Consider the following 115343-nt stretch of genomic DNA (forward strand, 5'->3'; position numbering starts at 1 on the left):
AATGAGCAAGGACGCGTTCAAGTCCCTTGCCGGAACCTGGCCCGGGACGGTTGCGGCAACCCACCTGAAGGGGTCCGTGGACTACCGCACGCCCGAATACGCGGATCCGGTGCTTCTGGTCATGGGCAATGAACAAAAGGGGCTGGAAGACGACATGGCCGCCGCCTGCCCGACCCTGATCAGAATTCCACAGGCCGGCCAGGCCGACAGCCTCAATCTGGCGGTCGCGACCGGCGTCGCCCTTTATGAAATCCGCCGCAAACATCTGGAGCTCTGAAGTCATGCGTCTTTTCGTCTTCGGCGTCGGTTTTTCGTCCAGGGCCTTCATCGAGGAATGCCGCGACCGGTTCGACTGGATCGGCGGAACCACCCGTTCGGAAGAAAAAGCGGAAGTGCTGGAGGACATGGGCGTCGCTCCTTTTCTCTTCAACGGAGAAGACCAGGGAGACGGCATTGCCGAAGCGCTCCAAACGGCGACACATGTGCTCGTTTCCATCGCGCCGAACGAGACGGGCGACCCCGTGCTCAACCTGCATGGCGATGACATCGCCGCAGGCAGACCCGGCTGGCTCGGATATCTGTCGACCGTCGGCGTCTACGGCAATCACGACGGCGCCTGGGTGGATGAAGACACACCTTGCCGGCCGGTTTCAAAACGGTCGGTGCAGCGGGTTGCCGCAGAGACCGCGTGGCTCGATTTTTCCGCACAGCATGGCGTCCCGGTTCAGATCTTCCGCCTCTCCGGGATCTACGGCCCCGGCAGGAACACGTTCGAGAATTTCCGCAAGGGCAGAGCCCGTCGTCTCGTGAAACCCGGCCAGGTCTTCAACCGTATTCACGTGGCCGATATTGCAGGTGCCCTGAAACTTGCGATCGAAAAGCCTGAAACGCGGATCTACAATATCACCGACGATGAGCCGGCGCCGCCGCAGGATGTCGTCACCTATGCCGCGGAGTTGCTCAGCGTGACGCCGCCACCTGAAATCCCTTTCGAGACCGCGGACCTGACGCCCATGGCACGATCCTTTTACGGCGAGAACAAACGCGTTTCGAACGCGCGGATCAAAACCGAACTGGGATATACTTTCCGCTATCCCAACTACAGGGTCGCCTTGAAAGACCTGCTGACAACCCTCTAAGATGCGCTGAAGCGCTCGCAGCCCGCCTGGTGGTTCACCCCGATGCGAATAGCATGGAAGATCTTTGGAATATCGCTGATCGTTTTCGTGATCATGGCAACAGCCGCCACCTATTCGATTTACAAAATATACGAGATCAACAAAGAGCTTCAGCTGATTTCGAGCGTGTTTTCGCCCCTCCGGCACGAGGTCGCGCAGATCGAAGTCATCGCACTTCAGGAAGAACTCGAGCTGGAGCGGGTTGAAAAGCTGGAAGCGGAACTGCGCGCCGATCGTCTGGAGGCGCTCAGTTACGGCAAGAGCGCGGCCGAGATCGACGCCGCGGTCACGCAGAACCCGGAGCTTGTTGCCCGCATCCGCCACCTGGAGGAGCGGCTCGAAACCGGTCTGGCGCAGTTTGAAACCAGCGCGAACAAGGTGGAAGAGCTGCTCCGGTCCGCCGAAAACCGTGTCCGGGACGCTCAGGACGAGGCCTCGTCGCTGCAAGACAAACTGGAGCTTGCGGCCCTTTACCCGACCCTGATCGCGATCGAGACCCAGCACAGCAGTTTTCACGGTCATGCGCTCAATCTCGTCAAATCCGCCGATCTGCCGCCGGCAACGCGGGAGAATCTGGAAGAACAGCTGGAGAGCGAAGAGCAAAAACTCATCGAGAGACTGGACTCCTTGAGAGAACATGTCAGCGCGTTCACGGACCAGTCGATTGCAACGGCGGCGCTGCATGAACAGCAGGCGCTCTACGCCAGCATTGCGGCGACGGCAACGGCGGGGCTGCTTGCCCTGCTCCTGTCCTCTCTGGTGATTTCCGGAATACTCAGACCCATGCGCGCCCTCTCCTCGGGTGCGAAGCGCGTGGAAGAAGGTGATTTCGAGATCGAGCTCAAACCGCTTTCCAAGGACGAGATCGGCTCCCTGACACGCAGCTTCAACACGATGGTCGACGGGTTGCGCAGCACCCAGAGGATCAAGGACACGTTCGGGCAGTATCTCGACCCGCGGGTCGTCTCGGGTCTGATCGCAGATCAGTCGGATGCAACGGCGGGTCAGAAGAAGGTGGTCTCGGTCTATTTCTCGGACCTTGCCGACTTCACCACGATCTCCGAGCAATTCACGCCCGCAGGCCTCGTCCGCGTGCTCAACCGCTACCTCGACCTGATGTCGTCGGAGATCACCGCGCGGGAAGGCGTCATCGACAAATATATCGGCGACGCGATCATGGCCTACTGGGCGCAGCCGTTCTCCGATGACGGCAACCAGGCCGCGCTTGCGGTGGAGAGCGCCCTGACGAATGTTCACCTCATGAAGCAGTTCCAGCATGAACTTCCGGAGCTGACCGGCCTGCAGAAAAACCTGCCTGTCCTGCGGCAGAGGATCGGCATCGCCACCGGAGAAGCGGTGATCGGGTCGATCGGGTCGGCCAAGACCAAGAATTACACCATCATGGGCGACACGGTGAATCTCGGTGCGCGCCTAGAGGCTGCGAACAAGATCTACGGGACGCAGATCCTTGTGTGCCAGAGAACACGGGACACCGCGGCCGGTATCGAGTTCAGGGCGATCGACAAGATCCAGGTGAAAGGCAAGACGGAACCGACCAGAGTTTATGCGCCGCTCGCCCACACAAGCAAAATGACCGATACGCTCAGGCAACTGCAGACAGATTCCGAGGCCGCGCTTCAGGCCTTTTCCGACGCGAACTGGTCCGAGGCGCGGGCCGGGTTCGAAAAGATACTTGCCGCGCATCCTCACGATGGGATCGCGGCCGTTTTCCTGAACCGGCTCGACCTGATTTCAACCCAGGGAGCACCAGCAGACTGGGACGGTGTCTGGCACCTGAATACGAAATAGCGACCCAAGGACGGGGCAGACAGCATCAAGCGCATTTGGCGGCGGGACTTGACGCCGCAGCATCGGCGACCCAGCTTCGGTGCAAAGCTGTCAGCCGGCTGGCCGCAACACAAAGGAAAGACACATGAGCAATTGGCGCGTTTACCTGTCAGGTGAAATTCACACGGACTGGCGCGAGCGGATCATCGAAGGCGTCAAGGCCCTCGACCTGCCGGTCGAGTTTTCCGCACCGGTCACCGATCATGGCGCCAGTGACGATTGCGGCGCCCACATACTCGGCGATGAGGACAAGAAATTCTGGTACGATCACAAGGGTGCCAAGGTCAACGCCATCCGCACCCGTACGCTGATCGAAAAGGCCGACATCGTGGTCGTACGCTTCGGCGACAAGTACAAACAATGGAACGCCGCCTTCGATGCCGGTTACGCCTCGGCTCTCGGCAAGTCGCTGATCGTCGTCCACGACCCGTCGCTCACCCATCCGCTCAAGGAGGTCGACGGCGCGGCCCTGGCGGTCGCAGAAACCTCCGAACAGGTCGCAGAGATCCTGAAATATGTCATTCTGGGGCAGCTGGATCGCTGACCCTGTCCGCAGCGCGCGCCCGCGGACAACCGCGCGCACGTTGATGATGAATTTCCAGTGCGCGGGCATCACCTTGCCCGCGACCGTCTCTGCGCTAAGTTGGCGCCATCTTGAAATTAACAAATTTCTTACCATAATAAGTGACACTAAGCTTTCCCGCGCCACTTAGCCGGGAAAGTAGAACCCTTCATAAAATGAACTGCGCACAGGACTGCGGCAGCGAAGAGTAGCTGCGCGGAAGAGCGTTTATTTTTGAAGGAAAACTGAGGAGTACTTCAGTCACCTTTGAAACAGTGTCATCAAGACGTTGAAAAGCTGGGATATGAACCCCGCGTGTATGTCTAGATGCGTAATTTTGGAAAGCAAGCTCCATGCAACATGGAAACGTAAGATGGTTCGATCAGCGCCGCGGTGTCGGTACGATCCAACCCGAAGACGGCGAGGATATTCTCGTCGAGATTTCAGCCCTGCACCGGTCAGGCATCGACACCTTGAAGGAGGGCCAGCTCGTGGCGTTCGATCTCGAGTGGCGCCGCGGTCAGATGGTAGCTGAAGATCTGAAAGTCCTGTAAGCTCACCTTACGGATCTTTCCGACAGCAAGGGCGGTTCGACCGCCCTTTTTTATTGGGGGACACATGCAAACTGACGAAAGGCTGCAGGAAGGTATCGCCGCGCATCGCAACGGCGACCTTGCGAGCGCGCAGGACATCTACCTCGAAATCCTGGGCAAGAACCCGGAAGACGCGGACGGTTTGCACTTCCTCGGCCTGCTTCACTTCGATGTCGGGCGCGCTGACAGCGCGATCGAATTGATCCAGAGATCTCTCGAAATCAATGGAAGCAACACATCGGCCCTGAACAATCTGGGCAACATCCTGAAGCTCACCGGCGAACCGAAAGGTGCGCTTGCTGCCTATGTTCAGGCCGTTGAATACGAACCCCGGCACCCGGAAGCATGGAAGAACATCAACGTGCTGCTGCGCAATACCGGCGACTATGAAGGGCTTTTGACCATCATGTCGGAGATCGTGCGGCTGGATCCCGAAAACCCCGAAGCATGGCACACATACGGTCTTGCCAATATGTTCCTGGGGCGCAGCGAAGAGGCAACCGACGCGTTCAACAAGTCGCTGGAAATTGACTCGCCAACATCTCCGAGTGCCGTCTGGCGCGCACGCATCCTTGCCGCCGAAGGCCGTGAGGATCTCGCGCTGAAACACCTTGAGCGGATCGTCGACGCCGACCCGAACAACAAGGCGGCGCAGTATCATCTTGCAGCCGTGCGCGGAGACGAGCTTGAGGGCGCTCCGAAAGACTATGTTACAGGACATTTCGACAAGTTTGCCGCGAGCTTCGACGAAGTTCTGGAAAAACTGGGATATCGGGCACCGGACCTGGTTGCCGAAGATGTCGTCGCCCTGGCGGAGAAGGAGACCGCCAAGTTCCAGGACGTGGTCGACCTGGGCTGTGGAACCGGGCTTTGCGGTCCGCTGATCCGCGACCACTGCGTGAAGCTGACCGGTGTCGACCTGTCCAAGGGGATGATGCAAAAAGCAGCCGAGCTGGAGGTCTACGACTTTCTGGTGGAGGGCGAGCTTGTCTCGTTCCTGAGCGATGACCTGCCAACCCGGTTCGACCTTGCCGTCTGCGTCGACACTTTATGCTACATCGGCAATCTCCAGCCTTTCATGGAGGCCCTGGCCAAGGCGCTCAAACCTGGAGGACGGCTGATCGCAAGTGTCGAACACCTGGAAGACGGCAGCGCGCGGGGTTTTCGCGTCGACAGCTCGGGACGCTATGCGCATACGCCGGACTACATCCGGAAATGTGCCGAAAGCGCATCCCTCATTTACGCACAGGACCGAAAGGACGTCCTGCGCCGGGAACTCGGCAAGGACGTGCAGGGCCTGATCTTCCAGGTGATGGCGCCGCAATCATCCTGAGCGCGGGCAGGCTGAGGCCGGGCGGGGCTGGCCAGAAGCAAACCATCGTGTTTTTTATGTCAACTCCGGCCCGCTTGCGGCCACAACCATTGCGATCTGCCAGGAAAATGCCTTGCCGTCCAATCCGCCAAATCGCGGTGCACTCGGGTTCATCCTTGTCACGCTGATCATCAACTCCATGGGCATCGGACTGATGATGCCGGTCATGCCGTCCCTGCTGACGGAACTGACCCAGCTGCCGGTGAGCGAAGCGGCGCGATGGGGCGGCGCCCTGAGCGTCATCTATGCGTTGATGCAGTTCGTGTTCGGACCGACACTTGGAAATCTGTCCGACCGCTTCGGCCGCCGCCCGGTCCTTCTGGTGTCCATGTTCACCATGGCGGTCGACTATCTGGTCATGGCCCTGTCGTGGAACCTGCTGGTGCTCTTCATCGGCCGCACGATTTCCGGCGTCGCCGGCGCCACGTTTTCGGCAGCCTCCGCCTACATAGCCGATGTCTCATCGAAGAAAGACCGGGCCAAAAACTTCGGCCTTGTGGGGGCCGGGTTCGGTGTCGGGTTCGTGCTTGGCCCGATGATCGGCGGCTTCCTCGGGGAATATGGCCCTCGGGCGCCCTTCTTTGCGGCAGCGGCGCTGTCCTTCGTCAACTTCCTCTTCGGTTATTTCATACTGCCTGAAACGCTCAAGCAGGAGAACCGCCGCCCATTCGACTGGAAACGGGCAAACCCGCTCGGTGCATTGAAGCAGATCGCCAAGTTTCCCGCCGTACGTACGCTGCTCCTTGCTCTCTTCCTTTTTGACATCGGCCATTATGTCTATCCCGCGATCTGGAGCTTCTTCACGCAAGAAAGATTTGCCTGGACGCCAGCCGATATCGGCTTGTCACTCGCGCTTGTCGGCGTCGGGTTCGCGATCGCCCAAGGCTACCTGATCCGCGTCATCGAACCGAAGTTCGGGGCCGGCCGCACGCTCTTCATCGGATTGAGCGCAAACCTCGTGGCCATGACAGGCCTTGCGTTCGCCGAGAGCGGCTGGATGGCCTACGCGATGATCGTTTTCGCCTCACTCGGCGCTCTGGCGACACCCGCCTTCACGGGTCTTATGTCCAATCGCATACCGGACAACGCGCAAGGTGAATTGCAGGGCCTGATTTCAGCCGTGGCCGGCCTGTCCATGGTCATCAGCCCGTTTGTCATGACGCAGACCTTTGCCTATTTTTCCGCACCCGGCGCGCCGTTCTATTTTCCCGGTGCGCCCTTCGCACTCGCCTGGCTGCTGATCCTGGCTGCGATGCTGATCGCGCTGCCGTTCCTGAAGCTCGGGAACACGCTTTCCGACAGTGCCGAGCCCGGTAACCGAACCCCGTAGCGGAGCATCAAAGCATGACGGACGCCCCTGATCTTGATGGCCCCAGACGTCTTCCCGATGACGGCTTACCGGTGCGCCGGCTTGTCGTTCTGCTGCACGGGTATGGTGCCGACGGCAACGACCTGATCGATCTCGGCCGTTTCTGGCAGGCCCTGCTTCCGGACGCGGCTTTCATCGCACCGCACGCGCCTGAACCTCTGCCGTTTGCCGGGTTCGGCGGACGCCAATGGTTCGCCCTGAGCGAACGCACGCCGGCAGAATACCGGATCGGCGCGGAGGCAGCCCGGCCGGTTCTTGACCGGTTCCTGGACATGGTGCTGGCAGAGTTCGCCCTGAAAGACGACGCTCTTGCGCTGTTCGGTTTCAGCCAGGGTGCCATGATGGCGCTGCAGTGCGGCCTCAGGCGAAGCCGGCCACCGGCCGCCCTTCTCGCCTATTCCGGTCTGCTCCCGGGAGCCGACCGGCTTCAAGGGGTTCAGACGGAGAGCCCGGTTCTCATCGTTCACGGCGAGGACGACGATGTCGTTCCCAGCTATCATGCAGCTGTGGCCAGCGACGCATTGTCAGGCGCCGGAGTCGAAACGGACCTCCATGAACTGCCCGGGCTCGGCCATTCCATCGACGACAGGGGCGTGACGCTGGGCGGGCGTTTTCTTCAGGACGCCTTTTCCGGAAGGCCGTGAGACGCCGGACTGCAGGCCGTTCCAGGGTTAACGGCATGTTTACTTGATTAAGTGAATATTAAGAGAACTCCGCCTGCCCAGAACGGTCAGGTGAACCCGGGACCACGCCCATGCAAATCACAGTCGAAACCACGACACAGAGTGCAAGCCTGTTTTCCGCCTCGTTTTCGAGCAATGGTCCGGAAGGATCCAGACCCGGCCCGAAAGGCAACGCATACGGGCACGAAATCGGCCAGCGCAACGGCCTCAACAAGACCGCCCCCGCTTCCGCTCTCGAAGCCGCCAGCAAGAAAGCCGAGGAAGACGCGGTCGTGATCGCAGCGCTTCAGCAGGCCGTGGAAAAGGGCAAGGGCGAGGACGAGGAAGAAAGCCGTGAGCGCGCTCTGGCAACGGTCGAAGACTATCAGAAAACGGCCGGAAAACTGCAGGCAGCACTCGGTGAAGAAGACAGCGGCGTGTCGGCATCCGTTGCCTATGAAAGCGCATCGATTTCAACAACCACGATCGAAGCCGAGATTGGCGGAGAAACGATATCCGCGCAGTTCGTCTCCTACGAGCGGGTATCCTACGACAGCGAAACGGGACTGTCGGTCCGCTCGGCCAGCGCGGCCACGATCGAGGGAGACTTCGGCGACAGCTCGTTCAGCTATCTGAGCGCATCGGTCAGCGAACTCTATGCCGGAACCGGCGAACAGGTTTCCAACCTGGCCAACCGGCTCGCCTGAACGACCTGATCCCTGATGCCGGCGGACGAACCGCCGTGCAAAGTCCATCGGCCCCGCCCCTGAGGCGGGGTTTTGCTTTTGGTGCGCGATGATCCTGGCCAGTCAAACTCCGTAAATAGACTTGTCACTCCGACTGAAGCGCAGCGAAAGGCCGGAACCCAGCAACCACTTGTTTCTCCGTCTTCTTTCAGTCACTAGAGACAGCGGGTCCCGGTCTTGCCGCTCACGCGGCAAACCGGGAAGACAAATCCGGGACGCGTTCCGCATTCCGACCTGGTCACAAGCGGAAACAATCCTGAATTGACCGGTGACAATCGATCCCTTCCACCAATCCTGGCGGCAATGCCTCTGCGCCGATTTTTTGGACCGCACCTCTCCCGAAGAATCTGTTATCGACGCTGTCGACCCGTACCCGAAGAGGGTGCGGACACGGGAGAAAAGCGCATATGATCACCTGTTACATCAAATACGAGATCAATCCGGCCAAGACGGCGGAGTTTGAAGAATATGCCCGCATGTGGATCCCGCTCGTGGAGAAGTTCGGCGGCACCCATCACGGCTACTACCTGCCGCATGAAGGTCCGAACGATCTCGCGGTCTGCCTGTTTTCGTACCCGTCCCTTGCAGCATATGAAGCCTATCGCGCGCAAAGCATGGAAGACGAGGCATGCCGGAAGGCGATCGCCTTTGCGGAGGAAACGGACTGCATCCGCCGATATGACCGGCACTTTCTGAGGCCCGTGACGGCTGACGGCTGACGCCTTAGCGTTGACGTCGGCGCGCGCCAGCCGCCTCAATTCCTAAGATCGTCACGCAATGGGGCTCGCCCCGTGACCGCATCAGCTCTTGGCTTTTTTCAGATAGGCAACGAGCACATCCAGCGCCGCCTGAAGGTCCGACTTGTGGATCATCTCGGTGACCGTGTGAATGTAGCGTGTCCCGACCACGATGCCGACGGCCTTGGCGCCCGCGGCAGCCTGCTGGGCCGCTGCGCCGTCCTGGCCACCGGCCGCGAGCATGGTGCGCTGGAACGGGATCTTTTCCTTCTGCGCCAGCGCCTCGAATTCCTTCACGAGGTCCCGGTCCGCGATGAAACTGCTGTCCTTGACATGAAGGCCGAAGCCGTTGCCCTGAACGGTAGTGCGGTCCTGTTCGGGCACACCCGGCGTGTCGCAGGCAAGGGTCGTGTCGACGCCAAGACCGATATCCGGCTTGATGGCGAAGGACGAAGTCCGCGCGCCGCGCAGTCCGACTTCCTCCTGACAGGTGAACGCGACATGGATTTCGCATTCGTGCCTGGCCTTGCCGAGACCCTTGACGGCCTCGATCCCGAGCCAGCAGGCAATGCGGTTGTCGAGCGCCTTCGAGACGACCTTCTCGCCGATTTCGATCAGCGGCTCGTCCATCGTCACCATGTCGCCGACATTGATCACATCCTTGGTCTTTTCGCCCAGACCCAGATCGACCACGAAGTCCTTGGGCTCGGGAATTTTCTTGCGTTCTTCCGGGGACGAGATGTGGATCGGCTTGCCGCCCGGGTTCATGACCCCCTTGAAGTCGCCATCATCGGTGGAGACAAGAACGCGGCGCGAGAACAGGTTCCGCGCATCAAAGCCGCCGACCGGCTGAACGTGCAGAAACCCCTTGTCGGTGACATGGGAGACCAGAAAACCGATCTCGTCCATATGGCACAGCAGCATGACCTTTTTCGGGGCGCCTTTCCTGGGAGCCTTGCGGCTGTCACGCCGGCACAGAAGCGATCCCATCGGGTCGACCGTGACCTCGTCGAAAAGCCCCTTGATCTCATCCTGGATAAGCGCGCGCACGCGGTGCTCGTGGCCCGGCACACCCGGAGTTTCGCAAAGTCGGCGCAGTAGATCGATATTCATGGGACGTCCTGTTGGGGGTATTGGCAATCGGGGCGATCCTAGTCCGAAATCAACCTCCGGATAAAGGGTCGCCAGTGTGTATTGCGGGTTGTATCTGTGGCAAATCGGGAAATTCAGCAGAATTCCAACTATTCGCTTAACCTGTTGCTCTCCAAATTTGCCATTTGAGGCCTATCTTTAAAAAATTGCCATTGCAGTGTCGCAATTGGTCGCAAACATTTAATCAACGATCACATAAGCGTATGATGCCGGTTTGCGAACAGGCGCTGCCCCTACGAATTTGACCACCCCGGGACTGACCATGACCCAGAAAAAGCGTTTCATCCTATCGATTGACGGCGGCGGTGTCCGCGGCCTTATTCCCCTGCGCGTGCTTGAATCCCTCGAGGCCCGGTTGGGTCAGCGCGGCGTCAACAAACCCTTTCACCAGATGTTCGACCTGATGGCCGGCACGTCGACCGGCGGCCTGATCACAGCCGGATTGAGCGCACCGCGGCCGGGCGGCAAAGCGGGCGAAGCGGCCGCCACGATCGACGAGCTGCGTGCGTTCTACGAACGCGAAGCCAGGGATATCTTCACAAACTCCATCACCGCGCGCTTCGCACGTGCCGTCACAAATCCGCTTGGCCTGTTCGACGAAACCTATGACGCGCGTCCGCTGGAGAAGCTGCTCAAGGAGCGTTTCGGCTGGACCTCCATGGCAAGCGCGCTGACCAAACTCGTGCTGACAGCCTACGACATCGAGCAGCGCAAGGCTGTCTTCATGACGAACGGACTGGAGGAAAATGGCGGCCGGCCCGACGACTATTATTTCTGGCAAGCCGTGCGGGCGACGACTGCAGCGCCTTCCTATTTCGAACCGGCGCGCGTTGAAAACCTGAGCCGCAAACGCGAAGAGGCCCTGGTCGACGGGGGCGTGTTCATGAAGGATCCGGCGATCGCAGCCTATCTTGAGACACGCAAGCTCGGCTGGGAGGGCGACGAGATCGTCATTCTCTCCCTCGGCACCGGCCGCGCCTCGGAACGGCCATTTCCCTACCAGGAGGCTATCGGCTGGGGAGCCCTCGGCTGGATGCAGCCATCAAAGGGTGTCCCGATCCTGTCCATCTTCTCCGACGGACAATCGCAGACCGCCGAGTACCAGGCGGAGCACCTGTTCGGCCTGATGGACAACGTCACCTATCACCGTCTCGATACCGCACTGGAACCGGAAGCCGAGGACATGGACAACGCCCGCCCGGGCAACATCATCCTGCTGAATGGTGCGGCTGACCGGATCATTCGGGACAACACCGTTCTTCTCGACGAGTTCGCCGATCTGTTGAAAGCGCAGGTGGAAACCTCGGAAACAGATGCGCAGGGGGCCGATCTGGTGCATGCTGCCTGAAGGCGCGCGCCGCCGCGACCAATCTCCCGCCAAGCGGCCCGCAGGGAACATGCACGAGGCACTGACGTGAGCAAGTCCCAAGCAGCGAAACGGATGTCCTGCAAGCTGCCCCTTGCCGGTTTCGGTCTCCTTTTGGGTCTGAGTTCAGCCGGACCGGCGCTTGCAAATCCGATGCCCGTTCCCGCAGACAAACCGGCACGGAGCGTCGCCGAAATCACCCAGCCGAGCGTCCCCACCGTTGCCGGGGTTCCGGTACCGGTGAGGAAACGCGATGTCCCGGAAGGATATGTCGCCGAAACGCCGAAACTCGTGCTGCGCTCGCAATTGCCGGCGAAGGACTATTTCGGCGCGGCGGACGGCCCTGCGCCGCTGAAAGCACGGGCGATCGGATCCTACGCAAAAGGTTGCCTGGCGGGCGGTGCCTCGCTTCCCGCAGACGGTCCGACCTGGCAGGTGATGAAGCTTTCCAGGAACCGAGCATGGGGTCATCCCGACCTGATCGACTATCTGAAGGATCTTGCGGCGGATGCTCCCAAGGTGGGCTGGAACGGTCTGCTCGTCGGTGATCTGGCGCAGCCGCGCGGCGGACCGATGCTGTTCGGCCACTCCAGCCACCAGATCGGACTTGATGCCGACATCTGGCTGAGGGAAATGCCGAACCGGCGCCTGAGTGCCGAAGAGCGCGAGGAAATTCCCTTCATCTCGATGCTCAAGGGGCCGCTTGACGTCAAGGGCGCCGACCGCAGCGTCGACCCGGCCAAATGGACAGACACGCATGCGCGGCTGATCCGCCGGGCAGCGTCCGACGCTCGTGTCGCCCGTATCTTCGTCAATCCGACGATCAAAAAGGCGCTCTGCGAATTCGAAAAGAGCAAGGACCGCGCCTGGCTCCGGAAGGTGCGGCCGTGGTGGGGCCATCACTATCATTTTCATGTCCGGCTCTCCTGTCCGGCAGGAAGTGCCGGCTGCAAGAACCAGGACCCGCCGCCGCCCGGCGACGGCTGCGGATCGCACCTGGCCTACTGGCTCTCCGATGAACCGTGGGTGCCGAAGAACCCGCCCAAGGCGGGCGAGAAACCCAAGGTCGTCAAGAAACGCCCGATGGCGCTTGCGGCGCTTCCAAAAGACTGCAGGACGGTTCTGACGGCGAACTGACCGCGTCCCCACCCCCCTCCTGTCGCGCTCCGACGGGCGAGTATGACCGGCTGGCAGGCCTCGCTTTCTCGCGTTCCCGATCCGCAACACGCCACGCCAATCGGCGCTTTGTCTTCGACGTCGGGCACCTTGCGGCCGGTTCATTCCAAAAAGTTGAAAAAAAGCAACGGATTTCCGGCCTTCGCGCTCGCATTTTTCTGGTCGAAAGCAAATTGCGGTGGTAAACGGGCGGCCATGACGACGAAGACGCTTTCCAACATCCGAAATTTCTCCATCGTTGCCCACATCGATCACGGCAAATCGACCCTGGCCGACCGCCTGATCCAGATGACGGGAACGATGACCGATCGCGAAATGACCGATCAGGTTCTCGATTCCATGGATATCGAGCGCGAACGCGGCATCACCATCAAGGCGCAGACCGTCCGGCTCATCTACAATGCCAAGGACGGCCAGCAATACACGCTGAACCTGATCGACACGCCGGGCCACGTGGACTTCGCCTACGAGGTGTCCCGCTCGCTTGCCGCCTGCGAAGGTTCGCTGCTTGTGGTCGATGCGTCGCAGGGCGTGGAAGCGCAGACGCTAGCCAACGTCTATCAGGCGATCGACAACGACCACGAAATCGTCACCGTCCTGAACAAGATCGACCTCCCCGCTGCCGAGCCGGACCGGATCAAGGAACAGATCGAGGATGTCATCGGCATTGACGCGTCGGATGCCTGCATGATCTCCGCCAAGACCGGGCTTGGCGTGGAAGACGTCCTGGAAGCGATCGTCCAGAAGCTGCCCGCCCCGGAAGGCGATCCGGACGACACGCTGAAGGCGATGCTAGTCGACAGCTGGTACGACACCTATCTCGGCGTGATGGTTCTGGTGCGCGTCATCAACGGCACCCTCAAGAAGGGCCAGAAGATCAAGATGATGGGCACCGGCGCGTCCTATGACGTCGACCGGGTCGGCGTCATGACGCCGAAATTCATCCAGGTGGACGAGTTGCGGTCAGGCGAAATCGGCGTCATCACCGGCTCGATCAAGGAAGTGGCCGACACGAGGGTCGGCGATACCATCACGCTGGACAAGAAACCCTGCACCGAGCCGCTGCCGGGCTTCAAGCCGGCCCAGCCGGTCGTGTTCTGCGGCCTGTTTCCGGTCGATGCCAACGATTTCGAAGACCTGCGTGCGGCGATGGGCAAGCTGCGCCTCAACGATGCAAGCTTCTCCTTCGAGATGGAAACGTCGGCGGCGCTCGGCTTCGGCTTCCGCTGCGGCTTTCTCGGCCTGCTGCACCTGGAGATCATTCAGGAGCGGCTGTCGCGCGAATTCAATCTGGACCTGATTGCAACGGCCCCGTCCGTTGTCTACCAGATGACGCTGACCGACGGCTCAGATGTCGAGCTGCACAACCCGGCCGACATGCCGGATGTCGTCAAGATTTCCGAAATCCGTGAACCGTGGATCCGGGCGACCATCATGACCCCGGACGAGTATCTGGGCGCGATCCTGAAACTGTGCCAGGAACGGCGCGGCATCCAGGTGGACCTGTCCTATGTAGGGAGCCGTGCCATGGTCTCCTACGACCTGCCGCTCAACGAAGTCGTCTTCGATTTCTACGACCGGCTGAAGTCGGTCTCCAAGGGCTATGCCTCGTTCGACTACCAGATTTCCGACTACCGGGCCGGCGATCTCGTCAAGATGTCGATCCTGGTCAACGAGGAACCGGTCGACGCGCTGTCCGTGCTGGTGCACCGCAGCCAGGCGGAGCGGCGCGGCCGCGCCATGTGCGAAAAGCTGAAGGACCTGATCCCGCGGCACATGTTCAAGATCCCGATCCAGGCCGCCCTCGGCGGACGCGTCATTGCCCGCGAGACGATCGCCGCGCTGCGCAAGGACGTGACCGCGAAATGCTACGGCGGCGATGCCACCCGCAAGCGCAAGCTTCTGGAAAAGCAGAAGGCGGGCAAGAAGAAGATGCGCCAGTTCGGCAAGGTCGAAATCCCCCAGGAAGCCTTCATCCAGGCCCTCAAGATGGACGAGTGAACAGGGGTGCAAGCGCTGGAGGCACGGTTCAGCCGCGCGCGCAGCCTGTCCAACTCCCGTTCTTGCCGGACCTGATCCGGCAGTCCACGCCCTGACGCCTTCACACGCATAAGCCGTACCAGATGGGACCGGAACGGCATGGATGCCATGGTCAAGCCATGGCATGACGGCAAACGCTTGCCGGTGCGCGTTGCTGTCGTTGTCTTCGCGGCAAATCCCGATGAGTTTATTTTTAAATCAAAATAAATATCGCAAATAATACTATAATTACGCAATACAAATGCCACTTTCTTATCTAATTTATTTTGTAATTTAATATTCGAATCGAACAATAAAGTAATAATTCTTCCAATTCAAAATTCATCGGCAGCGCGCCGAGTGAAACCGCCTAGGCATTTGCAAGCTCTCAAGTCTATCCAACCACCCTTGAGGAAATTGCGATGAGCACTGCAAACGACTCTTTTGCCGCCGCGCCCGGTGAGGGGCTTCTGACCTTTTACCTGGCAGATGCCGACACCAACGAGATCATCCGATACTTGTCACCCGGCGACGACATCAGCCCGGACGACTATTCAGGCCGGAACGTCACGATCGCTGCCCGGGCGCACGAGGACGGGCCTGCCATCGGCAGCGTGGAGCTGTCGCTCGGCGGCACGACCCGCGTTGAAAATGTCAGCCCGTTCGCGCTTTTCGGCGACATCAATGGCAACTACAGCGGCACGACCGGGTTCACATCTGGTGACCAGTCCCTCAGCGTCATGGTCTATAGCGGTCCGAACAAGACGGGGAGCCTGCTTGATTCCTTTTCCCTGCCCTTCAGCTTCGAAGACGGCTCGCCCGGGGATGACGAAGGGCCTGACGACGACCCGGTCACGGTCGCACCGGACGCCCTGATCAACCAGTTCGACCACGTGTTCTTCCATTTTGACGGCAACAACAACGATCCGGACGATATCGCCGCAATACCGGTTGCCGCCCTCCTGGCAAAGGCGGCCGGGATCGAGGACAAGACGACGCTGCTCTATGGCAACAATCTTGCCGAGGCCAATGCGAACGGGCGCAAGGCCAAGCTCGATGACGGCGGCGAATTCGCGAAGAGCCTCGGCCTTGATGCCCATAACTACCAGGACGACATCGACGGCACCACGGCCCTGCTCGTCGAGAAGCTGAATTCGGGTCAGAAGGTCCTGATGATCGAGGGCGGTCCAATGGAAGCCGTCTACCGTGCGCTTGAGCAGACCGACCCGTCGAACCACGCAAACATCACGCTCCTGTCCCATTCCAGCTGGAACGAAAACCGGGACGTCATCAACAATCCGAGCGATCCGGACCTGACCGCAGCCAGAACGTGGGACGATATCCGCGATGACTTTCCCGAGGTCACGCAAATCGACATCCGGGACCAGAATGACGGCAACAACAACTCCAAGGGTTTCAACAACAGCGGCTGGTCCTGGCTGGACGCAGCCGACGATCCGACGCTGCAGGATGCGCGCGATATCATGGACACAGCCGGCTCCACCAAGAAGAATGATCCGTCCGACGCGGGCATGTTGTTCTACGCCCTCACCGGGATCGAGAACGGCACGCCGGAAGACGCCAGATCCTTCATCGAAGGCTCGCCCGCCTTCGGAGGGCCGGGGGCTCCGGCAAATACCGCGCCGGTGGCAAACGCCGACACCGCATCCACATCGGCCGGCGAACCGGTCGTCATCGACGTCCTTGCCAATGACAGCGATGCGGACGGGGATGCCCTGACCATCACGATCACCGAGCCACCGGCAAGCGGCAGCGCGGAGGTCAGTAACGGCAAGATTGTTTTTACGCCGGATGCGGACGCTGCCGGTGAACAGTCGTTCCAATATGAAGTTTCCGACGGGAATGGCGGCGTCAGCGGCGAAGCGACCGTCACGGTCACAGTGACCGGCACAGGTTCCGATCCGGACGAGGCCTCGGACTATCTCACGTTCAACTTCGTCGACACGGACACGAACGAGGTCATCACCACGCTGAGCGACGGCGACGTACTTGCCGCGGACCTGTTCGAGGGACGCAACGTGTCGATCGCCGCCTACCATCTCGACGCGGACAGTCCGGTGGAGAGTGTCCGGCTCACGCTCGGATCGCAATCCCGCCTGGAGAACGTTGAGCCTTATGCGCTCTTTGGCGACACCAGGGGAGACTTCTATGATGGCATGATGCTGGAAGCAGGTCCGCAGGAACTTCAGTTCAGCGCCTATAGCGAGGACAAGGGTGCCGGCGACCTGCTGGAAACCATGACCCTGCAATTCACCGTCGAGGACACCGGGCTCGGGCTGACCTGACCGGCTCGCAGACTGACAAACCCGTCTCGGCCCACCGCACCCATATGCGGTGGGCCGATGACACAAAGCGATCAGTCAACGGTGACGACCTGGCCCGTGATCGCACCTTCGACGCATTTGGCATAGGCCAGGCCGACGCGTCTTGAGGAGACCAGGTCGTGGCCGGGGAACCAGGCACCGTACTGCTCCGCCGAGACTTCGAGCAGACCGGGGCTGACCACGTTGATCCTCCGGCTTCCCGGCATGTCGATCGCCGCCGATTTGACAAAACCGGCGAGCGCTCCGTTCGCGATCGCGGCCCCGGTTCCCATCAGGACAGGGTCCCGATCCAGAATGCCGCTGGTCAATGTGAACGAACCGCCGTCCCGGACCGTTGTCAAACCGGCCAGAACGAGCCCGACCTGCGTAAGCGCCTTGTTCTCAAGACCGAACCGGTACTTCTCGACGCTCATGTCCCCAAGGCGCGCGAATTCGACCTCGCCGGCGGCCGAGACGACCGCATCGACTGGACCGGTCGCCCGGTACATAGCCTCGACACTCTCGGGCGATGCCAGATCCACGCGCACGTCGCCCGAGTTGCGGCCCGCCGTGATGATTTCGTGCCGTCCGGAAAGTTCGTCAAAAGCCGCCTTTCCGACGTCGCCCGACGCTCCGACGAGAATGATCTTCATGACACCTCTCCTTCAATTTTCTTGTAAGTCGCGATCTTGTGGGCAAGCACGCCCGCGCAGCGGTCCAGTTCGGCCCGGCGCTTATGGAGGCGCTCTTCATGATTGAGCAGCACCGCCTTACGCTCCGCAATACTTGCCTCGCCCTGGCGGTAAAGCGCTGCAAACCGCCGCATTTCCTTCATCGGCATACCGGTCTTGCGCAGCCAGTAGAGCAGGATGAGCCAGTCGACGTTTTCCGGCGAAAAGCGCCGCAAGCCGTCGGGTCCGCGCTCGATCGGCGGCACAAGACCGGACTTTTCGTAGAACCTGATGGTATCGACACTCAGGCCGGACCTTGTTGACGCTTCTGAAATCCGCATGAGGAGATTCTCCGGGTTGGGGCAAACTTACCCGTCTGGAGCGACTCCAGGTCAAGGCCAATTCGTCTCGCGGTCAAAAAACAGAAACGGCGCCGGACAGGGTCCAGGCGCCGTTTTCTGTTCTTGTTAAGTGTGACTGCCCGGCTGGCCGGACATGTCTGGCTTCTCATGAGACCGGCCTTTCAGCCGGTCCGGGGGTCAACGCCGGTTGAACGGCAGGTCCGCGAGTTCCCGCGGGCTCATGCGCTGGATGGCCGGATGGGACAGGGGATCGGTCCGATCGTACCAGGACGGCGATGTCGCCTTGGTCTGGCGGCGTAAAAGCAGTTTCATCATGAGTTTCAGTCTCCTTTTTATTGTATTTTTGGGCATGCCAAATTCCTTTTATGAATTTAGCTATGCTGGATATTTATAGCGTATTACTGCTGAAAAAAATCGACTTCTTCTGATTTTCGATTTAGTTTTTCTAAAATGAAGAACCTCAACAGAATCCACCTTTCCGGATTGCGGGCCGTTGAAGCCGCCGCTCGGCTCGGATCGATCAAGGGCGCGGCGGAAGAACTCGGTGTCACCGTCGGGGCCGTCAGCCAGCAGGTCCAGAAATCCGAAGCCCAACTGGGCATGCAGCTGTTCGAGCGCCGGAACCGGCTCTTGCTGCCGACGGCGCACATGCTTGCGATGCAGCCGCATCTGACGACGGCCATGACCTCGCTGTCCACGGCGATCGCAACCACCGAACGCGGCCGGGAAGACGCGCTGACCATCTCCGTCGCTCCGGTCTTTGCCGGCAAGTGGCTTGTCTGGCACCTGAAGAGTTTCAACAGGGCGCATCCGGGCATTCGCGTGCGCGTGGAGGCGACCGTCGACCTCGTCGACCCGGATACCAGCGACGTCGACCTGTGCATCCGGGTCGGGCGCGGCCCCTACCCCGGGCTCAATGCGAAAAAGCTCCTCAACCAGCGGGTCTTTCCGGTCTGCAGTCCGGCCCTGGCAGAGGAGATCCGCGAACCGGCGGATATCGGCAAGCTGCCGATCATCCGCGATCCCGGTCAGATGTTCAGCTGGAAAACCTGGCTCGATCTCTTTAGCCTGGAGGAGGGCATCCTGAAGGATGGCCCGACCTTCTCGGACGGCTCGCTCTGCCTTGATGCCGCCATCGCCGGCCAGGGTGTGTTTCTCGCCTGGGAAACCCTTGCCGTTTACGCGGTGAAGTCCGGCCAGGTCATCGCCCCGTTCCCGCAGCGCCCGGCAACGGGGCTCGGCTACTGGCTTATCAGCGGCAGGACGGCCCCGCGCACGAACGCAAAGAGCGCATTCGAAAGCTGGCTTCCAGAGGAACTCCAGGCCTCGATCGGACGGCCCAAAGGCGCGGACGAGGTGGAGGTGTAGCCTTGGGATGAGTAAGGTCGTCATTCCGGACAAGTGAGGCAGAGCCGAACGCTGATCCGGAATCCAGATGTCAGTAGGCGCACTGCGCCTTCAATTTGGGTTGATACGAAAAATCGGTGCGCTTTCAGCGCAAATGACGTCTGGATTCCGGATCGGCGCGCAGTTTCCACTGCGCTTGTCCGGAATGACGATCACGCAGAGCCTCTCTGCGGCAGGCCGAGGCGAGCCTGCCATTGCCTCTTGCCTTCGCCTCGTCTTCAGGTACATTGCGCCCATGACCGACCGCACGAAGCATCGCTGTTCCTCGGGCCACGCCGCAGTTTCGCTGCGCTTGCGTGCCTTTGCGGTGCGTGTGCCCGAACTGCAGGGTCCGGCCTGCGGACGATTTATGCGCTGAGGCGCCCGGTCTTTCATCCCTGAAAAGCGGCGTTTTTCCATTCACCTGGGGCTCACGCAATAATGCGGTCGAGGCCGTGGCATTCAGCGTCATTATTCGCTAAAAGACCCCGACTTTCATTTCTGCGCGCGGCGCGCGCACCGACAACCGAGCACGCATGTCAAATCTCGACGTTTTAGAAACCGATCTCCTGGCGGCCATCGACGGCGCGGAGACCGAAACCGCCCTTGAGGACATCCGGGTCACGACCCTTGGCAAGAAGGGCAAGATCTCCGAGCAGATGAAGACGCTCGGCAAGATGACGCCGGAAGAGCGCCAGGTCATGGGGCCGGCCCTCAACGGGCTGAAAGCCAGGATCACCGACGCGATCAGCGCCCGCAAGGACATCCTCGCGGAAGCGGCCCTGGAGGCGCGCCTTGCCAGCGAAACCGTCGATGTCACCCTGCCGCTGCGCCCGTCTCCGGCCGAAGCCGGCCGCATTCATCCGGTCAGCCAGGTGATCGACGAACTCACCGCCATCTTTGCCGATATGGGATTCTCGATTGCCGAAGGTCCGGACATCGAGACGGATGAACTGAACTTCACCGCCCTCAACTTTCCCGAGGGCCATCCCGCACGCGAAATGCATGACACGTTCTTCTTCAACGAAAAGGAAGACGGCGAACGCCTGCTGCTGCGCACGCACACCTCGCCCGTGCAGATCCGAACCATGCGCTCGCAGGAGCCGCCGATCCGCGTGATCATTCCGGGCCGCACCTATCGCTGCGACAGCGACCAGACCCACACGCCGATGTTCCACCAGGTGGAAGGCCTGGTGATCGACAAGGAGAGCCATTTCGGCCATCTGAAATGGGTCCTGCTGGAGTTCTGCAAGGCCTTCTTCGAAGTCGACGACATCAAGATGCGCTTCCGCCCGAGCTTCTTCCCGTTCACGGAACCGTCGATGGAAGTCGACATCCAGTGCGACCGCTCCGGCGGCGAGGTCAGGATCGGCCAGGGCGATGACTGGCTGGAGATCCTCGGCTGCGGCATGGTCCATCCGAACGTCATCCGCAACTGCGGCCTGGATCCGGATGTCTACCAGGGGTTCGCCTGGGGCATGGGGATCGACCGGATCGCCATGCTGAAATACGGCATGCCGGACCTGAGAGCCTTCTTCGACGCGGATGTCCGCTGGATCCAGCATTACGGCTTCCGTCCGCTTGATCTGCCGACCCTGTTCGGCGGCCTGTCCACCTAATCACCCGGATCCTGGGGCAAACGTCTATGTCATTGATCACCCGCTTAACCCTCGTCCTCATGCTGTTTCTCGGCGCTGTCCTGCCGGCCACCGCCCAGACGGCAGACAGAGACGAGCGCGTGCCGACACCAACGTCGTTCATGGAAGCGTGCGCCGAGAAGATCGAGTCCCGTGGCCGCCTGAGATTTTGCGACACCTATTTCCGCGACAAGCTCGGCACGGAGGCGGACGCCCTGCTTTACCTGCGGGACCGGATCACCACGCTGCGCGCCAATCACGAAGCGAGCTCGGCCGAAAAGTACCAGAGTTTCCTGCAGGCGATCTACATCGTGGCCTTTCTGACGATTGCCTCGATGGTCCTGATCGCCAGCGACCGGCGCATTGGCGGAACGGCCAAGTGGGCGGGCCTGACAAGCACGGCGGCCCTGCTGGTCATGGTCGTGATCGTCGCGATGGGATGGCTCGGGAAATACCGGGCGGAGTACGCGGCCCAGGTCGAACTCGGCATCCTGCGCGACCGCATCGAGGCGGAAGCCGCACAGGCGATTGCCACCAATCAGCAGATCACGCCGGACATGGTGCGCCGCTGGACAGGCGAATTCGGCGAGATCGGCCGCCGTTTCGCGGAAAGCTACGGCGACGCGACCGTGCTGCCCGAGGTCGGCCGGTTCGGCAACTGATCTTTCGAATTGACCGGATTTGCGGCCCATGACGCCGCGCAAGAGATAAAGAGTACCGAAGATGAAGTTCACCCTTTCCTGGCTCAAGGAGCACCTGGAAACCGATGCCAGCCTGGAAGAGATCGTCGAACGGCTGACGATGATCGGGCTGGAGGTCGAAGAGGTCACCAACCGCGCCGACCGGCTGAAACCCTTTCGGATCGCCAAGGTCCTGGAAGCCGAACAGCATCCGAATGCCGACAGGCTGCGTGTGCTCAAGGTGGATACCGGCGAAGGCGATCCGGTTCAGATCGTCTGCGGGGCGCCCAATGCGCGCGCCGGACTTGTCGGCGTGCTCGGCAAGCCGGGTGATTATATTCCCGGTCTGGACACCACCTTGTCCGTGGGCAAGATCCGCGACGTGGAAAGCTTCGGCATGATGTGCTCGGAGCGCGAGCTTGAACTGTCGGACGAACATGACGGCATCATCGACCTGCCCGCGGACGCGCCTGTCGGTGTGAACTATGCCGAGTGGGCGGGACTGGACGAACCGGTCATCGAAATCGGACTGACGCCGAACCGTCCGGACTGCACCGGCGTCTACGGCATTGCCCGCGACCTGGCCGCCGCCGGCCTCGGCAAGCTGAAAGAACGCTCGCATGAGCAGATCCGCGGCAGTTATCCGTGCCCGGTTTCGGTATCGCTCGACTTCGGCGACACGAAGCCGATGTGCAAGGCGTTCGGACTGCGCATGGTCAAGGGCATCAAGAACGGCCCGTCGCCGCAATGGCTGCAGGATCGCCTCACGGCGATCGGCCTCAGACCGATCAACATCCTTGTCGACATCACCAACTACATCACCTTTGACCAGGGCCGTCCGCTGCACGTGTTCGACGCCGACAAGGTGCACGGAAACCTGGTGGTCCGCCGTGGCAAGGAAGGCGAGAGCCTCGATGGTCTCAACGGCAAGTCCTACGAGATCGACGACACCGTCTGCGTGATCGCCGACGACAACGCCGTGGAAAGTCTTGGCGGCATCCTCGGCGGGGAACCGTCGGGCTGTACGGATGAAACGGTGAATGTCCTGATCGAATCCGCGCTTTGGGACGAGGACGACATTGCTGCCACCGGCCGCAAGCTCGGCGTCAACACCGATGCGCGCTACCGCTTCGAACGCGGGGTCGATCCGGACTACATGATGCCGGGGCTGGAATATGCCACCCGCATGGTGCTCGATCTGTGCGGCGGTGAGCCGTCGGAAACGACGCAGGCCGGCCGCGTTCCGGACAGCAGCAACATTATCGAGTTCCCGTATTCGGAAATCCGGCGTCTCTCCGGTGTCGAGGTTTCACTCGCCGAGGCAAACCTGACGCTGAAATCGCTCGGCTTCTGGATTTCCGGCGGCGGCGACACGGTCAAGGTCGCAGCGCCGAGCTGGCGTCCGGACATCGAGGGCAAGGCAGACCTGGTGGAAGAGATCGTGCGCATCATCGGTCTGGACCGGGTACCGCTGACCCCCCTGCCGCGTACCGGTACCGTCGGGCAGAAGGTCCTGACGACCGGGCAAATCCGGCGCAACCGGGCACGGCGTGCACTTGCCGCGCGCGGGTTCAACGAGGCCGTGACCTGGTCATTCATCTCAAGGCCCCAGGCCGAACTTTTCGGCGGCGGCAACGCTGCGCTCGAACTCGCCAATCCGATCTCTCCCGAAATGTCGGACATGCGCCCGAGCCTGCTTCCGGGCCTTTTGGCCGCGGCCCAGCGCAATGCCGACCGGGGTTTCGGCGACGTTGCCCTGTTCGAGATCGGCCAGGTTTTTCACGGCGACACGCCCGAGGGCCAGAAGATGGTTGCCGCCGGCGTGCGCCGGGGCACGGCGAAACTTCAGGGTCCCGCCCGGCACTGGTCCGGAAACTCCGCAGAGGTGGACGTCTTTGACGCAAAGGCCGACGCGGAAGCCGCGCTTGCCGCGATCGGCGCACCGGTCGACCGGCTGCAGGTCTATACCGATGCCCCGTCGACGTTTCACCCCGGACGTTCCGGCTGCCTGAAACTCGGGCCGAAAAACACACTTGCCGTCTTCGGCGAAGTTCACCCGCGCACGCTTGCCGAGCTTGATATCGAAGGCCCCCTGGTGGCATTCGAGATCGACCTCGACGCTCTGCCGCAACCGAAGAAAAAGGCGGGCGGCTCCAAGGGCGCGCTCAACGCCAGCCACCTGATGCCGGTCCGGCGCGACTTCGCATTCCTCGTCGGCCAGGATGTTGTTGCCGAGACGGTGCTGAAAGCGGCCAGAGGTGCGGAAAAGAACCTGATTGCCGACGTGACCCTGTTCGACATCTATGAAGGCCAGGGCGTCCCGGACGGACAGAAATCCGTCGCGATCGACGTGCTGCTGCAGCCGCGCCAGAAAACGCTGACGGACGAGGAAATCGACGTGGTGGCGAAGAAGATCATCGCCAATGTCGAAAAGGCGACCGGCGGCACGCTTCGGGGCTGACCTGCGCCGGAGAGAGTAACCTGAACGCGCGCAGTGGAATCTTCAAAATACGCTGCGCGCGACGCGCCGTGCGGCCCGATTACCGCGCAACGGGGCCTAGGTGATGGACTCATAAATGAGACTGAAATGGCATGGGAAATGGCGAGATCCTGTTAGGAAGGGTGTGCGGAGCGGGCTTCCTGCCCGGTCAAGCACGCTGACGCCACGGGGTGAAGCCATTTCCATGTCCTTCGGATTTGACCGGATTGCGCCTCCTCTGCGTCGCGAAAGGCTTGAAAATGAACCACATTTCCTGCGCTTCCGCTCCTTGAGGAGAAGCAATCCGCCTCAAACCATTTCCGCCTCATTTATGAGTCCATCACCTAACGGAAGTTCCGGCTCCGGAAGCACTGGTTGCCGACTGCGCATTTCTTGTTGTCTTTCGTCGGTGCGAATTTCGGGCGCAGCATCTTCGCATCAGGCGAGCAGTAGTTCGACGTCGCGACAAACTTGTCGAAGGTCGTCGGACCTGTGGTCATGACGACACTGCCTCTCTGTTTGACGAGAGCCTGTGCCTGGGCGCATGTGAGCTGACGCGTGTCGGGCCGCGCCTGCGCATGTGTCACGGACACGGATGCCATCAGGGTCACCGCCGTAAGGCCAATGGCGGCCACTGCGGCGCAAAAGGGTCTGGCGAAGATCATCAGGCACACTCCCCACTCGGCGGGCCGGCGGACGTTTCCGTCCGGCGGCCGTCTGTCTCGTTCACACGCGTCAATCCCGCACCGCCATCGGCACATCCCGGGGCGGCACGAGATACTGTTTCATTCTAGAAGTCGTTGAACCTCAGGATATTCGGATCAATACAGACACGCACCAGGCATTGCCGCACGTCCTTGGTCGGCACCCACTGCTTGTTTGTGACCTCTCCGTGCTGGCAGAAGTTCCGGGTATAGACGTACCGGTCAAACGTATACTGACCGGTGCGCAGGACCGCAGCGCCATTCTGCTTGATCAGCGATTGCACCTGTCCACAGGTGAGAGAGCGCGTGTCGGGCCTGCCTGACTGTGCGGTCGCTCCCTGAACCGAAACTGTGGTGAGTGCCGTAGCCCCGACCGCCAATACCATGCATTTACGCAGGGTTTTCGAGACGTCTTCGGAAAATGTCTTCATTCGAACCATCCAGATCTGGCTGCCCCGTCTCAAACATGGCACCGGAAACGGGTGTGTCAAGCAAGAGACGGATGTACATCTGATCACTCATTTTCAACTGTGCCGGGCGGCCTCGTAAAAGCTACGTATGCTTTAGGGTCAGGACCCTGGCAGCAGAATCGGATAGCGTCGGCGACCTGCAAGAAGGACCATCCAATGACGCAACGATCTGGAGCCAGCAAGCCCGCCATATTCGGCGATCCGTATCAGGCCCGCGAGGAAGACCGCATTGCCCACCTGAAGGACGTGATCGCGTCCGTGCCGCATGTCATGGAGATCCTTGCTGCGATCCGCGATCTCGACCTGCCCGATGCCTGGCTGGTTTCCGGCGGCCTTTACCAGACGGTCTGGAATGTCCTGACCGGGCGGGCGCTGCTTTACGGTATCAAGGATTTCGACGTCATCTATTTCGACGGGCAGGACCTTTCCTACGAGGCCGAAGACGACGTCATCAGGCGCATGAACGACGCCCTGCCCGAGTTCGCCGACCTGCTCGAAGTGCGCAACCAGGCGCGCGTCCACCTGTGGTACGAGCAGCGCTTCGGACGGCCATACCGGCCGCTCGATTGCTCCATGGATGCGCTGACAACCTATGCGGCCCGCACACACGCGGTTGCCGCGCGCCTGGGGGCCGACGGCACGCTCGACATTCACGCGCCGTTCGGCCTGGCGAACCTCTTTGCCATGCGGCTGGTGCCGAACTTTACTCAGCAGAATGAAGAGACTTACGTGGAGAAGGCCAAGCGGATGAAGGATCTCTGGCCGGAGCTGGAGATGGTGCCGTGGCGGCAAACCGGGTGATCACCGATTGACAACGGCAACAGTCTGTAGAGAGGTGTGACAAACGCTTTGGAGGGGACCGATCAAATGCGGACATTCGGATTGGCAGTGGCGACCTGTGCCCTGGTGACGCTCATGGATGCGAAACCGGCACATGCCCTATCGGGCAATGATCTGTTCTCGGCCTGCCAGTACGGCCGGCCGGTCAGCAAGGATGTCTGCTACGGATATGTCGTCGGCGCTCTGGCGCAGATTTCAGCCGGCAGACAGCAGGCGCAACGGGACGGCACCGACTACCCGTGGAACATCTGCATCAGCAACGAATATTCCTACAAGCAATATGTCGAGCTGTTCGTGGCGTATCTCGGCGAAAACAAGGCGCAGAGACACATCGATGCCTCCTGGCTTTTCCTGAGCGCAATGGAAGATGCCATTCCCTGCAACTGAGCTTCCGGTTTCAGATGACCGGAGAGCGGCGCACCGGCTCCGATCTATGGAACTCACTCCCTCGCGTGTGCCGCGCTCGCAGACCACCTGCCGCGTGTGCTAAGCTCTCCCCGTGACCGCCTGAAAACGCTGCGCAGGGGATTGCCATGGCCACATTTCGCTACATTGTCGACGATGTCGATCAAGCGGTGTGCTTCTACCGGGATCAGCTCGGATTTGCGCTCGAGCAGCAATACGGACCCGCGATGGCGATCCTGAGCAAGGACGACCTGCAGCTGTGGGTCGCAGGGCCGCCGGCCTCGGCGTCCAGGCCGATGCCGGACGGCTCGAAACCCGCCCCGGGCGGATGGAGCAGGATTGTGGTGGTCGTCGCGGATATTGCCGGAACGGTCGAAGACCTTCGCGGGGCTGGGGTCCGCTTCAAGAACGATATCGTCGAAGGCCCGGGCGGCCGGCAGATCCTGTGCGAAGACCCGTCCGGCAATGTCGTGGAACTGTTCCAGCCGGGCTGAGCCCCAGGCTGATTTGACCGCTGCACCGTGTCAGGCGTCCTGGTCCCGTTCGGCGAGCGACTGCCTGCCCTTTGGGGTCAATCCGTAAATGCCGCGCTCGACGCGCTCGAACCAGCCATAGTGATCATCCGCCATCATCCGGGTCGCCCGGGCAACGCCGGTCGCCTTCGCAACCTCTGCGCCGCGGCTGGGACCGTTGGCGTTCAGATGGTCCGCGCAGCGCATGGCATCCTGGCGATAGGCGGTCACCAGGATGACGCGTGTCGAGCCGCCCGTGTTGGGATCGCCGACGCGTCTCGCGAACTCCCTAAGCAGGCGGTCCCGGCGCTGTTTCGACTTGCGTGGTGCATACGGCGCCGGATCGATATGCACCTCGACCAGCCCGTCGGAGAGCCGCACCGTGATCAGACCGAGGCCCAATCGCCTGGCGAGCTTGAGATTGTTCTTCAGGGCGGATTGGAAGCGCCGCCCGGGGCCGCGCGCAACGGCTACATAGACGGCGTCCGTCACCGACTGGCGCGCAATGGCCTGGTGAAACAGGCCGAGCGTGAACCCGGTCTTCAGCTCGACGATGACAGGGTCCTCGTCCCCCCGGCAGGCAACGATGTCCGCTGCGCCGACTTCGGCTTTCACCTCATATCCCTGTTCGGTGAGAAACGCTTTGACAGGCTGATAGAGTTCGGTTTCCAGAATGCGGCCCATCGCAAGACCTTAAGCGCGTGCGCTCCCGCGGACAACATGAGGGACGGCGTCATCCAAAGCAGGTTTTGCGGCCGGTCTCAAACGGCCTGGCGGGCAACGACGAGTTCGCCATCGTCCACACTCTCGCCGCCCGCCGCCTGTACCGTGGCCAGAAGACGACCGCGCACCAGCCCCCTTACCGAGTTGCCGACAAACACCGTCTCGGCAGTTGTCAGATCTTCTTCCGTCAGATCGGCCTCCCGCGCCAGTCCGCGCTCCAGCAATCCGGCGCGGAATGTGCCCGGCAACAGACCGTGACGAAGCGCCGGTGTCAGCAACACGCCATCCTTCTTCAGGAACAGGGTCATGTAGCTCCCTTCGGTCAGGAAACCGTCTTCGTTGAGGAACAGCACTTCCTGGCAACCGGTCTCGGCCTGGTAGCGCGCGCGGGTCTCGTCGTAGAAGGCGCGGTTCGTGGTCTTGTGATAGAGGAACCTGTCGGATGCGCGCGTTCTTTCCGTTGCCACAACGAGATTGAACACCGTGGTTTCATCCACGGGCGTCAGGTCCGTCGAGGTGATCGAAACCTCGCCGTCCGCATTCATGAGCAGTCGCACACGCCTCGGCCCGGTGAAATCTGCGGCCTCGCCCAGCAACTTGGCGCGCACGGCCTCCGGATCGGACCGGAAACCGAGATAGTCCGCCGACTTCTGCAGCCGCTGCAAATGCCGCTCGAACAGCAGAAAGCCCTCCGACGGGTCATAGGCCATCGTTTCAATCAGGTCGAAATCCGGGATGTCCTCGGTCATGAACTTGAGCTTGAGAATGCACTCGTCATATTCCGGTGCAGCACCGGAATCGAACACCACCCCGGACCCGGTCCCGGCCTGCCCCGTGCCATCATCCCTAAGCACGAGCGTCCGGATCGCGACGTTCAGGCGGAAGTCACCGCCGGGTTCGAGACAGCCGATGGACCCGGTATAGACACCACGCGGACCGCTCTCCAGATCATGCGCGATCTGCATCGCGCTGAGTTTGGGCGCACCGGTGATCGAGCCGCAGGGGAACAGGTTCCGGATGATCGCCGGGAACCCGACATTTGCGGGAAGCGTCGCCTCGATTGTCGAGGTCATCTGGTGAAGGCTCTTGTAGCGCTCCACGTCGCACAGCTTCGTCACCCTGACGGATCCGGTCTTCGCAATGCGCGACAGGTCGTTGCGCATCAGATCGACGATCATGGTGTTTTCGGACCGCTGCTTGGGATCGCCGGCAAGGTCCCTGGCAATCCTTGCATCTTCCGAGGCGAACCGTCCCCGCGGCGCGGTCCCTTTCATCGGCCGGGTTCTGAGGGTTTCGCCCTGCCGTTCCAGGAACAGTTCCGGTGAGAGCGAAAGAACAGATCTGTCATTCATCCGGATGAAGGCGGCGAACTCGACCGGCTGACGCTGCATCAGGTCCAGAAACAGCGCTTCAGGTGCGCCGGCATGGGACAGCTGCGCCCGCATGGTCAGGTTGACCTGATAGATATCGCCCCTTGCAAGGTGGTCGCGCACGCGCCCGAATGCATCCGCATAGGCGCTCCGGTCCATGTCGAAGCGCGGCGCCTCGACCGATGCGCCCTCTCCTTGCGACGCCCTGGCGAGCAGCTCTCTTGCCGTCCCGATCTCAAGTTCCCGGACGCGATCGTAAATGCCGAACCACAGCAGCGGCTCGCCGGACGGCTCAATACGTGCCTGAAGCTTTGTCTCGAACGCATAGCCCAGCTCGTAGGCGAGAAATCCGGCGGCAAACCGGCCCTCGTCCTGCGCGGCCTCCAGTCTTTCAAGACAAGCCGGGACGTCTTCCAATACGGTGCACGTGACGATGTCTACGGGGTTTTCGAACAGCCTTGCAGAACGCTGCTTCAACAGGTCGAGCAACAGGACCGATCCGGGCAGCAGCTTGCCTTCGGTTGCCTCATGCCGATTTCCGATGCAGGCAGACGTCTCGACCATTTTTTGCCCTGTGCCAGACCGCTCAGTTGTCTTTCGAAGTGCGGCTCATGACATCCGCGCGGCATCAAGTCAAACATTCTGTGCGCAGGATAAAAAAATGGCCGGCTGAAGTGTAGCCGGCCAATTTTATGCGTTACGTCATTTTTGGTTGATTAAGCGGCAGCCACATCCTGCAGGAATGCATCGATCGCGTGGCGCATCTCGGATGTCTCCGCGTCCAGAACTTCCGTCGCGTCGGCCATGGAGGACGCGGATCGGCTGGTGCGTTCCACCGATTCGCGCACGCCGCCAATGTTTTCCGCAACCCGGCCGGTGCCGTCGGCTGCCTCGGCAACATTGCGCGAAATTTCCTGGGTGGCCGCGCCCTGCTCGTCAACTGCGGCGGCGATGGCGGCGGTGTAGCTGTTGACCTCGTCCATGGTTTCCGCGATTGCGCCAATCGATTCAACGGCGCCTTTCGTTTCCGCCTGGATGGCCGAGATCTGGGCACCGATTTCCTCGGTCGCCTTGGAGGTCTGCGTTGCGAGCTCCTTGACCTCGGCGGCGACGACCGCAAAACCCTTGCCGGCTTCGCCTGCCCGGGCGGCCTCGATCGTCGCGTTCAGGGCGAGCAGGTTGGTCTGCTCGGCGATCGCCTGGATCAGGGTGACAACTTCGCCGATGCGGTTGGCGGCTTCCGACAGTCCCGCGACCTTGCGGTTGCTTGTCTGCGCGTTTTCCGTCGCCTTCATCACGATTTCGGTTGTCTGCTCAACCTGGCGGGAGATTTCGGCAATCGACGACGACAGCTCTTCCGCAGCCGAAGCCACCATCTGCACGTTCGACGACGCGGTTTCAGAGGCATCCGACACCGAAGTCGCACGGCCGGTTGTATCCTGTGCTACGGTGCCAAGCTCTTCAGCCGACCCGCGCATCTCCGCGACCTTGACCCCGACACCATCGAGCTTGGAGGCGATCTCCTGCTGGAAGACAGCGATACGCTCGCTGACCGTGTGCTGTTTTTCAAGCTCCGCATCCGTGTGGCGGGAATTCTCCTCCTGAAGAAGCAGCGCCTCTGCCTGGGCCTTCTCCGCCTCCTCACGCGCCTGGTCGGACGCGGTGAACGCGGTCGCCAGCGAGTTGGTCATCCACCACAACGCACCAACCTCCGCGACCACGATGAGTGCGTGAAACACCACCCGCGCGAAATCCGCGCCGTTCGGAAACACGGCCCAGGGCATGATGAAATTCAGCGCCAGGTGATGCACGGCAACGACAGCCGCGTAGGCGACCAGCGCGCGCCAGTCGACCCAGCTGGCCAGGATGGCGAGAACCGCGAAGAAATACATGTGGCCGTCGAGCTGGAACGAGTTCTGTCCCTCCGGTGTCGACAGCGAAGCGACGAACAGTGCGACGAGGGCAGCCAGCGACATGGCCGTCGCCAGACGGGTTTCAACGCCTGCGCCGAATTTCAGCCAGCAGGCCGTTGCGGCCGCGCCGAGCAGAAAGGCACCGCCGGCAACCATGCCGAAGGACACATTGCCGACCAGCCACGCCGTGACCGCGACGAGACCGACATTGAACCACGTGAAATAGATCACGATCTTGGAAAACCGCTCCCGAAAGCAATCCAGGCCCGAGACCCCCACCGCCATATCGCTCATGAATTCTTCTCCAGTGAAAGGCCCGACAGGCGCGCGCAAGCGATTGCGACCGCGCTCGAGGCAACAAATCCGGCTCCCGCTTCGTATAGCCGGCTAACTAATTTGGTGTCGGAGGACTCCGTCAGCGCGATCCAGGATCCGTCCCGCACGAAGATCACCGGTGCTTCCGCGGCGGCGACGATCTCGATTGCGGACTTTCCCCAGGGTTTGGCAAAAACCGCGACGGGACCGACGCCACTTGGCATAAGGGATCCCGTCAGCACGACCGCGCTGCACATCAGAAAATAGACAGCCGCAAAACCCTTTGCGAAGCGGCTCATCGCGAGACCCCCATGTACACCTTCTCCGGTGTTGAAGATCTCGCTGTTTTTTTAATAAAAACTGAATTATCGCTGCGAAACGAAAGAGATATCGGATTTTTTCGCGTGATTGACGAGAACGGCCCGCCGCAGGCGGCGGACCTCCCTGTCAAATTTCCGGATGCCCGGCAACACGCGCGCCCTCGCGACGGCGAGACCGCCGCGAGCCCTGTCTTCAGGTGTTACATTCAGGCCGTTTGACCGATCCCAGTCGGGCAGGACACCCCGGTTCCGCCGATGCCGCAATAGCCCGCCGGGTTCTTTGCCAGATACTGCTGGTGGTAGTCTTCGGCAAAATAGAACGTGTCCAGTTCGCGGATTTCGGTGGTGATGGACGCGGACACGCCGCCGTTCGAAAGCGCGGCCTGATAGGCGTCCCGGGTCTTGAGTGCGAGTGCCAGGTCGTCTGCGGAATTCACGTAGACCGCCGACCTGTACTGGGTGCCGGTGTCATTGCCCTGGCGCATGCCCTGCGTCGGATCGTGATTTTCCCAGAAGACCTTCAACAGGTCTTCCAGTCCGATGGCGTCGGGGTCATAGACCACAAGGACAGCCTCGGTGTGGCCGGTCCGCCCCGAGCAGGTTTCGTGATAGGTCGGGTTCGCCGTGTAACCGCCCGCGTAGCCCACGGCGGTGACATGCACGCCCGGCAGCTGCCAGAACAGCCGCTCCGCGCCCCAGAAACATCCCATGCCGACAAGCACGGTTTTCATGCCGTCGGGATATGGGCCCGTCATCGCGTTGCCGTTCACGAAATGCGCCTCGCCGGGCACGATGGCCGTGTCACGCCCGGGCAGTGCCTCTTCCCTGCCCGGCAGCGAGAACTTCTTGGTGAGCATGGTCATGAAGGACATTGGCAAACTCCTGGAAAGGCCGACCCTCCCCCGTCACAAGGAAAAGCGGGAACGGCGTAACAAGCATTGCCCGTAATGTGGCGTACTTGTGCGCCGTTTCCAAGTGAGTTCACGAATGCGTGTCTTTGGGAGCCTCAGGCGAATTGCGGCTGAATGCGTCCGCGACGCGCACCCATCCACAGGAAGCCGAGACCAAGCGGCGCGGCCACGGCCCAGACCGGCCAGGTCATCAGCGTCAGCAGAACCGGGTCCCAAAGCGCCGGATGAACATGGCGTTCGATGGCAGGCTGAAGGATCGGAAACGTGTCGGGGAAGAGACCGAACAACAGCTGTCCGAGCGGTTGAAGCTGAACCTGCGACTGAGCAATGGAGGTGCTGGCATCGGAAATGCCCGCAATAATGGCGATGGCGAGAAATGCGAGACCCATCAGGCGAAAAACAAATTTAACAATACTAATCATATCGGTACCGGCCTTTTTCAAGGTGCCCTTCGTTAATATCCCTTTGGTTTCAAACACGTTGGTCACTTCCAAAACAAAGTGTGCCTCAACGTCCTTAGAGTAATAGCCCAGATTTCTTGTTCAATAATTGATATGCAACACATTCTTGTGATTTTGATCGAAAAAGCCGGTCCGGAATATCGCAGGGCATCCGGCTGCAGAGGTGAAATCCCGCGCTTGTTCCACAGCCTTCGACGCTGCCAAAAAAAACGCGTTTGAGCGCTTGCACTTGGGATCAGGCTGAGTATATTGCGCGGCACTCAGGCGGGTTCAGCCTGGAACGGACAGGTGGCCGAGTGGCTGAAGGCGCACGCCTGGAACGCGTGTATACGGGCAACCGTATCGAGGGTTCGAATCCCTCTCTGTCCGCCATTCAGTTCTTTAAACGTCTGTATTTAAAGAACTAAAATCGCCGTCAGTGGCCTGCCCCTAAATTAACCCCTAAATATTAGTCCGATCGTTCGCAGCTTTGCTGCCGGCAGGCATGTTTGGTTGCAGCCGTAGACGAAGTCCACTTTGGGCGGAAAGCGGACGTTTGTTGCGTAATGAACGAAACTCCGAAAACGCAGCACAGGCGGTCGGCACTGACCTGCTCACGGCGCAGCACCATTCAATGGGTCGCTGTTCGCGCAAACTACAGCGGTTCAAGCTCAGCTGGAATCATTTGATGGCGTAGATTTGCTCCTGCGGCCAGGCGCGTCGTTCAGCGCGAAACGGTGAATCGCGCAAACGGCGCAACGCAGCCAATGAGCAAATCTAAATCACCCTTATCATTTTGAAGTCGTAATCAAATCAACGAGGCCGGGCCGGTTGATTTTTGTTTCAGGCCGCGTTGGCCCGAGACCCGGTAAAACATGCCGGACTTTACCGGTTGCAAAAACTCGGGCGGGAAGCCAGTTTGGATACATGGCCGAGACCGTAAATATTCGTCTGAAACCGACCGTGTTACACAGAGCAATGCTGATTGATGCGCAGCCCGAGCGAGCGCATTTGTTCGCGTCTTTCATGGCGGATCGCGGTTGCCAGGTGTCGGCGACTGCGAGATCGGTTGCCGAAGTCCTCACGCAGCGCGGTGATGTCTGGGGTGCAGAAGACGATATCAGCTTGCTGGTGCTCTACACGACGGATCTTTCGGCGAAGGACATCAAGGATATCGAAGAGCTGACCAAAGCAATCGACAAGCCCCTTCTCGTCATTACGGAAAGTAGCGACCCTCAGGTGGTGGCGAACGCCATCGCGGCGGGCGCCTCGTTCTGTCAGCCACTTGGTGTCAACGCGGACAGGCTTCAGTCTGGCGTCTTCGGCGCAATTGAAGTTCACAAGCGGCTTCTGAGCTTGCAAAAAGAGCGGGATCAGGCGGTTCAGGGCTTGAGTGAACGCAAACTGATCGACAGGGCCAAGGCGATCGTCATGGACAGTCGCGAGTTGAGCGAGCCAGACGCGTTCGCTTATATGCAGCAACTGTCGATGACCCGTAACACGCCACTGGCCGAGATTGCCCGCTCGATCATCGCCGCAAAGGATCTCCTGGGCTGAGGCTAAGACTTGAAACTTCTCGCATCGATCTTGAGTTTCTTTAGCCGCGAATAGAGCGTTGTCGGTTTCATCGCCAGGCGCTCAGCCGCCCCGCCCGGGCCCGAAACCTTGCCGGCGCATTCCATCAGCGCTGCCCGGATGGCCTCTATCTCGGCGCGCTGCAAATCCGACCGACTGGTGATGATTTGCATGGACTGCGCGGCCACCGCCTGGGTATCAGCAAATTGGTCCGTATCCTGGTTTTCACTCGCAAGCGCTATGGACCTGGCATCTGTTTCACCCGGCTTGGGAAGGTCGAATGCCAGCTTGCCGCTTCTGGACAAAATCACCGCCCGTTCAATGACGTTTTCGAGTTCGCGGATGTTTCCCGGCCAATCGTAGGCCTGCAACTGGTTTATGTTGGCGACCGTCAATTGCGGTGCGGTCGTTCTGTTCAGCCGCTCGACGGCACGCTTCATGAACAGTGTCGCAAGCGGGGGAATATCCTCTCTCCTGTCCCGCAAAGGTGCCGAGTGAATGGGAAAGACAGCGAGCCGGAAATAAAGATCTTCGCGGAAACTCTTTTCCATGATCGAGTGACGCAGCTCCCGGTTCGTTGCGGCAATGACCCGCACATCCACCTTCATGGTGCGTGTGTCGCCCACGCGCTCGAACTGTTGTTCCTGAAGGACCCGCAACAGTTTTCCCTGTTGCTCCAAAGGCAGTTCACCGACTTCATCGAGAAACAGGGTTCCGCCATCCGCGAGTTCAAACCGGCCTGCCCGCGCGGCCACAGCGCCTGTAAACGCTCCCTTGACGTGCCCGAAGAACTCGCTTTCGAACAGTTCAGCCGGAATTGCCGCGCAATTCACGCGGATAAGCGGCCGGTCGCGGCGCGGGCTTGCGTTGTGGATCGCGTGCGCGATCAGCTCCTTGCCCGTCCCTGATTCACCCGTGATAAGGACCGTCGCCTCCGTTGGTGCAACAAGGTCGATCTGTTCGACGGTCTGCGCGATCGCGGGACTTGAGCCGACGATCTCATGCCGGTTGTGACGCTCCTCCAGTTCGTCCAGGAGATAGGCTTTTTCCATTTCAAGGCGGGTTCGAAGCTGCTCTACCTCTGCCAGTGCCTTGCGGAGCTGGTTCTCCTGTTTCTGCTGCCTGGAGATATCCCGGAAAACCACAACGGCGCCAACCAGCTTGTTGTCGTCCTCGATTGGCGTTGACGTGTATTCGACCGGAAAACTGCTGCCGTCCTTGCGCCAGAAGACCTCGCCGCGCACTTCGTGAACTTCCCCGTCCTTGAAAGCCAGATAGATCGGGCACTGATGGATGGGATAGTCATCTCCGCATGCATGCGAATGGTGAATGACGTCATGCGCCACCTTGCCCACGATTTCATCCGCCTTCCAGCCGAGCATGCGTTCGGCTGCCGGGTTCACGAACGTGGTTTCTCCCAGCTTGTTGACGCCGTAAATACCCTCGCCCGCCGCATCGAGCAGGAGCTTGTTGCCGTGCTCCAGTTCCCGGAACATCTGGTCGGCTCTGCGGACCGCATCCGGCTCTCCCCTGTGAAGAGCGGCAAACTCGGCTCTGGCCATGCGCTTCCGCTGCCGGCGCGCGTCGAACAGCAGCATCGTGATGTAGGATTGCCCTTCGGGCGTCGAAAGAGCAGCGTGGCAGTCGATTTCGTACGTGCGGCCGTTCGGTGTTTTCAGCAGAAACTCCGATTGCCATCTGCCGGGACCGATCAGACAGGCTTCTGTCAGCACATGCAACTCCGCAAGAACCGAGCGGAAAAGCTCACTGGGCCTGCGTTGAAGAAGTGTATCGGCGTCTTCGCCGAAATAGCGCGCGCAAGGCTCCGCCGCCATCATCACCCGGTCTTCGATCGGGTCGATCACGAGCGCCGCATAATTCGCGTTGTCGAACAGACCACCGGAAAGGCTTACGCGCTTTGCGTGCGTGAGAAACAAGGATTCATTCATAACGCGAAATTTCCGGCGACTTAACAACGACTTAATCCCAGCAGCCTAGATCATGTTTTGAGATTTCGTAAATAAAATTTCTGAAATTTCGTAATTTATGAAATTTCGTAAAATTGAACCGTTGTTTTTAACCGGTGTAAATCACTGATTTTTCTCCGTTTTTATTTTTCTGCGAACTGGCACAGCTCCTGCAAAGAAAAACTCGTTCAAGCGTCCCATGGCTAATGGCGGTCAATTCGACGGGAGGCTTTCACCGCGAAGCTGAACTGATGGTGGTTTGGCGGCGCAAGGCCGATGGGGGCCAAACGGGCGGCATAACGGTTTCGTTCAAGCCGGATGACCCGCCCAGATTGTCAAAGGACAAATTCACATGGGTGCTCTAAGCAATCCTTTTGACCCGAATGAAATTCTGTGGACCGGCTGTCCGTGCGGCATGCACGCCACGATGTATGAACATCAGCTGGCGATGTCGCAATCCGCGACGGGATCGCGGTTTTACACCTCGGAAACGACGGGAGCGGAAACCGTCGAGCAATCCGTGCAGCATCAACAGGTTGCGCACTCGGACATGCGTGACGAGCCGGAAATCGCGAATACCGATCCGGACGTAGACTGGAAAGACCAGGAAGCGGTGCTCGCGCGCTGCGTTGAGTCTGCGGTCATGAAGGGGATCTTCGGCACCGACATGAACCGCCGGAAATTCCTGCGCGGCGTTGGAAGCGCGACGGCGCTCGCGGCCGTTTCGCAATTCGTGCCGCTCGATGCGCTGAAGGCGGCGATCATCGATGCCAAGGGGCCACTCGAAAAAACCAAGCTCAATGTCGGGTTTGTGCCGATTACCTGCGCAACACCGATCATCATGGCGAAGCCGCTCGGCTTCTATGAGCGCTACGGCCTCGATGTTGAGGTCATCAAAACGGCCGGCTGGGCAGTGTCGCGCGACAAGTCGCTGTCGGGCGAATATGACGCCGCTCACATGCTGACGCCTATGCCGCTTGCGATCACCGTTGGTGCCGGCTCGACCTCGGTGCCGTGGACAATGCCGGCGGTCGAAAACATCAACGGCCAGGCCATCACCCTGGCAAACAAGCACCTCGACAAGCAGGACCCGACCAAGTGGAAGGGTTTCACCTTCGGGGTTCCGTTCGAGTACTCGATGCACAACTTCCTGCTTCGATACTATGTCGCGGAAGCCGGGCTCGACCCCGACAAGGACATCCAGATCCGCGTGGTGCCGCCGCCGGAGATGGTCGCCAACCTGTCGGCGGGCAACCTCGACGGATATCTCTCCCCTGATCCCTTCAATCAGCGTGCCGTGTTTGACGGTGTCGGCTTCATCTACAAGCTGACGAAAGAGATCTGGGACGGTCACCCCTGCTGTGCGTTCGCCGCGAGCCAGAAGTTCATCGACGAGACGCCGAACACGTTCCTTGCACTGTTCAAGTCGATCCTGGATGCGACGGCCTATTCCCAGGATCTGTCAAACCGCCCTGAAATCTCTGAAGCGATCTCGCCGAAGAACTACCTGAACCAGCCCACAACAGTTGTTCAACAGGTACTCACGGGCCGTTTTGCGGATGGTCTCGGCAAGGTGAGAAACGAGCCGACCCGGATCGACTTCGATCCGTTCCCTTACCACTCGTTCTCGGTCTGGATCCTCTCGCAGATGAAGCGCTGGGGCTACATTGAAGGGGATATCAACTTCAAGGACATCTCCGAACAGGTCTACCTGGCCACAGATGCGCAGGCCGTCATGAAGGAGATGGGGCAGACCCCGCCGGACATCACCTACAAGTCCCACACGATCATGGGCAAAACCTTCGATCCGGCCGAACCGGACGCCTACATCGACAGTTTTGCCATCAAGCGAACCTGATCAAGAACCTGATCCGGGCGGTGAGAGCATGTCACCGCCCGGTCAAACCAGACCAAGAGAAAGAGCAGAGCGGGCATGACAACAACGAACAATTTCGGACTGAAGGCAGGACTTTTGTCCATCGTGATCCTGCTGCTGTTTCTTTTCGGCTGGCACATGCTCGTGGTGGCGCAGCAAGGGCCCGCCGCGGAAGGACTGGATCCTGAATACGCCGCGTTGCTGGGCAAACAGGCCACCGAAGGCGACAGCGCCTTGCCGAAACCGCATGAAGTGGGTGCAGAACTCTGGCAGCATATTTCAGACCCGTTCTACGACGCCGGCCCAAATGACAAGGGCATCGGCATTCAGCTGGCCTATTCGCTGTTCCGCGTCCTCACCGGTTTCGGTCTCGCCGCGTTGCTTGCCGTCCCGCTCGGCTTTCTGATCGGCATGAGTCCTGTCGTCTATCAGGCGCTTAATCCCTTCATCCAGCTTTTGAAACCGGTGTCCCCGCTCGCCTGGATGCCGTTGGCTCTCTACACCATCAAGGACTCCAGCCTGTCCGCGATCTTCGTAATTTTCATCTGCTCAATCTGGCCAATGCTGATTAACACGGCTTTCGGTGTCGCCAACGTGCGCAAGGAATGGCTGAACGTTGCAAAGACACTTGAAGTCAATCCGCTTCGAACGGCATTCCGCGTCATCTTGCCGGCGGCGGCTCCGACAATCCTCACAGGCATGCGCATTTCGATCGGTATCGCCTGGCTGGTGATCGTCGCCGCCGAGATGCTCGTTGGCGGCACGGGGATCGGATACTTCGTCTGGAACGAGTGGAACAACCTGTCGATTACGGGCGTGGTGTCCGCGATCGTCTTTATCGGCCTCGTGGGCATGTTCCTGGACATCCTTCTGGCGCACGCGGCGAAACTCGTCGCCTATGCGGAATAGGCCGTCCCATGTCCGAAGCACCGATCCAATTCACACCTCCCAAGTCGAACTCCGTCTCCCAAGGAACCGAAATGGCCGATAAGCCCGACACCCCTTTGCGCAAGATGATCCAGGTCGAGGGGCTGGAACGTCGGTTTCCCAATCCCGGAGACAAGGGCGAAACACAAATTTTCGGAGACGTCAGTTTTACGGTCGCCGAAGGTGAGTTCGTCTGTCTCATAGGTCATTCGGGCTGCGGCAAGACCACACTCCTGAACATTCTGGCAGGTCTCGACGGCCCCTCCTCCGGCCACGTGATTGTCGATGGGAAAGAGATCTCCGGACCGAGCCTGGACAGGGCCGTCGTGTTTCAGGGGCATGCGCTTATGCCGTGGATGTCGGCCATGACCAACATTGCGTTTGCCGTTGAATCCCGCTGGCCGAACTGGAGCAGCGCCGATGTGCGCAAGCAGTGCCAGAAATACATCGACATGGTGCATCTGACAGGGTCCGAGGACAAAAAGCCCGCGCAGCTTTCCGGTGGCATGAAACAGCGTGTCGGCATTGCACGCGCCTTCTCCATCGAGCCGAAGATCCTTCTCATGGACGAGCCTTTCTCTGCACTCGACGCCCTGACGCGAGGCAGCCTCCAGGATGAACTTGTCACGATCTGCAAGGCAACCAACCAGACGTCCTTCATGATCACGCACGATATCGACGAGGCGATCCTTCTTGCCGACCGGATCGTGCTCATGACGAATGGTCCGGAAGCGCGGGTTTGCGAGATCGTTGAAAACACGCTGCCCAAGACCCGGACGCGATCCGACATGCACACGCATGAAAACTACTATCCGATGCGCAATCACCTGATCGAATTTCTGGTCAACCGGTCGAAGAATTTCGCCGCGGAGATTTCCGCCGCCGATTTCGACCCCCGCAATCCCCCCATCGCCCGTCCGGCTGCCGCATCAGGCACGAGCGGCGAGCAATCCCTACCGTCAAACGACGCTTCGGCGACACAGGAGAAGAAAGCATCATGATTTCGCGTGAAGAACTAACCGAGAAGATCGTCGCCTACAAAACCCTGAACGGCAAGAAGTGGAGCGAGATTGCAGATTCCGTCGGCCAGTCAAAGGAATGGACGACAGCAGCTCTGCTTGGCCAGATTTCCCTTTCCAAGGAACAGGCCGAGGCAGCCGGCGCGGCCATCGGGATCAACTTCTCCGAAGAGGAAATCGCCCAGCTGATGACCGTGCCCTATCGCGGCTCGCTGCCAAGTTCCGTTCCGACCGATCCTCTGATCTACCGGCTTTATGAAATCGTCATGATCTACGGCACCACGATGAAGGGCCTTATCGAGGAGGAGTTCGGAGACGGCATCATGTCCGCCATCGATTTCGATATGGACATCAGCCGCATCCCCGATCCGAAGGGCGACCGCGTCAAGGTCACGATGTCGGGCAAATTCCTCCCCTACAAAACATACTGAACCAGGCAAGCATCACTTCAAGGGAGCTCGTAAGACATGTCAGAAATTCTCAACGAATCCGGTGGGTCAGCTTGCGCGGAAGAGGTTTGCCAGGACGATGCACGCACGGTGCCCGTCAAGGGCTCATCCGGCAAGACACCAGTGACAATCCTCACGGGCTACCTTGGAGCGGGCAAGACCACGCTGTTGAACCGTATTCTCACCGAGCAGCACGGCAAGCGCTATGCAGTTGTCGTCAATGAGTTCGGCGAAGAAGGGATCGACAACGAACTGGTGCTCGATGCCGAAGAAGAGATCTTCGAGATGAACAACGGCTGCATCTGCTGCACGGTTCGGGGTGATCTGATACGCATTCTCTCAGGCTTGATGGATCGTGCGGAGGATTTCGACGGTATTCTGGTAGAGACCACGGGTCTCGCCGATCCCGGCCCGGTCGTCCAGACCTTCTTCGTCGACGACGATTTGCGGGACCGTGTCAAACTCGACACGGTCGTCACGCTGATCGACGCCAAACACTTTCTGAGCAAAGTCGACAGTCAGCACGAGGCCGAGGAACAGGTTGCCTTTGCCGACGTCCTGATCATCAACAAGCTTGATCTGGTCGATGAGGCCGGGCTGGAAGCGGTCAAGTCAAAAGTCCGCCAGATCAATCCGCACGCGCGCCTGTTCACCACCAGCAAGTCCGGTGTCGATCTCGCCGAGATCCTCGATCAGGGATCATTCGACTTGCAGAAGCTGCTCGAACTCGAGCCCGGTTTTCTGGAAGAAGACCCCGAAGACCACGAGCATGACGACAGCATCACCTCCGTTTCTCTCACCTGCAACGAACCCATCGATGCGAGGCGCTTCTCCGAGTGGATGAGAACGCTCATCCGCGAACGTGGCACCGATATTTTCCGCAGCAAGGGCATCCTGAAAATCGCTGGCGACGAGCGTCGCTATGTCTTTCAGGGCGTTCACATGGTCATGGATTCCGAATGGGGGGCAACCTGGGAAATGCCCACGCCGGTAAGCCGGCTTGTTTTCATAGGCCGCAATCTCGATGAGGCGGCGCTTAGCGAAGCCTTTTCCGGCTGTGCCGTGGCCCGGGAGGCAGCATGACCCTCTCGGCTGTTCCGGAAACCGAAATGCCGATGCCGCTACCGGGCGCTGTGGACCAGGGCACGACACGCGTCGCCTACGGCATCACCCATAAGAGGCTCGATGTTGCCGCAAATGTTACGGCGATCAAGGGACTGCCATGTGATCTGGCGGGGTGCGGTGTCGCGGTCGGCCTCGGCAATGGCGGTCTGGCCGTTTTCGGCGGTGACGGGTTTACCGGTCCCGAGCTGACCGCCCATGGTGCGGCTGTCACAGGCTTGGCCGGACTGGAGAACACGCTCTACTCGATCGCGCAGGACAACAAACTCTATGCGCACGACCTGAGTTCGGGTGCCAGCAGTCTTTTGTTTTCTTCAAGCGGCCAGTGGCTTTCGTCACTCACAACAGCGCCAAAAACCGGATACATCGCCTTTGTTTCCGGGAAAACAGCGTTCGTATTGCCGACCAGTGCCAGTGAAGCCGGAGCAAGCGACTTTCAGTTTACTGAGCACCCGAGCAGCCTGTCCGGGCTGGCATTTTCACCGGACGGAAGACGACTTGCCGTCAGCCACTATGACGGCATTACCTTGTGGCCCCTGGACGGTTCCGGCAAAGGCGAAATCCTGCGCTGGAAGGGGTACCATATCGGCGTGTCATGGTCGCCGGACGGCCGCTTCGTCGTGTCCGCGACGCAAGAACGCGAACTTCATGTGTGGGACCTTGTGAGCGGCAAGGATTATCGGCTGGGCGGTTATCCGGCAAAAATACACGAACTCGAATGGACTGGTCCTGACAATGGTCCGGCGAAACTTGTCTGTTCAGGTGCCGATGTCATCACTGCATGGCCATTCGGTGATGTGGGACCTGGCCGTCTTCCTCCCGTGGAAATCGGGTATGTCTATTCGGGCCGCGTGACCAGCGTCGCTTCGCATCCAAACCGCAGACTTGTTGCCGGTGGTTATACAACCGGAACCGTTTTGATCGGCGGTCTTCAAAAGGGTGAAGCGGCCTACGCACGTATTGCGGACGACCAGGAAATTTCAGCGCTGGACTGGGTCAAGGGCGGCCAGGTGCTTGCTGCCGGCACACGTTCGGGAACGCTCGACCTCATCACTGTTGGAGAACTGAAAGTGCAATAGCAGCGCCTGGTGGTCGGCACTTCCGCCGAAAGCCTCCACGCGCAAGACGGGTCACGATTGAAGCACGTTTTACGGAAAGCACAGGGACTTGAGTACAGTCACGACGCACAGGATCCATATCTGCACCAAGTGCCGCGAGCGAGCGGATACGACGAACGACCCACGCGGCAATGAAACCGTCTCACCCGGGGGACGACTGATCTCCCGGCTGCAAAAGGCGCTCGACGCGAAACCGTGTTCCAAACCCTTTGAACTCTCCGGGGTCGAATGCATGGCCGGGTGCAATCGTCCCTGCACGATCGCTTACCAAGCCGATGGAAAGGCGGGCTATCTTTTCGGAGACATCGATCCTGACGGCAGTCTCGACGCACTGGTCCGGTTCGCGCACCAGTATGCCGAGCTCGAGACGGGCTGGTGCAGCGCGACAGAGCGCCCGATCGCTTTGCTCAACAAGACACTTGCGCGCATTCCGGCATTCGGCGTGGGCGGGCATCCAAGCAAAAAACCCTCAACGTGCTGTGATGGCAGGTAGTCTGTGATGAATGCATATTGTCCCCTGTCGCCTGTGCTCGAACTGAACGCCGCCTCTTTCCACACCAGGAAGTCGTCAACGAATGAAGCGATCTGGCTTGTCGACAGGGTCACGCTGTCCGTCATGCCGGGTGAAATTCTCGCGCTTGTGGGCCGGAACGGTGCCGGCAAAACCAGCCTGATCAGGATGATCGCCGGTCTGACGCGCGCTGATCACGGCGACGTCAAGCTGAACGGCGCACCAATGGAGGGTTTCAGCTGCCACGAACGTGCCCGCCACATTGCCTATGTGGGTCAGTCAAGCGAACCCGACGGGCGGCTCAGTGTCAAACAGTACGTGGCCCTTGGTCTGATGCCGCACGGTGGCCTGAAACCGGGTTGCCAGGATCAACGGGTCGATGAGGCGCTCCGCATCGTTGGCCTTGAAGGCTTCGCGAGCCGGAAGATGCAGAACCTGTCCGGCGGCGAGCGGCAGAGAACGATGCTCGCACGGGCGCTCTGCCAACGCCCGTCCCTTCTGGTTCTGGATGAGCCGACCAATCATCTTGACCCGAGCGCGCGAGGAGAATTGCTGAGTTTGGTCGCGTCTTTGGGGATCGCCGTGGTTGCCTCCCTGCACGACCTCACGCTCGTGGATGATTTCGCCGATCACGTCGCGGTTCTTGAAAACGGCCGTCTGATCGCTCTTGGCACACCGATCGAGGCGCTGACCAGCGAACGCGTCCGGGCCGTCTTCGATGTCGACCTGCATCGCTTGCCGAATCCCGTAAGCGGCGCATCGATCCCGGTTCTGGACGTGCCAATTGTCCGGACGCGCAACTTGAGCCTCACCGATTTTCCAACAAACCCGAAAGGCCGTTTCCAATGAAAGCACTTTTGATTACAGCACCCCTGGCGCTGCTTGCTACCTCCGCGCTGGCTGAGCCGGTCACCGTCGACAATTGCGGCACCGAACTGGCATTCGCAAGTGTTCCGGAGCGGGTTGTGGTCCACGACATCAATATGTCCGAAATGGCCTTTGCACTTGGTCTTCAGGACAAGATTGTCGGCCTGACCGGGATCACGGGCTGGTACAAGACAAGTCCGGACTTTGACGAAAAGCGCGGCGATATTCCGGAACTCGCGCCCAAATATCCGACTATGGAAAACCTGATCGCCGCCTCTCCGGACCTGTTTGTTGCAGGCTGGTACTACGGCATGCGGCCTGGCGGCGAAGTCACCCCGGACACGCTGGAAGCACAGGGCATCCAGACACTCGTTCTAACAGAAAGCTGCGTGCATCTTCACGAAGACCGCCCGGTTGCGTCCATGGATCTTCTCTTTGACGACATGGTGCGGCTCGGAACCGTATTCGACAAGAAAGAGGAAGCCGAAGCGCTCGTCGCCGGCTGGAAATCGGACCTCTTGGAAATCGACACCGCGATCCCGGACGAAAACAGACTGCGGGTCTTTCTTTATGATAGCGGCACGGACAAGCCCTTCACGGCCGGGCGCTATGCTATCACAACGGCAATGATCGAAGCGGCCGGCGGCAAGAACGTCATGAGCGACATGGAAACCAGCTGGGGCACAACGTCCTGGGAAGCCGTTGCCGCGGCCAATCCTCAGTTTCTCGTTCTCCTGGATTATCAGGATGGCTCCGGCGCTGAAGGCCTGATGAAGTTCCTGAAGGAACATCCGATCATGTCCTTGACTGACGCTGTTCAAAACGAGCGCTACGTCCCGCTTCGCTATGAAGAGCTGACTCCAGGGCCGTCGAACATTGCAGCCATTTCGAAGATCGCAGAGGCGATGTATCCAGGCTCATTCTGAGGGTCCTGGCACACCCATGAACTTCTGACCCGGCATTTGGAATTGAAACCAACTTATTGGATCCTGATAGGGCTCGCGCTTCTTGTTGGGCTTGCACTCATCGCAATTGCTGTCGGGTCAGTCTCACTTGGCATCCCCATGGTGGTCGACGCTCTCGTGAACGCCGTCACCGGACAGGCATCACAGAGCATTTCACCGCTTGATCGTATCGTCGTTGATCTTCGGCTTCCCCGTGCGCTCCTGGCAATCCTCGCCGGAGCCGGATTGGGTGTCGTCGGCTGCCTGCTGCAAACAGTGACCCGAAACGATCTTGCAGACCCTTTCCTGTTTGGTCTGTCGTCGGGGGCTGCGGCAGGCGCAGTCCTGGTAATCACGGTCACCGGCGACGTGCTCGGCTTCTGGACGCTGCCACTCGCGGCCTTCATGGGCGGCATGATGGCGTCGGTGATCGTTCTGGTCCTGGTGTCGAAGCTTTTGCCGGGCGGGCCGGCGCGGCTCATTCTCGCGGGTCTCGCCGTTTCGTTTTTGTTCATGGCGCTGACGAACTACATGGTGTTCGCAGGAGATCAGCGTGCCGCGCATTCTGTCCTCTTCTGGACGCTTGGCGGCCTCGGGCTGGCGCGATGGAACCTGCTTCCTATCGCCCTGGTCGGGTTTCTCGCGGTGTTCGTTTTTGCGCTTCTGCGGCATCGTCAGTTCGACAGTCTGCTGGCAGGGGATGAAACCGCCGCTACCCTCGGCGTTGATGTGGAATGGCTGCGCAGGGCGACGTTTCTTGTCTGCGCCTTTTCCACCGCCGCCTTTGTGTCCATCACGGGCGTGATCGGCTTCGTCGGTCTGATGGTACCGCATCTCGCACGGAGCCTGACCGGGCCACTGCATGCCAATCTGGTGATCCTGTCCGCCATTCTGGGGGCTGCGATCCTGCTCTCGAGCGATATCGTCGCCCGGACAATCCTGAGTCCCCAGGAGTTGCCAATCGGCATCGTCACAACATCGATCGGTGCGCTTTTCGTGCTCGGTCTCGTGAGACGCCTCTAACCTGTCTTGTTTCAATTCCAGGAGAAATCCAGATGAGCCGACCTCCATTTCCGCCATTTTCCCGTGAAACCGCAATTGCCAAGATACGTGCCGCCGAAGATGGCTGGAACGGACGCGATCCGGCAAAAGTTGCACAGGCTTACACGCCGGACAGCCGCTGGCGCAACCGATCCGAGTTTCCCGTCGGACGCGCGGAGATCGAAGCGTTCCTGACCCGCAAATGGGCCAAGGAACTTGAATACCGCCTGATCAAGGAACTGTGGGCCTTCACCGAAAACCGGATCGCGGTGCGTTTTGCGTATGAGTGGCATGACGCGGATGGCAACTGGTTCCGCTCGTATGGAAACGAGAACTGGGAGTTTGATGCCGAAGGCTACATGGCCGTCCGGCACGCCAGCATCAACGACGTGCCGATCTCAGAAGAGGAAAGAAAGTTTCGCTGGCCGCAAGGCCGCCGGCCGGACGATCATCCTGGGCTGAGCGACCTCGGATTGTAGAGCTCCAGTTTCTAGGAATGCCGTCAAACGGCGCTCCTGTTTATTACACCGAGACCGTACTGAGGAGCGGATCTGCAACACCCAGCCGCCAGGCCAGCATATCGAGCCTGTCCTGCCCGAAGAACATCTCGCCTCCTAGGACGTAGGTCGGCGAACCGGGAACACCTTGTGCAATTGCCGCTTCAGTTGCGCTTACATACCGCTTCGCAGCTGCGTCACCCGTTGCTTCCGTCCACAATGCCTTGCCATCGAGGGGCAAGGCGTGAACCAGTTCCTCGACCACTTCATGATCCGTCAGGTCCAGTTCCCGCGCATAGACCGCTTCAAGCATGGCAAACGAAACGATATGCGGCTCCATGCCGAGTGCCTGCGCCGCGTGGACAAGGCGCGCAGGCAACTCCACCGGAACAGGCCAGTGTTTCGGCTTAGGATTGATCGGCAAGCCAAGCCGTTCGGCACTTCGCCGCAAATCCATGTAGCGATAGTTGAGGCGCGTCTGGGATTGTTTGGGCGGCGGGGTCGCTCCTGCCGCGGCAAACACCTTCTGGATGTCGACGGGCTGAAAATCGACCTTGGCGCCGGCTTCAGCCGCAATCCCCATCAGCCGTTTCTCACCGAGGTATGCGTATCCGGAAATGGGAGCGTAGAAGTATGTGATGGTTTCCATTCGCCCTGCCCGTCACCGCCGCTTGAGACCGCGACGGATCCTGTTGCTGAGGTTCAGTGAAAAGCTGCAAGAAGAACGGCGCGGGCCACAATGTCCCGCGCCTTGAACGACTGCGCTCAGTAAGGCAGCCCCTCTTCGATCGGCAATGCCGGGTCGCGAGACCATTCATTCCAGGAACCGAAATAGATCTTCACGTCCTTAACCCCGGCTTCCTTGAGCGCGAGATAGGTGTTGGACGCGCGCGCACCCTTGAAACAGTAGAGCGCAACCGGCGTATCCGGCATGATGCCGACCGTCGCGCATTCCGCCAGCACCTCCTCCTTGCTCTTGATCATCGGGCCGGACGGTGTCGGTTTCATCATGCGATACCACTCGATCCATTTCGCGCCGGGGATACGGCCCTTGCGCGGGCAGAAATCCTTGCCGTAAGGCGAGGAACTCTCCGCGATCCATTCATCAATATCGCGGACATCGAGTTTGACGACGCTTTCGTCCTTCACTGCCGCGAGCATGTCCTCGACCCCCATCATCAGGCTCATGCCGGTCTCCGAGGACGGGAAAGTTTTGGGTTCAGGTGCTACGCCCTCGGAAGAGACGGGCATTTCGGCGGCCGTCCAGGCCTCGAAGCCGCCGTGCAGCACCGCGATCTTCGGATAGCCCAGATATTGCAGCAGGAAATAACCCCGGCAGGACTGACCGAAACCGGTGTTCATGGATTGCTCGTAGATGATCGCCGTCTCTTCACCCGAAAGGCCAGCCGCACCAAACGCGTCCTCGAACTTGCCCTTGAGTTCCGCAATTCCCTCCGGCGAAGACGTCGCCAGATAAGTGAAAATGTCATGCACGTTCACAGCGCCCGGAATATGGCCCGCCGCATAGGACTCCGGGTCCCGCGTGTCAATGACGACACAGGGCTCTGTCTGCATCAGTTGCGCGACTTCGGCGGGGCTGATCAAGGGGGTGTCAGTCATGCGTTTCTCCTGTTCACTCTGAAACTTGTCTGGAGGTCTTTCCGGCACTGATGACGGTTGTCAGGCCGCGCCGAAATCCGCGAGCATCTTGCGGAGCTGCTTGGTCGCCGGGGTCACGATTGCGACGAAATAGGCCTCGCGGAGGCGGCGCTGCGCTGCCCCCTGGCGAACATAGCCCCGTGCGCCGCAATGGAGCATTGCGGCATTGGCCGCGGCAACGGACAGTTCACCCGCGGCCAGCCGTGCCTTGATGACGCGAATGAAATAGGCCGGGTCTTTCTCGAAGGGTGTTTTTGAGAGCTCAAACACTTCCGTTTCAAGCTCGGCAAGCCTGTCGCGGAAATAGTCCGGCTGTTCGGGCAGGTAGCAATTCACATGCGACAGGGTTGTTCCAGCCTGTTCCATCAGTTCGATGCAGTTCTTGATAAGGCCGAACGCCATACCGGATTGAAGCAGAATGAAACCCGCGCGGATACGCGGAATGTACTCCGTCACCGGATCGGCGAGGATGTGCTTTTCCGGAATGAAGGCTTTGCGGAATTGGATCGCGAATGTGCGAGTGCCATCCATCGCAACGAATTCGTCGTTTGCGGTGATCTTGACGCCTTCGCCGAAACATTCGGCAACCGCCATGACCATCCTGGGCGTGTCGCCGGGGACGGCGAACACGACCGCGAAATGATGGCTGTCACCCAGGTTCGAGACCCAGGGCAATGTGCCGGTCACGGAATACCCGCCGTCGACCTTCTCGGCCTTCAGCTTGAGCTTTTCGATGCCGAAAATCGTCTTCATCGGGTTGGAAAGGCCCGTCCCTCCCAGCCCCTTGCCATTCGTGAGGTCCTTGCCGATCGTCTGTTTCAGGAACTCGTTGTCGCTGGTGGCGATGTACCAGGCGAGCGCGTCCTGACACCAGACGCAAAACGCCGTTGAGGTGCAGTGTTCGCTCACCGCCGACATTGCCCGGATCGAGGTCTCCAGATCCGGCGTACCGCCATCCATGGAAGCATGGGGGCTGAACGCGCCGAGCCTGCCAATCGCCCGCATGAACGCTTCCGGATAGTGCCCCTTCTGGTCAATATCCAGAACAAGTGGCGCGAGATCGGACGCGGCCAGGCTGGCGACCTCGTCAACAATCGAGGGCTCTTCCATCGCTGATGCGGCAATGGGCATGGGCTGAATGTTCATGGGACCAACTCACCTTCTACTGGGATTCACAAACGCTGGCGAAACCCGCCGCCAAAGACGGCGGGTGCTGTGTTTCATGCAGACTGCGCAACCATGTTGACGGGGCGCGAGAAGGTGTTGAACACCGGCGACCACTGGCAGACATGAGCGATCAGTTCATCGATGGTTTCCTGCGGTGCATCTGCGTCCATGTGCACGATCAGGCGGACATCGGTGAAGCCGACCGGTTTCTCGCTGACGTCGCCGGTACCCCAGACAGCCGTGATGTTGAGGTCGCCTTCAAGTTCCACCTCAAGGGAGTTGATCGTGATGCCGCGGTGGATCGCATTGGCGTGCAGGCCGACGGCAATGCAGGAACCAAGAGCCGCCAGGGAGGCCTCGGACGGGTTCGGAGCCGTGTCGTCGCCCAGAAGGCCCGGCGGTTCGTCGACGATGTAAGGTTCCAGGTCGCGAATGTAGTTCGCGTGCCTGAACTTGCCTTCCGCGACGGTCTTGCACTTGAGCGTCTTGACCGCTTTCGGATCGGCCTTGCCCTTTTCAATCAGGCCTTCAAGCCCATCCTTGTCGATGGGTGCAAGGCATCCGGTCAGGACGGTTGCGGGTTGACTGGACATTTCTCTCTCCTTTGCATTGGCCCCGTGTCTTGAGAGCCTGGTTTAGTCTTCCCGGTGCCAGCTGAGACGCGCGATGGCCTGCTGACAGAGGAAGTCCAATAGAAATCCGATGGTTCCGATAATGATCACGGTGGCGGCGAGCCGGTCGTATTCCAGCGTGTCGCGTGCATCGTTGATCGCGTAGCCGAGCCCGGAGGTGACCCCGAGATATTCCGCCGGGACCAGCACGATCCAGGCAACGCCAAGCGCAAGCCGGATGCCAGTCAGGATATCCTGCGAAATCGCCGGCAGGATTATCGTGAAGAGCATGTGCCACGGCCGTGCTCCCAGATTGCGGGCCACCTTGAACCAGGCCGGATCGACCCGGCGAAGACCGGCGGCCGTTGAAAACAGGATCGGCCAAATGGCAGCGACAGAGATCAGGAAGACGATTGCGCCGTCCCAGGTGGCGAACGCCATGACGGCAATCGGCATCCAGGAAAGCGGCGAGATCATCCTAAGAAACTGGAACGGGATGTTGGTCAGCTTCCTGGCCTGAGCGAACCAGCCGATCAGAATGCCGACCGGCACCCCGAGGACAATGGCCCACAGAAGACCAGCGCCGATCCGGTAGAGGCTCGGCATGGTCATCTGATAGGCCTCGCCGCTCCAGAGCATATCGCCCAACCTTGCAAAGGCCGGGACCGGCGCGAAATCGGCGAATGCGAACAGTCTCGGATTGTTCTGCACCAGCCAGCCACCAACCCACCAGACAGCGAGCAGCAGCACCATGCCACCGATGGCGTAGGCAAGCCCTTCCAGCTGACGGACGATCCACCCCGGCTCAGACCGTTGTTCTTCTTTCTCGACGGCTCCGGGACCCGTTTCCGTGACCGGGACCGCCGATACTTCGTCCGCAATCAGAGACGACTGGCTCACAGCTCCAGGATCTCCTCGCGGTTGAACGGATCACCAGGGTTGACCGAGGGGTCGTTTTTCCATTCTGGGAACTTCTCCAGAGCGTTCTTGACGTAGCTGTATTCCACGAGATCATCGGCCACGAATTGCGGGTCGAGACCCTTCAGGAAGGTTGTGTCCCCTCCGACGACGGTGTTGTTCATCTCCTCGACGATCAGCCGTGTTGCGGAGGGATAGGGCCAGGGCTGGAAGTCGATCCGGCCATTGCCCCAGCTTTCCGCGTGCTTGATCGCACCGGTGTCAATGTAGCCGCTGTCATCCTGATAGAGCGTCATGGCACGCTCGACGATCGGAGCCGGCATCGGCAGATAGCCTTCGCCGTCTTTCGACATCAGCCGGGCAGCCTCGGCCTTGTTCTGGGATGCGTAAATCTGCGCCTTGACCACGGCGTTCATGACTTTCTGGGTCCATTCCTGCTTTTCGCTGGTTGCCTGCTCATGCATGCAGATCACGCAGCAGGGATGGTTCTTCCAGATGTCGCCGGTAAAACGCAGGACCCGGCCACCGGCTTTGAGTTCGCCCATGGCGTTGAAGGGTTCGGCAACGATGAACGCATCGATCTTGCGGCTGGCAAGCGAAGCCGGCATTTCAGGTGGCGGCAGGATTTGCAGATTGCACTCGTTGGGAGCAAGGGCTTCCCCCTCGGCCTTGATGACCGGCGTGATGCCGGATTTGCGCAAGGCGTATTGCAGAACGATGTTGTGCATGGAGTACCAGAACGGCACGGCAACCTGTTTTCCGCCAAGCTGGCTGAAATCGGTGATATCCGTATGCCCACCCACAACCAGGGCAGACCCGTTGGTATGCGCCCAGGCCATCAGCTTGACCGGGATCTTGTTGTTGTAGCGCATCCAGACCGGGATCGGCTTCAGGAAATGCACAAGGTTGAATTTGTTGGACACGAAGCCTTCGACCAGCGGCGACCAGCCGCGGATCAGTGTCGGGCGATCAGCCTTGAGGCCTTCCTCCTCGAAATAGCCCATGCCATGCGCGACCAGAAGAGCGGTGGCATCGGTGATCGGAAGGTAGCCGATCTTGACAGTTTCATCGTCGGCACTCGCAAAGGCCGGCGAGGACAACCCGCCAATCAGCGGCGCAAGTGCCGCCATCAGGCCACCAGCTGCAAACATGTCCAGTGTCTGGCGGCGGGTAAAGTCCGAGGCAATGTAGTCGTCATCCCAATCCAGATCGGTGTCGTCGTTCTTGTCGCGTCCGTTCGTGTCCTTGACCATGATGTCCCCTCTTTGTTGAAACCTGCCGCGCCGCAGTCAGTTGACGGCCCGGATAGCCGCCCGTCCCGTCTGCGTGAGCGGAATGGAAGCCGATTGTCTGGCCGCGTCCGCCATCTCCAGTCCTGCGGCCTTCTCGTAAGCGGAAACGAGTTCGCTCCGCACGGAAGCGAATTCCGCGCTGGAGGGTGTCCGCTCGCCCTCGATCGGGTTCGCGACAACCGAATGAATCCGCCCGGGCTCGGCCTGCATGACAAGGGCCCGGTCCGCCATCATCACCGCTTCGTTGATGTCATGCGTGACGATGATCAACGTGATCCCCATGGACTGGGCGATCCGCCTGATGTCTCGCTGAAGCGCGTGGCGGGTGAAGGCATCGAGCGCTGACAGTGGCTCGTCGAGCAGCAGCACGCGCGGGCTCAGCATGAGCGAGCGGGCGAGTGCGACGCGTTGTTGCTGTCCACCCGAAAGGTCCTGCACGTTGCGCTTGGCAAATTCAGAGAGCTCGACCAGATCAAGAAGTTCGGGCACGCGGCGCGACGCTTCCTTCATCCGGTTGTTGAAGCGAAGGCCGAGCGACACATTCTGTTCAACGTTCATCCAGGGATAGAGGCTTGGCGCCTGAAACATCATGACCCAGGACGGGTTTGGCCCGGTCACTGTTGCGCCGTCGATGGAAACGGTGCCGGTGGTCGGTTGCGACAGGCCGCACAGGATGTGTAGCAGCGTTGACTTTCCGCAGCCCGAGCGCCCGACAAAGGCGACGGCCTCGCCCGGCTGAATCTCAAGCTCGATGCCGTCCAGCGCTTTCATACCGCCACGCTTGTAGGTGTGGCCTATTCCGCTCGCTTGGATATGCGCACCCTTGAAGGTCATGCAAAGCTCCGGCTCTCTGTGGTCAACATCTGGGGCGTGCCCATGAAAACAAACAGGTCTGTTTCCTCATAAGCAGGAGTCGTGCCAAATCGCCCAAAGCGCTGTTTTGCGAGCAAGACGAGAGAGTTAGCGCGGAGAGACGGAACGCTTGCTTGAAAGATTGCCCAATTCAGCCGCAAACCGAGCGATCAACAGCGCCTAAAATTAAGTCTGGTGTACTTCGGGTACACCTGAAACGCAGACGTTCCAGCTTGAGTTTGACACATTGATCGGGTAAAGAAGGCTACAGATCTGTATTCTTTTTTCTGAAGAAGGTGCCCCTTGACCGACGCACTGTCCCCTTCGTTTTTGTCCGATCTGGAGCGCTCGAGCGCCCGGGAACGGTTGTTGCTCGCGGCCTGCGACCTGTTTTGCCGTCAGGGGATCAATGTCACCGGCGTCGACGCAGTGGTTGCTGCCGCCGGGACGGCGAAGACAACGCTCTACAAGGCCTTCGGATCAAAAGAGGGACTCGTCGAAGCCGTGCTCGAACGCGAGGGAAGCCTCTGGCGGGACTGGTTCGTCGCCAAGGTGGACGCCATTCCGGGAGACGCCACCAACAAGCTGGTCAATCTCTTCGATGTCCTGCGCGAATGGTTCGCCGAAGAGAGCTTTTTCGGCTGCCCGTTCATAAACGCGGTCGGTGAGCACGACAAAGAGGACGACCGGATGCGCGAGATCGCGCTCCGCCACAAGAAGATCGTGCTGGACAAGATCCGGGAGCTTGCAAAGGAAGCCAGGCCGCATGATCCGGAAGGTCTGACCCATGAACTCGCGCTTCTGATTGACGGCGCCATCGTTGCCGCGCTGATTACACGCGACCCAGACGTTGCAACCCACGCCCGAAACGCCGCTGCGCGCATTTTGATGAAGTGAGCGGGACCTACAAAAGAGGCCAGCGCTCGTGTCCGCATCGTGTCTTCCCAGTTAATGGAGAAGAGGTTTCGCTTCATAATCCGGTCGATGTTGAATTGACCCTGAGAGAGTCCTCGGCGCCCGTGTTGCCAAACGCACAGTTGGTGCTTGATAGCTGATCAAGTTCCTTATCGAAGCGACACCAACCTCCGCTCTGGGCCGGAAGAGACAATGTCAGGAATCGGCCCGGAGCGGACATTCCATCATTTTGCGGTTTACGTCCGTTTTGCGCCCACGTTTCGGACATTCACCGCGTTGAAGCTTGCGCCCGAAAGCAGACGTTCATTTTGGGCGCGGCAAATTCACCGGATGGGCGGGAAGCGGACATCAGTTTGGAACAACGAACGTCGGCTTTCAGCAGTATTTCTGCTGAAAATAGGCGCTTGTCGTCTGCGCAGATGACAAAGCTCCGTTTCAATCAATGCTAGTCAATTCCAAGGATCTGAAACTTGGAGCAAGACAATGGCGAACTGGGCAAACATCTCACGGAATGCCAAAACATACGGCGACTTCGCGGGGCGCACTACGGCAGAACAGGACGCGTACTTTGAGTTTTTCGGAGGAACTGATCGCAGTGGCGCAAAGGCAGTTTTCACGACTGTCGGAAAAGCCTTCGCCAGGGCTCAAAGTATCCGTACGGCGCGCGCTTTGCGTTGGCCCATTGCCGGAGTAGCATCTTCTAAATCTACCACGAGCCTTTAGGTATGCCGCAGCCCACGATCACTGAACTCAATGAACATGATGCTATCCGGAAGGTGCTTGAAACCGACATAGAAAGCTATCTCGCGCGTGACAGGGGCACTTGGCTGACATGTTGGATCGACGACACTCGTTTTCGAAGCGTCATGGAATGCGGAACGATGCAGATTGCGCGTTCGTTCGATGAGTTTTGTCGGAACGTGTTTGAAGCAATGGACGCCGAACCCGATCCGGTCCAAGCAAATGTGCGGATCGACAATCTCGAAATCCAAATAAGTGACGGCCTCGCCTGGGCGACATATGAGGAGATCGTCACAAGCGCGTCCAATCCGCGTGCAACACCAAGCCATTCGCACAATTTTCGCCTCTTGGAGCGCAGAAATGGAGAATGGAGAATTCTCTTTCATGGCTGCTGGGCAGAACCGCTCCGCGACACTGAGGATCCGGCACTAGAGGTCGCCGTCGATGGCCGTGTTCTATGGATGAATGATGCCGCTGACATGGAGCTGAAGAATTTCGGGGGCCTTGCACTCAGCAACGGAAAACTCCGGGCCTCGAAGCCGTCGTGGAATGCAGAACTCTATAACGCTATCTCTGGCGCTCACAATCTAACCGCGTTCGGAAACTACAATCGCGCGAAAAGTGCTGGTGGAGGTGAGGTCAAGTATCCGGTCGTCTTAGGTGAAAACGAAGACGGCGGCTTGATGCTTTGTTGGGTAAAAGTTTCCGATGCACGTGTGTACATTCTGTTTGGGCAAGGCAGCGATCTCTCAAAACAGATTGATGTTGTACAGGCAATCTTCGCGCTCTCAAAGGCGCAGACTGATATTGTCAGATTGATTGCCAAAGGCATGGAACTCTCCGAGGCCGCCAAGGTTTTGGGCGTCACCAAAAACACCGCACGTACGCACCTTAGGCGCGTGTTCGAAAAAATTGGTGTGAACAGCCAGATCGAGCTCTTGCGGTTGATTATCGGCTTTTCGACCTGAAGATTGCGTGGAAATAGCTGCCATACGGACGCCATGCAAAAACTTGGCAAGTATGGGTTCGGAACGGACCTCTGCTGTAATTTGCACGAAAGTCCGCTCCGGGCCGTTGTTACTAATCTGGTTGTTGATACGCGCACGCCAGGTGCCACGTACCTTTTTGTGTTTACGATCTTTTTGCGGTTAAGCGGGCTCAGGTTGGGGAGTGACAAGTGTCATGCCGACTTCCTGTGCCATCGCGAAGACAGATGGAATATCGGGCTCACTTGGCGTTGGCAGGTCAGTCTGGCCCTCGGGCAAAGGTTGTCCGATACCGGTGAAAAATCTGTCGTGCATCATCCCTGGCGCGTTGATGATCAAGACCCGTGCGGGCGTGTCGCCAACTGCCTGAAACGCATGAACTGCACCGTCCGGGATCGCCACATGATCGCCCGGCCCCGCCAAAAACTCTTCTCCATCAACCATGAAGCCTATTTGACCCTCGGTCACATAGAACGATTCCGTCTCTCCTGCATGGTGATTGGGTGGTGCGCCTGCACCAACAGGGACCAGGCATTCAACGAAACAGAACTTGCCCATCGTCTCAGATGGAAACGCATGAAACTTCATGAGAATATTCAGGACATTGTAGGTACGAGGACGATCCGACATGCTGAGGCTCCTTCTCTTTGCGAGCGGTGAACACAGCAAACGGTATTCGAGACCAATAAATCTGTTAAACCGATTATTTTGATAGTATTAATTGGCATGGCCAATTTATCTACCTTCGACCTCAATCTTTTGCGCGTGCTGGATGCGCTTCTCATCGAGCATTCGACTGTCAAGGCTGGAGAACGTTTAGGTCTTTCCCAGTCGGCTGTTTCTGGAGCACTTGGCAGGCTCCGCGTGGCACTGGAAGATGATCTGTTCTTCAGAAGCGGACAAAGGCTTGAGGCAACCGAATTTGCACTGTCTCTGCGGGATCCGCTTCAGGAAATTCTGGGACGCATTGAGTTGCTTATCGGCCAGCGGGCGGCGTTTGATCCTGCATTTTCCGAGACGACGTTTCGTATCTCTGGAAGCGATTTCTTCGCAGAAATGCTAATGCCGCAACTGGCTGAACATTTGGCACTTCTTGCACCGTCGATGCGTGTTCACCTTGTGGACCTTGTTCCAGACGACCGTGTTGGGGCGTTGGCACGTTACGAGGTTGATTTTGCGCTCTTGCCAGAAACGCAATTGCCTGATTGGGCTGAAGGAGTGCCGGTGTTCAGCGCTTCTTTTTCAGTCATTGCCCGCAAAAAGCACCCAAGGCTTATTGAAAGTGGAATCAAGAAAGGTGACGTGATGCCTTTAGGTCTCTTTTGTGAACTGGGTCACGTCCTGTTTTCAACGGAGGGCCACCCGACGGGCGTTGGCGATGAGGCGCTGGCGCGCGTCGGACGCAGCCGCGACATTAGAATGACGCTTCCGGTATTCTCCGGAGTATATCGTGCTGTGGCGGGTTCGGACTTAATTGCGTTGCTGCCAACCGCGCTCGCAAATCGTGTGGCTGGTTCTGTGGACTTTGAGATCTTTCGGCCGCCAGTGCCAGTCGATCCAGCCCGTCTCTTTTTGATCTGGCATCGTCGATACTCGGTCAGCCCCCCGCACCAATGGCTTCGCGAGCAGATATGCGACCTGCTGAAGTCCTATGACGATGCTTAGTAAAACCGGACAGACTGCTGTTCATCGAATGCTTCTACAATCGGAACAGAGACCAGGTTTGGTAGCTCTTGTTGGCGTTGTCACAGGGCTGGAGCGTCAAAGGGCGCATCACGTGGATCGGAGAGCCGCCGCGTCCTTCGCGTTTTTCCGTGCTGTTGACTGTTACGCATAGCTTCGGGTCGGCCTGGGTGACAAACTGTCCATTGTCTTTCAGGGTGAATTTCTGCGTGTCTGTGCCGGTGCATGAACCGAGCACAATCGGCGCTCCGGCTTCAATGGATGGGACTGCCATACAGACATCGAAGTAGGGTATGCGGAACTCACCCTTGGCGATCAGCGCTTCATCAAAGCCCTGATCTTCCAGGATGCCGCCCGTGTAATTGTAGCAGGTGTGGGCCTGCAAACCCTTGTCCAGCGGTGCGTTCTTGCCACGCCCGCCCGCTATGTCCAGACAGTACCCGCGCGCGTCGTCCAACCTGTCGATGAGTTGGACTTCAACCAGGTTTTCAGTTGATTGCGCCGGAACGGCAAGCACTCCGAGGCCGAGAGCCGCAAGCGCTATCCTGAAAAGGGACTTCATGACGATACTCCTAGGAAACTTGGAACTGGAATTACAAGGATCAGAATTGTTCTAATTCAAACTATTTACATCAGAACATTGTGACTGTTAAGTGTCATGACGAGAGTTTTTGCAACGCTGTCAGGCCATGAAACGAATACCGGTAGACCTCCACCCTGTTTTGCATTCAGCCACTTTGTTGGAAAAGCGGGTTGAAATCCTGCTGAGACCAACCGGAGTCCGTCACCGGCAGGCTCTGATTCTGGATGCCTTGTCCCGGATCGGGCCAACCTCACAGGGGCATCTGGCAAAACAGTTCGATGTTTCGGCAGGCAGCATGAGCTCCATGACGGAACGGCTGGTGGCGCTGGGCTTCATCACGCAAAGCACAAATCCCGAGAACCGCCGCAGCGACATTCTTGATCTGACACCGGACGGCCGGGCGGTCTTGGAAAAAGTGCGGATTGTCTGGCAAGAGGCGACCGCCCTGATCACCTCCGCACTTGGTGACACCCGGGCCGAAACATTCACGGCACTTGCCACAAGGCTCAGGGACACGTTGGGCGGGTCGAAGCCGGAGAAAGAGCAGCGCGGGGGCTAGGCGGTAAACGAGGTCCTCGACGGCCCTTTGATTTCAAGTATTCTTGAATTCGCAAGGGAGGGTTTTCAATGGCAGACCAATTCGACGTTATCGTTGTTGGCGCTGGCACTGCTGGATGCGTGCTTGCGAGCAGGTTGAGCGAAGACCCCAAACGGCGCGTCCTCCTGCTCGAGGCAGGAGGTGATGACAACGACCCGCGCGTAGCGACACCAGCCACCTTTGGCGCATTGACGAATACACGTTTCGACTGGGGGTTCCGAACAGGACCGCAGGATCATCTTTCAAAACGCCAAATCAACTATCCGCGTGGCCGGGGTATCGGAGGAACCGGCTCAATCAATTACATGATTTATCTGAGAGGGCATCCTTCTGATTACAACACCTGGCAACAGCTCGGGGCGACGGGTTGGGGATGGGAGGACGTTCTTCCTTATTTTCGCAAGGCGGAGAACTGGCAAGGATCAGGACAGACGGACGTCCATGGAGATGCCGGCCCCTTGACGGTTACCGAACAAAGCGAGAAATCGCCGCTGACTGAGATTTTCCTCTCGGCCTGCCGGCAAGCGGGCATTCCGTTCAATGATGATTTGAATGGTGAGGACATAGAAGGCTGCGGGTATTTTCCGGCGACTTTAAAGGACAACAAGCGTGGCAGCACCGCGCGCACATATCTCAGGTTGGCGACCGATCGGGATAACCTCACGGTGGCAACCGGAGCGACAGTGCTTGGTTTTGTCATGGAGGGTAAACGTGTTCTTGGGATCAACTATATTGTGCGCGGACAAGTTCAGCGTGCGGTAGCGCCGGAAACCGTCCTCTCGGCCGGTGCTGTCGGATCCCCGCATCTTCTTCAGATCTCGGGTATTGGTCCGGCGGCTCTCCTTCAAAGTGTCGGGGTTGAAGTCCGGCACGATTTGCCCGGCGTCGGCAAAAACCTGCAAGACCATTTGCACTACCGCAGCCGTTGGGAGATCGATAAACCACTGACGTTCTTCGGGCGCACCGCGGAAGACCTTGCTAACGCCCAACGCCTGTTTGAAGAAGAGCGCGGACCGCTAACGACCAATCATTTTGAATCCGGCGCGTTTCTGAAATCCAATCCGGGCGTTGAAGCACCTGACATCGAACTGCTGATGATCCCGTTTTACATCAGCCTCGGTGCGCCCGAGATGCGTCCGCCCGACCGGCATGGTTTTACAATCTCTGGCTTCCCGACGCGCCCGCGCAGCACGGGGCGTGTTGCGATCGTGTCTGACAATCCATTGGACCGGCCATTGATCGACCCGGGATACCTGAGCGACCCTGCTGATATCGATCTCATGCTTGCCTGCATTGCACAAGCGCGACGCGTCGTGTCGCAAGAGGCCTTCGCAGAGCTAAGGCCGCGGGAAATCTCGCCTGGTCCCGACCTGACAAACGACGAAGACCTGATCGCCAATATTCGGGAAGTGTCGTCCACATCATGGCATCCGGTCGGGAGCTGCCGCATGGGTCAGGACAAAAACGCCGTTGTAGCACCTGATCTAAAAGTGCACGGACTGGACGGGCTGAGTATCGCCGATGCCTCCGTGATGCCCCGCATGAACACCGGCCATCCCCAGGCCCCTGTCATTATGATCGCGGAGAAGGCGGCCGATTTGATTGCCGCGCGCGCCTGAGAAACGGACACTAGCCCGACTGCAATGCAGACGCCAGCTTTGGGCCGTTTCTCCCCGGGGAAGTGACTGGAGGACTCAAAGTTCTGCTCCGCGGACCGAGTTCTGGTGGAATTTTGAGAACCAAGGGCAGCTCTCCACCCTTCGTAACTGCTAGGAGAAGCTGTAGGGTCCGTATACAACGACTATCCAGCCAAAAATGACCCGCTGAAGCTTCCGATTTCTGGTCTCCCACGGATTGCGCGCAGTCACGCGCTCTGTCGGACCTGACTGACGAGCAGCGACCAATCCATGCCCAGGGCGTTGTAGACTTCACCTGCCTGATTGCTGGCATTGTCCGCGAGGATTTCGATCACAAGGCTTGCGCCATCGGCGACGACCACCCCGGCTTGGGTCAAACGGACCAAAGCGGTTTCGCGCTTCGTCATGTTGAATGTCCCGCTGGCATCCACGGCGACATAGGCTTCAAATCCTTCGCGAACGGCACGCATTGCGGGCAACGCGGCGCAGACCTCGAGGGAGAGACCCGCGAAAATGAGCTTGTTCCGCCCGGTTGCGCGAATGGCCTCTTCCACCCGCGGGTCATCCCAGGCATTTACGGTCGTTCGGTCGATGAAAGTCTGGTCAGGCAGAACTCCCGTCAATTCCGGAATAGCAGGTCCCCACAGTGTTTCTGACGAAGTAGTGGTCGTGACAATCGGCAGGCCGAGGACCTTTGCGGATTTAGCCAAACCGACAATATTGTGCTTGAGATCCGCGATCGAATAGTCGCGGATGCCGGTCATCAGCCCGACCTGATTGTCGACAAACACGACAGCGGTATTGTCACGTGTCAGGGGGAGCGGGTTGTGTCGATTGGTCATGGTCTTCTCCTTTTCAGATTGCTCTTGAGTGGATTGTGTTCAGTCAATTGACCCGAGGCGGCCGGCTCGATAGTCGGCTTCGACTGCGTCAAGCTCAGCCGCGTTGCCCATCGCAAACGGGCCACGCTGGACAAAGGCTTGGCGTAGAGGGGGGGCACGAAACAGGACGGCGTGCGCACCCTCTGCGGAGAAAAATGAGATGTCGATGGCGCCTGCAAAGGCAATGGCTTTGCCGGGCGTCAGATCAGCAGTGCCTGCATTCCACGACACGGTGGATGTGCCTTTGATCCCGAGGATCCAAGCATGGTGGCGGCTGTCGCCCTGATGCGTGAACTGGCCCCCGGCCTGAATATCAATATCGAGCAACGTCAATGGGATGTCCGGTGCTGCGGCGCCCGCAACACCATTGCTTTCGCCGAGGACAAGCCGTGCGGTGGCGTGGTCGCCCGGCAGTTTCTGAATGTCCTTGGCAGCAAGGTGAAACGCTGATGGCGCGTCATGCCGGTTTTCTTTGGCTAGGTTGACGAAAACCTGCAACGCATGGGTTTTGGCACCCGGCCGCGGTGCTTCATTGTGAATGGCCCCTTGTGCGGCCTTGAACCAATAGAGATCACCGGGGGCCAGGTCGACGTCATTTCCAAGGGAATCGCGATTGTGGAAGGCGCCGGTGCTGTCTTCAAACACCACCGTGACTGCGGAGAGCCCAGCATGGGCATGTGTCCCGAAGGTGGGCATTGTCATGCGGAAATGATCCACCATGATCAGCGGATCCATCAGACCTTGGAAATCCGCGTGTTGATAGCTTTTGGCTTCAAAGCCATCGCCAATCCTGATCGTGCGCCCGTCACTTCGTGCATGGTGGTCGCAGGTGACGCCTGAAAACTTATCGATCTCTTGTGTGTTCATGTCATTCCCTCGTATCTACTGAACTATCAATACAAACGAGACAATCGATCGAAAATCCGCCAATATCAGAACATATTGTTCTACTGATAGAACGAAAAGAGGTGCAGCATGGACCTTAACGACGCTTTCTATTTTGTTCAGGTTGTTGAAAAGGGGGGATTTTCAGCAGCTGCGCGATCGCTGAACATCCCAAAGTCGCGGCTCAGCCGCCGCGTGCGGCAACTTGAGAGTGACCTTGGCGTGCGCCTCTTGCAACGCACATCACGCGTCGTTACGACGACAGAGGTTGGCGAAGAGTACTTTCGACACGCCCAAGACGCCTTGGCGCGATTTGAAGCCGCCGAAACGGCCGTTCGCCGAAAAACCAATAGGATCGAAGGGACCGTGGCGGTGTCCTGTTCAGTAGGAATGGCGCAGTTTGGCCTCTATCAGATCCTCCCACGTTTCTTGCAGGACAATCCCGGCGTAACAGTGGTGCAGAGGGCCTCGAACCAGATAGAGGACCTGATCAAAGGCGGGATCGACGTCGCAATCCGTGGGCATATGGAGACGCTACCGGACTCCAGTCTCATTCAGGTGCGACTGGCGCGGGTGGAGTGGCACCTGTTCTGTTCGCCAGATTACCATAAGACGTTGGAGCAATCTGATGACCCGGCCAGGTTAGCAAATCATCCCGCATTGGTTCTTGGCCGACCGCGAGCAACGCACCAATGGCTGCTGACCGGCGATGATGGGCAAACCGCCTCTGTCCCCTGCCAAGTTCGTTTCGCCAGTGATGATATGTCGACCCTCAAAAACGCGGCAGCCTCGTCCCTCGGGCTCGTAGCCCTGCCTTCCTACGTCTGCCGACCAGAGGTGGAGGCAGGATCGCTTGTGCGCGCCTTGCCAGCGTGGACTGCGGGTAGTCCGCAGATCAGCCTGTTGATGCCGTCTCGCCAAGGCTTGTTGCCAGCTATTGAAGCATTCCTCAAATTCTTGAAACGAGAATTGCCGCCAGTTTTGGCTGAGGGTGCAACAAAAGCCATTGAATAGAACGGATGATAGCCGATGGCAGTGACCACTCTGCTCTCTTGGCTTCGATGTCCGCGACGTGTTTGCGCAGCGGCACCGGCTATCGGTGGACACCGCACGAAGCGTTCACGAAGATCATGCCGTTGGCAGATGGTTCGCACAAGGATCGAGATGACAGTGGTTTGGCAAGCAAAGGGGCCGGTAACACCGAACCTTCATACAAGCAAATTCGCGCGACAATTGGGTGAATGTCACGAGAGCAACCTGTCAGTCAACCCGGGGAAGGCAGAAGTCGGACCAGTGATCTGCTTTGAACGTCTAGGTCTGTATGAGCGTTGATCAAAGTCTTTTCGTATATTGAGACGTAGGGCTGATTAATTAACATGCCGATGCGTTAGATTTCGATAAGATTCATCGCTTAGCAACCTCGCGCGCGATCCTCCGCAACCCTACGTTTGCTCGCGAAGTTGCCTTACAGTCAGATTCGGTCAACGCCGTTTTCGATGCGCAAGGATCTTTGTCTTCATCAGGTCAAAACGGTCTCGCCGCTCTGCGTCTCCCATTTTGGAGCTGAACCGATTTCAGACAGCATCCTTTCTACTTCTGCTGCCCACGCATGCCGCGCGGTTTCAGCGAACAAAGACTCAGGCCGGTGACGCGGCGTGTAGACCGCATATTGGTAGCGGACAGGGCTCGCTAGAGGACGGACGACGATTGTGTCCTGCCAGGCATGGGACTCGTTGCAATGAACAACCATGAGAGGATCCAAAATCGTCACGCAGCGCTTGGTAATGACGAATTGCAGGACGGACAAGAAGGTCTGGCATTCGACTTTGATGTTGCAAGTGCATCCTTCTCGCTTTAGCGCGGCCGCAAGATTCTGTGTGTGTCTATGGTTCGTCGGGAGAGTTCCCAGCGGCACGGCATCGAGGTCTTTCAGGGTAATCACGTCTGTCAGCGCTAACGGGTGATCGACGTGCAAGGCGACGAAGCAATCGGCAGAAATGATGTCCGTCGTATAAAGTTCTTCAACGTCCGGGGTCTCAAGCACATCTGCGAAACCAAAATCAATGCTCTGTGCACGGGTGAGCTCCATAATCTGGTGTGAACTGCGCGCAAACATGGTGATCTTCCCATCTGAATGCTCACTCATATGCTCTGCCACAAAGCGAGGAAACAGCATGACGGACGGGCCAGGCATCGCGGCCACAGTCAGGCTGCCGGTCTCGCCAGTGGCAAGCGCGCGCATCGTGGTACTGACGCGCGACAGCTGACCAAGGATCGCCTCGGCCTCAGTCAGAAGATACTGGGCTTCTGGAACGGGAACTAAGTTTCGGCCCCGCCTTTCAAACAGCCGCATCCCAATCTGGTCTTCCAGCGATTTGATGGCTGCACTCACTGCAGGCTGGGTACGGCGTAGCTTGGCGGCGGCATCGGTGAGCGTCGCCGAAGTCATGACGGCACGGAAGGCAGAAAGCTGAGACAGGTTCATGGCTGAATCATAAACAAAATTTTGCTTTGGGAAAGATATTCAAATTTGTTTTTATTTTTAAGCCGATTACTCTTTCGCACTGCGAAAACAAAAAAGCAGCCATTCAGAGGGATAATCCATGAAACATATTTTGAGGACTGTGGGCGTCACTTTGGCCCTTTCCTTGGCGGCGGGGCCGGTACTGGCTCAGGATCCGACCTTCTTCCGTATCGGTACCGGCAGCGCAGGCGGAACCTACTTTCCGATTGGCGGCACGATTGCCAACGGCATTTCTGCGCCTCCTGGCGCTCGGCCATGCGACAAGGGTGGACAGTGCGGCGTACCCGGTCTTATCGCCATAGCACAATCGACAACTGCATCGGTGTTCAACAACACGGCCGTTCAAAACGGTGAGCTTGAGGCCGGTATGGCAGCTGCCGATGTGACCCGGTCCATGTATCTGGGCGAGGGCAAATTCGACGGCAAGCCACACGAGAAACTTCGTATCGTGGCAAATCTTTACCCTGAAGATCTGCACCTCGTCCTTCCGGCAGGACAGAGCGTTGACAGTCTGGCGGACCTCAAGGGCAAACGTGTCGGTATCGCACAGGCCGGTTCAGGTACACAGGTAGCCGTCGAAATGATGCTGGGCGAGTGGGGCGTCAATCGTGACAACATGGACGAGGCGGAACTGAACAACTCGCAGTCTGCAGAACGGCTGGCAGACGGTCAGTTGGACGCCTATTTTTATGCTGCTGGCTGGCCTGTCTCCGCGATGGTTCAGTTGGCGACCACAAAGGGCATGGAGCTCCACAGCTTCACCGAAGATGATCTGAAGAAGATCAACGATTTGATTCCTGCCTATATTCCGTCCTCCATCCCCGCCGGTGTCTACGAAGGTGTTGACTACGAGGTCAAAACACCGGCTGTGTCGGCGCTTCTCGTGGTGTCTTCCGATCTTTCCGAGGAACTCGTCTACGGCATTACGAAGGCGCTTTGGAACGACAACACACGCAAGTTGCTCGACAACGGGCATGCCAAAGGCAAACAGATAACGCCGGACACCGCTTTGGATGGTGTTGCAGCCTTGGGCGTTCCTCTGCATGCCGGAGCCGAGAAGTTCTACAAGGAAGCCGGGCTTCTGAAGTAATTTCTCGCGGGGACCGGGCGGGTTTGTCCGCCCGGTACTTCCTTCCGATCGCATTCAACAACGGAGCTGCTCGAAGCTGCGACTGATGTTGTGCGCGTTCGATTGCTCAAAGTTCATAGTGGTGAATATGGTGGCCGTTATCAAAGGTGGAACCAACATTTGTGGCGTTTCCATTGGCGTCTTGTCGCTGGAAAGCTATTTTCCAAAGCCGCCAGGTCACATAAAGAACCCGTCCAGCCTGCCGTTCACACTCAGCTATGAGATCATAAGCGGATTGACCGTGCCCAGCCTTTTGAACGCGCCGTCGACTGAAATGATCAAGCCGCTTGTGGAAGCCGCGCGCCGCCTGGAGGCGAGCGGCGTAAAGGCGATTACCGGATCTTGCGGGTTTCTTGCGCTTTATCAAAACGAGATTGCGCGCTCGGTAAGTGTGCCGGTTTGCGTGTCTTCATTGCTTATGGCGCCGCTTATCCACGCAATGACCGCTCGTCCGGTTGGTGTATTGACCGCCTCTTCAGATGCACTGACGGACGCGCACCTGTCAGCCGTCGGAGCCCAGCACATACCTCTTATAATCGAAGGCATGGACCAGAGCGCGGAGTTTTCGAAGGTCATTCTGCGTGGGGAGTGCAATGACATGGATCTTGACCTGATTGAGGCCGATCTCATTGCCGCAGGCCAACGCCTCGTCGGGCGTGCACCTGAAGTTGGGGCTGTATTGCTTGAATGCACAGACCTGCCGCCCTACGCCGCGCCTCTCCAAAAGGCGATAAGGCGACCTGTCTTTGATATCGTGTCCCTGACCGGTCTGGTCCACTCAGCCACACAGCGAGCCCCGTTTCCAGGTTTTGTTCACTGAAGTCTCAGCCTCAACGCGATTGCGAGTCGAACGAATATGACACAGATTTCCGAACAAAGTGACCAGCCCCGCACGCTGACAGAAGACGAACTTGCCGCGATCGAACGAAAATATGATGAGGGCGCTGCAACGCGTGCTGTCGGTCCCAAATTCGCAGTGTTTCTCAGGTATGTTGCACTGACATTTGCCTTCTATCACTATCTGACTGCAGGCTTTGGATTGCCGCCTGACTATTGGCACATGGGCTGGCACCTGTCCGGCCTTTTCATTCTCATCTACGCCTACTACCCATTTATCAAGACGAAGACCGCCTTCGATCTGAAGACCGGTCCGCTGCGGCTGGATGGCGTTCCTTACTTTGATGTTCTGCTGATGGCCCTCGGCGTCGCCTCAGCGCTTTACCTTGGGATAGCCTGGCGGGGAATACCTTGGCTCGGCATCGAAGAGATGACGTTCCGAATGGGCAATCCCAACGGCTGGGACATGCTGTTCGGCTGCATCTTGATCGTCCTGGTACTCGACATTGCGCGACGGACCTTGGGATGGATTCTGCCGCTCATCATCACGGTCTTCATCAGCTACGCGCTGTTTGGTCCCGTGTTCCCAGGGCTGCTGCAGCATCCGGGCGTCAAGTTCAAGACCTTTGTCTCGTCGATGTATTTCCCTCAAGAAGGTATTTTCGGCGTGACGCTATGGGTGGTTTCGACCATTGTGTTTCACTTCGTGCTGTTCGGTGTGATTGCCCAGCGAACCGGCCTGGGACAACTGTTCATAGACAACGCCACAATCCTGGCAGGCCGCTATACAGGTGGTCCGGCGAAAGTGTCCGTTGTCTCTTCGGCCTTTTTCGGCACCATTTCCGGCTCGTCGGTCGCGAACACCGTGTCAACCGGCTCCCTGACAATTCCAAACATGAAACGGCTTGGTTATCCGGGGCATTTTGCAGGCGGGGTTGAAGCGGCAGCGTCGGCTGGCGGTCAGATTACGCCGCCAATCATGGGGGCAGCTGCCTTCATCATGGCTGAGTTTCTGGAGGTTCCCTACACAACGATCGTAATTGCCGCGATTTTCCCGGCACTTTTGCACTATGTTGGGGTCTTCGCAGTCGTGCATCTGATGGCACGCCGGCTCGGGCTGAAGGGCATTTCAGCGGACTCTCTCCCCCACTTCCGGGCGGTCTGGGCAAACGGCTGGGCGAACATTATCCCTCTCGTCGGTCTTCTGGTCGTCCTCTTCTCCGGGTACACGCCCTACATGTCGGCCTTCTGCGGCATCTCTCTGGCCATCGTGGCCGGTATGAGCCGCTTGAAGGAACCGGTCTCCCTTGTTCTTCCGGCGGCCTTTGCGAGCTTCGTACTGTGGAAGCTGCAAGAGGGTGGGTTTGATTTCACCATGTCTGCCATCCTGATTGCCGGCGCTGCTCTGGCGACCTTGAACCCGCAAAAACGTGTATCGATCAGAGAGATGGCAGTCACTCTCGAAACTGGCACCAAATATGCGCTTGCCGTCGGAGCAGCAGCTGCTGCCGTCGGCATCGTGATCGGGGTGATCAACACAACCGGTGTCGGCTTCCGGATTGGCTTTATGGTAACCCAAGCCGCGTCCAGCATCGGCAATGACTTTGCCTGGCTGTTCCAGATCGGCGGGTTCGAACTACTGACAGCGCAGGACCTGACGCTTTTCACCAGTCTGGTTTTCATTGCACTCGCCTGTATCTTGATGGGCGCAGGCGTACCGACCACAGCCCTCTACATCATGCTTGTTTCCGTTGCTCAGCCTGCTCTTGCCCAATTGGGTATCCCGCCGATCGCAAGCCACATGTTTGTGCTTTACTATGGTGTCGTGGCCGAGATCACACCACCGGTGTGTACATCTGCCTACGCAGCGGCTGCGATAGCCAATTCTAACCCGTTTAGAACCGGGATGTCGGCGTTCACACTTGGCCTTGGCAAGGTTGTCGCGCCCATGGCCTTTGTTTATGCGCCCGTTCTTCTGTTTGTGTCGTCGACTGGCTTTGACCTATGGGAATTCACCTATACAGCGGCAAGCTGCATCGCCGGCGTGATCGCGCTCTCCGCTGCGGTCGTTGGATACTGGCTGGCACCGATGGGTGTGTTCTTTCGAATTCTGCTGGCTCTTGCCGGGCTCATTTTTATCGCGCCATCGCTGCAAACCGATCTCGTTGCCCTGCTCATTGCCTCTCCGGCGATCATCAGCCAAGTCCTTGCCCGGAGACATCAATATGCAATCCCCTGACGCGCATGATGAAATCATCATCCTCGGGTGCGGACTTGTCGGTTTGTGCACGGCACTATCGCTCCTCGAACGTGGCGAGAAAGTCCGGCTGATTGATCGCGATGAACCCGGACAGGCAACATCGATGGGAAATGCAGGTGTCGTGTCGCCGTGGTCGATCATACCGCAACCTCTTCCCGGGATCTGGAAGGCCATTCCCAGGTTGCTGTTCGGGTATGGACGCCCCCTGTCGATAGATCCGAGGGTCGTTCCGGCGATGGTGCCATGGGCGTTCCGGTTTCTGCGGCAAAGCAGTGAACGCCGAACACGCCTTGCTGCTGATGCCATGTCGCATCTGTGCGGCCCGTCAATTGAGCTTTACGAGAGGCACTTGAGGGGAACCGGTCATGAGAACTTGCTGTGCGACAGCTATTACGTCCATGCCTTCCGAAAAGCTGACGCTTCAAAACTCCAGGCGATTGATTATCGTATCCGCGAAGAAAAAGGTGCTGACCTTGAACTGGTCGGACAGGAACGGTTGTTGAAGATTGAACCGGCCCTCAGTCCTGATTTCAAGGCCGCAGTCCTGATCAAGGGCCAAAGCAGGATTCGATCCCCGGGCCAGTTGGGAAAAGTGCTCGCCGACAAGGTCAGAGCGCTGGGCGGTGCAATCGAAAGGGTTGAGATCAGAAGTCTGCGGAAGGACAACGGCCGCTGGTGCATAACGTGTCAGAACAAGCAGATCACCGCTCAAAGAGTTGTTGTTGCAATGGGGGTCTGGAGCAAGAAACTCTTGGAAAGTTTCGGCATTTCCGTACCGTTGCTGAGCGAACGCGGCTACCATATCGAATGTCGGGATCCGCAGGTAGAACTCAACCATTCTGTTATGGATGTGGATGCAAAAGTTGTGGCTAGCAGCATGAATGGAGGTGTTCGAATTGCAGGCCAGGCCGAGTTTGCTCCGATTGAAAAACCAGCCGATGAACGCCGCCGGGTCGTGTTGCTTCGTGTCGCCAGGGCGGCGTTCCCGGGTCTTCGCACAGAAGAGCATTCCTTTTGGATGGGGCAGCGTCCGTCGTTTCCGGACAGCTTGCCGGCGCTTGGCAAGATTCCGGGCCACCCGGGCCTCTTTGCCAATTTCGGCCATTCTCACTACGGGCTGATGATGGCTCCCAAATCAGGCGCTGTCGCAGCTCAGATCGTGTGCGGCGAAGTACCAAATATTCCGTTAGAGCCCTATTCTCTGGGGCGTTTCGGGTAGAAAGAGTTTTTTGGCATCGATGTGCGTGTAGTCTGAGAAAACGAACTGAATAAACCCGCGTTTTCAACATGCTATTAGTGTTCATTTTTCGCCGTCGTTCGAACTCGACGAGCGGCAGCATTCCGTTTCTAACATGTTCGCATGTTGAAACTAAAACATCTCAAGGTACTCGTATACATCCAGCTTGCGTCTTCCTGGGGCCCGTAGAGTCGACATCTTACCCCTTCCCGTTGAAACAGCTTTCGGCGGCATCGTTCTCGTGACAGTCACCGAAATTGTATGTTCTCGGTGTCGATGAGGTGGAAACGGGCGTAAAGCTGAAGGACTAAAACTTGCTGAATACCGGTTCTGAGCGGAAACGGTGTCAGGCGCATGAACTCGGTGTGCGTCCGAAGCATCTGGAAGTTTTCGCGGAAGAGGCTGTCCAGACTATAGGCGTTCCTGCTTTGGTCCGAACTGTTCTATGCGGTCTTGGGTGCCAATTGGATCATGAGCTAGCTGGCGTTTGTCATGGTGATCGGATCCAGTGTTGATCGAGTCCGCGAAATCCCAGACCGGTAGACCATAACCCGAAAGTCTACCGATCAAGCTACTTGATTGCTTAAAATATATGGCAGCGCCTGTTGGATACTTAAAAGGCCTCTTCGTAAGCAAATAATGCAGCCAATCCACCAGTATGTACAAAACAGACGCGGCTGCCTTTGGCGATCTCGCCTGAAGCCACAAGTGCGGGAATCGCAGCAAAGCTCTTGGCCGTGTAGACGGGATCCAGGATCAGGCCTTCGTGTGTTGCAACCATGTGTATCGCAGATCTCGCCGGCTCGCCTATCTGTCCGTACCCCGGTGCCAAGGCCCCGTCCCAAATGCGGATATCGGGTTCCGAGACCCTTGCGGCTCCGGCATAGAGCTTCTTCAATCGCGCCGTGACCCGCGCGATGCGCGCCTCTTGCGCGGTCGCATCGCGGCGCACGCAACTGCCGATGACCTGGGCGCCGGATCCAGACCCGCGCAAACCGGCCAGCAGGCCGGCATGCGTGGATCCGCTACCCGACGCCACAACATAGGTATCGAAATCCTGGCCCTGTTGCAGGATCTCCTGAGCTGCGTCCACGTAGCCGAGCGCGCCAAGCGGCGGATGCCCTTCGGACAGGTGGATCACGTAAGGCACTCGCCCCTCCGCGCGCAGAGCCTCGGCGCGTTCGTGCAGTGCGGCGTCGGCTCCGGTCTCGTCTTCACCTTCGGGATAGGTCAGGATCTCGGGGCCCAGCAGATGCGACAGCAGAACGTTTCCTGATTTGTGGTAGTGATCGGGCTTGCCGGGCACGCGGTTTTCAAGCTGTATGATCGCGTGCATGTTCTGCGAACTGGCCACCGCCGCTGCCAGACGCACAAAATTGGACTGAACCGCCCCCGTGATCAAAATAGTGTCCGCCCCCTTATCCAGAGCATCGCCGAAATAGTACTCAAGCTGTCGGGACTTATTGCCGCCAAATGTTGGCCCGGCAACATCGTCGCGTTTTATGAAAAGATCAATTCCGAGCGCGTCTGACAGGCGTGGTGCGTGCACCAGAGGTGTTGGCCCCGCAACGATGTTCAGTCTTGGGTGCTTCATTTGTGATCCGTGATAGGTTCGGCTTTTATGGCAAGTAATTGCCACTGTTGGCGAACTATTACAGCTTTGCTGGAGTTTGTGAATGACCAAGCCAATAGGGAGGATAGGGCACCCACTGCGACAGGATTAGGAGGATCCCGCCCTGCTGGAATTCAACCCGTTTCTGAACCGGACTTCACGGCACTTTCGAGCTTCGTTCAGTCGCGCTGAAAAGTCACTCGGTGTCAAATTCCCCAGCGATGAATGCGACCGATTTTCGACCCAATTGTGACGCGATCGCATTCGAGCCAAAGCGAACAATGCGACGGCGCGGCCAACCAAGAATGCTGGCCCGAAGCGGAAGGTGGCTGCAGCGCTATTCACAGGGGATCGACACCAGTCTGCAGGACTGGCAGGACTTGTGCGGGAGCCGGACATGGCTCACGCGTCCCCTTCGGTGTCGTCCGTTGCGTTGCGCCATCGGGCAATCACCGGCAGCAGTGCAATCAGCAATAGACCGGTGCCGAGGGCGAGAAGTCCATAGTCGAGAAACGCCGCCTGGCTTGTTGTGATTTTGCCGGCCGGGCCCGAATCTTCTGGGACCGCCGCGAGCTTCGCAAGAAGGCCACTGCCGTAGTTTCCAAGCGCGTGCGTCATGAACCACATGCCCATGGCAAAGCCCATCAACTCACGGGTCGCGAGGCGGCTTACCATGGAAAGTCCGATTGGCTCAACGAGAAGCTCCGCGACACTGAAGAGCAAAAAGAAAACTATCAGCCACAGGGGCGATACCAGCCCGCCAGCACCCGCAGGCGCCGACGCAAGCGAGCAATAGGCCGCACCGAGCAGCAGAAGCCCGACAGCGAACCTGACGCTTTCGGACGGTGTTATGTCACGCCCCGCGAGCCGGAACCACAGGATCGACATCAGTGGCGCGCCGATGATGACGATGAGCGAATTGAGCGACAGGAAAGAACTCGACGGGATTTCGAAGCCCATGACAGTCCGATCGACCCCCTGAGCTATGAAGAGCAGGATCGTATCGGCATCCTGGTTGTAGACAGCCCAGAAAACGACGCCGAAGGTAAAGAGCATCAGCATGGCAAGCGCACGCTGCCTGCTTTCTGCATCCAGCCGCAGAACCGTGAAAAGGAAAAAACCGAAAACCGCGGCGCAGACGACAGCGATGATCTCGCCGGCCGCGAAGGCATGAAACAAGAGCAAGTTGCCGAGCACGACCACAGCGATTGTACCGACCCCAAGCCATAAAATGTTTGGGAGTCCGGCAAAGTCTGCCCGCATCAGCGGCTGGCCAGCGGGTGCGGCGCCGACAATGCGAAACACGTGACCACCCGTCAGTAGCGCAGCGAAAGCAAGCAATTTGCCGAGTCCGGCAACGAGAAAGGCCGTGTGGTAGCCGAATTCGCGCGACAGAAGCCCTGCGCAAAGTGCCGCGCCACCGGCACCGATATTGATGCCCATGTACAAAAGTGTGTAGCCGCTGTCGCGCCGGGGATCGTCCTTTCCGTAAAGCAGGCCCAAAAGGCTAGAGACACTGGGCTTGTAATAGCCATTGCCGACCAGCAGCGCGGCCAGGCCGACAAAGGCAGCTGCCTTCACGCCGGTGGCGAGAAGCAGGCTGCCGCTGGCCATGATGGCAAGACCGGTGAGTGTTGCCGCGCGGAAGCCGAGCAAGCGGTCAGCGATGATGCCGCCGGCAAAAGTCGTCGAATAGATCAGCGCCGTATAGGTGCCATAGAGCAGTGACGCCTCGATCTCGGAAAAGCCAATCCTGCTGACGGCATAAGGAACGAGGAGGAAAACGGCCGTATAAAAGCCGTAGCGCTCACACAGTTCAACGAGGAAGAGAAGGAAAAAGCCTTTGGGCTGCGGCGTCATGGTGGCGGGACTCGGCGGGCGTGCGCCTTTCGGCTCCGTGAGTCGGGACGAAAGTACCGACCGTCGAACAGGCCCTTTATAGGAGTGCGGTGCGATTCCGCAAAGCGCCTTCTTCTGATCTGCTGTCCGGGCCCTGAAAGCGTCATGCAGCGTGCGCGTTTCCATGCAGAACGGAAAAACCCTTTCGCCGCGCATCAATCACGTTTTAGGAAGTTGCCGGTTAAAACGGAACGACCAGCAATGCGGTCAATCAGACCGCCCAACTATTCGGCGGTTTGGCGGTAACTATGATGATCAAGTTCATAACGTTGTACGCACGCGACATCCATAAGACTGCAAAAGTCTATGAATGCCTCGGAGCGAACTTTGATGAAGAGCAACATGGGGAGGGACCTGTCCATCTCGCCTGCGAAACCAACGGGCAAGTTCTTGAAATCTATCCGGGCCTTGAAACGTCAAGCCGGTCTGCCCTTTTGGGCTTTGAGGTCACTGACCTGGAACAAACGAAGAAAAACCTGGAGAACGCAGGTGCGGTGATTATCCGGGATATTGCAATTGTGGCAGATGCTCTCCGCCTTATCGCGAGTGATCCGGATGGGCGAGAATTGTTTGTTCAGGAAGCCAGACAAACGTAAAGGCGTAATTTGGCAATGGCTGATGTGTCTCGCATCCTGGCCATACATTCCATCCGCAACGGACGTCCGCTTCCCGCCCATCCTGTGAATTTGCCGCGCCCAAAATGAACGTCTGCTTTCGGGCGCAAGCTTCAACGCGGTGAATGTCCGAAACGTCGGCGCAAAACGGACGTAAACCGCAAAATGATGGAATGTCCGCTCTGGGCCGAAAACGGCCTCGAACTCGCGCCGCGTGAACGTACACTTCAATGACTTTGTGGACGAACAGCGGCGACTGATCCAGGCGGAAACACGCGGCGGCGACCAGCGCCTGATGGCGCTCATACAGCTCCCAATGAAGCTTCCAAATCACTAAACCGGTATCTTGAGTCTGAATTGCTACATTAAATCAATGATATAAACGGGTCTCAGCCCTAGAACCTCAAGCTTCCCTTGAGCGAAAATCCGTGTTGCTGGGTGTCTGATGAAAACAAACCGTCATATGAAATCTTCAGCGTTGTGTCTTCGTTTAAAAACGCCGTGGCACCAACGGCGACATCAGCAAACACATCTCCAAAATCCGTAGAGTTGGTGAATGAGCTGGTACCAGCCGGAGCATTTGCAAAACTTGCTGTGACACCATGGTCACCGTCAGGATAGTAGCTCACACCGGCTCTGACATACGGCCGCAGAAGACTGTTCTCAAACAGCTCGATCTCATTGCCGATTTCCAATCCGGGTGAAATAGAAACGTAGGTATCTGAATTGCCTGAAACACTCAAATTTGCGCCGCCGCCGCCACTCTCAGTAACGCTGCCGCGATTGAGGTGTGTGACATTCACATCGAGCTGGGGCTTAAAGAACCACGTTTCGTGCGTTAGCAGATATGCGGCACGAGCCTGTGCGGTTACATGAGAAACATTGTGATCAGAAGCGGCAACAAGATTTAATCCGCCGAAGTTGATGGTCCGGTCTGTGTTGTAGCTGTCAATGCCTCCGCTTACTGCGGCGGCAAACAGGAAAGGACCATTTTGAAATTTAAGTGTTGCACCAGCCGTGAAGCGGTTCCCGTCGCTGTCGGCATTTGCATTTGTGCTTAGCGAAAAGCGCTCATATCCAAGCCCCAGGCCAGCATACCAACTCGGAGCAAGCTCCACCTGAACGCCGGCAGCAAGACCACCCGTATTTTCTTGAAACCCGACAGCAGTGTTGCTGTCGTTTTGCCTGGTAAACCGGCCGTGCGGGCGAACCCAGACGCACTGACCTTCACTGATCGCGGTTAAATCTTCCCCGGCAACGTCGCAGGAAAACAACAGGTTGGAAAAGTCGTTTGCCGCAAAGAGAGACGCGGTTTCAGTGTTTAGAAAAACCTCTGCCGAAAGTTGGTCAAGCGCCTCCTGATATGCTCCCATACTGAAAACACCATTCACAAGAGCGCTCAATATGGGCTCCATGTTTCCCGGTCCCGCACTGAGTGCCGTATTCAGACTGTTGGCAACACTGGCTTGATTGGAATTCAGGCCGCCAACAGCCATATCAATCGACGTAGTGAGAACAATGTCGTTTGCATTCGGATACGAAAGACTTGCCTGCAAGGCAGGACTGGTCGCGACGGCAAGACCGGCATTCACCGCGCCACCAGAAGCCGAGATGATGGTGGCCGATTGTTGGCCTGCCATGAGATTGATCATTTGCGGCGTGATCGTACCGTTGAAAGAGGCCGTTCCGCTCACATCGATACGGTCCGCCGTTCCGGCAGTTGTATCCACCGTGATTGTCGTCGTTCCACTGGTGGTTTGAGTGAGATCCCCGGTCAACGCGGTGTTGCTGACCGCCGATGCCCCGCCGGGAGAGAGGTTACCGGCATTGGTCAAACTGTTTCCCGTTCCAAGCGTAACGGTGGTTCCGGAATTGAAGATACCGGTTGACAGGTTGTTGAACGTGTTGGTCCCTGAACCAAGGGTCACATTGCCGGTGATCGTGCCAGAGTTGTTAATTAGTTCGTCACCATTCTCCCCGCTCAGCGCAAGACCCGATTGAGCTGTTATGGATGCGTAGTTGTTGAGCGTATTGGAAACCCCGGCAGCACCTTCGAACGAAACACCGGCGCCTGTCCCGGTTCCGCCGTCAATTGCTCCACTCATCAGATTTACAGTGCTGGTGCCGGAAGTGTTGACGTCTATCCGCAAGGCGTCGCCCACGGCAGAAGTTACGTCACCTGAGGAAGTGACGGTCGCAGATCCGGTATCGACCTCGGCCTCAATGCCAGTCCTCGTTGCTGAATAAACGTTACCGGTAGAATTCACCGTGACACTGTTTTCGGAAGATGCCTCAATGCCCTCGCTATTCGCGGTGATGTTGCCCACGGACGTAACGACGGTACTCGCGGCACTTGCTCCAGTAGCATCAATTCCAATGCCGTTTTGGGAGGTAATATTGCCGGTGGACGTTACGGTGATACTGCCTTCCAGGCGCAAAAATGCATTGATGCCGTCACCGCTAGCGTCGATATCGCCCGTGTTGGTTATCGTGATTGCACCGTCGCCTCCTTCCCTGCTCGCGTCAATACCGATCCCTGTGCCAGCCGTAATCGCACCAGTGGAGGTGATCGTCGTGTTGCCGTTGCCAAAGTGATCGGCGTTTATGCCATCACGACCTCCAGTCACGGTCCCCTTGGAAGTAACTGTTATGTTTCCGTCCACGTTACCAAGGAAGGCACCAAGCCGGGCATCGATACCATTGGATGCCCCAGTCGAAGTGATCGAAGATGACCCCAAATCGACATCGACAGTAATATCTTGCGCCGTCGTGCTGGTGAATGCGATGCCATCCACTCCGGAGGCGGGAGCAATATCCTGCGACAGATTGTTCACGTTGAGCGTTGTGAGAGGTGCGCTGGCATCGACGCCCGACGACACGTCCCCGGTACACGTCGCACTGGTGCCCGAAACGATGCATGAGCCAGAACTTGGAGGGATGACTGTTTGGGCTGTCACCGGTTGTGAATGGCCAATGAGAACTCCTGCACCTGCCGCTGTCGCAAGAAGAAGATTGCGAAGCGGCATTGAAGCGCTTAACTCAGTCAAAGATGCATCGCCAAATTGAGTATTGCGCTTGGCTGTGTGCCCCGGAAACATCAGTTCCGCTTCAAAGATGCCTGCCATTGATGCCCCACCAGTTTCGAAAGAGGGTTACGCATTTTTGCGTAGACCTGCAACCCGACGCCTCGGAAAAGCTAAAAATTTTGCCAACATCTGGTGCTATTGAATGTCAGTTCCCGGCCCGATGTTGCTTCTCAACGTAAACTGGTTAGGAGCGCTTACGAACCTCATTCAGAATAGCTATTGATCTTAGGCTGCGAGGCATCAGAACGGTCTCCGGTTTGCAACAATGTGTTGAGCATCCCTTTCAAAACGTCTTTCTGAGGCCAGGTGTGACGTCCAAGAAGGTTGTTCATTCGCTTTGAAGTCTTGAGACTGTCTGGTGACCATGCAGGCGCGGCGGCACTTTCGAGCATCCAAGCGCTAGATTTGCAGCGCAAAGGCGAATACCGGTTTCCTCCCATTCTATGATCTTGATGCGTCTGGCGAGAATGTCTGCTTTCGGGATCTATTCTAAATTCGTCGAACGTCGAAAACGGGAGCACAAAGTCGTCCTTTGATTCCAGTGCAGCGAAAGCCCGCTTAGAGCCCAAAGTGCAAAATGCTGCGGACTGCATAAATGTCCGCTTCTCAATTTGAAGCCCTTTTGGACTGGAACGAAAACAAGCGCGTATCGGTCACTGCAAATCCGATCCATTCTTCCGGCCCCATGGTTTCGCCCAATAACATCACTTGGAGCGCTATGGCGAACGGCGGAATTGCCCAGACACCGACCCGTTTCCTGCGCAATGCAAGCACTGCTTTGCACGGCCTGGTTTGCAGCCGTCGCACGGATGTGACCAATCTGAAAGTTAGGATGCAGTTCCCATGACGCGTAGAACACTGGAAACATCAATGAACGAAGCCGAAGACGAAGCGCTACCCATCATCCTGTGTATCGCCGGGTTCGGCGACAACGCCGATATGTTCACCGGCCTGAAACAGACGCCCCTTGTCCATTTGTATCGACTGATGCCGATAAATCTTCCGGGTTTTGGGGCACCGCCGCTCGAACAAGAAACAACTTTGCAGGGGTTGGCGGACTATGTGTGCACACGGGCCAAAGAGTGCGGGTCCAAAATTGTCCTTGCACATTCTGTAGCCTCGATCGTTGCGTCGCTTGCTGCACAGCGACCCGGTTCTCCCATTGAGCGTATCCTATCCATGGAAGGCAACATTACATCGGAAGATGCGTATTTTTCGGGAACCGCCGCTGACTTTGCCAATCATGAGTCGTTTCGGGCGAGCTTTCTTGCAAGGCTGGATGACATGGCGCTTTCCGCCCCCATCATTGCCCGATATCGCTCGGCAGTCGCGCAGGCCGATCCCTTGGCGCTTTGGCAACTCGGAAGAGATGCGCGACATTTCTCAGATCGCGTTGTGCCCGGTGAAGTTCTAGCGACATCAGCACGTGTCACATACTTCTATAATCCCGAAAACTGCCCCGAAACCACACTCAAATGGCTTGAAGAGAACCCGATGGAACGACGCATTCTTCCGGATGCGTCCCACTGGGCTAGTGTTGATCAACCAGAGCTTTTGGCAAACATAATAGCTATGTCTCTGGACACTACATCTGGATAGCAGACAATCGTATCTACCATCGCAATGACCCCTCCGCCCGCGGAGCAGTCGTTCGTTCAATTTGCCACGAACGTCCGTTTCCCACCCATCCAGTAAATTTGCTGCGCCCCAAATGAACGTCTGCTGTTGGGCGCAGCCTAAAATGCGGCGAGCGATCGGAAAGGCGCGAGTGTGTGTTGCCAAATGACGCCAGAACAAAAGAGGAATTCGATGTAACATTAATTTTGCTACACATTTTGCTACACAAATATTGAACTAATATTCTTTAAACTTATGTATTTAATATATCTTTTTCTAATTGGACTACGATTTGACGGACTCTCTGTCCGCCATATTTTCTGATGCATGCGTGAATTCTGCCGGCGAAGCGCCGGGCAGTATTTTCAGCGTCACCGGTCACGACCTGGTCACCCCGTCTCAAGCCGGAACTTCAGGAACCTTTCGCCGTCATAGTCAATGTCCCCGACGCAGACTGCCCCGAGCCGCTTGAGGGCGCCGAGGTTCTTGCGTGAGGGGGGCAGAAGGAAGGTCACGTAGGGGATGCGTTCGTCGGCAAGCGCGAAGTCCAGCGCCTTTTTCGAAATCCTGATCCCGAGACCGAAGGCGTCCGGCCGCAGGACCAGACCATAATCCCATTCATCGCCTTCCTTCTGGAAGCCGCCCCAGCCGACGTAGCGGCCGTTGCACAGAATTGCCCAGTGGCCAAGCCCGTCGCGGGCCCAGCACGCTTCCTTCTGGCCAACAAACTTCGCCACGGCGGCCTCATCCCACGTGAAGGTCAGCAGCGGCATGTGCTCCGCGACCCGGGGGTCGGACATGTGCTCCGCGATCTCGGCCGGTGCGATTTCGGGCAGCCGGGCAAAGGCGATTTCGTGGTTCAAATCTGCATCCATACACTGTCTTTGCGGGGTTTTTCCGATGGCGTCACCGGCCGCCGCAATCAGCCCGGGTCCGTCGCCCCGAAAGCGTCGGGCGTGGTCCCGATGCCATGCTGACGGTGCTGTCGCCGCGGGCTCCGTCTTTCCCGGTTCGAGGGCTAGGGTACGAACCCATAAATGAAGTCAATTTGGTTTGGATCGTTTTGGCCATCGGCGAGGAGCGAAAGTGCAGGAAATGTGGTTCATTTTCAAGCCTTTCGTGACGTGGCAGATGGCCAAAACGGCCAAATCCGAAGGACGGCAAAATGGCTTCACCTCGCAACGTCACCGCGCTTGACCGGGCATAAAGCCCGCTCTGCGCACGCTTCCTAACGAGATTTTGCCATTTCTGCCGCCAAATCGGCTTCATTTGTGGGTCCGTACCCTAAAGCTTCGAATGGCTGCCATCGCACATGGGTGCGTTTGCGGAGTTCTTGCAGCCGCAGAAAAACGCGCGGCCATCCTTCTCGGCGGTGTATTTGACCGGTGTGAGACCGGTTTCCTTGTGGCTGCCGTCGCAAAACGGCTGGTTGGCGCTGCGGCCGCAGGAACACCAGAAGTAAGATTTGCCTGCTTCAACCTCGATGGCAAACGGGGCTTTCTGTGCAATCACGGGATCGGTCATCTGTTCGGGTTTCCTTGCTGGACGGGTCTGCACACCGCTGGAAATGGGCCCTGCGGGCACCAAAAGCACCGCGCGCTGTCATGCCGCTTTGGTCACCGGCACCTGTTCAGCTTCGGAATATAAAATCCGCCTTCCCGATGGCAAGGGCAGCCGGAGCCCGCGTCTTTGCGCGCGGCTTGTCCCTGGACGGACACAGGCGGCCGTGATGATTTCAGAACGTGAACCGGACGTGCGCGCTCCACCCGCAAGACACCGGCATGCTAACCCGTGCCGGTTTGCAGCTTCACGTCGGCGATGGCGGCGCGGTTGCCTTCCTCGATGTTGCGCAGAACGATTTCCATCGCAAAGTCGGGCGACAGTCTGGTTTCGTCCTGCAGGGCAATCAGATTACCGACGAGCTGGCTTGAAACCGCCAGCAGTTCGGCCGGACAGAGCGTGTCCTGATGCCTGCGAAGGACACTCACCAGTTCCTGGCGCAGCATGAAGTGTTTTTCTTTCGGAGCAGCATGTTTCACGATCTCGCCTCCAGAACACAATAAAACGGCCGACGTTCGAGGCTCCAAGCCGGTGTGGCGCACCCAATGTTGCAATCAATCGGTATCGCTCACCGATACCGTCAAAGGAACCGGTCCGCGCACGTCCAAAAATACTAAGCACGATTTAATTTTACGGACCCCACTGAAAACAGGGCCTCCAATTTCAAGTAGACATCAAATCTATCCGACGCCCACATTAACAATATACTTAAATAGACTCGAAATTTCAATTGGATAAACTATACCTGTTCTTTATCCGTCTTTTTTCCCATGTCAGAAAAGACGATGAATCGAACACTTGCAACACAAGTGACGCGTTCCTTTACTCCGCGAAACAGAAGAGGCGCGGCTCGCGCCGCGCCTCCGATGCGTCAGGTGGTCTTCAGGCTCCTTGTCAGGCGCGGCCTTTCCAGGGCACGAGCACCCGCTCGGCCATGCGCATCAGGATGTCGATGCTGTAGCCGACGATGCCGATGAGGATGATGCCCATGATGACGATGTCGGTCAGCTGGAACTTCGACGCCGCGATGATCATCATCCCGGCCCCCTTCTGCGCTGCGACGAGTTCCGCCGCAACAACCGTACCCCAGCAGACACCCATGGCAACGCGCGCGCCAGTGAAGATCTCGGGCAGCGAGTTTGGCACGATGACGTAGCGCAGGATCTGACGTTTGTTGGCTCCGAGCGAGAAGGCAGCGTGCACCTTACTGATGTTCACGCCCGAAACGCCCGCCCGTGCAGCAATGGTCATGATCCAGAGTGCGGCCAGGAAAAGCAGCACGATCTTGCCGGTTTCCCAGATCCCGAACCAGATGATGACCAGCGGGATCAGCGCCAATGGCGGAACGGGCCGCATGAATTCGACGATCGGGTCGAACCAGCCGCGCACCCAGCTGGAAAGCCCCATGGCGTATCCGAGCGGAATGCCGATGATGGAACCGGCGACAAAGCCGCCAACCACGCGGAGCAGCGACCAGCCAAGGTGTTCCCAAAGCGTGAAGTTCTGGTAGCCCTCGGAGGCAATTTCGGTGAACCGGCTGGCGACGGCCTCAGGCGACGGCATCCAGATCGGTTCCATCTGCAGGCCCTTGTCGGGCTCGAAGTTCAGCGACCCTTTCGGCGTCATGCTGACCGTGCCGTTGTCGACGGGAACCGACTGCCCGGGCTCGATCGCCTGACCGTTCACTGCCGTGACGCGGGCCCCTTCCCCGTCGTTGCGCGTGACGCGCAACAGGACGGACCGCCAGGCACCGACGGTGCCGGAATCGTTCTGGGCAAGCCCCTCTGTCGTGGCAACTTCCGGGTCGTCAATCTTTGCGCCTGGCTCGTGGACAATGATGTCAACCGTCGCGTCACCGGTTTCACCCGCATCGTTGGTCACGGAATAGGTGAAGCTGGTCTCGCCGGTGAACGGCCCGGGGACATGAAATGGCACGAGTTTCGAACCGGTGAACGCGCCCCAGATGAAAAAGATCACGATGACCGAAATCACGGATGCAGCCCGGTTCGGCCGGATTGCGCTTTCATCGCCGAAAGTCACGGTTTTCAGGCTGGTGAAATCCTGTCCGCGCTGCATGATGCTGCTGAGGTAGCTCACAAGGAAATAGCTGGCGAGGAACAGGCCGGCATAAACGAGGAAAACGACTGATCCGGTCATGCTGCGGTCTCCGATCGGCCCATGATTTCCTCTTCCATTTCCCAGATCATCGAGAGGATTTCCTCACGCGTCTCGCCGAAACCGTCGCTCTTCTTGACTTCACGAAGGTCCGCCTCGACACCCCGCTCCGCGAATGGCAGCCGGTATTCCTTGTGAATGCGGCCCGGGCGCGGTGCCATGACGAGCAGGCGCTCGCCCAGAAGCAGCGCTTCCTCGACGGAGTGCGTGATCAGGATGACGGTCTTGCCGGTTTCCTTCCAGAGCTTCAGGACGAGGCCCTGCATCTTCTCGCGCGTCAGGGCGTCCAGCGCGCCGAGGGGCTCGTCCATCAGGATCACGTCCGGATCGTTGGCGAGGCAGCGCGCCAGGGCGACGCGCTGCTGCATGCCGCCGGACAGCTCGTAAACGGCCTTTTCCTTGAAGTCCTGCAAACCGACTGTCTCGAGAAGATGGTCGACGATCTGGTCGCGTTCGCGCTTGGGCATCGATTTCATGCGCGGCCCGAATTCGACATTCTTGCGCACGTTCATCCACTCGAACAGCGCGCCTTTCTGAAACACCATGCCGCGCTCGGCATTCGGTCCGGTGACGACGTGCCCGTTCATGCGCACCTGGCCGCCGGTCGGCGCCAGAAATCCCGCGACGATGTTCAAGAGAGTGGTCTTGCCGCAACCCGACGGTCCCAGAACCGACATGATTTCGCCGGTCTTCAGCTCAATGGAAACATCCTTGAGCGCTTGTACATGTGTTCCGTTGGGAAGGTCGAAACGCATGGAGACATTTTCGATATGGAGGCCGTCCATTGCCTGTCATCTCCTGCAGCTTGAAAGGAGGAAGGATGGAGCGGCCTGAAACGGCCGCCCCAAATCTTGCAGGGATGTGATCTTACTCGGTGTTGGTGGCTGCCAGATAGCTGGAATCCACGGTGTCGACATAGCTGTCGAGCGCCTGCGGGATCGAACCGGCTTCCTGGAAGACATCCGCCACGCCGAGCATGAAGGTCTGGACGTTTCCGCCCATCCACTTGTCGCTGAGCTTCTCTTCAACATTCGGGAATGTGAAGGTTGCGAGCGTGGCGGCAGTTGCATCCACGTCCATACCTGCGTCCTTGGCGATGACTTCGATCATTTCATCCTTGTTCTCGCCCTTGTTCCACATGGCGTTCGCCTCGGCGGTCACCTTGAGGAACTTGGTCAGCATTTCACTGTCTTCTGCCGCGAAATCGGCCGGGACACTGATGCCGTCGAACACGAGAATGCCGAGTTCTTCCTTTTCCGCGCCGGTCAGAAGCACGTTGCCGTGTTCCACCATGCGGCGAAGCGCACCACCCCAGCCGCAGACCATGTCCAGGCTGCCCTGTGCGAAGGCAGCTGCACCGTCGGCGGGTGCCATGTCGACGATTTCCATCGTCGTGATGTCGACGCCGAAATGCTTCATCTGGGACAGGAAGCCGTAGTGGGCAGCTGTCCCGATCGGAACACCGACCTGCTTGCCTTCCAGTTCCTTGGCGTTGTTCTTGTCGATCTCGAGTGCTTCGGCCACGACGCAGTTGTCGTTTTCGGAGTAGCTCACCGCGATGTCCGTCAGGATGATGTCCTGGCCGGCGGACGCTGCGACCACGAAGGGCGGTACGCCCTGGCTGACGGCGATCTGAACGTCGCCGGACGCCATTGCGGCGGACATGGCCGTGCCGGTGTCAAACGACACCCAGTTGATCGGAACGCCGAGTTCCTTTTCGTAAAGGCCCTTTTCCTTGGCATACTGGAACGGCATCGGCCACTCCAGGAAGTAGGCCACGGTCAGTTCCTCGGCGGATGAATTTGCCGGCAATCCGCTCATGAATGCCAGAGCTGCGAAAGTGCCTAGAAGTTTTGATCTGTAGGTCATTGATTTTTTCTCACTGTTCCCTCGATACATTACAGACGCGCAGATTTTCCTGTCTCGTGCCGCTCTCCTCGAATATCGGCTTGCCTGCATGGCGAAAATGGTTACGACAGAACGGCCCGGTTACAATAGAAACACTGATCTGGATCTATTGTATATCTTTATCTGGCCCTATATGTCCCCGCCGGGCCGTGTTGACTGAAAACAATTGATGCAACGGACTGCTTGAATTGTGAGCAGGCGCACAAAAAAACGCTTGCGCAGTCCGAAACGAATTCAACCTTTTCGCGTCCATGACCCGCAGCTTTGAAAGGACATCGCCATGAACGTCGCTGCTTCACCGAATGATCTGAGCGAAATCATTGAAGCCGACCGCAACCACGTCTGGCATCATCTGCTTCAGCACAAGGCGCTGGAGACGATCGATCCGAAGATCATGGTCGAAGGCAAGGGCATGAAGCTCTGGGACGCAACCGGCAAGGAACATCTCGACGCCGTTTCAGGCGGCGTGTGGACGGTCAATGTCGGCTACGGGCGCGAAAGCATCGCCGATGCCATTCGCGACCAGTTGGTGAAGCTGAACTACTTCGCGAACTCCGCGGGCTCCATTCCCGGCGCGCTGTTTTCCGAGCGCCTGATTTCCAAGATGCCGGGCATGAGCCGCGTCTATTTCACCAATTCGGGCACCGAGGCCAACGAGAAGGCCTTCAAGATGGTCCGCCAGATTGCGCACAAGCGCTATGGCGGCAAGAAGCACAAGATCCTCTATCGCGAGCGCGACTATCACGGGTCGTCGATCACGGCGATCTCGGCCGGCGGACAGCAGGAACGGAACGCGCAATACGGACCTTATACGCCTGGTTTCGTTGAGGTTCCGCATTGCTGCGAGTATCGCGCCCAGTGGGATGTCGAGAATTACGGCGAACGCGCTGCAGACGCCATCGAGGAGGTCATCCTGCGCGAAGGCCCGGACACGGTCGGTGCGCTTTGCCTGGAGCCGGTGACGGCCGGCGGCGGCGTGATCACCCCTCCCCAAGGCTATTGGGACCGGGTCCAGGAGATCTGCAAGAAGTACGACATCCTGCTGCACATCGATGAAGTGGTCTGCGGTGTCGGACGCACCGGGACCTGGTTCGGCTACCAGCACTACGGCATCAAGCCGGATTTCGTGACGATGGCCAAGGGCGTCGCATCGGGCTACGCGGCAATCGCCTGCATGGTCACCACGGAAGAGGTCTTTGACATGTTCAAGGACGATGCGTCCGATCCGATGAGTTTCTTCCGCGACATCTCCACCTTCGGCGGATGCACGGCCGGGCCGGCCGCGGCGCTTGAGAACATGCGCATCATCGAAGACGAGGGCCTGCTGGACAACACCACGCGCATGGGTGAGCGGCTGATGTCGAACCTGAACGGCCTGATGGAGAAGCACCGGGTCGTCGGCGATGTCCGCGGCAAGGGTCTGTTCTGCGGTGCGGAACTGGTTGCGGACCGCGCGACGAAAGAACCGGTCGCCGAAAAGCAGATGCAGGCGGTCGCCGCCGACTGCATGGCACAGGGCGTCATCATCGGAATCAGCAACCGGGCCGTGCCCGGGCTCAACAACGTCATCTGCCTGTCTCCGGCACTGATCGCCGGGGAAAGCGACATCGACCATATCTCCGATGCGATCGACGGTGCGCTGACACGCGTCTTCGGCTGACTCGTCTCGTCCCGGCTTCCCCATCAATATGACGGGGGCCCGACTGCAGCGGGCGTTGAATGCCCACGCCGCCCCGACCTTGAGCCGGGGCCACATGACAAGCGCCCGGCAGGTCCCGGATCAGGTCCGGGACGGCATCTCATTCTCGTGTGAGGATGTCCGGAGGTCCACAGACTGTCGCCGCGCACGCGCTGTTTCCCTCTCCCGGCGGGAGAGGGTCAGGGTGAGGGGCGGACGTCTGAGAAGAATGGGCGGCTCTCATCCCTCACCCGGCCTTTCAGGCCGACCTCTCCCAGCGGGAGAGGTGACCCGCTTGCAGGTGGTCAAGTGCCATGGCGCCTTTTCGAAGGCGCATCCTTCGCGTCTCCGCTTCCGCAATTGCCAACCGCCCGAGAATCCTGTTCTATAAGTCCAAGGAAAACAAAAATTAGGGCCAGATATGGCGATTCCGGCAGAGACTTTCTTTCTCCGGCCAGACAATGAAACGTCCCTCCAACAGCAGATCCAGCGGCTGGTCGTGGAAGCGATCCTGTCGGGCCGCTGCCTGCCGGGCGAGAAGATGCCGTCCTCGCGCAAGCTGGCCGAGCATCTGGGTGTTGCCAGGATCACCGTCACGATCGCCTACACGGAACTGGTGTCGAACGAGTATCTCGTCTCCAGGGGCCGGTCCGGCTACTTCGTTGCCCAGACAGCTCCAAGCCGGCCGAAATTCTCGCTGCCGGACCAGTCGGACAAGGCCCAGGTGGACTGGTCGAAAACGATCGGCCAACGGTTTTCCGAACATGTGCCGCTGGTGCGGCCCGACAACTGGCGCGACTACAAGTACCCGTTCATCTACGGGCAGTCGGATTCGAGACTGTTCGATCACCACAACTGGCGGAACTGCGCGCTCAAGGCTGTCGGACGGAAGGATTTCGACACGCTGGCGACGGACTACTACGAGCGTGACGATCCCATGCTGGTCGAGTTCATCCTGCGCCAGATCCTGCCGAGGCGCGCGATCACGGCACGGCCGGAGGAAATCCTGATCACGATGGGCGCGCAGCATGCGCTCTGGATCACGGCCCAGATTCTCCTCACCCAGCGGCGCACGGCCGCCATCGAAAACCCCTGCTATCCGGGGCTCCGCCAGATCCTGAGCCAGACGCGCTGCAACACCGTTGCGGTGGATGTCGATGCTGCGGGCATGCCGCCGGAAGACCTGCCCGAGGACGCCGACGTCGTGTTCACGACGCCCAGCCACCATTGCCCGACCAATGCGACAATGCCCGTTTCGCGGCGCGAGCGGCTTCTGGATCTGGCCGCGCGCCGGGGCTTCATCATCGTCGAGGATGATTACGAGTTCGAAATCTCGTTCCTGAAGTCGCCCTCGCCCGCCTTGAAATCGCTCGATCCGACAGGATCGGTGATTTATGTCGGTTCTTTCTCCAAGTCCCTTTTTCCGGGCCTGCGGCTCGGCTACCTGGTCGCGTCCGAGCCGTTCATCCGCGAAGCGCGCGCCCTGCGGTCGCTCGTGCTGCGGCATCCGCCCGGCCTCATCCAGCGGACCGCCGCCTATTTCCTGTCTCTCGGCCATTATGATGCACAGATCGCCCGCATGGGCCGCATCTACCGGAAGCGCAGATCGATCATGGAGCAGAGCCTGCAGGAGAACGGCCTGACACAGATCGGCCAGGGAACGTTCGGAGGGTCTTCCTTCTGGATGAAGGCAAAGGAAGGCGTCGACAGTTCCAGGCTGGCCATGCAGCTTCGCGAGGACGGTGTCCTGATCGAGGCCGGCCGCGCCTTTTTCGCGCAGGGCGAAGAACAGCAGGGGCACTACCGGCTGGCCTATTCCTCGATCGCTTCGGCGCGGATTCCCGACGGCATTTCCTGCATCGCGAAGCGGATGAACGAAGCCGCCGCCTGAGGCGCTTTTCTCGCTCCTAACTGCCCGTAAACACTCGCCAAATCGCCCGCGGATGAAAAAGTTCATCGGCGCGTGAAAATTTTGTTGATTTTTTCATAATCCGGAATGAAATTATCCTTGAAATTTTCACGGATGGATCGCCGGAATGGAAATGAGCAGCCTGGGCGAGGATCTCAGAGCCCTTCGCACAACCCGAAAGATGACACTTGAGGACCTGGCCCAGAGGCTCGGGCGGTCCGTTGGCTGGCTGTCCCAGATCGAGCGGGATATCTCGACGCCGCGTCTGTCCGACCTCCGCCAGATTGCAGACATTTTCGAGGTTCCGCTCTCCATCTTCTTCGGCAGCACCGATGCCCCCGACGCAGAGAAGGGACGGATCGTGCGATCATCTGCGCGGCGCATCATCGGAGAACGGGATGCCGGCCTTGTCGAGGCGCTGGTGTCTCCGGATCTCACCGACGATTTCGAGATGATCCACTCCACCTTTCAACCCGGCTCGAGCCGGAAGAACCGCATTTCACGCCCGACGCAGGAGCTTGCCTACATGATATCGGGCAAGCTGGACATCTGGCTGGATGACGATGCTTTCACCGTGACCACCGGCGACAGTTTCCGCATCCGCAACGCCTCCTATCGCTGGGCCAACCCCTACTCGGAACCCGCAGTTGCCGTCTGGGTGATCTCCCCGCCGGTCTACTGAACCCTTTCAAAAGGAAAGCTGAAGAATGTCAGTTCCCACTACAGCCCGTGTTGTCATCATCGGTGGTGGCGTCGTCGGAGTGTCCACCCTCTATCATCTTGCAAAAGGCGGCTGGTCCGACTGCGTTCTTCTTGAAAAGAACGAACTCACCGCCGGGTCCACCTGGCACGCGGCCGGCAACTGCCCGACCTTCTCCGCCAGTTTCGGCATCATGAACATCCAGCGCTATTCGCTGGAGCTTTACCGGGGACTGGCCGAGGAGGTCGACTATCCGCTCAACTATCACGTCAGCGGCTCGCTCCGTCTTGCGCACACGCAAGAACGAATGAGGGAGTTCGAATACGTGGCAGGCATGGGCCGGCACATGGGCGTCGAGATGGAAATGTGCACGCCCGAGCAGATGCAGGAGCGCTATCCTTTCCTGGAAATCCACGATCTCGAAGGCGGTCTCTGGGACCCGCTCGACGGGGATATCGATCCCGCTCAGGTCACCCAGGCTCTTGCCAAGGGCGCGCGCTCGCACGGCGGCAAGATCCTGCGGTTCACCCCGGCAACCGGCGTCAGCCGCGAGAACGGCGAGTGGATCGTACATACCGAAAAGGGCGACATCCGCTGCGAATACGTGGTCAACGCCGCAGGCTACTACGCCGAACGGGTCGGTGAATGGTTCCTGCCCTTCGGTGGCCGGAAGGTGCCGCTCGCCGTCATGAGTCACCAGTATTTCCTGACAGAACCGGTTCCCGAAGTCGCCGCATGGAGCGAAAAGCACGGGCGCAAACTGCCCCTGCTCAGGGACGTGGACACATCCTACTACCTGCGCCAGGAAACAACCGGTTTCAACCTCGGCCCCTACGAGCGCAACTGCCAGTCCGCCTGGACCCGCGCCGACGACCCGATGCCCGACGACTTCAGCTTCCAGCTTTATCCCGACGATCTGGACCGGCTGGAATGGTACATCGAGGACGCGATGGCGCGCGTGCCGCTGCTTGGCACCCAGGGTGTCAGCCGCAACATCAACGGGCCCATTCCCTATGCGCCGGACGGTCTGCCCATGATCGGGCCGATGCCGGGCGTGCCGAATGCCTTCGAGGCGCATACCTTCACCTTCGGCATCGCCCAGGGCGGCGGGGCCGGGAAAGTCGCGGCCGAATGGATCATGCACGGCTGCACCGAGTGGGACATGTGGGCCGTCGATCCGCGCCGCTACACCGACTACACGGACAAGCAGTACTGCATCGACAAGGCCATGGAAGTCTACGGCCATGAATATGCGATGCACTTCCCGCATCACAGCTGGCCTGCCGGGCGCGACCGCAAACTGTCGCCCAACCACGCGAAAATCCTCGAACTCGGCGGGCAGATGGGAGCGTTCAACGGCTGGGAGCGCGCCAACTGGTTCGCCAAGGAAGGCGACGATACCTCCGAGGAGGCGACACAGACCTGGGCGCGGTCCGGTCCGTGGCAGCCGCGCATCAAGGAAGAGTGCGAAGCCGTTCGCGATGGCGTCGGTGTCCTCGACCTGTGCGGTTTCTCCCGTTTCAGCCTGACGGGCGAAGGCGCGGCCGAGTGGCTGCGCGGAAAGATCGCCGGTGGGTTGCCCAAGGCAGGCCGCCTGAATCTGGGGTATTTCCCGGACCATCGCGGACGCGTCCTGACCGAGATGTCGCTGATCCGCCACGGTGAAGACGACTTTACGCTGATCACGGCAGCCGTTGCGCAATGGCACGATCGCGACCTTCTGAAGGCGGACCTGCCGGAGGGGCTGACGCTCACCGACCGCACGAACGAGATGACGACGCTGATCGTGGCCGGGCCGAAATCCCGCGAGCTGTTCCAGGGGCTGACGGACGCGGATCTGTCACTCGGCTGGCTGACCCATCAGCAGACGACCGTCGCTGGCAAGCCCGCCATGCTGGTGCGCGTCTCCTTCACCGGCGAACTCGGCTGGGAGGTACACGCGGCGATGGACGACATGCCCGCGATCTATGCGGCCATTCTGGAGGCCGGTGCAAAACCGTTCGGCATGTTCGCCCTCAACGCGCTGCGCATCGAGAAAGGCTACCGGACCTGGAAGGGTGACCTTTCGACCGACTATTCCATGTTCGAAAGCGGATTGGGGCGTTTCGTCAAGCTGGACAAGCCGCAGGACTTCCCGGGCAAGCAGCCGCTCATGATCGAAAAGCAGCAAGGGTCCGCCAAGGGCTTCGTCACCCTGGTCGTGGACGCGGGCGACCATGATGCACCGTACATGTCCAGCCTGTTGAAGGACGGCGAAATCGTCGGAGAGATCACGTCCTGCGACTGGGGCTACCGCGTGAACGCCTGCATTGCGCTCGGCGTGGTTCGCAAGGGACTGGATGCGCCCGGAACCGAGCTCGAACTTGAAGTCTACGGTCAGAAGCACAAGGCGGTCGTGCAGGCGGATCAGCCGCTGTGGGACCCTGAAAACGAACGGCTTCGGGCCTGAGGGAACCGATGACGACAGAGCGAAACCTGCCGGCATGATTTGGGAGGAGATTGCATGAGCGGAGCTGAAGTGAAACAACGCCGTCGCGCCGGGGGCCGTTCGGCCCGCACAGCGGCCCGTTCACGGCCCCTGGACGAGGCGGTCCGGCCGGTAAGGCCGGGCATGCCCGGCGGGTTCTACCAGGTGCTCAAGGAAGCGGATGTCCTGCGCATTCACGAGGCCGCCCTTCAGGCGCTCGAGGTCATCGGGTTCGCATCCGCGCCGCCCTCGGGCAGAGCCATCCTGACAGGTGCCGGAGCGATCGAGGGCGACGACGGACGCATCCGCTTTCCGCGCGCCCTTGTCGAGGACATGCTGGCCAAGGCCGCCCGCGACATCACGCTGACGGGACGGGATCCGAAATTCGATCTGCATCTGTCCGGCAAGAATGTGCATTTCGGCACGGCCGGAGCCGCGGTTCACATCGTTGATCCCAAGTCGGGCGACTACCGCAACCCGAATGTCCAGGACATGTACGACATCGCGCGCCTGGTGCAGCAATTGGACAACGTTCACTTCTTTCAGCGCCCCGTTGTCTGCCGCGAGTTCGAGTCGCCGCGGGATCTCGATGTGAACACGGTCTATGCCGCCTGCGCCGGAACGACGAAACACATCGGCACGTCCTTCACGGAGGCTGCCAACGTGGCCCCCGCCATGGAGCTGCTTCACCTGATGGCAGGCGGCGAAGAAGCCTGGCGCGAACGCCCCTTCGTCTCCAACAGCAACTGTTTCGTGGTCCCGCCGCTCACCTTCGCCGAAGAGAGCTGCGAAGTGATGGAAGCCTGCATCCACGCGGGCATGCCTGTCCTGCTGCTGTCCGCCGGTCAGGCCGGGGCGACGGCGCCCGCGCCGATTGCGACGGCAGTCGTCCAGGCGGTCGCCGAATGCCTTGCCGGTGTGGTCTATGTCAACGCGATCAAGCCCGGTCACACGGCGATGTTCGGGACCTGGCCCTTCGTCAGCGACCTGCGCACCGGGGCCATGTCCGGGGGGAGCGGCGAACAGGCTCTTCTGAGTTCCGCCTGCGCCCAGATGCATCATTTCTACGGCCTTCCGGGTGGTGCTGCAGCCGGCATTGCCGACAGCAAGCTTCCCGACATGCAGGCCGGATGGGAACAGGGCATCAGCAATGTCATGGCAGGCCTGTCCGGGCTCAACATGGTCTACGAGGCCGTCGGCATGCACGCCTCGCTGCTGGGCTTCTGCAAGGAATCGCTGGTCCTCGGCAACGACATGCTCGGTCAGGTTCTGCGCTGTGTGCGCGGGATCGAGGTCAAGGACGAATTCGTCGATATCGACGTCATCCGGTCCGTCGTGCTGGAAGGCCCGGGCCACTATCTCGGGCATGACCAGACGCTTCAGCTCATGCAGAGCGAATACATCTATCCCGATCTTGCCGATCGGACGAGCCCGAAGGAATGGGAAGAACGCGGCCGGCCAATGCTGCTCGACAGTGCGCAGGAGAAAATACGCCAGATCCTTTCACAGGACGGGCACACCTTCGACGACGCAACTGACGCAGCCTTGCGCGCGGCACAGCCGCTGTCAGAGCTTGCCAGACCCTGAATCCAACATTCACGCGTAAACAAACGGAAAGAGTAAAAAGTGATACCTCCATCAAAAGCCCGCGTCGTCGTCATCGGTGGAGGCGTGGTCGGATGTTCCGTCGCCTATCACCTGACCAAGAAAGGCTGGACCGATGTTGTCCTGCTGGAGCGGAAGCAGCTGACCTCCGGGACGACGTGGCATGCCGCGGGGCTGATCGCACAGTTGCGGGCGACGGAGAACATGACCCGTCTGGCCAAGTACAGCCAGGAGCTCTACGGCAACCTGGAAGCGGAGACAGAGGTTGCCACCGGTTTCCGGCGGTGCGGGTCGATCACGGTGGCCCTGACCGAAGAGCGCAGGGAAGAGATTTTCCGGCAGGCCTCCATGGCACGCGCCTTCGGCGTCGAGGTCGAAGAGATCACGCCGGACGAGGTCAAGGCACGCTATGAGCACCTGAACACCGAGGACGTGGTGGCCGGTGTCTACCTGCCCCTGGACGGTCAGGGCGATCCCGCCAACATCGCCCTTGCACTGGCCAAAGGCGCGCGCATGGGCGGTGCCAGGGTCATGGAACGGGTGAAGGTCACCGGACTTGTGAAATCCGGCAAGCGGGTCACAGGTGTCGAATGGCAGACTGCGGACGGTGCCGGCACGATCGAGTGCGATCACGTGGTCAACTGCGCCGGAATGTGGGGCCACGAACTCGGCCGCATGGCCGGTGTCAACGTGCCCCTGCATGCCTGCGAGCACTTCTACATCGTCACCGAAAACGTTCCCGGCCTGACCCAGCTGCCGGTGCTGCGGGTGCCCGATGAGTGCGCCTACTACAAGGAAGATGCCGGCAAGATCCTGCTCGGCGCCTTCGAGCCAAACGCCAAGCCCTGGGGCATGAACGGCATCCCGGATGATTTCGAGTTCGACCAACTGCCCGAGGATTTCGATCATTTCGAACCCATCCTCGAGGCTGCCGTGAACCGGCTGCCGCTTCTGGCCGAAACCGGGATCCATACCTTCTTCAACGGCCCGGAAAGCTTCACCCCGGATGACGCGTATCACCTGGGTCTTGCGCCAGAGCTCGACAATTTCTGGGTCGCCGCCGGGTTCAACTCCATAGGTATCCAGTCTGCCGGAGGCGCCGGCATGGCGCTGGCCGAATGGATGGATACAGGCGAAAAACCCTTCGATCTGGGCGACGTCGACATCTCGCGGATGCAGCCCTTCCAGGGCAACCGGCACTACCTGTTCGAACGCTCGAAGGAAACGCTCGGCCTGCTCTACGCCGACCACTTCCCCTACCGCCAGAAGGCAACGGCACGGGGCGTGCGCAGAACGCCGTTCCACGAACACCTGAAGGCCAACGGGGCGGTGTTCGGCGAGCTTGCCGGCTGGGAGCGCGCCAACTGGTTTGCCGATGAAGGCCAGGAACGTGAATATCGCTACACCTGGAAGCGCCAGAACTGGTTTGAAAACGCGGCACGCGAACACAAGGCGGTTCGCGAGAATGTCGGCATCTACGACATGTCGTCGTTCGGCAAGGTCCGCATCGAGGGGCCGGACGCAGAGGCCTTCCTGAACCATGTCGGCGGCGGTGACTATTCCGTTCCGGTCGGCAAGATCGTCTACACGCAATTACTCAACGACCGTGGCGGTATCGAAGCCGACGTGACCATCACGCGCGTGTCGGAGACAGCCTACCTGATGGTGACGCCCGCCGCGACGCGGCTGGCGGACGAGACCTGGCTCCGGCGCCATGTCGGCGACCGGAGGGTCGTGATCACCGATGTCACGGCAGGTGAAGCCGTGCTGGCGGTGATGGGGCCGAACTCCCGTGCACTGCTACAGCGGGTCTCACCCAATGATTTCAGCAACGCGACCAATCCGTTCGGCACGGCGCAGGACATTGAAATCGGCATGGGGCTGGCCCGCGCCCACCGTGTCACCTATGTCGGCGAACTCGGTTGGGAACTCTACATTTCATCCGACATGGCGGGCCATGTGTTCGAGGTGCTGCATGAAGCGGGACAGGATCTCGATGCGAAACTGTGCGGCATGCACATGATGGACTCCTGCCGGATCGAAAAAGGGTTCCGGCATTTCGGTCACGACATCACGTGCGAGGACCACGTGCTGGAGGCCGGGCTCGGGTTCGCGGTCAAGCGGGACAAGCCGGACTTCATCGGCCGGGATGCGGTTCTGCGCAAGCGCGAGGCCGGGCTCGACAAGCGGCTTCTCCAGTTCCGTCTGAGCGAACCGGAGCCCCTGCTCTATCACGCCGAGCCGATCCTCAGGAACGGCGATGTCGTCGGCTTCCTCAGCAGCGGCAATTACGGGCACACGCTCGGCGGCGCGGTTGGACTGGGCTACGTGCCCTGCCCTGGCGAGACCGCCGAGCAGGTGCTCAGCTCCGCTTACGAAATCGAAGTTGCCGGAACACGGGTGAAGGCGGAGGCGTCGCTCAAACCGCTCTATGATCCCAAGTCGGAGCGGGTGAAGGTCTAGATTTCGGCGTGCAGCCGATCTTTTTTGCCTGTCTCCCGTTCCGGGGAAAAGGAATAGATCGAGCAAAATTTAATTTTTTGAGACCTATTGTCTCAATTTTTTAAATCCGTTAACAATAAAACCGCATTGCGCGGCAGTGGCCTTGGCGCAATCTGGTCTTATTGTGTCTCACAAACTGGCCCTAAGCGAGCAGTAACAAGTCGAGTTAAATCGCGTCTCAACGCAGCAGCTGCGAGACAGGATTTTCTTGAATTTACGGGAGTATTCGACATGAAAATGACGACTGAAGAAGCATTCGTCAAAGTGCTTCAGGCGCACGGAATTGAGCACGCGTTTGGCATTATCGGCTCCGCATTCATGCCGATCTCCGATCTGTTTCCGGATGCCGGCATCAAATTCTGGGACTGTGCCCACGAGGGATCCGGCGGCATGATGGCCGACGGCTACACCCGCGCGAGCGGCAAGGTCAGCATGATGATCGCGCAGAACGGGCCAGGCATCACCAATTTCGTCACTGCGGTGAAGACCGCCTACTGGAACCACACCCCGCTCCTGCTGGTGACACCACAGGCCGCCAACAAGACGCTTGGCCAGGGCGGCTTCCAGGAAGTCGAACAGATGGCCCTGTTCAAGGACATGGTTGCCTACCAGGAAGAAGTGCGCGATCCGACCCGTGTCGCCGAAGTGCTGAACCGCGTGATCCTGCAAGCCAAGCGCGCCAGCGCGCCGGCGCAGATCAACATGCCGCGCGATTTCTGGACGCAGGTCATTGATATCAACCTGCCTGCAATTGTTGAATTCGAGCGTCCCTCAGGTGGCGAGAGCGCAATCCAGGAAGCCGCGGACCTTCTGAGCAGCGCGAAATTCCCGGTGATCCTCAATGGTGCCGGCGTCGTCATTGGCGGCGCGATCGAGGCGTCCATGGATCTCGCCGAGCGGCTGGATGCACCGGTCTGCTGCGGCTACCAGCACAACGATGCCTTCCCGGGTTCCCACCGGTTGTTCGCTGGCCCGCTCGGCTACAACGGCTCCAAGGCCGGCATGGAACTGATCGCGAAGGCGGATGTGGTCCTTGCCCTCGGCACGCGCCTCAATCCGTTCTCGACCCTGCCCGGCTACGGTATCGATTACTGGCCAAAAGACGCAAAAATCATCCAGGTCGATATTAATCCCGACCGAATCGGGCTCACCAAACCAGTTTCCGTCGGGATTGTCGGCGATGCGAAGAAGGTGGCGGAATCTCTTCTGGAGCGGCTGTCAAGCAGTGCTGGAAACGAGGGCCGCGACGACCGCGCCCACACGATTGCCCAGACGAAATCCCGCTGGGCACAGCAGCTTTCCTCCATGGACCACGAAGACGACGATCCGGGCACCAACTGGAACGAGCGTGCGCGCGCTGCCAAGCCGGAGTGGCTGAGCCCGCGCAAGGCGTGGCGTGCCATCCAGGCCGCCCTGCCGAAGGAAGCCATCATCAGCTCCGACATCGGCAACAACTGCGCCATCGGCAATGCCTATCCAAGCTTCGAAACCGGCCGCAAGTATCTTGCGCCGGGTCTGTTCGGCCCCTGCGGCTACGGCCTGCCGGCGATCGTCGGCGCCAAGATCGGCTGCCCGGATACGCCCGTCGTCGGGTTTGCCGGTGACGGTGCGTTCGGCATCGCGGTCACGGAGCTGACTGCAATCGGCCGCAAGGAATGGCCACCGATCACCATGGTGGTGTTCCGCAACTATCAGTGGGGCGCCGAGAAGCGCAATTCGACCCTCTGGTACGACGACAACTTTGTCGGCACCGAACTCGACGAACAGGTGAGCTACGCCGAAATCGCGAAGGCCTGCGGTCTCCAGGGTGTTCAGGCGCGCACGATGGACGAGCTGACACAGATGCTCGACAAGGCCATCGACGACCAGATGAACCATGGCAAGACCACCTTGCTCGAGGTTCTCATCAACCAGGAACTCGGCGATCCGTTCCGCCGCGATGCGATGAAAAAGCCCGTCGCCGTCGCAGGGATCTCGGCGTCCGACATGCGTCCCCAGACAGGCGTTTAAGCGCCCGTTCCGGTTTGCCCCCGGTCTCCGACGGATTTCCCCTCCGGGAAGACCATCGGCAAATCGTTTGAACCGGTGCCGCCGCCTGATCCGCCGGATCGGCGGCGGCACCAGCCCATCGGTCCAGGACCCCGCCACCCGTCCTTTGCGGACGGCATCGTCGGCAGCCCGGCCGGTCAGCCAGTGCCAGGAAAGCAAGGTCCGATGAAACCTTTGGAAGAAATCCTGCGGAACGCCGCCCGTTCGGACAAGACAATCGTTTTGAGCGAAGGCGCGGACCCACGGGTCATCGAGGCCGCGGTCGAGGCACGAAAGCTGGGCATCGCCAGGATCATTCTGGTCCGCGACGCCGAGCCTGACGACGAACAGCTGGCCGCCGTCGACGGCATCGACGGGCTGGAAATCCATCGGCCGGCCACATCGCCTCTGACGAAAGAGCTTGCCGAACTCTACCACGCGATGCGCAAGCACAAGGGCGTTGACGCCGATCAGGCAATGCAGCAGGCGCTCACGCCGCATGTCTATGCGGCACTGCTGGTGAAGGCCGGACATGCGGATGGCTGTATCGGCGGTGCGGTGCTGTCTTCCGCGGAAATCATCAAGACCGCGATCCAGGTAATCGGTGTGGCGGAAGGCACGAAGCTTGTTTCTAGCTTCTTCCTGTTTCTCTTCTGCGAAGACCACCACGCGCGAAAAGGCGCGTGCATCTTTTCCGATGCCGGGCTGGTCGTCGATCCGACCGCGGAGGAATTGTGCGAAATCGCCATTGCCTCAGCGCACTCCTTTCAGGACCTGACGAACGAAACGGCCAGGATCGCGATGCTGTCGTTTTCGACGCGGGGCAGCGCGGAACATCACGCCGTCTCAAAGGTTCAACAGGCAACGATGCTCGCGCGCGACGCGGCTCCCGATCTTCTCATCGACGGTGAATTGCAATTCGACGCAGCGTTCGTACCTGAAGTTGCTCAATCGAAGGCCGCGGATTCGCCGATTGAAGGTAACGCGAACGTTTTTATCTTTCCAAATCTTGACGCAGGAAATATCGGGTACAAGATCGCACAGAGAATCGGGGGAGCGAAAGCTATCGGGCCGATTCTGCAAGGTCTCTCGCATCCGGCAAACGATTTGTCGCGCGGGTGCAGCTCGGAGGACATTCTTCACATGATCGCAGTCACGACCGCACAGTCAGTTCACAAGGATAGCGTGGCGACAGCCGGGGAGCAGCCGGCATGACGGCCCCCGTTGTCGAGACGTCGCCAAAGGTATCCGACGAGGTTCGCAAGACGACCTGTTACATGTGCGCCTGCCGCTGTGGCATCAATGTGCATCTCAAGGACGGCAAGGTCGCCTATATCGAGGGCAACCGGGACCATCCGGTGAACAAGGGCGTCCTTTGCGCCAAGGGGTCCTCCGGCATCATGCAGGTCAATGCGCCGTCGCGCCTGCGTGCACCGCTCAAGCGAACGGGTCCGCGCGGCTCAGGCGAATTCGAGGAGATTTCGTGGGACGAAGCGCTTGAGCTGGCCACGTCCTGGCTGGAGCCTGTCCGGAAATCCGCTCCGGAAAAACTCGCCTTCTTCACCGGACGCGACCAGTCGCAGAGTTTCACCAGTTTCTGGGCGCAGAACTTCGGCACGCCCAACTATGCGGCGCATGGCGGGTTCTGTTCGGTCAACATGGCGACCGCCGGCATCTACACCATGGGCGGCGCCTTCTGGGAGTTCGGCCAGCCGGACTGGGACCACACCAAGCTTTTCATGATCTTCGGCGTTGCGGAAGACCACGATTCCAACCCCATCAAGATGGGCCTCGGCAAGCTCAAGGCGCGCGGCGGCAAGGTGATCGGCGTCAATCCGATCCGCTCCGGTTACAATGCGATCGCCGATGAATGGGTCGGCATCACACCGGGGACGGACGGTCTGTTCATCGCCTCGCTGATCCATGTCCTCTTGAAGGCCGGGAAGGTCGACCTTTCCTATCTTGCCCAATTCACCAATGCACCGTGCCTTGTCAACGCAACAGCCGGCTCGCCAGAAGAAGGACTGCTGATCCGCAACGATGACGGCAAACCGCTGGTGATCGACCGGACAAGCGGAACATTGCAGCCCTTCGACAAGCAGGGCGTCAAACCGGATCTGGCGGCCCAGGTCGACATGGATGGCGTGACCCACAAGACCGTTTTCCAGCACCTTGCCGACCGGTTTCTGTCCGATGATCACAGTCCGGAAGCCGTGTCCGAGCAATGCGGCGTGCGCCCCGGCCGCATCCGTGCGATTGCCGCAGAGCTTGCGCGGGTCGCCTTCGAAGAAGCGTTCGAACTCGACCAGCCTTGGACCGATTTCCGGGGCACCCGCCACGAGAAGATGCTCGGCCGTCCGGTCAGTTTCCATGCCATGCGCGGTATCTCCGCACATTCCAACGGGTTCCAGACCTGCCGCGCACTGCATGTCCTGCAGATCCTGCTGGGCACGGTGGAGGTTCCGGGCGGCTTCCGGTTCAAGCCTCCCTACCCGAAACCCGTCGAAGCCCACCCGACACCGCATTGCCATTCAAAGCCGGACTGTCCCCTGGACGGACCGCATCTGGGCTTCGTCCGCAGTCCCGCCGACCTGGCGCTCAAGGAAGACGGCACCCCTGCACGCATCGACAAGGCATTCACCTGGGAAAACCCGCTTTCGGCCCACGGGCTGATGCACATGGTGATCTCCAACGCGCATGCGGGCGATCCCTACAAGATCGACACCCTGTTTCTCTACATGGCCAACATGGCGTGGAACTCGTCCATGAACACGCGCGGTGTCATGGACATGCTGACGGACAAGGACGAAAACGGTGATTATGTCATCCCGCGGATCATCTATTCCGATGCCTATTCCTCGGAGATGGTGGCCTATGCCGATCTGATCCTGCCCGACACGACCTACCTGGAACGCCACGACTGCATCTCGCTTCTGGACCGGCCCATCTGCGAGGCGGACGCCGCCGCCGATGCCATTCGCTGGCCGGTAATCGAGCCCGACCGTGATGTGCGCGGCTTCCAGTCCGTGCTGGTCGATCTCGGATCCCGGCTCAAGCTGCCCGGATTCGTCGACGACAGCGGCAGCGCGCTCTACAAGGACTACGCGGACTACATGGTCAATCACCAGCGCAGGCCGGGGATCGGACCGCTCGCAGGGTTCCGCGGAAACGGGACACAGACCGGCCGCGGAGACGTCAATCCGGACCAGTTGCAGCGCTATATCGACAATGGCAGTTTCTTCGTGGAACACGTTCCCGACGAAGCGTCCTACTACAAGCCCTGGAACGCCGCCTACCAGGGCTGGGCAGTCGGGCTCGGCTTCTACGATGCCCCCCAGCCCTACCTGTTCCAGCTTTATGCCGAGCCGCTGCGCCGGTTCCAGCTGGCTGCGGAAGGGCACGGAGACCGGCAGCCGCCCGATCACCTGAGACAGCAGATCAAGGACTATCTCGATCCCCTCCCGGTCTGGTATCCGCCCATCGAGGACGGGGCCGTCGACACGGAGGCCTATCCCGTGCATGCGCTCACACAGCGGCCGATGGCCATGTACCATTCCTGGGGCAGCCAGAACGCCTGGCTGCGCCAGATCCATGGGCGCAATCCTCTTTATGTGCCGACAAAGATCTGGCAGGAAAACGGGTTCGAGGACGGCGACTGGGCGCGGCTCACCTCCGTCCACGGCGAGGTCACGGTTCCGGTCGCCCATATGGCCGGGCTCAACGAAAACACCGTGTGGACCTGGAACGCGATCGGCAAGCGCAAGGGCGCATGGGCGCTCGACGACGACGCGCCGGAGGCAACCAGCGGCTTCCTGCTGAACCACCTGATCCACGAATTGCTGCCCCCCAAGGGCGATGGCCTCAGGTGGTCGAATTCGGATCCTGTGACGGGTCAGGCCGCGTGGTTCGATCTCCGGGTCAGGATTGAAAAGGCCGCTGCTCCAGCGGAAAGCCAGCCTGCGTTCGGCCCCTTGAAATCGCCGGTCGGCAAAGGCCCCGCCACAGTGCAACAGAAGGTGACCTCATGACCCAGTTGCCCGCGACCACGGACAAGAAACTCGGCCTCGTCATCGACCTGGACACATGTGTCGGCTGTCATGCCTGCGTCACCGCCTGCAAGGGCTGGAACACCGAAAACTATGGCGCGCCGCTCAGCGATACCGACGCCTATGGCGGCGATCCGGTCGGCACCTTCCTCAATCGCATCCACAGCTATGAAGTGGAACCGAAGGGCGGCGGCTGCAGCCAGACGGTCCACTTCCCGAAGTCCTGCCTTCACTGTGAAGACGCGCCCTGCGTCACGGTCTGTCCGACCGGCGCCAGCTACAAGCGGACCGAGGACGGCATTGTTCTCGTCAACGAAGACGCCTGTATCGGCTGCGGATTGTGCGCCTGGGCCTGTCCCTACGGCGCCCGCGAGATGGATGCCGTCGCCGGCGTGATGAAAAAATGCACGCTGTGCGTCGACAGGATCTACAACGAGAACCTGCCCGAGGAAGACCGTGTGCCCGCCTGCGTCAGAACATGCCCGGCCGGTGCCCGCCATTTCGGTGACTTTGCGGACCCGGACAGCAACGTGTCGAAACTGGTCGCCGAGCGCGGCGGCATCGACCTGATGCCGGAACAGGGAACAAAGCCGGTCAACAAGTATCTGCCGCCCCGTCCCAAGGATCAGCTGCCGGACATGGATGTCCTCACGCCGCTTCTTGAGCCGGTCGCCGAGGAGCCGAAAGGGTTCCTGGCCTGGCTCGACAAAAGACTGGAGGCGCTCTGATGCATCCGGCACCCTCGGTTATCATCTTCACTGTCCTCTCCGGTCTCGGCTTTGGCTTTCTGACATTCCTGGGACTGGGCCTGCCTGACGTTCACGGGGTGGAAGCGTTCTTCTATTTCGCCATTGCCTATGCGCTGGCGGTCGGCGGTCTGGTGGCCTCCACCTTCCATCTCGGCAACCCGCAACGCGCCCTGAAGGCCTTCACCCAGTGGCGCACGAGCTGGCTCTCACGGGAAGCCTGGCTTTCGACCGGCGCGCTGATCATCCTGGCGATTTACGGGGCGGCCGCGGTCTTTGTCGGCGTCTCCGTTTTGCCGCTCGGCCTGCTCGGCGCTATCCTGTCCATCGCGACGGTCGTGGCAACGTCCATGATCTACGCGCAGCTGAAAACGGTGCCGCGCTGGAACCACTGGCTGACGCCCGTGCATATGCTGACCGTGTCGCTCGCGGGCGGGGCAATCCTGGCCCAGCAAAGCGGTGCAGCGCTTGTCCTGCTGCTTCTGGCCGGCGGGTTTCAGATCCTTCATTGGGTGCTTGGCGACCGCAGGTTTGCCGAACGCGGGCACACGATCGAAACAGCAACAGGACTGGGCGAGCGCGGCAGCGCACGGCTGTTCGAGCCACCGCATACCGGCTCGAACTACCTGCTGAAGGAAATGGTGCATGTGGTCGGACGCAAGCATGTCCAGAAACTGCGTATCATCGCGTTCGCGGGCATGGTCGTCCTACCGCTGCTCATTGTCGCGCTTCTGCCCGTCAACCTGTTCACGGCGATCCTTGCCACGCTGTTCTATCTCGCCGGCGCCTTCGCGTCCCGGTGGCTGTTCTTCGCCGAGGCCGAACACGTTGTCCGTCTCTACTATGGCGGGACGGGTTCGAAACCACCCTATCAACCTAGCTTCTCGGGCTGACTCTGCTTAAGATATTGGAATGCAAAGCGAGACCAGACGGCGCAAGATTGGTTTTCTGTTGGTCGACGGCTACGCGCTCATGTCGGTCGCGTCGGCGATCGAGCCCCTGAGAGCTGCCAACCTTCTGGGCGGGTCCGAGTATTTTCAGCTGACCTACTACTCGCAAAACGCGGGCCGGGCGCGCGCGTCCTGCGGCGCCTATATCGAAACCGAACCGCTCGGCATCCTGAGCAACCAGGTCGATCTTCTGCTGGTCGCCGCCGGGACCAATCTCGACGAGGCAGAGAACACAGCCTTCTACGCACAGCTGCGCAAGCTGGCCGCGCACGGGGTCGCCCTCGGCGGGATCTCGGGCGGCGGTGCGCTTCTGGCGAAGGCCGGGCTGATGGAAGACCGTCGCTTCACGGTTCACTGGGAGCATTTCGAGGAACTCAACGCCCTCTCGGACGGATACTTCCTGGAGCGGCGGATCTTCGTGGTCGACAGGAACCGCTACTCCTGTGCCGGCGGGGTCGCATCGCTCGACATGATGCTTGCCCTGGTCAAATCCGAACTGGGCGTGGAACTGGCGACCACGGTCAGCGACTGGCTGGTTCACAGCGGCATGCGCAGCGCGGACGAACCGCTGCGCTCGCGGTATCTGGGCAGCAACACCGGCGTGAACAGCTGTGTGACGGCGGCCGTCGACCTGATGGAAAGCCATGTCAGCGACCTCCTGACACTGGACCAGATCGCTATGCTCGCTGGTGTCAGCTCGCGCAAGCTGCAACGCAATTTCAAGTCGGATCTCGGCATCTCCGTCATGCGCTGCTACATGGACATCCGCCTGCACAAGGCCGATGAACTCCTTCGCAAGACGCGCATGGCGGTCGCGCAGGTTGCCTTTTCGACGGGCTTCGTCGACCAGGCGCATTTCGCAAGCGTCTACCGGGAAAAATTCGGTTTCTCGCCGACGGAGCGCCGCAAGAGAACCCGCAAGGCGTCCAATGTCATGCGGACGCCGGAGACGGACGAGTTTTCGGAACAGGACAGGCTCCTGGAACATCACTGAACCGACACGGGGATTTCGTAAACTGATGGCCGGACGAGCCGTTTGGCCTTGCCTTTTTTCCTGATTGCCCGTAATCAGCCCGGCCATTCCAATTTCCAGAGCCCTTTCCGCCCGAACTGCCGCGACCAGCCCGCGGTGTGTTTGCGCGTTGCCTCGTGAGGACGGCCGACATGACTGAAACCATCGGACTTGATTTCGGAACTTCCAACACGGTTGCGGTCACGGCGGACGGACCTGGCGCAACACGCCCGATCCGCTTTCAGGACAGGGACGAAAGCTTCACGTCGCTGCCGACCGTCCTGAGCTTTCTCGATCGCGGTGCGGCTCGGTCGCTGCATCCCGAGGTTGGACCATGGGCCATCCGGCAGTTTCTTGAAAGCTTCGGGGATGTGCGCTTCATCCAGTCGCTCAAGACATTTGCGGCAAGCAGCCTCTTCAAGGGAACCGGCGTCTACGGCGTCCGGTTCGAATTCGAGGATCTCATGTCGACTTTCCTGCGCTGCGCGTTCGAGCGCGCGGGAACAAGCTTCGATCCTGCCGGGACCCGGCTTGTTGTCGGCAGGCCTGTCGAATTCGCCGGGCACCGGCCGGACGAAGGGCTGGCAATGGAGCGCTACCGGAAAGCATTCCGAAAAGTCGGGTTTGAAGATATCCTGTTCGTGATGGAACCGGTCGGTGCAGCGTTTTCCTATGCGCAGTCGCTGCAAAGGGACACGACAATCCTCGTCGCCGACCTTGGCGGCGGCACGACAGACTATTCGATCATGCGCTTCGAAACGGCCGGCGGACACCTCAAGGCAACCCCGCTCGGACGCGGCGGTGTCGGAATTGCAGGCGATACGTTCGACTACCGCATCATCGACAATGTCGTGCTGCCGAAACTGGGCAAGGGATCGGCCTACCAGAGCATGGGCAAGGTGCTGGAAATTCCGCCCAACCTCTTTTCCAATTTCGCGCGCTGGCACATGCTCTCCATCTTCAAGACTTCCGACGATTTCAAGGAAATGAAGAAGCTGCTGCGCTGGTGTCTGGAGGCGGACAAGATCGAGCTCTTCATCGAGCTCGTCGACGAGGACCAGGGCTATCCGCTCTATAAATCCGTGTCGGAAACCAAGGCCCGGCTGTCGGAGGAAGACGAGGCCGAATTTTCCTTCTCTCCCCTCGGGACCGATTTCCGGGCAACTGTTTACCGGCGGGATTTCGAAAGCTGGATCGCCGGCGATCTTGCCAAGATGGACAAGGCGCTCGATCCGGCGCTGGCCAAGGCGGGATTGCGAGACAACGAGATCGACCGGGTGTTCATGACGGGCGGAACGTCGTTCGTTCCTGCCGTCCGGCGCCAGTTCGCGAACCGGTTCGGCGCGGAGAAAATCTCGGGCGGCAACGAACTCACGTCCGTCGCCAACGGCCTCGCCCTGATCGGTGCGCGGGACGATGCGGACGACTGGGTGGTGGCGGCTTAGGGTACGGACTCATAAATGAAGCCGATTTAGCGGCAGAAATGGCAAAATCTTGCGAGGAAGCGTGCGCAGAGCGGGCTTTATGCCCGGTCAAGCGCGATGACGCTGCGAGGTGAAGCCATTTTGCCGTCCTTCGGATATTGACTTCATTTATGAGTCCGTACCCTAGTCCCCTCCCGCAAGTGCCCAGGGTCAGGCCCGCGGCTCATCCACGACCGTCATGTCCACCTCGACCCTGTCGCCGACCGAGACCCTCTCGGCCTTTCTGACAGCCGCCTTGATCGGCAGCAGGAAGGAGCCTGACGCCTTGTCCGGCCAGATGGTCGTGCGCCATGTCGACGATCCGATAGTGACCTTCACCTTGATCATGCCCCAGCTTTTCGCCTTCTGACCACCGGCTACAAACCGGATCTGGTCGGCACACACCGCGGGCAGCGTGACGAATGTCCAGCCGCCCGGACCGGGCGAAAGCCAGAGATCTGCGGAAAAGTTCATCCGGTCCAGCAAGATGGTCTCACTCAGGTAGGTACTACAAGAATCGGTTCCGGGCAGGTCATTTCAGAAAAACCGAAGGACCGTCAACCATCCACCATGGTCTCGAACATCGCTCCTGCCACTTCCCGAAGCCGGGATGCGAGGCACCTTCAGATGTGCATATCCGGTATGTTGTCCGTTTCGACCAATGGATGTCGCATTCGCGCTTGATCGGCCGGAACAGCTCCCCTAGATTGCCGCGACCTGACGGCGTCCTATCAGGGACTGAAAGCGATTCCGGATGCGGTTGACCCACACAGGGAACCAATGCCGGAGCTGTCCAAGGCACTTGCAGAGCGGCCGAAATCCGGCCGACTCATCGTTCGTGTTTGCTTTCGTCTTCCGATTCCGCCGCCATCGATTGCCTGCAGGCGCCTGCCATTGGGAGAGAAGAATGAGCCACCGGACGTACCTCACCGGACTTCTGACCGTATTTCTGCCGTCAACCGCCTTTGCCCATGGTGGCCACCTGGGTGAACTGGCCGGGCATTCGCACTGGATCGGCGTGGCCGCCGTCGCAGGTGCCGCACTGGTCGCCGGTCTTGTCGCACTGAAAGACCGGAAGAAAAAAGACGCCGAGGACACACCCGAAGCAGCAACCGCAGACGACGAGACCGCCGGGGAAACCGCGCAATGAGCGAAAAACTCGGGTTGATGATTTGCGGCCATGGCAGCCGCAACAAGGGTGCGGTCAAACAATTTGCACAGCTCGCCGAAGGCCTGACGGCGCGCTTCCCGGACTGGCCGGTCGAATACGGCTACCTGGAATTCGCCAATCCCGTCATCCATGACGGTCTGAACAAATTGCGCGAGCAGGGCTGCACGCGCGTGCTCGCCGTACCCGGCATGCTGTTTGCCGCCGGTCACGCCAAGAATGATATCCCGTCGGTTCTGAACACCTATCAGGCCATGCATCCGGAGATGAAAATCTCCTATGGACGGGAACTGGCCGTCGACACGCGCATGGTCAAGGCGGCAGCGGCCCGCATCCAGGCGGCTATCGACGAAGCGGACAGCGACGTACCGCTGCATGAAACGCTTCTTATGGTCGTCGGGCGCGGCGCGTCCGACCCGGATGCCAACTCGAACGTCACCAAGATCACACGGCTGCTCTGGGAAGGTTTCGGCTTCGGCTGGGCGGAAACGTGCTATTCCGGCGTCACCTTCCCGCTCGTCGGTCCGGGCCTCGAACACGCGGCCCGGCTCGGCTACAAGCGCATCATCGTGTTTCCGTATTTCCTCTTCACAGGCGTTCTGGTTCAAAGGATCTACAACACGGCAGACGAGATCGCGGCAAATCATCCGGAGATCGAATTTCTCAAGGCGGGCTATCTCAACGACCATCCCCAGGTCATCGACACGATGGCAGACCGGGTTCAGGAAATCCTGCAGGGTGCCAACCTGATGAACTGCCAGATGTGCAAGTACCGCGAACAGGTGCTCGGTTTCGAGGCGGAAGTGGGCCTGGCGCAGGAGAGCCATCACCATCATGTCGAGGGCCTCGGCGCGGAAGCCGAGTGCCAGCTCTGCGACGAAATCTGCACCGGGGCGTGCGAGAAGCAGGTTCAGGCCGGCGGACACCATCATCACCATGATCATGAGCACGGCCATGGGCACGGACACCATCACGACCATGGTGGCGGGCACAGTCACGGGCACGGGCACGGGCACGGGTACGATCATGACCATGGCCATCATCATCATCCCTACCCGCACGCGGATCATCCGCACGGACCGAAATCGCTGAAGCGCGAGGGATAAGCGTCCGTGACAAGGCAACCAACTCCGGCCTACGCATACGAGAAGGACCCGTCGGCCATCTACCGGCAGTCCTTTTCCATCGTGCGCGGTGAAGCGGATCTTTCGCATCTGCCGGAAGATCTGCATGCGGTTGCCGTTCGGCTGATCCATGCCTGCGGCATGACCGATCTGCCCAAGGACCTTGCCTGGTCAGGCGATCTGACGTCTTCGGCCCGCCGGGCATTCCGGACCGGCGCCGCCATCCTGTGTGACGTGGAAATGGTCACCCACGGCATCATCCGCTCCCGCTTGCCATCGGCCTGCGATGTCGTCTGCACGCTGAACGACGCCCGCGTGCCGGAGATGGCGAAAGAACTCGGCACAACGCGCTCGGCAGCCGCCGTCAACCTTTGGCACGACCGGCTTGACGGCGCCATCGTTGCCGTCGGCAATGCGCCAACGACGCTGTTCCATCTTCTGGAGACGATTGCATCCGGCGGGCCGAAACCCGCCCTCGTGCTCGGCTTTCCGGTCGGGTTTGTCGGGGCTGCCGAATCCAAGGACGCGCTCATCGAAAACCCGTTCGGGATACCCTACCTCGCGATCAGAGGCCGGCGCGGCGGATCGGCAATGGCGGCGGCTGCCGTCAACGCCCTTGCCGCCGGACTACCGGAGGAGGCCTGAGATGACCGGACCGGGACGGCGCAAGGATCTGAAATCAAGCGGTGCGGGAAAGCCCATGCGCTCGCGCGGGTTCCTGTCGCATTCCGGCGGCCGGCCGGCTTCCGTCGATGAGACGGGTAACGCGACAGCGGATGGTCCGCCGAACCGGAAATCGCAGGGGATGAAGCAGGCCGTGCCGCAGACTGACGGCAGCCCGGTGGAACTCACGCCAAAGACACCCCCCAAACCCTATCGGCTGGAGGACACATGAGCTCCCCCTGGCTGACGCTGGTCGGGATCGGCGAGGACGGTGTGCTCGCACCCGGCGGCCGGGAGGCGTTGGCGAGCGCCGATGTCGTCTATGGCGGCGCGCGGCACCTCGCGCTCGCAGGCGATTTCACTGCAGAACAAAGAACCTGGCCATCCCCGTTTGCCACCGTCTTCACCGACCTGGAAGCGCTCCGATCTCGGCAGGTCGCCGTACTTGCGACCGGCGATCCGATGTGGTTCGGCTTCGGGTCATCCCTGGTCCAGCGGTTCGATCCGCAGGACATGACGGTCCTGCCGTCACCGTCGGCTTTCCAGCTGGCGGCCTCCCGGATGAGCTGGCCTCTTCAGGACTGCGAGTGTCTTTCCGTACACGGCCGACCGGTCGACCTTCTGCGTTGCGCGCTCTACCCCGGCGCGCGCCTTCTAGTTCTGACGAGCGGTCCGGAGACACCGCGACAGGTTGCCGACCTGCTCGCGGATGAAGGCTACGGACGCACCCGGATCACCGTGCTGGAACATCTCGGCGGCGAGAAGGAGCGGCGGACCAGCGGTACAGCCGAAGACTGGTCAGGCGAGGTGGCCGCCTTTCATACACTGGCCCTCGACGTCACAGCCAACCCGGGAACACGCTTGCGCGCCCGCGTTCCAGGCCTTTCCGACGACTCCTTCCGCCATGACGGCAAGATGACCAAACAGGACATTCGCGCGGTGACGCTCGGCGAACTGAAACCGCATCCGGGCGCACTTTTGTGGGATGTCGGCGCAGGCTGCGGATCGGTCGCCATCGAATGGCTGCGGGCCGCGAACCGCACCCGTGCCATCGGCCTGGAGCCCCACGCGGAACGGCGCAAGATGGCGGCGGAAAACGCGATCGCCCTCGGCGTCCCGCATCTGGAACTTGTTGACGCAACGGCTCCCGAAGGCCTCGATGGCCTGGACCGGCCGGATGCCGTTTTCATCGGCGGTGGTCTGACGGCACCCGGCGTCATCGACACCTCGCTTGATGCGCTCCATACCGGCGGCCGGCTCGTTGCCAACGCCGTGACACTGGAAAGCGAGGCGGTTCTGCTTGCCGCCTACGAGAAACACGGCGGCTCCTTGAAAAAACTCTCAATCCATCGCGCAAGTCCCGTCGGCGGCCTGACCGGCTGGCGACCGCTGATGCCGGTGACGCAGTGGAGCCTTGAAAAATCATGAGCGGAACCCTGTTCGGCATCGGTCTCGGCCCCGGAGATCCGGAACTCATGACGCTGAAGGCCCACCGGCTGATCTCTTCGGCGAAAGTCATCGCCTACCCCGCGCCCGATACCGGCGAGAGCTTTGCGCGCTCGATCGCCGCGTCGATCATCCCGCAGGACGCACGCGAAATACCGATCGTCGTTCCCATGCGTGTCGAACGTTTTCCGGCGCAGGAAATTTACGACAAGGCTGCGGCCGAGATCGCGCAGGTGCTTGCTTCAGGCGAGGATGTCGTCACGCTGTGCGAGGGTGACCCGTTCTTCTACGGCTCGTTCATGTATCTGTTCGAGCGGCTTTGCGACCGTTTCGAGATAGAAGTCGTGCCGGGCGTAACCTCGCTGACGGCCTGCGCGGCGCAGCTTCAGCGGCCGCTCACCTCCAGAAACGACGTGCTCACGGTGATACCCGGGCCATTGCCGGACGACGCCATCGAGGAAAAGATCGAAGAAGCCCAGGCGGTGGCGATCATGAAGGTCGGCCGGCATCTGGCCCGTCTCAGGGCGCTGCTCGATCGCATGGGCCTTCTGGAACAGGCCGGCTATGTGGAGCGGGCCAGCCTTGACAAGCAGAAGGTGCACCGCCTGATCGACCTTGATGCGGAGACCGCACCCTATTTTTCCATGATCCTCATTTACAAGGGAGACGAAGCGTGGACGCTTCCCCCATCCTATTCGTCCTGAACCAGGCAGGGCTGGACACGGCAGAAGATGTTGCGCGCCGCTTTTCCACGGCGCGCATTCACGGTCTGGCCGGCCGCGTTCCGACGGCAGACACCCAGTTCAATGAAACGATCGAACACCTGCAGCTGCTGTTCAAGGCCGGACATCCGATCGTCGGTTTCTGCGCCAGCGGCATCCTGATCCGGGCGCTCGCGCCCATCCTCGGCGACAAACGCACCGAGCCGCCCGTGATCGCGGTTTCCGAGGACGGTTCCAGCATCGTGCCGCTGCTCGGCGGCCATCGCGGCGCCAACGAACTGGCCCGGATCCTGGCGAAGTCGCTGCGCGGGCATGCGGCCATCACGACGGCCGGGGACACGAAGCTCGGCATCGCGCTCGACGTGCCGCCCAAGGGCTGGCTGCTGGCCAATCCGGAAGATGCCAAACCCGTCATGGCGGAGCTGCTGTCCGGCGCGGAAGTCCGTATCGAGGGAACCGCCGACTGGCTCACCAAGGCGGATCTCAACACGTCCGATGACGCCGCGATTGCGCTGACAGCCACCGAGAAGCCGATGGAAGGCGGGCCGACGCAGCTCGTCTACCATCCCCAAAAATATGCCATCGGTGTCGGCTGCGCCCGCTATTGCGACCCGAAAGAACTCATCGATCTTGTCGAAACCCACTTGGCTGACGCCGGGATCGCCAGGGGTGCCGTCGCCTGTGTGACGACGATTGAACTGAAGTCCGACGAAACCGCGGTCCTTGAACTCGCCAACCATCTGAACGTGCCGCTTCGGGTCTTTACGGCAGTGGAACTTCAGCGCGAGACCCCGCGTCTGAAGAATCCGTCCAATATCGTCTTCCAGGAAGTCGGCTGCCACGGCGTGTCGGAAGGCGCCTCGCTTGCCGCCTCCGGTCCGTTCGGATCGCTCGTTGTCGAGAAGCAGAAGACGGAAAACGCGACCTGCGCGATTGCTCGTGCGCCGCAGCCGATCGACTCGGAAACGGTCGGCCGCGCCCGAGGGCATCTGTCGGTGATCGGCATCGGGCCTGGCAAGGACGACTGGCGAACACCCGAAGCCACGAAGCTCCTGGCGGACGCCACGGACGTGGTCGGATACTCGCTCTATCTCGATATCGTCGACACCCACATCACCGGAAAGAAACACCACAATTTCCCGCTTGGCGCCGAAGAGGACCGGGTGCGGTTCGCGCTGGAAGAAGCCGGCAAGGGCAAGAACGTCGCCCTGATCTCGTCCGGCGATGCCGGCATCTACGCGATGGGCGCGCTGGTCTACGAACTGCTGCACCGGAACGAGGAATTCGGCGGTGTCTCGGATGCCGCCAAGCGCGTCAGCGTCACCAATGCGCCGGGCATATCGGCGCTTCAGGCCTGTTCGGCGCGCATCGGCGCACCGCTCGGTCACGACTTCTGCGCCATCTCGCTTTCCGACCTGCTGACCCCCTGGGAATCGATCGAGGCCCGGCTGAAGGCCGCGGCCGAAGGCGACTTCGTGATCGCGTTCTACAATCCGGTCTCCAAGCGCCGGCGCACGCAGCTTGCCACAGCGCGCGAAATCCTGCTGGAGCACCGTCCGCCGACGACACCCGTTGTTCTCGGCGTCAATCTCGGACGCCTGGAAGAGACGTTGAAAGTCACCACGCTCGAAGCGCTCACCGTCGACGAAGTCGACATGCTCACGACGGTCCTGGTCGGGTCGTCGAACACCCGGGCAATCATGAAGGGCGACGGCAGTATTTTCGTCTATACACCGCGCGGCTACGCCAAGCGGATCGATGCACCGAAACCGGAGAGCGCCGAGACCGCGCCGGAAACCGAAGAGGCAGAAGACATCCAATGACCGTTCATTTCATCGGCGCGGGTCCCGGCGACCCCGACCTCATCACGGTGCGCGGATTGAGATTGATCCAGTCCTGTCCGGTCTGCCTCTACGCGGGCTCGCTCGTGCCGGAGCAAATCGTGGCGGCGGCCCCCGAAGGGGCCCGCGTGATCGACACGGCACCGATGACGCTCGATGACATTGTCGGCGAAATCAAGAAAGCCCATGACGAGGGCCTGGACGTCGCCCGGGTCCATTCCGGCGATCCCTCGATCTACGGCGCGACGGCAGAACAGATGCGGCGCCTCGATGCGCTCGGCATCGACTACGACGTCACCCCCGGCGTGCCTGCCTTTGCCGCCGCTGCGGCCGCGCTGAAAGCTGAACTGACGATCCCGGAAGTCGCACAGACGGTCATCGTCACCCGCACGGCAATGCAGTCGTCGGCCATGCCGAACAACGAAGACCTCGATACGCTCGGCAAGAGTGGTGCGACGCTTGCGATCCACCTGTCCATCCGGAACCTGCGCGAAATCGAGCGTCAGCTGACGCCACACTACGGTGCGGACTGTCCGGTGATCGTGGCCTACCGGGTCGGCTGGCCGGACGAAACCTTCATCCGCGGCACGCTTTCGACGATTGCCGCAGAGGTGCGCAAGGCCAAGATCACCCGCACCGCGCTGATCTTCGTCGGCCATGCGCTGAAACCGGGAGAAGACTTCCGCGACAGCGCGCTCTACGACGCCGACCATGTACATGTCCTGAGGCCGAAAAAGAAAGCCAAGGCGTCCTGACGCCAACGCGCCCGGCGGAACTTTCAACGGCAGCGTGAGCAGAGCGAGCCCGGAACACAATCACACCGATCCAGGTCACTCCAATCCACAGCCTCATCCTGAGGAGCACGCTTGCGTGCGTCTCGAAGGATGGACCATGGGCGCTCCGTTGTGCGGCCCATCCTTCGAGACAGCGCCGACGCGCTTCCTCAGGATGAGGTTTGCTTCCGCAGATGTCGTCCCGGCCAAGCGCAGCGCAGAGCCGGGGCGGCAATCGTTGGAGCAATTCCTTCTGTGCCATGATGATTGCCTCGCAGGCTGCGCCGTCCCGGACCTGATCCGGGACCTGAACAACGGCTGTCGGGAGGCCCCGGCTCAAGGCCGGGGCGGCGATCGTTGGACAAAATCAGTCTGAATTCTGCGACGGTCTCGCATTGACGCGTTACGCGATCACATGGGCAAACGATCCCATGACGGTGCCAGCCCTCAGGCCCATGTCGGGCAGGGTGGTGCCTTCGGCATCGGTTGCGCGGAAGAGACGGTCCGCGTGTCCTTCCCTCAAGATGGTGGCGTAGTGAAACTCGTGCGCCGACAGGGGCGTGGACCAGGGCAGACCGGCGAGGGGATCGATCTTGCGGTATCCGAGATGCCGCGTGCGCTTTGCGAACGAGGTTTCCAGCGGCAGAAGGCCGAGCATGTCATGGCGGGCACCATCCGCGTCGACCAGCCCTTGCCCAAGAACCATGTATCCACCGCATTCACCGTAGATGAGGCTTCCCGCGCGTGCGGCCTCGCGTAGGCCGGCTTTGAAATTTCCGGCGGCAGCCAAGGCCGCGGCGTGGAGTTCGGGATAGCCTCCGGGCAGAAAGACGGCATCCGCGCGCGCATCAGGCCGCTCGTCCGCCAGCGGTGAAAAGAAGCTGAGTTCCGCCCCCTTGCGGCTCCAGAATTCGAGCAGGTGCTGATAGCAAAAGGCAAAGGCGACGTCCCGGGCAACCGCGATCCGTTGCCCCAGGGGCGCCGGCAATGCCGCCTTTTCACAGGGGCTCCCTTCAATCGCCGAGGCGGCACCTGCAATCGCGGCCAGGTCGACATTCCGGCTGCAAAGCTCTGCCGCCCTTTCCAGGAACGCCTCCAGGTCGGCATGCTCGGACGCCTGCACGAGCCCCAGATGCCGTTCCGGCAGTAACAGATCCGCGGACCGCGGCAACGCGCCGAAAACCGCAACGCCGAGGGGTGCCAGAGCCGTCCGCAACATGACTTCATGGCGCGCGCTGCCGACGCGATTGAGAATCACCCCGGCAATGTCGATGTCCGATCGGTAAGTTCTGAACCCATGCACCAGCGCTGCGACCGACTGGGATTGACGGGCGCAGTCAACGACCAGAACAACGGGAACGGAGAGCGTTGCGGCGAGTGCCGCCGCCGATCCGCGTCCGTTCGCGGCTCCGTCGAAAAGCCCCATGGCCCCTTCGATGATCATCAGCTCGTTCCCTGCCCCCTGCCCGGCCGCCAGCG

104 protein-coding genes and 1 tRNA gene (2 of these 105 running past the window's edge) are annotated in these 115343 nt (G+C 59.6%); 69 read left to right on the forward strand and 36 right to left on the reverse strand.

The window, feature by feature from the left end:
* From ACO08A_RS05785 to ACO08A_RS05830, 10 genes are all read left to right on the forward strand, one after another.
* Positions 1–277, forward strand: partial view of a TrmH family RNA methyltransferase gene (locus ACO08A_RS05785; protein ID WP_422040233.1) — the final stretch only. It extends 563 nt beyond the left edge of the window; only the last 277 of its 840 coding nucleotides appear in the window; the start codon falls outside the window, past its left edge; it ends in the stop codon at positions 275–277.
* Positions 278–281: 4 nt separating this feature from the next.
* Positions 282–1139 carry an SDR family oxidoreductase gene (locus ACO08A_RS05790; RefSeq protein WP_422040234.1) on the forward strand — a complete coding sequence of 286 codons (858 nt, stop codon included), beginning with the start codon at positions 282–284 and terminating at the stop codon, positions 1137–1139.
* A gap of 42 nt (positions 1140–1181) precedes the next feature.
* Positions 1182–2987, forward strand: coding sequence for an adenylate/guanylate cyclase domain-containing protein (locus ACO08A_RS05795; protein ID WP_422040235.1), 1806 nt, complete (start codon positions 1182–1184; stop codon positions 2985–2987).
* Between the two features lie 124 nt (positions 2988–3111).
* Positions 3112–3570, forward strand: coding sequence for a YtoQ family protein (locus ACO08A_RS05800; RefSeq protein ID WP_420335603.1), 459 nt, complete (start codon positions 3112–3114; stop codon positions 3568–3570).
* 371 nt (positions 3571–3941) lie between these two features.
* Positions 3942–4142 (forward strand): cold-shock protein, encoded by a 201-nt coding sequence (locus tag ACO08A_RS05805; RefSeq protein ID WP_421981354.1) that lies wholly within the window; start codon positions 3942–3944, stop codon positions 4140–4142.
* Between the two features lie 64 nt (positions 4143–4206).
* On the forward strand, positions 4207–5514 hold the full coding sequence (locus tag ACO08A_RS05810) for a tetratricopeptide repeat protein (protein WP_422040236.1): 1308 nt from the start codon (positions 4207–4209) through the stop codon (positions 5512–5514).
* A gap of 112 nt (positions 5515–5626) precedes the next feature.
* Positions 5627–6883, forward strand: coding sequence for a TCR/Tet family MFS transporter (locus ACO08A_RS05815; RefSeq protein WP_422040237.1), 1257 nt, complete (start codon positions 5627–5629; stop codon positions 6881–6883).
* A 14-nt stretch (positions 6884–6897) separates the two neighbouring features.
* Positions 6898–7566 (forward strand): alpha/beta hydrolase, encoded by a 669-nt coding sequence (locus tag ACO08A_RS05820; RefSeq protein ID WP_422040238.1) that lies wholly within the window; start codon positions 6898–6900, stop codon positions 7564–7566.
* 110 nt (positions 7567–7676) lie between these two features.
* A complete protein-coding gene (locus ACO08A_RS05825; RefSeq protein ID WP_422040239.1) occupies positions 7677–8291 on the forward strand; it encodes a hypothetical protein in 615 nt (204 codons plus the stop codon).
* Positions 8292–8737: 446 nt separating this feature from the next.
* The gene (locus tag ACO08A_RS05830; protein WP_422040240.1) at positions 8738–9049 is read left to right on the forward strand and encodes an NIPSNAP family protein; all 312 of its coding nucleotides are present in this window, start codon (positions 8738–8740) and stop codon (positions 9047–9049) included.
* Positions 9050–9130: 81 nt separating this feature from the next.
* Here the strand turns inward: ACO08A_RS05830 and ACO08A_RS05835 are convergent, their stop codons facing one another.
* Positions 9131–10180, reverse strand: coding sequence for a M42 family metallopeptidase (locus ACO08A_RS05835; protein ID WP_422040241.1), 1050 nt, complete (start codon positions 10178–10180; stop codon positions 9131–9133).
* Positions 10181–10481: 301 nt separating this feature from the next.
* On the opposite strand from ACO08A_RS05835, the gene ACO08A_RS05840 reads away from it, so the two are divergent.
* The 4 genes from ACO08A_RS05840 to ACO08A_RS05855 all read left to right on the forward strand — a co-directional run bounded on the left by ACO08A_RS05840 (position 10482) and on the right by ACO08A_RS05855 (position 17086).
* Positions 10482–11567 (forward strand): patatin-like phospholipase family protein, encoded by a 1086-nt coding sequence (locus tag ACO08A_RS05840; RefSeq protein ID WP_422040242.1) that lies wholly within the window; start codon positions 10482–10484, stop codon positions 11565–11567.
* Between the two features lie 66 nt (positions 11568–11633).
* The gene (mepA, locus tag ACO08A_RS05845; RefSeq protein ID WP_422040243.1) at positions 11634–12722 is read left to right on the forward strand and encodes a penicillin-insensitive murein endopeptidase; all 1089 of its coding nucleotides are present in this window, start codon (positions 11634–11636) and stop codon (positions 12720–12722) included.
* 234 nt (positions 12723–12956) lie between these two features.
* A complete protein-coding gene (gene lepA, locus ACO08A_RS05850; RefSeq protein WP_421981346.1) occupies positions 12957–14762 on the forward strand; it encodes a translation elongation factor 4 in 1806 nt (601 codons plus the stop codon).
* A 440-nt stretch (positions 14763–15202) separates the two neighbouring features.
* The gene (locus tag ACO08A_RS05855; RefSeq protein ID WP_422040244.1) at positions 15203–17086 is read left to right on the forward strand and encodes an Ig-like domain-containing protein; all 1884 of its coding nucleotides are present in this window, start codon (positions 15203–15205) and stop codon (positions 17084–17086) included.
* 71 nt (positions 17087–17157) lie between these two features.
* Here ACO08A_RS05855 and ACO08A_RS05860 read toward each other — a convergent pair whose 3' ends face one another.
* From ACO08A_RS05860 to ACO08A_RS05870, 3 genes are all read right to left on the reverse strand, one after another.
* Positions 17158–17757 (reverse strand): short chain dehydrogenase, encoded by a 600-nt coding sequence (locus ACO08A_RS05860; protein ID WP_421981344.1) that lies wholly within the window; start codon positions 17755–17757, stop codon positions 17158–17160.
* On the reverse strand, positions 17754–18116 hold the full coding sequence (locus tag ACO08A_RS05865; RefSeq protein WP_422040245.1) for a MerR family transcriptional regulator: 363 nt from the start codon (positions 18114–18116) through the stop codon (positions 17754–17756). Before ACO08A_RS05865 ends, ACO08A_RS05860 begins: the two co-directional genes overlap by 4 nt.
* A gap of 198 nt (positions 18117–18314) precedes the next feature.
* On the reverse strand, positions 18315–18452 hold the full coding sequence (locus tag ACO08A_RS05870; protein ID WP_422040246.1) for a hypothetical protein: 138 nt from the start codon (positions 18450–18452) through the stop codon (positions 18315–18317).
* Positions 18453–18587: 135 nt separating this feature from the next.
* Between ACO08A_RS05870 and ACO08A_RS05875 the strand changes: the two genes are divergently transcribed.
* From ACO08A_RS05875 to pheT, 4 genes are all read left to right on the forward strand, one after another.
* Positions 18588–19505, forward strand: a complete 918-nt coding sequence (locus tag ACO08A_RS05875) for a LysR substrate-binding domain-containing protein (protein WP_422040247.1) — start codon at positions 18588–18590, stop codon at positions 19503–19505.
* Between the two features lie 554 nt (positions 19506–20059).
* On the forward strand, positions 20060–21142 hold the full coding sequence (gene pheS / locus ACO08A_RS05880) for a phenylalanine--tRNA ligase subunit alpha (protein WP_422040248.1): 1083 nt from the start codon (positions 20060–20062) through the stop codon (positions 21140–21142).
* 26 nt (positions 21143–21168) lie between these two features.
* Positions 21169–21822, forward strand: coding sequence for a phenylalanyl-tRNA synthetase subunit alpha (locus ACO08A_RS05885; RefSeq protein ID WP_422040249.1), 654 nt, complete (start codon positions 21169–21171; stop codon positions 21820–21822).
* A gap of 61 nt (positions 21823–21883) precedes the next feature.
* Positions 21884–24301, forward strand: a complete 2418-nt coding sequence (gene pheT, locus ACO08A_RS05890; RefSeq protein ID WP_422040250.1) for a phenylalanine--tRNA ligase subunit beta — start codon at positions 21884–21886, stop codon at positions 24299–24301.
* Between the two features lie 362 nt (positions 24302–24663).
* On the opposite strand, the gene ACO08A_RS05895 is transcribed toward pheT, so the two are convergent.
* Both ACO08A_RS05895 and ACO08A_RS05900 read right to left on the reverse strand, forming a co-directional pair.
* Entirely contained in the window at positions 24664–24984 is a 321-nt protein-coding gene (locus ACO08A_RS05895; RefSeq protein WP_422040251.1) for a hypothetical protein, read from the reverse strand.
* 125 nt (positions 24985–25109) lie between these two features.
* Positions 25110–25454, reverse strand: a complete 345-nt coding sequence (locus ACO08A_RS05900; RefSeq protein WP_422040252.1) for a hypothetical protein — start codon at positions 25452–25454, stop codon at positions 25110–25112.
* A 195-nt stretch (positions 25455–25649) separates the two neighbouring features.
* On the opposite strand from ACO08A_RS05900, the gene ACO08A_RS05905 reads away from it, so the two are divergent.
* From ACO08A_RS05905 to ACO08A_RS05915, 3 genes are all read left to right on the forward strand, one after another.
* Positions 25650–26294 carry a nucleotidyltransferase family protein gene (locus ACO08A_RS05905; RefSeq protein WP_422040253.1) on the forward strand — a complete coding sequence of 215 codons (645 nt, stop codon included), beginning with the start codon at positions 25650–25652 and terminating at the stop codon, positions 26292–26294.
* A gap of 66 nt (positions 26295–26360) precedes the next feature.
* Positions 26361–26720, forward strand: a complete 360-nt coding sequence (locus tag ACO08A_RS05910; protein WP_422040254.1) for a Rap1a/Tai family immunity protein — start codon at positions 26361–26363, stop codon at positions 26718–26720.
* A gap of 146 nt (positions 26721–26866) precedes the next feature.
* A complete protein-coding gene (locus ACO08A_RS05915) occupies positions 26867–27232 on the forward strand; it encodes a VOC family protein (protein ID WP_422040255.1) in 366 nt (121 codons plus the stop codon).
* 30 nt (positions 27233–27262) lie between these two features.
* Here ACO08A_RS05915 and ACO08A_RS05920 read toward each other — a convergent pair whose 3' ends face one another.
* The 4 genes from ACO08A_RS05920 to ACO08A_RS05935 form a co-directional block, all read right to left on the reverse strand.
* Positions 27263–27934, reverse strand: a complete 672-nt coding sequence (locus ACO08A_RS05920) for a DUF2161 domain-containing phosphodiesterase (protein ID WP_422040256.1) — start codon at positions 27932–27934, stop codon at positions 27263–27265.
* Between the two features lie 77 nt (positions 27935–28011).
* The gene (gene pabB / locus ACO08A_RS05925; protein WP_422040257.1) at positions 28012–29907 is read right to left on the reverse strand and encodes an aminodeoxychorismate synthase component I; all 1896 of its coding nucleotides are present in this window, start codon (positions 29905–29907) and stop codon (positions 28012–28014) included.
* Positions 29908–30059: 152 nt separating this feature from the next.
* On the reverse strand, positions 30060–31550 hold the full coding sequence (locus ACO08A_RS05930; RefSeq protein ID WP_422040258.1) for a methyl-accepting chemotaxis protein: 1491 nt from the start codon (positions 31548–31550) through the stop codon (positions 30060–30062).
* The gene (locus ACO08A_RS05935; RefSeq protein WP_422040259.1) at positions 31547–31870 is read right to left on the reverse strand and encodes a hypothetical protein; all 324 of its coding nucleotides are present in this window, start codon (positions 31868–31870) and stop codon (positions 31547–31549) included. The genes ACO08A_RS05930 and ACO08A_RS05935 overlap by 4 nt, the downstream gene beginning before the upstream one ends.
* Before the next feature lie 12 nt (positions 31871–31882).
* Between ACO08A_RS05935 and ACO08A_RS05940 the strand changes: the two genes are divergently transcribed.
* Positions 31883–32110: a hypothetical protein gene (locus tag ACO08A_RS05940; protein ID WP_422040260.1), complete on the forward strand. Its 228-nt coding sequence runs from the start codon at positions 31883–31885 to the stop codon at positions 32108–32110.
* Here the strand turns inward: ACO08A_RS05940 and msrA are convergent.
* Positions 32098–32763 carry a peptide-methionine (S)-S-oxide reductase MsrA gene (gene msrA / locus ACO08A_RS05945; protein ID WP_422040261.1) on the reverse strand — a complete coding sequence of 222 codons (666 nt, stop codon included), beginning with the start codon at positions 32761–32763 and terminating at the stop codon, positions 32098–32100. The two genes, ACO08A_RS05940 and msrA, sit on opposite strands and share 13 nt — an antisense overlap.
* Before the next feature lie 134 nt (positions 32764–32897).
* Positions 32898–33281 (reverse strand): hypothetical protein, encoded by a 384-nt coding sequence (locus ACO08A_RS05950; RefSeq protein WP_319385731.1) that lies wholly within the window; start codon positions 33279–33281, stop codon positions 32898–32900.
* A gap of 264 nt (positions 33282–33545) precedes the next feature.
* On the opposite strand from ACO08A_RS05950, the gene ACO08A_RS05955 reads away from it, so the two are divergent.
* Both ACO08A_RS05955 and ACO08A_RS05960 read left to right on the forward strand, forming a co-directional pair.
* Positions 33546–33635: transfer RNA gene (locus ACO08A_RS05955), tRNA-Ser, on the forward strand.
* A gap of 534 nt (positions 33636–34169) precedes the next feature.
* A complete protein-coding gene (locus ACO08A_RS05960; RefSeq protein ID WP_422040262.1) occupies positions 34170–34799 on the forward strand; it encodes an ANTAR domain-containing response regulator in 630 nt (209 codons plus the stop codon).
* 2 nt (positions 34800–34801) lie between these two features.
* On the opposite strand, the gene ACO08A_RS05965 is transcribed toward ACO08A_RS05960, so the two are convergent.
* Positions 34802–36766, reverse strand: coding sequence for a sigma 54-interacting transcriptional regulator (locus ACO08A_RS05965; protein ID WP_422040263.1), 1965 nt, complete (start codon positions 36764–36766; stop codon positions 34802–34804).
* A gap of 370 nt (positions 36767–37136) precedes the next feature.
* Here ACO08A_RS05965 and ACO08A_RS05970 point away from each other — a divergent pair, with 370 nt between their 5' ends.
* The 11 genes from ACO08A_RS05970 to ACO08A_RS06020 all read left to right on the forward strand — a co-directional run bounded on the left by ACO08A_RS05970 (position 37137) and on the right by ACO08A_RS06020 (position 47137).
* Entirely contained in the window at positions 37137–38642 is a 1506-nt protein-coding gene (locus ACO08A_RS05970; protein ID WP_422040264.1) for a CmpA/NrtA family ABC transporter substrate-binding protein, read from the forward strand.
* A gap of 75 nt (positions 38643–38717) precedes the next feature.
* Positions 38718–39569, forward strand: a complete 852-nt coding sequence (gene ntrB / locus ACO08A_RS05975; RefSeq protein WP_422040265.1) for a nitrate ABC transporter permease — start codon at positions 38718–38720, stop codon at positions 39567–39569.
* A 71-nt stretch (positions 39570–39640) separates the two neighbouring features.
* On the forward strand, positions 39641–40588 hold the full coding sequence (locus tag ACO08A_RS05980; protein ID WP_422040266.1) for an ABC transporter ATP-binding protein: 948 nt from the start codon (positions 39641–39643) through the stop codon (positions 40586–40588).
* Entirely contained in the window at positions 40588–41037 is a 450-nt protein-coding gene (cynS, locus tag ACO08A_RS05985; protein ID WP_299483409.1) for a cyanase, read from the forward strand. Before ACO08A_RS05980 ends, cynS begins: the two co-directional genes overlap by 1 nt.
* Before the next feature lie 36 nt (positions 41038–41073).
* Entirely contained in the window at positions 41074–42138 is a 1065-nt protein-coding gene (locus ACO08A_RS05990) for a CobW family GTP-binding protein (RefSeq protein ID WP_422040267.1), read from the forward strand.
* A complete protein-coding gene (locus ACO08A_RS05995; protein WP_422040268.1) occupies positions 42135–43256 on the forward strand; it encodes a WD40 repeat domain-containing protein in 1122 nt (373 codons plus the stop codon). The genes ACO08A_RS05990 and ACO08A_RS05995 overlap by 4 nt, the downstream gene beginning before the upstream one ends.
* A gap of 88 nt (positions 43257–43344) precedes the next feature.
* The gene (locus tag ACO08A_RS06000) at positions 43345–43788 is read left to right on the forward strand and encodes a DUF1636 family protein (protein ID WP_422040269.1); all 444 of its coding nucleotides are present in this window, start codon (positions 43345–43347) and stop codon (positions 43786–43788) included.
* Between the two features lie 6 nt (positions 43789–43794).
* Positions 43795–44655, forward strand: a complete 861-nt coding sequence (locus ACO08A_RS06005; protein ID WP_422040270.1) for an ABC transporter ATP-binding protein — start codon at positions 43795–43797, stop codon at positions 44653–44655.
* On the forward strand, positions 44652–45599 hold the full coding sequence (locus ACO08A_RS06010) for an ABC transporter substrate-binding protein (protein ID WP_422040271.1): 948 nt from the start codon (positions 44652–44654) through the stop codon (positions 45597–45599). Before ACO08A_RS06005 ends, ACO08A_RS06010 begins: the two co-directional genes overlap by 4 nt.
* 138 nt (positions 45600–45737) lie before the next feature.
* Positions 45738–46640: a FecCD family ABC transporter permease gene (locus ACO08A_RS06015; protein ID WP_422040272.1), complete on the forward strand. Its 903-nt coding sequence runs from the start codon at positions 45738–45740 to the stop codon at positions 46638–46640.
* 32 nt (positions 46641–46672) lie between these two features.
* A complete protein-coding gene (locus ACO08A_RS06020) occupies positions 46673–47137 on the forward strand; it encodes a nuclear transport factor 2 family protein (protein WP_299482282.1) in 465 nt (154 codons plus the stop codon).
* A gap of 43 nt (positions 47138–47180) precedes the next feature.
* Here ACO08A_RS06020 and ACO08A_RS06025 read toward each other — a convergent pair whose 3' ends face one another.
* The 7 genes from ACO08A_RS06025 to ACO08A_RS06055 form a co-directional block, all read right to left on the reverse strand.
* A complete protein-coding gene (locus tag ACO08A_RS06025) occupies positions 47181–47804 on the reverse strand; it encodes a 2-hydroxychromene-2-carboxylate isomerase (protein WP_422040273.1) in 624 nt (207 codons plus the stop codon).
* 116 nt (positions 47805–47920) lie between these two features.
* Positions 47921–48775, reverse strand: a complete 855-nt coding sequence (locus tag ACO08A_RS06030) for a sulfurtransferase (RefSeq protein WP_422040274.1) — start codon at positions 48773–48775, stop codon at positions 47921–47923.
* 60 nt (positions 48776–48835) lie between these two features.
* On the reverse strand, positions 48836–49960 hold the full coding sequence (locus tag ACO08A_RS06035) for an acyl-CoA dehydrogenase family protein (protein ID WP_422040275.1): 1125 nt from the start codon (positions 49958–49960) through the stop codon (positions 48836–48838).
* A gap of 74 nt (positions 49961–50034) precedes the next feature.
* Positions 50035–50574, reverse strand: coding sequence for an OsmC family protein (locus ACO08A_RS06040; RefSeq protein ID WP_299482270.1), 540 nt, complete (start codon positions 50572–50574; stop codon positions 50035–50037).
* A gap of 42 nt (positions 50575–50616) precedes the next feature.
* Entirely contained in the window at positions 50617–51492 is an 876-nt protein-coding gene (locus ACO08A_RS06045; protein WP_422040276.1) for an ABC transporter permease, read from the reverse strand.
* Positions 51489–52763: an ABC transporter substrate-binding protein gene (locus tag ACO08A_RS06050; protein ID WP_422040277.1), complete on the reverse strand. Its 1275-nt coding sequence runs from the start codon at positions 52761–52763 to the stop codon at positions 51489–51491. Before ACO08A_RS06050 ends, ACO08A_RS06045 begins: the two co-directional genes overlap by 4 nt.
* Positions 52764–52799: 36 nt before the next feature.
* A complete protein-coding gene (locus ACO08A_RS06055; protein WP_422040278.1) occupies positions 52800–53636 on the reverse strand; it encodes an ABC transporter ATP-binding protein in 837 nt (278 codons plus the stop codon).
* Positions 53637–53957: 321 nt separating this feature from the next.
* On the opposite strand from ACO08A_RS06055, the gene ACO08A_RS06060 reads away from it, so the two are divergent.
* Both ACO08A_RS06060 and ACO08A_RS06065 read left to right on the forward strand, forming a co-directional pair.
* On the forward strand, positions 53958–54551 hold the full coding sequence (locus ACO08A_RS06060; protein ID WP_299482261.1) for a TetR/AcrR family transcriptional regulator: 594 nt from the start codon (positions 53958–53960) through the stop codon (positions 54549–54551).
* Between the two features lie 743 nt (positions 54552–55294).
* Complete coding sequence (locus ACO08A_RS06065; RefSeq protein ID WP_422040279.1) at positions 55295–56278, forward strand: LuxR C-terminal-related transcriptional regulator; 984 nt, start codon at positions 55295–55297, stop codon at positions 56276–56278.
* 180 nt (positions 56279–56458) lie between these two features.
* On the opposite strand, the gene ACO08A_RS06070 is transcribed toward ACO08A_RS06065, so the two are convergent.
* Positions 56459–56926 carry a cupin domain-containing protein gene (locus ACO08A_RS06070; RefSeq protein WP_421979202.1) on the reverse strand — a complete coding sequence of 156 codons (468 nt, stop codon included), beginning with the start codon at positions 56924–56926 and terminating at the stop codon, positions 56459–56461.
* A 96-nt stretch (positions 56927–57022) separates the two neighbouring features.
* Here ACO08A_RS06070 and ACO08A_RS06075 point away from each other — a divergent pair, with 96 nt between their 5' ends.
* Positions 57023–57961, forward strand: coding sequence for a LysR family transcriptional regulator (locus ACO08A_RS06075; RefSeq protein WP_422040280.1), 939 nt, complete (start codon positions 57023–57025; stop codon positions 57959–57961).
* A gap of 34 nt (positions 57962–57995) precedes the next feature.
* Here the strand turns inward: ACO08A_RS06075 and ACO08A_RS06080 are convergent, their stop codons facing one another.
* Positions 57996–58541 (reverse strand): ricin-type beta-trefoil lectin domain protein, encoded by a 546-nt coding sequence (locus ACO08A_RS06080; RefSeq protein ID WP_422040281.1) that lies wholly within the window; start codon positions 58539–58541, stop codon positions 57996–57998.
* Between the two features lie 127 nt (positions 58542–58668).
* Between ACO08A_RS06080 and ACO08A_RS06085 the strand changes: the two genes are divergently transcribed.
* On the forward strand, positions 58669–59121 hold the full coding sequence (locus ACO08A_RS06085; RefSeq protein WP_422040282.1) for a MarR family winged helix-turn-helix transcriptional regulator: 453 nt from the start codon (positions 58669–58671) through the stop codon (positions 59119–59121).
* 68 nt (positions 59122–59189) lie between these two features.
* A complete protein-coding gene (locus ACO08A_RS06090) occupies positions 59190–60779 on the forward strand; it encodes a GMC family oxidoreductase (protein WP_422040283.1) in 1590 nt (529 codons plus the stop codon).
* Positions 60780–61024: 245 nt separating this feature from the next.
* On the opposite strand, the gene ACO08A_RS06095 is transcribed toward ACO08A_RS06090, so the two are convergent.
* Together ACO08A_RS06095 and ACO08A_RS06100 are read right to left on the reverse strand one after the other, a co-directional pair.
* Positions 61025–61639 (reverse strand): isochorismatase family protein, encoded by a 615-nt coding sequence (locus tag ACO08A_RS06095; RefSeq protein WP_422040284.1) that lies wholly within the window; start codon positions 61637–61639, stop codon positions 61025–61027.
* Between the two features lie 39 nt (positions 61640–61678).
* Positions 61679–62545: a pirin family protein gene (locus tag ACO08A_RS06100; RefSeq protein WP_422040285.1), complete on the reverse strand. Its 867-nt coding sequence runs from the start codon at positions 62543–62545 to the stop codon at positions 61679–61681.
* A 108-nt stretch (positions 62546–62653) separates the two neighbouring features.
* Between ACO08A_RS06100 and ACO08A_RS06105 the strand changes: the two genes are divergently transcribed.
* Positions 62654–63577 (forward strand): LysR substrate-binding domain-containing protein, encoded by a 924-nt coding sequence (locus ACO08A_RS06105; RefSeq protein ID WP_422040286.1) that lies wholly within the window; start codon positions 62654–62656, stop codon positions 63575–63577.
* Positions 63578–64082: 505 nt separating this feature from the next.
* Here the strand turns inward: ACO08A_RS06105 and ACO08A_RS06110 are convergent.
* Positions 64083–65048, reverse strand: coding sequence for a LysR family transcriptional regulator (locus tag ACO08A_RS06110; protein ID WP_422040287.1), 966 nt, complete (start codon positions 65046–65048; stop codon positions 64083–64085).
* A gap of 118 nt (positions 65049–65166) precedes the next feature.
* Between ACO08A_RS06110 and ACO08A_RS06115 the strand changes: the two genes are divergently transcribed.
* The 4 genes from ACO08A_RS06115 (at position 65167) to ACO08A_RS06130 (ending at position 70532) form a co-directional block, all read left to right on the forward strand.
* Positions 65167–66177 (forward strand): TAXI family TRAP transporter solute-binding subunit, encoded by a 1011-nt coding sequence (locus ACO08A_RS06115; protein WP_422040288.1) that lies wholly within the window; start codon positions 65167–65169, stop codon positions 66175–66177.
* A 127-nt stretch (positions 66178–66304) separates the two neighbouring features.
* Entirely contained in the window at positions 66305–67036 is a 732-nt protein-coding gene (locus tag ACO08A_RS06120) for an aspartate/glutamate racemase family protein (RefSeq protein ID WP_422040289.1), read from the forward strand.
* A 36-nt stretch (positions 67037–67072) separates the two neighbouring features.
* Entirely contained in the window at positions 67073–69292 is a 2220-nt protein-coding gene (locus ACO08A_RS06125; RefSeq protein ID WP_422040290.1) for a TRAP transporter permease, read from the forward strand.
* Positions 69279–70532 (forward strand): NAD(P)/FAD-dependent oxidoreductase, encoded by a 1254-nt coding sequence (locus ACO08A_RS06130; RefSeq protein ID WP_422040291.1) that lies wholly within the window; start codon positions 69279–69281, stop codon positions 70530–70532. Before ACO08A_RS06125 ends, ACO08A_RS06130 begins: the two co-directional genes overlap by 14 nt.
* Positions 70533–71163: 631 nt before the next feature.
* On the opposite strand, the gene ACO08A_RS06135 is transcribed toward ACO08A_RS06130, so the two are convergent.
* Entirely contained in the window at positions 71164–72144 is a 981-nt protein-coding gene (locus tag ACO08A_RS06135) for a D-cysteine desulfhydrase family protein (RefSeq protein ID WP_422040292.1), read from the reverse strand.
* A gap of 420 nt (positions 72145–72564) precedes the next feature.
* Positions 72565–74022 carry a peptide MFS transporter gene (locus ACO08A_RS06140; protein ID WP_422040293.1) on the reverse strand — a complete coding sequence of 486 codons (1458 nt, stop codon included), beginning with the start codon at positions 74020–74022 and terminating at the stop codon, positions 72565–72567.
* Between the two features lie 287 nt (positions 74023–74309).
* Between ACO08A_RS06140 and ACO08A_RS06145 the strand changes: the two genes are divergently transcribed.
* Positions 74310–74657 (forward strand): VOC family protein, encoded by a 348-nt coding sequence (locus ACO08A_RS06145; RefSeq protein ID WP_422040294.1) that lies wholly within the window; start codon positions 74310–74312, stop codon positions 74655–74657.
* Between the two features lie 413 nt (positions 74658–75070).
* On the opposite strand, the gene ACO08A_RS06150 is transcribed toward ACO08A_RS06145, so the two are convergent.
* Positions 75071–77800, reverse strand: coding sequence for an autotransporter outer membrane beta-barrel domain-containing protein (locus ACO08A_RS06150; RefSeq protein ID WP_422040295.1), 2730 nt, complete (start codon positions 77798–77800; stop codon positions 75071–75073).
* Positions 77801–78356: 556 nt separating this feature from the next.
* Between ACO08A_RS06150 and ACO08A_RS06155 the strand changes: the two genes are divergently transcribed.
* Together ACO08A_RS06155 and ACO08A_RS06160 are read left to right on the forward strand one after the other, a co-directional pair.
* A complete protein-coding gene (locus ACO08A_RS06155) occupies positions 78357–78608 on the forward strand; it encodes a hypothetical protein (RefSeq protein WP_422040296.1) in 252 nt (83 codons plus the stop codon).
* A gap of 23 nt (positions 78609–78631) precedes the next feature.
* Complete coding sequence (locus ACO08A_RS06160; protein WP_422040297.1) at positions 78632–79360, forward strand: alpha/beta fold hydrolase; 729 nt, start codon at positions 78632–78634, stop codon at positions 79358–79360.
* Positions 79361–79767: 407 nt separating this feature from the next.
* Here the strand turns inward: ACO08A_RS06160 and ACO08A_RS06165 are convergent, their stop codons facing one another.
* The 6 genes from ACO08A_RS06165 to ACO08A_RS06190 form a co-directional block, all read right to left on the reverse strand.
* Positions 79768–80253, reverse strand: coding sequence for a GNAT family N-acetyltransferase (locus ACO08A_RS06165; protein ID WP_422040298.1), 486 nt, complete (start codon positions 80251–80253; stop codon positions 79768–79770).
* A 409-nt stretch (positions 80254–80662) separates the two neighbouring features.
* Positions 80663–80902, reverse strand: coding sequence for a CDGSH iron-sulfur domain-containing protein (locus tag ACO08A_RS06170; protein ID WP_422040299.1), 240 nt, complete (start codon positions 80900–80902; stop codon positions 80663–80665).
* Positions 80903–81162: 260 nt separating this feature from the next.
* Entirely contained in the window at positions 81163–81417 is a 255-nt protein-coding gene (locus ACO08A_RS06175) for a hypothetical protein (protein ID WP_422040300.1), read from the reverse strand.
* Positions 81418–81832: 415 nt separating this feature from the next.
* A complete protein-coding gene (locus ACO08A_RS06180) occupies positions 81833–83095 on the reverse strand; it encodes an ABC transporter permease subunit (protein WP_422040301.1) in 1263 nt (420 codons plus the stop codon).
* Positions 83092–83898, reverse strand: a complete 807-nt coding sequence (locus ACO08A_RS06185) for a taurine ABC transporter ATP-binding protein (protein WP_422040302.1) — start codon at positions 83896–83898, stop codon at positions 83092–83094. The genes ACO08A_RS06180 and ACO08A_RS06185 overlap by 4 nt, the downstream gene beginning before the upstream one ends.
* Positions 83899–83980: 82 nt before the next feature.
* Positions 83981–84982, reverse strand: coding sequence for an ABC transporter substrate-binding protein (locus tag ACO08A_RS06190; RefSeq protein WP_422040303.1), 1002 nt, complete (start codon positions 84980–84982; stop codon positions 83981–83983).
* A 319-nt stretch (positions 84983–85301) separates the two neighbouring features.
* Here ACO08A_RS06190 and ACO08A_RS06195 point away from each other — a divergent pair, with 319 nt between their 5' ends.
* From ACO08A_RS06195 to ACO08A_RS06255, 13 genes are all read left to right on the forward strand, one after another.
* Positions 85302–86681 carry an aspartate aminotransferase family protein gene (locus ACO08A_RS06195; RefSeq protein WP_422040304.1) on the forward strand — a complete coding sequence of 460 codons (1380 nt, stop codon included), beginning with the start codon at positions 85302–85304 and terminating at the stop codon, positions 86679–86681.
* A gap of 439 nt (positions 86682–87120) precedes the next feature.
* A complete protein-coding gene (locus ACO08A_RS06200) occupies positions 87121–88590 on the forward strand; it encodes a PLP-dependent aminotransferase family protein (RefSeq protein WP_422040305.1) in 1470 nt (489 codons plus the stop codon).
* Positions 88591–88735: 145 nt separating this feature from the next.
* On the forward strand, positions 88736–89290 hold the full coding sequence (locus ACO08A_RS06205) for a helix-turn-helix domain-containing protein (RefSeq protein WP_421981318.1): 555 nt from the start codon (positions 88736–88738) through the stop codon (positions 89288–89290).
* A gap of 25 nt (positions 89291–89315) precedes the next feature.
* A complete protein-coding gene (locus ACO08A_RS06210) occupies positions 89316–91757 on the forward strand; it encodes a GcvT family protein (protein WP_422040306.1) in 2442 nt (813 codons plus the stop codon).
* Positions 91758–91811: 54 nt separating this feature from the next.
* Complete coding sequence (locus tag ACO08A_RS06215) at positions 91812–93362, forward strand: trimethylamine methyltransferase family protein (RefSeq protein ID WP_422040307.1); 1551 nt, start codon at positions 91812–91814, stop codon at positions 93360–93362.
* A gap of 39 nt (positions 93363–93401) precedes the next feature.
* Positions 93402–95843: a GcvT family protein gene (locus tag ACO08A_RS06220; protein WP_422040308.1), complete on the forward strand. Its 2442-nt coding sequence runs from the start codon at positions 93402–93404 to the stop codon at positions 95841–95843.
* Positions 95844–96113: 270 nt separating this feature from the next.
* The gene (gene xsc / locus ACO08A_RS06225; protein WP_422040309.1) at positions 96114–97892 is read left to right on the forward strand and encodes a sulfoacetaldehyde acetyltransferase; all 1779 of its coding nucleotides are present in this window, start codon (positions 96114–96116) and stop codon (positions 97890–97892) included.
* 204 nt (positions 97893–98096) lie between these two features.
* Positions 98097–99125, forward strand: a complete 1029-nt coding sequence (gene pta, locus ACO08A_RS06230) for a phosphate acetyltransferase (RefSeq protein WP_422040310.1) — start codon at positions 98097–98099, stop codon at positions 99123–99125.
* Positions 99122–101938 (forward strand): molybdopterin oxidoreductase family protein, encoded by a 2817-nt coding sequence (locus tag ACO08A_RS06235; protein ID WP_422040311.1) that lies wholly within the window; start codon positions 99122–99124, stop codon positions 101936–101938. The genes pta and ACO08A_RS06235 overlap by 4 nt, the downstream gene beginning before the upstream one ends.
* Positions 101935–102684, forward strand: a complete 750-nt coding sequence (locus ACO08A_RS06240; RefSeq protein WP_420335532.1) for a 4Fe-4S dicluster domain-containing protein — start codon at positions 101935–101937, stop codon at positions 102682–102684. Before ACO08A_RS06235 ends, ACO08A_RS06240 begins: the two co-directional genes overlap by 4 nt.
* Complete coding sequence (locus ACO08A_RS06245) at positions 102684–103595, forward strand: dimethyl sulfoxide reductase anchor subunit family protein (protein WP_422040312.1); 912 nt, start codon at positions 102684–102686, stop codon at positions 103593–103595. Before ACO08A_RS06240 ends, ACO08A_RS06245 begins: the two co-directional genes overlap by 1 nt.
* Before the next feature lie 19 nt (positions 103596–103614).
* Positions 103615–104646, forward strand: a complete 1032-nt coding sequence (locus ACO08A_RS06250; RefSeq protein WP_422040313.1) for a GlxA family transcriptional regulator — start codon at positions 103615–103617, stop codon at positions 104644–104646.
* A 170-nt stretch (positions 104647–104816) separates the two neighbouring features.
* Positions 104817–106109 (forward strand): Hsp70 family protein, encoded by a 1293-nt coding sequence (locus ACO08A_RS06255; protein ID WP_422040314.1) that lies wholly within the window; start codon positions 104817–104819, stop codon positions 106107–106109.
* A 189-nt stretch (positions 106110–106298) separates the two neighbouring features.
* Here the strand turns inward: ACO08A_RS06255 and ACO08A_RS06260 are convergent, their stop codons facing one another.
* Entirely contained in the window at positions 106299–106601 is a 303-nt protein-coding gene (locus ACO08A_RS06260; protein ID WP_422040315.1) for a DUF1905 domain-containing protein, read from the reverse strand.
* 433 nt (positions 106602–107034) lie between these two features.
* Here ACO08A_RS06260 and ACO08A_RS06265 point away from each other — a divergent pair, with 433 nt between their 5' ends.
* The 8 genes from ACO08A_RS06265 to cobM are packed head-to-tail and all read left to right on the forward strand — an operon-like array spanning position 107035 to position 113846.
* Positions 107035–107277 (forward strand): DUF6732 family protein, encoded by a 243-nt coding sequence (locus ACO08A_RS06265; RefSeq protein ID WP_422040316.1) that lies wholly within the window; start codon positions 107035–107037, stop codon positions 107275–107277.
* Positions 107274–108401, forward strand: coding sequence for a sirohydrochlorin chelatase (locus ACO08A_RS06270; protein WP_422040317.1), 1128 nt, complete (start codon positions 107274–107276; stop codon positions 108399–108401). The genes ACO08A_RS06265 and ACO08A_RS06270 overlap by 4 nt, the downstream gene beginning before the upstream one ends.
* A gap of 6 nt (positions 108402–108407) precedes the next feature.
* On the forward strand, positions 108408–109064 hold the full coding sequence (locus tag ACO08A_RS06275; RefSeq protein ID WP_422040318.1) for a precorrin-8X methylmutase: 657 nt from the start codon (positions 108408–108410) through the stop codon (positions 109062–109064).
* A gap of 1 nt (position 109065) precedes the next feature.
* Complete coding sequence (locus ACO08A_RS06280; RefSeq protein ID WP_422040319.1) at positions 109066–109314, forward strand: hypothetical protein; 249 nt, start codon at positions 109066–109068, stop codon at positions 109312–109314.
* Positions 109311–110510: a precorrin-6y C5,15-methyltransferase (decarboxylating) subunit CbiE gene (gene cbiE, locus ACO08A_RS06285; protein ID WP_422040320.1), complete on the forward strand. Its 1200-nt coding sequence runs from the start codon at positions 109311–109313 to the stop codon at positions 110508–110510. The genes ACO08A_RS06280 and cbiE overlap by 4 nt, the downstream gene beginning before the upstream one ends.
* Complete coding sequence (cobI, locus tag ACO08A_RS06290; RefSeq protein WP_422040321.1) at positions 110507–111232, forward strand: precorrin-2 C(20)-methyltransferase; 726 nt, start codon at positions 110507–110509, stop codon at positions 111230–111232. Before cbiE ends, cobI begins: the two co-directional genes overlap by 4 nt.
* A complete protein-coding gene (gene cobJ, locus ACO08A_RS06295; RefSeq protein ID WP_422040322.1) occupies positions 111202–113073 on the forward strand; it encodes a precorrin-3B C(17)-methyltransferase in 1872 nt (623 codons plus the stop codon). The genes cobI and cobJ overlap by 31 nt, the downstream gene beginning before the upstream one ends.
* A complete protein-coding gene (gene cobM, locus ACO08A_RS06300) occupies positions 113070–113846 on the forward strand; it encodes a precorrin-4 C(11)-methyltransferase (RefSeq protein WP_422040323.1) in 777 nt (258 codons plus the stop codon). Before cobJ ends, cobM begins: the two co-directional genes overlap by 4 nt.
* A 421-nt stretch (positions 113847–114267) precedes the next feature.
* Here cobM and ACO08A_RS06305 read toward each other — a convergent pair whose 3' ends face one another.
* Positions 114268–115343, reverse strand: partial view of a cobyrinate a,c-diamide synthase gene (locus ACO08A_RS06305; RefSeq protein ID WP_422040324.1) — the 3' portion only. The gene runs 238 nt beyond the window's last position; 1076 of the gene's 1314 nt are visible here — the last part of the coding sequence; the start codon falls outside the window, past its right edge; it ends in the stop codon at positions 114268–114270.

The organism is Roseibium sp. (assembly GCF_965232425.1).
In the GTDB taxonomy this organism is placed as follows: Bacteria; Pseudomonadota; Alphaproteobacteria; order Rhizobiales; family Stappiaceae; genus Roseibium.

What these genes read in the sequence shown, in the direction of transcription:
- ACO08A_RS05790 (WP_422040234.1), top strand. Translation starts at nt 282, where the DNA reads ATGCGTCTTTTCGTCTTCGGCGTCGGTTTTTCGTCCAGGGCCTTCATC.
- ACO08A_RS05795 (WP_422040235.1), top strand. Translation starts at nt 1,182, where the DNA reads ATGCGAATAGCATGGAAGATCTTTGGAATATCGCTGATCGTTTTCGTG.
- ACO08A_RS05800 (WP_420335603.1), top strand. Translation starts at nt 3,112, where the DNA reads ATGAGCAATTGGCGCGTTTACCTGTCAGGTGAAATTCACACGGACTGG.
- ACO08A_RS05805 (WP_421981354.1), top strand. Translation starts at nt 3,942, where the DNA reads ATGCAACATGGAAACGTAAGATGGTTCGATCAGCGCCGCGGTGTCGGT.
- ACO08A_RS05810 (WP_422040236.1), top strand. Translation starts at nt 4,207, where the DNA reads ATGCAAACTGACGAAAGGCTGCAGGAAGGTATCGCCGCGCATCGCAAC.
- ACO08A_RS05820 (WP_422040238.1), top strand. Translation starts at nt 6,898, where the DNA reads ATGACGGACGCCCCTGATCTTGATGGCCCCAGACGTCTTCCCGATGAC.
- ACO08A_RS05825 (WP_422040239.1), top strand. Translation starts at nt 7,677, where the DNA reads ATGCAAATCACAGTCGAAACCACGACACAGAGTGCAAGCCTGTTTTCC.
- ACO08A_RS05830 (WP_422040240.1), top strand. Translation starts at nt 8,738, where the DNA reads ATGATCACCTGTTACATCAAATACGAGATCAATCCGGCCAAGACGGCG.
- ACO08A_RS05835 (WP_422040241.1), bottom strand. Translation starts at nt 10,180, where the DNA reads ATGAATATCGATCTACTGCGCCGACTTTGCGAAACTCCGGGTGTGCCG.
- ACO08A_RS05840 (WP_422040242.1), top strand. Translation starts at nt 10,482, where the DNA reads ATGACCCAGAAAAAGCGTTTCATCCTATCGATTGACGGCGGCGGTGTC.
- lepA (WP_421981346.1), top strand. Translation starts at nt 12,957, where the DNA reads ATGACGACGAAGACGCTTTCCAACATCCGAAATTTCTCCATCGTTGCC.
- ACO08A_RS05855 (WP_422040244.1), top strand. Translation starts at nt 15,203, where the DNA reads ATGAGCACTGCAAACGACTCTTTTGCCGCCGCGCCCGGTGAGGGGCTT.
- ACO08A_RS05860 (WP_421981344.1), bottom strand. Translation starts at nt 17,757, where the DNA reads ATGAAGATCATTCTCGTCGGAGCGTCGGGCGACGTCGGAAAGGCGGCT.
- ACO08A_RS05865 (WP_422040245.1), bottom strand. Translation starts at nt 18,116, where the DNA reads ATGCGGATTTCAGAAGCGTCAACAAGGTCCGGCCTGAGTGTCGATACC.
- ACO08A_RS05870 (WP_422040246.1), bottom strand. Translation starts at nt 18,452, where the DNA reads ATGATGAAACTGCTTTTACGCCGCCAGACCAAGGCGACATCGCCGTCC.
- ACO08A_RS05875 (WP_422040247.1), top strand. Translation starts at nt 18,588, where the DNA reads ATGAAGAACCTCAACAGAATCCACCTTTCCGGATTGCGGGCCGTTGAA.
- pheS (WP_422040248.1), top strand. Translation starts at nt 20,060, where the DNA reads ATGTCAAATCTCGACGTTTTAGAAACCGATCTCCTGGCGGCCATCGAC.
- ACO08A_RS05885 (WP_422040249.1), top strand. Translation starts at nt 21,169, where the DNA reads ATGTCATTGATCACCCGCTTAACCCTCGTCCTCATGCTGTTTCTCGGC.
- pheT (WP_422040250.1), top strand. Translation starts at nt 21,884, where the DNA reads ATGAAGTTCACCCTTTCCTGGCTCAAGGAGCACCTGGAAACCGATGCC.
- ACO08A_RS05895 (WP_422040251.1), bottom strand. Translation starts at nt 24,984, where the DNA reads ATGATCTTCGCCAGACCCTTTTGCGCCGCAGTGGCCGCCATTGGCCTT.
- ACO08A_RS05900 (WP_422040252.1), bottom strand. Translation starts at nt 25,454, where the DNA reads ATGAAGACATTTTCCGAAGACGTCTCGAAAACCCTGCGTAAATGCATG.
- ACO08A_RS05905 (WP_422040253.1), top strand. Translation starts at nt 25,650, where the DNA reads ATGACGCAACGATCTGGAGCCAGCAAGCCCGCCATATTCGGCGATCCG.
- ACO08A_RS05910 (WP_422040254.1), top strand. Translation starts at nt 26,361, where the DNA reads ATGCGGACATTCGGATTGGCAGTGGCGACCTGTGCCCTGGTGACGCTC.
- ACO08A_RS05915 (WP_422040255.1), top strand. Translation starts at nt 26,867, where the DNA reads ATGGCCACATTTCGCTACATTGTCGACGATGTCGATCAAGCGGTGTGC.
- ACO08A_RS05920 (WP_422040256.1), bottom strand. Translation starts at nt 27,934, where the DNA reads ATGGGCCGCATTCTGGAAACCGAACTCTATCAGCCTGTCAAAGCGTTT.
- pabB (WP_422040257.1), bottom strand. Translation starts at nt 29,907, where the DNA reads ATGGTCGAGACGTCTGCCTGCATCGGAAATCGGCATGAGGCAACCGAA.
- ACO08A_RS05930 (WP_422040258.1), bottom strand. Translation starts at nt 31,550, where the DNA reads ATGAGCGATATGGCGGTGGGGGTCTCGGGCCTGGATTGCTTTCGGGAG.
- ACO08A_RS05935 (WP_422040259.1), bottom strand. Translation starts at nt 31,870, where the DNA reads ATGAGCCGCTTCGCAAAGGGTTTTGCGGCTGTCTATTTTCTGATGTGC.
- ACO08A_RS05940 (WP_422040260.1), top strand. Translation starts at nt 31,883, where the DNA reads ATGTACACCTTCTCCGGTGTTGAAGATCTCGCTGTTTTTTTAATAAAA.
- msrA (WP_422040261.1), bottom strand. Translation starts at nt 32,763, where the DNA reads ATGTCCTTCATGACCATGCTCACCAAGAAGTTCTCGCTGCCGGGCAGG.
- ACO08A_RS05960 (WP_422040262.1), top strand. Translation starts at nt 34,170, where the DNA reads ATGGCCGAGACCGTAAATATTCGTCTGAAACCGACCGTGTTACACAGA.
- ACO08A_RS05965 (WP_422040263.1), bottom strand. Translation starts at nt 36,766, where the DNA reads ATGAATGAATCCTTGTTTCTCACGCACGCAAAGCGCGTAAGCCTTTCC.
- ACO08A_RS05970 (WP_422040264.1), top strand. Translation starts at nt 37,137, where the DNA reads ATGGGTGCTCTAAGCAATCCTTTTGACCCGAATGAAATTCTGTGGACC.
- ntrB (WP_422040265.1), top strand. Translation starts at nt 38,718, where the DNA reads ATGACAACAACGAACAATTTCGGACTGAAGGCAGGACTTTTGTCCATC.
- ACO08A_RS05980 (WP_422040266.1), top strand. Translation starts at nt 39,641, where the DNA reads ATGGCCGATAAGCCCGACACCCCTTTGCGCAAGATGATCCAGGTCGAG.
- ACO08A_RS05990 (WP_422040267.1), top strand. Translation starts at nt 41,074, where the DNA reads ATGTCAGAAATTCTCAACGAATCCGGTGGGTCAGCTTGCGCGGAAGAG.
- ACO08A_RS05995 (WP_422040268.1), top strand. Translation starts at nt 42,135, where the DNA reads ATGACCCTCTCGGCTGTTCCGGAAACCGAAATGCCGATGCCGCTACCG.
- ACO08A_RS06005 (WP_422040270.1), top strand. Translation starts at nt 43,795, where the DNA reads ATGAATGCATATTGTCCCCTGTCGCCTGTGCTCGAACTGAACGCCGCC.
- ACO08A_RS06010 (WP_422040271.1), top strand. Translation starts at nt 44,652, where the DNA reads ATGAAAGCACTTTTGATTACAGCACCCCTGGCGCTGCTTGCTACCTCC.
- ACO08A_RS06015 (WP_422040272.1), top strand. Translation starts at nt 45,738, where the DNA reads ATGGTGGTCGACGCTCTCGTGAACGCCGTCACCGGACAGGCATCACAG.
- ACO08A_RS06020 (WP_299482282.1), top strand. Translation starts at nt 46,673, where the DNA reads ATGAGCCGACCTCCATTTCCGCCATTTTCCCGTGAAACCGCAATTGCC.
- ACO08A_RS06025 (WP_422040273.1), bottom strand. Translation starts at nt 47,804, where the DNA reads ATGGAAACCATCACATACTTCTACGCTCCCATTTCCGGATACGCATAC.
- ACO08A_RS06030 (WP_422040274.1), bottom strand. Translation starts at nt 48,775, where the DNA reads ATGACTGACACCCCCTTGATCAGCCCCGCCGAAGTCGCGCAACTGATG.
- ACO08A_RS06035 (WP_422040275.1), bottom strand. Translation starts at nt 49,960, where the DNA reads ATGAACATTCAGCCCATGCCCATTGCCGCATCAGCGATGGAAGAGCCC.
- ACO08A_RS06040 (WP_299482270.1), bottom strand. Translation starts at nt 50,574, where the DNA reads ATGTCCAGTCAACCCGCAACCGTCCTGACCGGATGCCTTGCACCCATC.
- ACO08A_RS06050 (WP_422040277.1), bottom strand. Translation starts at nt 52,763, where the DNA reads ATGGTCAAGGACACGAACGGACGCGACAAGAACGACGACACCGATCTG.
- ACO08A_RS06055 (WP_422040278.1), bottom strand. Translation starts at nt 53,636, where the DNA reads ATGACCTTCAAGGGTGCGCATATCCAAGCGAGCGGAATAGGCCACACC.
- ACO08A_RS06065 (WP_422040279.1), top strand. Translation starts at nt 55,295, where the DNA reads ATGCCGCAGCCCACGATCACTGAACTCAATGAACATGATGCTATCCGG.
- ACO08A_RS06070 (WP_421979202.1), bottom strand. Translation starts at nt 56,926, where the DNA reads ATGTCGGATCGTCCTCGTACCTACAATGTCCTGAATATTCTCATGAAG.
- ACO08A_RS06075 (WP_422040280.1), top strand. Translation starts at nt 57,023, where the DNA reads ATGGCCAATTTATCTACCTTCGACCTCAATCTTTTGCGCGTGCTGGAT.
- ACO08A_RS06080 (WP_422040281.1), bottom strand. Translation starts at nt 58,541, where the DNA reads ATGAAGTCCCTTTTCAGGATAGCGCTTGCGGCTCTCGGCCTCGGAGTG.
- ACO08A_RS06085 (WP_422040282.1), top strand. Translation starts at nt 58,669, where the DNA reads ATGAAACGAATACCGGTAGACCTCCACCCTGTTTTGCATTCAGCCACT.
- ACO08A_RS06090 (WP_422040283.1), top strand. Translation starts at nt 59,190, where the DNA reads ATGGCAGACCAATTCGACGTTATCGTTGTTGGCGCTGGCACTGCTGGA.
- ACO08A_RS06095 (WP_422040284.1), bottom strand. Translation starts at nt 61,639, where the DNA reads ATGACCAATCGACACAACCCGCTCCCCCTGACACGTGACAATACCGCT.
- ACO08A_RS06100 (WP_422040285.1), bottom strand. Translation starts at nt 62,545, where the DNA reads ATGAACACACAAGAGATCGATAAGTTTTCAGGCGTCACCTGCGACCAC.
- ACO08A_RS06105 (WP_422040286.1), top strand. Translation starts at nt 62,654, where the DNA reads ATGGACCTTAACGACGCTTTCTATTTTGTTCAGGTTGTTGAAAAGGGG.
- ACO08A_RS06110 (WP_422040287.1), bottom strand. Translation starts at nt 65,048, where the DNA reads ATGAACCTGTCTCAGCTTTCTGCCTTCCGTGCCGTCATGACTTCGGCG.
- ACO08A_RS06115 (WP_422040288.1), top strand. Translation starts at nt 65,167, where the DNA reads ATGAAACATATTTTGAGGACTGTGGGCGTCACTTTGGCCCTTTCCTTG.
- ACO08A_RS06120 (WP_422040289.1), top strand. Translation starts at nt 66,305, where the DNA reads ATGGTGGCCGTTATCAAAGGTGGAACCAACATTTGTGGCGTTTCCATT.
- ACO08A_RS06125 (WP_422040290.1), top strand. Translation starts at nt 67,073, where the DNA reads ATGACACAGATTTCCGAACAAAGTGACCAGCCCCGCACGCTGACAGAA.
- ACO08A_RS06130 (WP_422040291.1), top strand. Translation starts at nt 69,279, where the DNA reads ATGCAATCCCCTGACGCGCATGATGAAATCATCATCCTCGGGTGCGGA.
- ACO08A_RS06135 (WP_422040292.1), bottom strand. Translation starts at nt 72,144, where the DNA reads ATGAAGCACCCAAGACTGAACATCGTTGCGGGGCCAACACCTCTGGTG.
- ACO08A_RS06140 (WP_422040293.1), bottom strand. Translation starts at nt 74,022, where the DNA reads ATGACGCCGCAGCCCAAAGGCTTTTTCCTTCTCTTCCTCGTTGAACTG.
- ACO08A_RS06145 (WP_422040294.1), top strand. Translation starts at nt 74,310, where the DNA reads ATGATGATCAAGTTCATAACGTTGTACGCACGCGACATCCATAAGACT.
- ACO08A_RS06150 (WP_422040295.1), bottom strand. Translation starts at nt 77,800, where the DNA reads ATGGCAGGCATCTTTGAAGCGGAACTGATGTTTCCGGGGCACACAGCC.
- ACO08A_RS06155 (WP_422040296.1), top strand. Translation starts at nt 78,357, where the DNA reads ATGTCCGCTTCTCAATTTGAAGCCCTTTTGGACTGGAACGAAAACAAG.
- ACO08A_RS06160 (WP_422040297.1), top strand. Translation starts at nt 78,632, where the DNA reads ATGAACGAAGCCGAAGACGAAGCGCTACCCATCATCCTGTGTATCGCC.
- ACO08A_RS06165 (WP_422040298.1), bottom strand. Translation starts at nt 80,253, where the DNA reads ATGGATGCAGATTTGAACCACGAAATCGCCTTTGCCCGGCTGCCCGAA.
- ACO08A_RS06170 (WP_422040299.1), bottom strand. Translation starts at nt 80,902, where the DNA reads ATGACCGATCCCGTGATTGCACAGAAAGCCCCGTTTGCCATCGAGGTT.
- ACO08A_RS06180 (WP_422040301.1), bottom strand. Translation starts at nt 83,095, where the DNA reads ATGACCGGATCAGTCGTTTTCCTCGTTTATGCCGGCCTGTTCCTCGCC.
- ACO08A_RS06185 (WP_422040302.1), bottom strand. Translation starts at nt 83,898, where the DNA reads ATGGACGGCCTCCATATCGAAAATGTCTCCATGCGTTTCGACCTTCCC.
- ACO08A_RS06190 (WP_422040303.1), bottom strand. Translation starts at nt 84,982, where the DNA reads ATGACCTACAGATCAAAACTTCTAGGCACTTTCGCAGCTCTGGCATTC.
- ACO08A_RS06195 (WP_422040304.1), top strand. Translation starts at nt 85,302, where the DNA reads ATGAACGTCGCTGCTTCACCGAATGATCTGAGCGAAATCATTGAAGCC.
- ACO08A_RS06200 (WP_422040305.1), top strand. Translation starts at nt 87,121, where the DNA reads ATGGCGATTCCGGCAGAGACTTTCTTTCTCCGGCCAGACAATGAAACG.
- ACO08A_RS06205 (WP_421981318.1), top strand. Translation starts at nt 88,736, where the DNA reads ATGGAAATGAGCAGCCTGGGCGAGGATCTCAGAGCCCTTCGCACAACC.
- ACO08A_RS06210 (WP_422040306.1), top strand. Translation starts at nt 89,316, where the DNA reads ATGTCAGTTCCCACTACAGCCCGTGTTGTCATCATCGGTGGTGGCGTC.
- ACO08A_RS06215 (WP_422040307.1), top strand. Translation starts at nt 91,812, where the DNA reads ATGAGCGGAGCTGAAGTGAAACAACGCCGTCGCGCCGGGGGCCGTTCG.
- xsc (WP_422040309.1), top strand. Translation starts at nt 96,114, where the DNA reads ATGAAAATGACGACTGAAGAAGCATTCGTCAAAGTGCTTCAGGCGCAC.
- pta (WP_422040310.1), top strand. Translation starts at nt 98,097, where the DNA reads ATGAAACCTTTGGAAGAAATCCTGCGGAACGCCGCCCGTTCGGACAAG.
- ACO08A_RS06235 (WP_422040311.1), top strand. Translation starts at nt 99,122, where the DNA reads ATGACGGCCCCCGTTGTCGAGACGTCGCCAAAGGTATCCGACGAGGTT.
- ACO08A_RS06240 (WP_420335532.1), top strand. Translation starts at nt 101,935, where the DNA reads ATGACCCAGTTGCCCGCGACCACGGACAAGAAACTCGGCCTCGTCATC.
- ACO08A_RS06245 (WP_422040312.1), top strand. Translation starts at nt 102,684, where the DNA reads ATGCATCCGGCACCCTCGGTTATCATCTTCACTGTCCTCTCCGGTCTC.
- ACO08A_RS06250 (WP_422040313.1), top strand. Translation starts at nt 103,615, where the DNA reads ATGCAAAGCGAGACCAGACGGCGCAAGATTGGTTTTCTGTTGGTCGAC.
- ACO08A_RS06255 (WP_422040314.1), top strand. Translation starts at nt 104,817, where the DNA reads ATGACTGAAACCATCGGACTTGATTTCGGAACTTCCAACACGGTTGCG.
- ACO08A_RS06260 (WP_422040315.1), bottom strand. Translation starts at nt 106,601, where the DNA reads ATGAACTTTTCCGCAGATCTCTGGCTTTCGCCCGGTCCGGGCGGCTGG.
- ACO08A_RS06265 (WP_422040316.1), top strand. Translation starts at nt 107,035, where the DNA reads ATGAGCCACCGGACGTACCTCACCGGACTTCTGACCGTATTTCTGCCG.
- ACO08A_RS06270 (WP_422040317.1), top strand. Translation starts at nt 107,274, where the DNA reads ATGAGCGAAAAACTCGGGTTGATGATTTGCGGCCATGGCAGCCGCAAC.
- ACO08A_RS06280 (WP_422040319.1), top strand. Translation starts at nt 109,066, where the DNA reads ATGACCGGACCGGGACGGCGCAAGGATCTGAAATCAAGCGGTGCGGGA.
- cbiE (WP_422040320.1), top strand. Translation starts at nt 109,311, where the DNA reads ATGAGCTCCCCCTGGCTGACGCTGGTCGGGATCGGCGAGGACGGTGTG.
- cobI (WP_422040321.1), top strand. Translation starts at nt 110,507, where the DNA reads ATGAGCGGAACCCTGTTCGGCATCGGTCTCGGCCCCGGAGATCCGGAA.
- cobM (WP_422040323.1), top strand. Translation starts at nt 113,070, where the DNA reads ATGACCGTTCATTTCATCGGCGCGGGTCCCGGCGACCCCGACCTCATC.